Below are 84335 nucleotides of genomic sequence, written 5' to 3'. Positions count from 1 at the left end.
TCCATGGAAGCGCTCGGCGACGCCATGAAGGAACTGACCGCGATGATGCGGGGTCAGCAGGATTACGGTGCCGAACGGGTCCGGTCGCTGGCCGCCACCATCGAAAGCCATGGCGGCGAGGCGCTGACCAGGCTCTTTCCCAAGGACAGCCTCGACCACCCGTCGGAGGCGCTGCCGGCGATCTGGAGCGATTGGGACCGGTTCAGTGCCCTGTCGGATCAGCTCTCCGCCTATGCCCGCGCCCTTGCGGCTGCGGCCGATAACCCGCGACCGTCGGGCGGCGCCCAGGGCGGCATGATGGGCCGGGGACAGGGCCAGGGACAGGGCATGATGCAGGGCCAGGGAATGATGGGTGGCGGCATGATGGGCGGCGGCATGATGGGCGGGGGACAGGGCCCGACCGCCGAGATGCTGGCGCAGATGCCGCCTGACGGGGTTTTCTTCCATCTGGCCGACTCCTGCTCCGCCTGTCACCAGAGCTTCCGCAAGAAGCAGAACTGATGGCCCGGAGCTTCTGGCTGATTGTCGGCGCCGCCGCCCTTCTGGGCGGCGGTGCCTTCGTCTGGCTCACTGCCGGTCCAAGCGTGCCCGAGCGCAACCTGGTGGGCCTCTCCGGCGACGTGAACCGCGGCGCCTATGTGGCGCGCCTGTCGGGCTGCATCGCCTGCCACACCGACCCGACGGGCGACGGTGCCGTGCTGGCCGGTGGCGCCGGGATCGACACCGAATTCGGCGCCTTCTTCGCCCCGAACATCACCCCCCATCCCGAGGACGGGATCGGGGCGTGGACGCTGGCGGATTTCTCCCGGTCGCTGACGGCCGGAGAAGAACCGGACGGCGGCCACCTCTTTCCGGTCTTTCCCTACAGCTTTTACACACGGCTGACCGATCAGGACGTGGTCGACCTATGGGCCGCCGTCCGGTCGGTTCCGGCGGTGGCCGGCGGGCCGCCGGAACACCGGCTGCGCGTCCCGTTCAGCTGGGCTCGCGGTGTCGGGCTCTGGAAGCGGCTGTATTTCGAGTCCGGGCCGCTGGCGCCGGCGGAGGACCGAAACGAATCCTGGATCCGCGGGCGCTATCTGGCGGAGGCCGCCGCCCATTGCGGTGCCTGCCATACGCCCCGGACCCTGCTCGGCGGCCGCGATCCGGACCGCAAGTTCGAGGGCGGTACCGGTCCCGGAAACGAGAAGATCCCGGCGATCACGCCCGAGGCCCTGGCGCGGGCGGGGTGGACGTCAGACGATCTGCGCTATGCCTTGCGGTCGGGACTGACGCCCACGGGCGACAGCCTCGGCGGGTCGATGGCCGAGGTGATCCGGGACGGCACACGCTACTGGAGCGATACGGACATCGCGGCCCTGGTGGAGTACCTGATGGACCCGGAGCGTCCGGAATGAGACGCCAGCCCGAGCGGACCGACCGGTCGACCGTCACCTGCCCGCGCTGCGGTCATCGCGAGGAGGAGCGGATGCCGACCGACGCTTGCCAGTGGTTCTACGACTGCAAGGGTTGCGGCGCCGTTCTGAAGCCCAAGCCGGGAGACTGCTGCGTGTTCTGCTCCTACGGCACGGTCCCGTGTCCCCCTGTGCAGGCGGGCGCAGACTGTTCTTGACCTTCCGGTTGCTGGAGGCCCTATTCGACCGTCATGAAGCGCTTCATCGCCATCGCCGCCATGCTCCTGATCGCCCTCTCCACGGGGGCGATGGGGATGGCGGATCCGCATCGAGGCGGGAGCGGCGACATGCCGGTGTCGCAGGCGGCCGAGGCGCCGATGCCCGGGCATACGGACGGTCACGGGGAGCACAAGACCGACCGTGCCGGCTATCATGCCGCCTGCGCGATCGCCGGCCACAGCTGCGCCGGCTATGTCACGCCGGATATGGCGGCCGTCGCCGGTCTGCCCTACACCCGGCACGACTGGTCGGCGCCGTCCGACCGGCTGGCCGCCGGCCTGAATGCGGAAGCGACCACACCGCCGCCTCGCGCCTGATCGACTGACCGTCCACGCCGATACCCTCCGGCTCGGCGGCTGCAACGCCTTTCGATCATTTGCTTTCTTGCGAGGATACCTCCAATGAACCACCGCCTGTATGCGCGTGCCGTTGCGGCTGCGCTTGCGCTTTCCCTGTCCGTTGCCGGCATCGCGTCGGCCCAGATGTCGCACGGAGGCGGCCATGGCGCCGCCATGTCCATCGGCCAGCCGGGCGACGCCTCGGCGGTCGGTCGGACCATCGAGATCACCATGCACGACAACTACTACGAACCGGAAACCCTCTCCGTCTCCGAGGGCGAGACCGTCCGGTTCCTGGTGAAGAACGCCGGCGCCATCGTGCACGAGTTCAACATCGCCACCGCCGAGATGCATAAGGCCCACGAAGCCGAGATGCAGATGCTGGTCGATCACGGCGTGCTCATGCCCGACCGGATCGACCGGGCGGCGGCCGAGAAGATGAAGACCTCCATGGGCCACGGGATGCACGCCGCCGGCAACAGCCTGCTGCTGGAGCCCGGCCAGTCGGGCGAGCTGATCTGGCGCTTCGCGGATGCCAAGGACCTGGAGTTCGCCTGCAACGTCCCGGGCCACTACCAGGCCGGGATGATGGGCGACTTCCGGAAGGCCAACTGACCGTCACCGTGTAAGGAGCCGGGCCGCCCTGCGCGCGGCCCGGTGCTCCGACCCATCCCCCAGATCAGGAGACGCGTCGTGACAGCGACATCGTTTGCCCGGGCCTGCGCGCTCGCAGCGGCATTCACCGTATCAAGCGTGACCGCCGCCAGCGCCGGCGACTACAGCATCACCGTCGACCGGGTCGCCCTGGAGACCGGCGACTTCGCCAAGACCGCCATCGGCTACAACGGATCGTCCACGCCGACGATCCTTCGGTTCAAGGAGGGCGAGGAGGTCACGATAGCCGTGACCAACAACCTCGCCGAGGACACCTCGATCCACTGGCACGGGCTGATCCTGCCCTACCGGCAGGACGGCGTGCCCGGGATCTCCTTCGACGGCATCAAACCCGGCGAGACCTTCACCTACCGTTTCCCCATCGTGCAGAGCGGCACCTACTGGTTCCACAGCCATACCGGCTTCCAGGAACCCGACGGCGCCTATGGAGCGATCGTCATCGAGCCGCAGGGACGCGAGCCGTTCCGCTTCGACCGCGACTATGTCGTCCAGCTCACCGACGCCCATCCGCATTCCGGCGAGCGGATCATGCGGAACCTCAAGCTGATGCCCGACTACTACAACCGGCAGCAGCGCACGTTCCTCGACTTCCTGAACGACAGCCGGGACCAGGGGCTCAGCGCCGCCCTCGCCGACCGCAGCGCCTGGGGCGAGATGCGCATGATGCCGACGGATGTGGAGGACCTTCAGGGCTTCACGCCGCTGATCAACGGCCAGGATCCGGCGCAGAACTGGACCGGCCTGTTCGAGCCGGGCGAGCGCGTCCGGCTGCGTTTCATCAATTCCTCGGCGATGACCTATTTCGACATCCGCATTCCCGGCCTGCAGATGACCGTGGTGCAGGCCGACGGCAACAACGTGCAGCCGGTGACCGTCGACGAACTGCGGATCGCCGTGGCCGAGACCTATGACGTGATCGTGCGGCCGACCGAGGACCGGGCCTATACGGTCTTCGCGGAATCCATGGGCCGCACGGCTTTCGCGCGGGGCACCCTGGCGCCCCGGTCGGGGATGGAGGCGGAGGTGCCGGACCTGCGTGAACCGCCGCTCCTGACCATGGCGGATATGGGCATGGCCCATGGCGAGCACGGGTCCATGGATCACGGATCGTCCGGCCCCCGGGCGCCGCAGCCGACGCATACCATGGCGGACGGGACGATGATGCAGGGGATGAACCACGGCACCATGGACCATGGCGCCATGGGGCACGGCGCCATGCCGATGGCGGGGACGGATCCGTTCTACGCCCCCGGCAGCGGTCTCACTCCCCAGGCGGCCGACGGCGGCAAGTTCCTGTCCTATGCCGACCTGAAGGCGCAGAAGCCGCTCTACGAACACCGAGATGCGACCCGGGAGATCGAGTTGCGCCTGACCGGCAACATGGAGCGCTACATCTGGTCGATCAACGACGTGAAGTATTCGGACGCCGAGCCGATCCGGCTGCAATACGGCGAGCGGGTCCGGTTCAAATTCGTCAACGAGACGATGATGACCCATCCGATGCACCTGCACGGCATGTGGTCGATCCTCGATGTCGGTCAGGGCAAGTGGAACCCGGTCAAGCATGTGGTCAGCGTGGCCCCGGGCACGACGCTGTACATGGAGACCGAGGTCGATGCACCCGGCGAATGGGCCTTCCACTGCCATCTGTCCTATCACATGGACAGCGGCATGTTCCGCAAGGTGATCGTCGAAGGCGGACCGGCCGGTAAGAGCGCCGATCTCCCTGCCGTCCCGCAGCAGACCACCGGAGGCTGAGATCATGCGCAGACACGTTCTTGCGACCGCAGCCCTGATCCCGACGCTGTTCTGGACGGCCCCGGCACCGGCCGAGCCACTGATCTACGGCCTGCAGGTGGAACAGGCCGAACGCCGGTTCGACGACGGATCGGACCTCTATGCCTGGGACTTCGACGCTCTGGTCGGGACGGACGAACTCAAACTCATCTGGCGCAGCGAGGCGGAATATCTGACGGAGGGCAGCCGCTTCGAGAAGCTGGAGAACCAGCTCCGACTGCAGACGCCGATCTCGACCTTCTTCGACGCGGTCGTTGGGGTTCGGCTGGACACGCCGCGCGGCGAGGACCGCGCCTACGGGGTGATCGGGGTGAAGGGTCTGGCCCCGCAATGGTTCGAGCTCGACGCCGATCTCTATGTCGGCGAGACCTCGTTCGTGCGGATCGAGGCAGAGTATGAGGGCCTGATCACCAACCGGATCACCCTCACGCCGAGCCTGGAGCTGGACACGCCGCTGGGCGACGACGCTGACCTCGGGGTCGGGGCCTTCGCGCCCATACTCGAGGTCGGCGCCCGGCTCAGCTACGACCTGCTCGACCGGGCGGTCGCGCCCTATATCGGCGTGCATTACGAGCGCCGGTTCGGGGAGACGGCCGATCTCACCCGGGCGGAAGGCGAGCAGCGGGACAATCTGTTCTTCGTCGTCGGCACGAAGATGCTGTTCTGACCGAGGCGAAGCAAATCGATCGCGCAGGCAGAAGTCTTGCCTGCGCGATCCCTCAAGACATCAGATGAAATTGCTGGTGACCGCGACGACCGTCACGTAGCGGACCGTCTTGGCGACCGCGACCAGCAGGACGAAGGTCAACAGCGGCTCTCGCAGGATACCGGCAGCCAGTGTCAGAGGGTCGCCGATAAAAGGCGCCCAGCTCATCAACAGGCTCCAGCGCCCATACCGTCGGTACCAGCCCGTCGCTTGGTCGAGCTGCGACGCCGACGCTGGAAACCACTTCCGGTCTCGGAACTGCTCTATCCCCCGGCCGAGCCCCCAGTTGGCGACAGCCCCCAACGTGTTGCCGACGCTCGCCACGGCGACCAGGAGGGCAACGGAATACGCCTCGGTCAGCAGCAGGGCGGCAAGTCCGATCTCCGATTGCGCCGGCAGGATCGTGGCGGCCAGGAAGGATACCGCAAACAGGCCCCAATAGGCGGCGAGTTCTTGCATGGTCTGATCCTCATGCCGCACCGCCCCGCGGCGCACAGGCCGCAGGGCGGACGGTCGGCGGGACGAGGTCAGTCGAAGCGTTTCACGTCGCTGAACTCACCTTTCACGATCAGAGTGATGGTGACTGCCTGAGAGTCTCGGTTCCGCCAGAACCAGCCGTGATTGCCGGCGAACGCGGCGATGAACTGGCCGTCCTGAGCTTCGACGCCCCGTCCCTTCTCGTAGCTGATCGTCTGTCCGCCGCCGTCGCCATGCAGGTCGAAATTGACCTTTCCACCTTCGGCGAACCAGGTGAAATCCGCGACGGCTCCCTTCTCCATCACCAGTTTGATTTCGACCCCCTGACCCGGTTCGAGCTTTACGACGACGTGCTCCTGAACCGCGGTTCCCGGCCCGTGGCCGCCGGAACCATGAGCATGGGCCGTGGAGATGAACAGGCTCGGCAACCGGTCGAACCAGCTCGAACTCTTGTCGTCCGTGGTTGCCGGGGACTGATTCTGCAAATCCCGCCGACGGTCCTCTTCGGCTTCCTCGTGGAGCTGCGTCTTGATCTCGCCCATCTCCGTCAGTCCGATCACTCGGCCGATACGGGTGGGATCGATGCCGTATTCTGCCGGTATGACGACGGTGACCAGGATCACGACGATTGCGACGGCCGCAATGATCGTCGAGCGAACGAGCTGAGCCGAACTTGGCAGATCTTCGGGTTTGGGTTTGTTGGCATTGTACATATCTGAGTTCCTTTCGGGCCTAAGCCCTTCCGTCAGGCGAGGCCCGCCGTTGCCGGCGGGCTGGTTCCATCACTGCGACCGCTTGAACGCGCCGTATTCGCCGCGAACCTTGAGCGTCACCGTGACGTCGGAGCTGTCGCGATTGCGCCAGAACCAGCCGTGCTCGCCATCGAACGTGGCGGTGAAACTCCCCTTGCCCGAGGTTTGATCCCGTCCCTTCTCGTAGGTCACGGACTCTCCCCCGCCATGGCCATGGAGGTCGAAATTCATCCGGCCTCCCTCGGCGGCCCACTCGTATTCAACGGTTTCACCCTTCTTCATCACCATCTTCGTCTCGATCGGCTCGCCCGATCCGAGCGTAAAGGTGGCTTCGTCCCGCCACGCCTCTTGGGCATGAGCGGTCGAGACGAACAGGCCGAAGATCCCGTCCAGCGCGCCGGGCCGATTGCCCGTTTTCTGCGGCATCCCGCGGTCCTGCGTCGCTTCCGCGGCGACTTGCTGCTTGGTCTCGCCTACCTCGGCCAATCCAAGCATGCGTCCCACCCCCGTCGGGTCGATGGCGTACTCGGACGGCAGGATCACGGTGACGAGGATCGCAATCGCTGCGGCCAGAGCGATAAGGGTGGAGCGCAGAAGCTGCGCCGAGCTGGGAAGCTCGTCGGTCGTCGGCTCTTGAGCGTTGTTCATGTCTGTCTCCAATCTCTTAGGCGGCCACGAAGTAACCGGTGATCTGCAGTCCCATCAGCATGAAGCCGAGCGACATCATCACGACGTTGGCGGTGTAGGCATGCTTCCAGAAGCTTGCCGACTTCCGCCAATAGCCCATCGCGATCAGGATCACCGCCAGGGCCATGATCTGTCCGAGTTCGACGCCGACATTGAAGGCGATGAGGTTCGCCAACAGTCCATCCGACGCGATGTTGTAGTCGAGAATCTTAGTCGCGAGGCCGAGACCGTGGAGCAGGCCGAAGATCAGGGTCGCGGCCTTGGTATTCGGCTGGAAACCGAACCAGCGCTGGTAGGCTCCGAGATTGTCGAGCGCCTTGTAGACGACTGAGAAGCCGATGATCGCGTCGATCACGTAGGGGTTGACGGCCCAGTTGAAGTAGACGCCCGCCAGCATCGTGATCGAGTGCCCCATCGCGAAGAGACTCACGTAAAGCGCCACGTGCTTCATGCGATAGAGAAAGAAGACCACCCCGAACAGGAACAGGATGTGGTCGTACCCCGTGACCATGTGCTTGGCCCCGAGATAGATGAAGGGGATGATGTTGACTCCCCAGATTTCCTGGATGTAGCCCGCGTCACCCTCTGTGACGTTGTGGGCGGCAGCTTGTGTAGCTCCAAGCGCGAAAGCCCAGAGCAGCAGGGCGCCGGCCAGCCAGAACCTGGACCAGTCGCGCGCCCGGAAGGACATTCTCATGAAGATGTCTCCGCGTTTCGGAATTCAGTCGTGATTGCGAGGTCTCGCCTCGGGGCAATCAGCTGCGCGGGGGTCTTTCAAACAGGAAGATGGGGGTGGGGCTGGCGTCCGACAGCCGTGCGCTGCGATAGCCTCCAAACGTCTGAGGCATGGGTCCGACATTCGCGACAGGCAACAGATCGGGAACGTGTTCATGATCGCCCAGCCCGTGGGCATGGCCTTGCAACGCGGTGAAGATATCCTCTTCGAGACCATGGGAGTGTCCATGATCGTGTGCCGTCTCAGCATGCTCGCTCAGCACGTCGAGCAGATTGGGCAGATGGCCGAGGTCGGGTCGAACAGCGGAAAGCAGGAATGCTCCGCATATGCACACGAGCACAATTCTTCGCAGTTTTCTGAGCCCGTGCTTCATAGGGGTGCTTGGTACAGCTTCCGGTCTGAGACAGCTTGCCCGATCCTCCCAGGGAGGATACTTGTTGTTTATGACAGAACCCCACCGGCATGCAACCCACGGCGATATCGTCAAGCGTCTGAAGCGGGCGAACGGGCACCTGCTCAGCGTCGTCTCGATGATCGAGGAAGGCCGGGCCTGCACCGATATCGCCCAGCAGCTCCATGCTGTTGAGAAGGCGATCACCCAGGCGAAGCGGACCCTGATCCGGGACCATATCGACCACTGCCTCGATGCCGCGGCTCAACCCGGCGACGGGGACCCGGAGGCTCTGTCCGACTTCAAGGCGATCACCAAGTTCCTTTGAGTGGAGGACGGCATGCTGAGCGTCCTGGGCAATCGAACCTACCGGCATCTGTTCGCGGCCCAGGTGCTGTCGCTGATCGGGACCGGGCTGACGACCGTCGCCCTCGGCCTGCTCGCCTACGATCTCGCGGGAGCGCAGGCGGGCCAGGTCCTGGGCACGGCCCTGGCGATCAAGATGGTCGCCTATGTCGGGCTCGCCCCCGTCGCCGCCGCCCTGGCGGGAAAGGTGCCGCGGCGCCGGTTTCTGGTCGGCCTCGATCTCTGCCGGGCGGGGATGGTGCTGTTCCTGCCGTTCGTGTCGGCGGTCTGGCAGGTCTACCTCCTGGTGTTCCTGTTCCAGGCCTGCTCGGCCGCCTTCACCCCGACCTTCCAGGCGACCATTCCGGACGTGCTGACCGACGAGAAGGACTATACCAACGCGCTCTCGCTCTCCCGGCTCGCCTACGATCTGGAATCGCTGATCAGCCCGATGCTGGCCGGCCTGCTGCTCACCGTGATGAGCTTTCACTGGCTGTTCGTCGGCAACGGCATCGCCTTCCTGGCCTCCGCCGCCCTAGTGATCTCGGTGATCCTGCCGGCGATCCGTCCCGAGAGCGTCGCCCGGCCGTTCCGGGAAAGGCTGACCCGGGGCGCCTTCATCTACCTGCGCACGCCGCGGCTGCGGGGGCTGCTGGCCCTCAGCTTCGCGGTGTCGTCCGCGGGGTCGATGGTGATCGTGAACACGGTCGTCTATGTCCGCGAGGTGCTCGGCGGCGGGGATCAGGACGTGGCCTTCCTGTTCGCGTCCTATGGGGTCGGCTCGATGCTGGTCGCGCTCGCTCTGCCGCGCCTGCTCGACCGGCTGCCGCCCCGAACCGTGATGCTGTCCGGCGGCGGCCTGCTTGCCGTCGCCCTGCCGTTTGGCGTCCTGGAACCCGGCTACGCGGCGGCCATGGGGCTCTGGACGGTTGTCGGTATCGGCGTTTCCCTGATCCTGACGCCGTCCGGGCTGCTGCTGCGGCGGTCGTCCCATGCCGAGGACCGGCCCGCCCTGTTCGCCGCCCAGTTCGCCCTGTCCCATGCCTGCTGGCTGATCGCCTATCCGACGGCTGGGTGGCTCGGTCCGCTGATCGGGCTTCCGAACACCTTCGTCGTCCTGGCCGGAGGCGTGGTGCTGGGATGCGCCATCGCCTGGGCGGTCTGGCCGTCCCGGGACCCGGAAGTCATCGAGCACGAGCATGACGGCATCACGCATGTTCACGGCGAGCCCGACGACGCACATCATGGCCCGGGCCGGGTCGAGTGGCGGCCCGACGGCGCGCACCGCCACAAGCCGGTCCGCCATGCCCATGCCTTCGTGATAGACGACCACCACCCGGTCTGGCCGCGATAGGGCGGCTGCTTCTAACGGCTCATGTCGCCGGAGCGATCCCGGCTTTCAGCCCTGTCGACCCAGAACGGTCGTTGGAGGCCACCTTCCGGCCGCCCCATTGCGATCGTCTGTATATGCGCGGTATATGCGCGGTGACCCAAGCCGCGAGTTTCCTCCGGCCATTGGTAGAGCCCGAGCATCGACTGATGGCTTGTTGTTGATGGAAACGACTGCCGTTGGCAGGATGAACCGTAAATGATCGCCGACATTCGCAAGATCGCTGTTTGGGTTGAAGAAGCCCTCAAAGAGGCTGGGCGTACCGTTTCGCCTGCCAGCCGGAAGGCCGTCGCCGTGGCGGTGATCGCGAACCCCTTCGCCGGACGCTATGTCGACGATCTCTCTGTCCTGATGGATATCGGCGGCGAACTCGGCGGCCTTCTGGCCGGACGCTGCGTCGAGGCCTTAGGAATCGCCCCCGACCAGGTGCAGAGCTATGGCAAGGCCGCCATGGTCGGAGAGGCGGGCGAATTGGAGCACGCAGCGGCCATTCTCCATCCCAACCTCGGCGCTCCGCTGCGGGCGGCAGTCGGCGGCGGCGCGGCACTGGTGCCCTCGTCGAAGAAAATGGGAGGACCGGGGCACGTTCTGGATGTGCCGTTGGGCCACAAGAACGCAGCCTATGTCCGCAGCCATTTCGACGCGATCGAGGTCCGCCTGAACGATTCCCCCCGTGCGGGCGAGATCATGGTTGCCGTCGCTGTGACCGACAGCGGCCGCCCTCTCGCCCGCGTCGGTGGTTTGAGCCACGACGAGGCTGAGGGACAGGATGGATTACGCTAGGACACCCATTTCTTTGACGGTGGACCCCAGCCCGTCTTCGCGTCCAGTCGTCGCAATGGTCCAGCCGTCGCAATGGTGATGACGATCAAGCCGGTGCATGGACCGCAAATCGGCAGGCGGCGTGTCACCACGCCCTTGGGAGACAGACTTGTTTGAGCCGTGTGAGTGTGGCAGCGGGAAGAGCTATGTGGGCTGCTGCGGCCGGTTGCATTCAGGGGCGCCGGCGCGCAATGCCGAGGAACTGATGCGGTCCCGCTATTGCGCCTTCAGCCGCGGAAATGCGGCCTACCTGTACAAGAGCTGGGCAGCGGAAACGCGGCCGTTGACGTTGACCTTGGACACCGCGCAGGCCTGGACCGGGCTGACGATCGACCGTCACGAGGTGACCGGCCCCGATACCGCGCTTGTCCGCTTCATCGCAACGTGGCGCAAGGGCAGTCAGACGGGCCGTTTGACCGAAACCAGCCGGTTTCGCCGCCAAGGAGCGGGTTGGGTCTATATCGACGGCGTGTCGGAATGAACGCTGGGAGCCTGGACTACGGCGACGGCTCGAACGGCGGCCGTCCTCCGCTCAGTCCTGTGTCGATGTTCGAGGCGCTGATCCTGCTGGCGCAGCCCAGTCTGCGCGGCAAGCGGTTGGAGTTCATGATCCGGGCCCGGCTGTCCTCAATACCGACCAGCGCGATCCATCGGCGCAAACCGCCCGGCACGTCGATGTCCATAATCCCAGTCCAGACCAATGCGAAGACGTCGTCAGTCCGTGCCGCTGTGGAGCATGTGTTCGCGCAACAGTAGATATGCTTTGGACTGTTCATCCCAACCATCGCGCTGGCCCCAGCGGCGGCCGAACCGACGCTCGCCCATCTGGCTTGCCCCTTCGACCGGCTGACCTTCCACGAGCGCCGCGCCGCCGCCGGATGGAAGTGCTCAGAACCCGGGAAATCGGCCTGGATCATCAAAAGCCGAACAAATCAACGCGCCACCCGAGGCCAGTAACCGGCCAAGGACCGACAACCAACGGGAGGGCAAGCTGGGTGTGCTGGAGGTGTGGCAGCGCGGCATATTTCTAGTTTTATGTGCACATTGCGAGATTTGACCGATCGCTAAATCACGGTAATAACGTCTCTGATCTCGTCCGCAGAAAGCGACCGGAAGCTGTCTATGAAAAAGAACGGCCTGCACCGCGATCTGATCGTCGCCGTTTCCGCCCTGCCGCTGGCGATCTGTCTGCTTGTCAGCGCTGCCGAGGCCGACACCGCAGTCGGAGCCCAATCTCTTCAACGGATCGCAGAGCATCTGGCCGCCGCCGACGATGACCTGCTGCTGCAGCCGAGCGCAGGTGACCAGACGCCCCCCGCGCAGACCGACGATCTCCTGCTGCAGCCCACGCCGACACAATCGGACGACCTCCTGCTGCCGTCGGCACCGGCGCAGTCGGACGACCTGCTGGTCCAGCCCTCGGCCAAGGACGATCTGCTGCTGACCCCGACACCGGACGTCGTCAGCCCGTCCGTGGCACCGGCGATCGGCGCTCCGATACCGACCGAAACACCGCCCGACGCCGCCGGGACGACATCGGCCGGGAGCACATCCGGCGCGGCCGCGGAGCACGAGAAGCTGTTCGCCGAGAACCGCTTCCCGGCCGCCACGACCTGCGCCACCTGCCATCCCAAGCAGTATGAGGAATGGTCCGCCTCCCAGCACGCCTATGCCCAGCTCAGCCCGGTCTTCCTGACCATGCAGGCGGCGATCAACGCCAAGACCAGCGGCACCAACGGCGACTTCTGCGTGCGCTGCCATTCGCCGGTGGGCATGAACCTGGAAGAGTCGGTCTATGTCTCCAATTTCGACCGGCACCCGACCTCGCGGGAAGGCGTGACCTGCATCACCTGCCACCGGATCGACCGCAACTACGGCAAGATCAGCGGCCGCCTCGCGATCGTCGAGGGCGATCTGTACGAACCGGTCTTCGGCCCCAAGGGCGACGAGGAACTGAATCGCGTGCTGGACGAACCGGAGACCTATCGGGTCTCCACCGACCGCTCGGCACCCGGCCGCGCCATCCATACCGAAGTCGAACGGTTCTTTCCGCTGGTCACCCCCGGCTTCTGCGGTACCTGCCACGACGTGACCCTGGTCAACGGCTTCCGCCTGGAGGAGGCCTTCGCCGAGTATCATCAGTCGCCGGCCTCCCAGGCCGGGGTGACCTGCCAGGACTGCCATATGGGCAAGGAGCAGGGCGTGGCCTCCGGCTATGAGGAAGGCCCGGCGGCGATCGTCGGCGGCGAGCCGACGCGGACCCGCAAACTGGCCAGTCATTTCTTCGCCGGCCCGGACCATTCCATCCTTCACCCCGGCCTGTTCCCGCTGAACGTGAAGGCGCAGAGCTTCAAGACCATGCGGGAATGGATGACCTTCGACGATGCCGCCGGTTGGGGAACCGACGCCTTCGAGAAGGCCGCCCCGCGCGACTACCCCTTCCCCGAGGCATGGCGCTCGATAGACGACCGGTATGACGGCCGCAAGATCGTCGAGGCGCAGAAGAAGCGCCTGGCGAAGGCCGATGAGCGCCGGTTGGAGGTCCTGCGCAACGGCCTGGCGCTCGACGAGATCCGAATCACATCGGCGGCGCCGGGCGACCTGTCGTTTTCGGCGACGGTGCGCAACATCACGGACGGCCATTCGGTGCCGACCGGCTTCGACGCCGAACGGCTGATGTTCCTGGACGTGACCGTGACGAATGCCGACGGGGCCGTTGTGTACCGGTCCGGCGACCGCGATCCGAACGGTGACCTGCGCGACACCCATTCCGCCTATGTCCATGCCGGCGAACTTCCGCTCGACGAGGATTTGTTCAACCTGCAGTCCAAGTTCCTGGTCCGCCTGCTGCGCGGCGGCGAACGGGAGCAGGTGCTGCCGATCAACACCTCCCAGGGCGTGCTGCCCTTCGTGCGGCCCGAAGCGCTGCCGACGACGATCTACGGCCGGCCGAGAACGGCGCGGAAACACAAGCAGACCATCGACCCGCTGGGCCAGCGGACTGCCGAGTATGCGGTGCCGGCGGAGGCCCTCACCGGGTCGGGGCCCTATGCGATCTCCGTGAAGCTCAAGGCGCAGATGGTGCCGGTCAACCTGATCCTGGCGATCCAGGACATCGGCTTCGACTACGGCATGAGCCCGCGCCAGGTCGCCGATGCCGTCGTCGACGGCACGCTGACCATCGCCGAACGGGAGACGGTCGTGACCCTCGGCGGCCAGAACCGGGCAGAAGTCCAATGAACCGGATGCCCCATTGGCTGCGGCTGCTTCCGGCAGCCGCCATCGTCCTCGCCACGTCGTCGGTCTCGGCCGAGGTGAAGACGCTTTCCGAAGAAGTGATCCCCTACAAGGGCGACGCGCTGCCGGCGCGCACCGAGCCGCTGCTGGAGATCGGTTCGGACCTGCTGGGGACCGGCCCGCTGGATCCCGGTTTCGAGCTGCCCACCGGCGCCGTGTGGCAGCCCGCGCTCTGGGTCTTCGGCCAGTACCGCACGGGTGTCGGAATCTTCAAGAACGGCGACGCCCCGGAAGTGCAGGAATGGGCCAACCGGCTCGACCTGTTCGCCAACCTGCAGCTCAGCGGCACCGAGCGGGTGCTGTTCGGCCTGTCGCCCCTGCGCGACGGGGGCCGGTTCTCCGGCTACCACCGCCGCCCGGAGGACAGGGAAGGCTTCGACAATCAGTTCAGCGGCGAGATCACCGCCCTGTTCTTCGAGGGAGAGATCGGCGAGCTCTTCCCCGATGCCGATCCGTTCGACACCGGCGGCCTGGATATCGGCTTTACCGTCGGGCGCCAGCAGCTGCTGTTCCAGGAAGGCCTGCTGATCAACGACACGGTCGATGCCGTCGCCGTCACCCGGGACACCCTGATCGCCCGGGACATCTCGGTCGATACCCGCCTCACCGCGCTGTTCGGCTGGGGCAACATCCACCGCAGCGACAACGCGCGCGACGACAAGGCCAAGCTGGTCGGCCTGTTCTCGGAGACCGACTTCCGGGCTTCCACCGTCGCGCTTGACGCACTCTGGGTGACGGAGGGCGAGGACGGCGACAATGGAACCGACGGCCTGTTCCTGGGTGCGGCCGCGACCCAGCGTTTCGGCAAGCTGAACACCGCCTTCCGCGTCGCCCAGTCCGTCGCCCTCGACGACACGTCCGAGGCGGTCGATACCGGCACCGTGTTCCTGGCCGAGCTTTCCGGCGACCCGATGGGCAACGACGACGTGATGTACGTCAACGCCGCCTGGGCCGTGGACCGGTTCACCTCGGCGGCCCGCGATCCGATCGCCGGCGGCCCGCTCGGGCCGGTTGGCATCCTTTTCGCCTCCCCCGGTCTCGGCGATTACGGGACCGCCCTGAGCAACCGGGCAGACGACGTGGTCGCCGCCGCCGCCGGCTATCAGATGTTCTTCAACCAGGAGCGCACCCAACTCGTCGCCGAACTCGGCACCCGGATCGCCACCGATCCGGACCAGCGGGATGCCGCCGCGATCGGCCTGCGCTTTCAGCAGGCGCTGGGCTCCCGTTTCGTCCTGCAGCTCGATGGCTTCGTATCCCGCGAAGAGGCCCGCGACCTCGGCTACGGCGCGCGCACCGAGTTGCTGGTAAGATTCTAGCGATGATCGGGATCCTTGAGACACTCGGCTATGTCATCGTCGCCGGCACAGTCGCCCAGATGGCGCTCGGCCTGTACGGGACATGGCGGCGGGGCTATCTGGAGCGCCGCAGTTTCGCCGCCGAGGCCCGACTGTTCGAGCGTCGGGTCGAGCTGTCGCTGCGCCACGCCGAAGCGGAGCGCGACCTCGCCGTCAATTCCTGGAGCGGATTCCGCAAGCTGAAGGTCGTGCGCAAGGTCCGCGAGGCCGAAGACGTCCATTCCTTAGAGCTGGTCGCGCACAACGGCCGCCCCCTACCGCGCTACCTGCCGGGCCAGTTTCTGACGTTCCAGTTCCGGCTCCCGGACCGGTCCAAACCGCTGGTGCGCTGCTATTCCCTGTCCGACGCGCCGAGCGACGGCGGACGCTATCGCATCAGCGTGAAAAAGGTGCCCGCCCCCGAAGGCGCGGCCTGCGATCCGGGCATCGTGTCGGGTTACCTGAACGACGTGGTGCGCGAGGGCGACATCCTGGACGTGCGCGGGCCCACCGGCGCCTTCACCGGCGATCCCGCCTCCGACCAGCCGATCGTGCTGATCGCCGGCGGCATCGGCATCACGCCGCTGCTGAGCATGCTCAACGCGATGTGCGACGGCCAGACGGAACGCGAGATCCGGCTGTTCTACGGCGTGCGCAACCGCGACCAGCACGCCTTCGCCGAGCATATCGCCGGACTGCGCCGGCTCTACCCGACCCTGCATGTGGTTACCTGCTACAGCCGGCCGACCGAGGCCTGCGTCCTCGGCCGGGACTACGACCGGCCGGGCCGGATCGATCTGGCGTTGCTGAGGGACACGCTGCCGTCGACCAACTACCTATTCTATCTGTGCGGACCGGCGCCGATGATGGAATCCGTCGCCGGCGGCCTGCGCGATTGGGGCGTGCCGTCCGAGGATATCCGGGTCGAAGCCTTCGGCGCGGCCACCGCACACCGTCAACCGACCGAACGCCCCGCGGCAGAAGCCAAACCGGGTGTGGAGGTCCGCTTCGACCGATCCGGCAAGACCCTGAACTGGGACGGGTCGGCCGGCTCGATTCTCGCCCTGGCCGAGAGCAACGGCGTGGCCCTGGAGAGCGGCTGCAGGGCCGGGCATTGCGGCACCTGTATCGTTGCCATCAAGGCGGGCGCGGTAGACTACGTGGCGGAGCCGGCCGTGGTTCCGGAACCGGGCACCTGCCTCGCCTGCATGGCCGTACCGCGCGACAGGTTGATACTCGACGCATGACCAAACCGCACGACGCTAGAATGAAATCGACGGAGGACGCCACGATGCACCAGTCAACGGGACTATCGGCCCTCGGCCGGCTCGCCACGGCGGCATCGTTGCTTGTCACGACCCTGGTCGTCACGGCGGCACTCGCCGGCTCGCCCGCCGCGGCCCAGAGCGGCGACGGGGCGTTCAAGGTGATCGGCCCGGCCAAATGCGCCGAGTGCCACAAGACCGAGACGGAAATCTGGAAGGGTACGCACCACTTCTCGACCTTCACCGAGCTGACCCGCAAGAAGGAGGCGAACGACATCGCCGAACGCATGGGCATGCGGCGGATCAAGTCGGAGAGCCTGTGCCTCAACTGCCACTTCACCACGGTAGAGACCAGCGGCGGAGAGCCCGAGCCGGTCGCCGGCGTGTCCTGCGAGAGCTGTCACGGCGCGGCGAGCGCCTGGCAGCCGATCCACAGCGGCTTCAGCGGCAAGAAGGAAGGCCAGGAAAGCCAGGAAGAGATCGCGCTCCGCTGGCAGAAGGCCGAGGCCGCCGGCATGATCCGCCCCAAGGATATGTATGCCTGGGCAAGCAACTGCTTCTCCTGCCACGTGGTGCCGAACGAGAAGCTGGTGAATGTCGGCGGGCACAAGGCCGGCAGCCCGTTCGAGCTGGTCACCTGGTCCCAGGGCGAGGTCCGCCACAACACCTGGCACAACAAGGGGGCCGCCAACGCACCCGCCTCGCTCAACGACAAGCGGCTGATGTTCGTCGTCGGCCGGGCGGTCGAGTTGGAGACGGCGCTGCGCGCGGTCGGCAAGGCGACCCAGAAGGCGTCCTACGCGGTGTCCATGGCCACGCGCGCCCAGGCGGCCCGCCAGGCAATCGCTGCCCTCGAGGGGTACCTGAAGATCGAGGAACTCGGACAGATGGGAGTGGCGGCCAACAGTGCCGGCCTCAAGCTGAACAACGACGCGGCCCTGTCGGCGGCGGCGGACAAGGTCGGCGCGATCACCCGCCAGATCGTCGAGAAGTATGACGGCAGCACCTTCGGCGCGATCGACCAGGTCCTGCCGCCGGACTCCGCCTACAAGGGCACACCGGCCCGCTGAGGATCGTCGAGGTGCTTTCCCCCGCAACCGCGATCAGCAGGCCCCGACGCTGGGACAATCCGTTCGACCCGGATCTGGCGGTGGGGGCGGTCGAGCGGATCCTGGCGGCACCGGTGTTCCGCGATCTCGATCCGGACCGGTTCCCGCCGGGCCTGCTCCTGGCGGACATCGTGCGCAACGACGCCCGGATCAACCGCTACCAGCGCGGCGATATCGTGGTGCGAGAGGGGGATTACGGGAACTCGGTCTTCGTGATCCTGACCGGCACGGCCTGCGTCCTCTATGCCGGCCTTCCCGACAGCAACCGCGCGATGCCGCGGCGTCGCCGGTCGGTCTGGCGGGCGCTGTCCCAGCTCTGGGGCAATTCGCCGGAGATCGAAACCCGAACCCTGTCGCCGCGATCCGGCGCCGTGCATCTGCGCGCCGACCGGGACCGGGCCTATCTGCCGGACATCGACCGGGTGATGGCCGAGCAGTCGATCATTCCGCTCGGTCATGGCGACATGTTCGGCGAGATCTCGGCCCTCTCGCGTACCCCGCGCACCGCAACGGTGTTCGCCGGCACCGACTGCGAAGTGATCGAGCTGAGATGGCAGGGACTGCGCGACCTGCGCGCCCGCGACCCCGGCCTGCGCGAGACCGTCGACCACCTGCACCGCACCCGCAGCCTGCTCGCCCATCTGGCGGAAAGCCCGCTGTTCGCCCACCTGGACGCGGAAACCAGGGCCGTCGTCGCCGAGGAGATCCGCTTCGAGAACCACGGGACCCAGGAACTCTTCCCCACCGGCGAGGTGCCGTCGGACTCCAGCGAGCCCCTGGCGGGCGAACCGCTGATCGCCGAGGAAGGCAGCCTTGCCGACGACCTGATCATGGTTCGCGCCGGTTTCGCCCGGGTGACCGAGCACCTGGATCACGGCGACCGCACGGTCGGCTACCTGAAGAACAACGACGTCTTCGGCTTCGAGGAACTGGTCCGGCAATGGCGATCGGGGGCGGCGCGGCCGCTGCGCTACAGCCTGCGGGCGATCGGCTATCTCGACATTCTGCGGGTGCCGGCCCTGGTCATGGAGCGCTACGTCCTGCCCACCCTGCCCGAGCACCTGTTGCCGACAGAGACCCCGGCGGAGGCGCCCTCGACGCCGGTCTGGAAGCGGGACGAGAGCGCCACCGGGATCGAACAGCCGCTGGTCAACTTCCTGATCGACGAGCGGATCATCAACGGCACCCAGTCGATGGTGATCGACCTCGACCGCTGCACCGGCTGCGACGACTGCGTGAAGGCCTGCGCGGCGACCCATGACGGCAACCCGCGCTTCGTGCGCCAGGGCCCCTCCCATGGCGACGTGATGATCGCCCATGCCTGCATGCACTGCGTCGATGCCGTCTGCCTGATCGGCTGTCCGACCGGTGCGATCCAGCGCGACCTGTCGCTCGGCGACGTCCACATCAACGACGAAACCTGCATCGGCTGCGGCACCTGCGCGCGGAGCTGCCCCTACGACAACATCGTCATGGTCGAGATCGCCGACCGCGCCGGCCAGGTGATCACCGACCGGGAGACGGGAACGGCGATCCATCGGGCGACCAAATGCGATCTGTGCGCCGGACAGCTTGGCGGGCCTGCCTGCCAGCGCGCCTGCCCGAACGACGCCCTGGTCCGCCTCGACATGAGCGACCCGGGAGAGCTGGTGGCATGGCTGCGTCGCTGACCGGGTTCGCCCGCCGGAGGATCCGCAACGGCACGATCGTTGGCATCGCCGCCGCCCTGCTCGTGGCCACCGCCCATCTGGCGGAAACGACCCTGCACGACACCCGGTTCATGACCGGCTGGATCCTGCTGATCCTGATCGCCGCGCTCGCCCTGTTCGAGGCGCGCCGACGCATCCCGGTGCTCCCCCTGGGCAGCGCGTCGGCCTGGGAACAGGTCCATATCTACGCCGGCTGGTTCGCCGTCGCCGTCTTCCTGACCCATACCGGATTCGGCCTGCCGGACGGCCCGTTCGAGGTCGCGCTCTGGATCCCGTTCGTGGCGGTTGCGATCAGCGGGACGGTCGGGATTTGGTTGAACCGGATCCTGCCCAGGCGCATGCGCGATCACGGGGCCCGGGAACTCTACGACCGTATCGCCACCCGCCGAGCCGAGATTGCCGCCGAGGCGCAGGCCCTGGCCATCGCCTCGGCCCGAGACACGGCGTCGGTCACCATCGCCGACTATTACCAAAAGGAACTGAGCGTCTATTTCCAGCGGCCGCGGAATGCGCTGTCCCATCTGACCGGATATCACGGCCACCAGCGTCGTCAGCTCCAGCAGATCCGTTCGCTTCACCGGTATGTCGATGCGAGCGGGCGAGACACGCTCGAGCGGCTCTGTGAACTTGTCGAGGCCAAGGATGACCTCGACTACCAGTACGCCGCTCAGATGGCACTGCGGCTCTGGCTGTTCGTCCATGTCCCGTTGGCGCACGCGCTTCTGATCCTGGTGGTGATCCACGCGGTCCTCGCCTATGCCTTCCAGGTGGGGCCGTGACCGGTGGCCCCGGCAAAGCCGGCGGCGCCGGATCCTACGACCGCCCCGACCGGAAATGGCGATGCGGCCGGCTCGCCCTCGGTCAGCCATGCCCGCGTGGGCCCGACGCCACAGGCAACTGCCAAGGTGCCGCCGACTGCGTGCCGGTGCGCCGGGGCGACCGCTGGCACTGCACACGCCCAGCCAGCGCCGGCGGCCCCTGCCAGGCCGGTCCGCTGCCCGACGGCGCCTGTTCGGTTCAGCGCCCGCCCTGCGTCCCGGTACGCAGCCTGAGCGCGCTGCGCCGCCGGATCACCCGCATGGTCGTTGTCGCGGTCATCGGACTGGTCATGATCGCGCTGACGGGCACCGACCGCGAAGCCCTGCTGTCGCCAGGGCCGCTCACGTTCCAGCACAGCGTGGTCGGCGGCTGCGCGGGCTGCCACCAGGGATTCGACGACGGGCCCGCCGGCTGGGTCATGACCGCTTTCGGCATGGCGCCGGAAGGCCACGGCGATGCCGCCTGCCACACCTGCCACGACCTCGGCGACCATGCCGAGCTGCCGCATTCCCGGCCCGCCGCCGTGACCGCCGCCCTGACCGACGTGGCTCAAGCGCATCGCGCGGAGCACGACACCGAAACGCCGTTCGAGTTCAGGGTATCGGGATGGCTGTTCGCCGATGCCGACGCACCGACGTCGAGCGTCGGATGTGCCACCTGTCACCGTGAGCACCGCGGCGTCGAGGCCCACCTCACCGAGATGCCGGAAGGCGCCTGCCAGACCTGCCACACGGCTCAGTTTGCCTCGTTCGCGAACGGTCACCCGGAGTTCGACAGGCCGCTATTCAACCGTCGGCCCCGTATCGCCTTCGACCATGCAGCCCATCTCGACCGGCATTTCGATGCCGCCGAAAGCGCCGGCAAGGCGCCGGAGAGCTGCACGGTCTGTCACCTGCCGTCGGACGACGGCCGGGCCATGCTCACCGCAAGCTTCGAGACCATGTGCGCGTCCTGCCACCAGGCCGATATCGCCGGGACCGGATCGATCGGACCAGCCGGGCTCCGGTTCCTGGCGGTGCCGGGGCTGGATCTGCGGGAACTGAAAGCCCGCGGCGTGGATATCGGTGCCTGGCCCGAATGGTCGGAAGAGCCGATCAGCCCGTTCATGGCGCGCCTTCTCGTGGCGGACGCGTCGGTGGCAGCAGCCCTCGACCGACTGGAGGGCCTGGACCTTCTGGACCTGCGGGATGCGGCACCGGAGGATATCCGGGCGGTCGCGACCGTGGCCTTCGCGGTGAAGCGCCTGATCGGCGACCTGCTGGCCGACGGGGTCCAGGCGGCGGAAACGAGGCTGGCGGACGGTGCTCCCGACCAGCGCGGCGCGGGCCCGACCGCCGATCAGACGGGCGCCCTGCTCGGCTATCTGCCGATGGACGTATTGGCGGCCGCCGCCGATGAATGGTTCCCGTCCCTGGCAAGCGACCTCTCCCGACCGTTCCCGGAGCTGCCGGACCCGATTCCCGGGCCCAAACCCGCAGGAACCGACGCTCCGGCTCCCATTGCGGCACCCGACCAATCGACGATCCTCGCCGCCCCAAGCGACGCGCAGTCCGACATCCTGGCGCCGCCTTCGGGCGACCAGTCGGATATCCTGGCCCCCGTGCCGGACCAGTCGGATATCCTCGCCGCACCGTCAGCGGATCAGTCGGACATTCTCGCCGCCCCGTCGGGCGATCTGGCGCCGGCCGTCGACCAGTCGGACATCCTGGCCCTGCCCTCCGCCGACGGCCTGAACACCTTCCAGGCGCCCAAGGTGCCCGCGGACGAGGCTCTGGCACCGCCCCCGGACACGGCACAGACGCCGCCGGTCGCACGGACCGACCTCGCCTCGCCGCCGATGCGGATCGAGCCCAATGTCACTCCGGAGGACTGGATGCGCGCCGGCGGCTGGTACCGCGGCGAATTCGCGCTGAGGTATCGGCCGACCGGACATGCGGATCCGTTCATGCGGGCCTGGATCGACATAGCGGCCGCGAAGCCGCAGACAGAAGGCGGCGGCACATTGCTTTCCGTCTTCAGCGGCGCTCAGGCTCCCGGAACCTGTCTGCGGTGCCACAGCATCGACCGCCCCCAGGACGGGACGGCTGCCGGGACCGGCGGCGTCAACTGGTCGCCGATGGACTACGATCCCGACATCCGGACCTTCGTACGCTTCGCCCACGCGCCGCATTTCAGCCTGGTCGCCGAGTCCGGCGGATGCCAGACCTGCCACGCCGTGATCCGGCCGGACGGACCGGGCGGCGCGACCGCGTTCCAGGAGCAGTACCTGCAAGGCGATCCGACGACCGGCGTGATCGCCGGCTTCAGCCAGCCGACCGTCGCCACCTGTTCGCAGTGCCACGCCCCGGGACAGGCCGGAGACAGCTGCACCCAGTGCCACGCCTACCACGTCGGCACCTTCCCGACGCCGACTGTACCGACCCGCATGCAGGTGCCGCTCCCTGGCCAGTAGCGCCGGAGGGGCAGAACGCCCTTCAGCATCCAGCGTCCTCTGGTCGGCCGCAAACCATCCGGATCCGGCGCGCCGAAGCATTGTCCCGATGGACATCCTCAGCCGATGCGGCGCGATCCAGAACCGGCCCCTCGGATTCGAGCGTCCCATCCTCGAAGCCGTGACAGGGTGCGGGTGTGAGAGCCCCCAAGATTCTGCGGCTCAGACGGCCGTTCGCTGCATTTCCCAGTTCCAGTATCCGCCGACCCGATATACCGTCGCGCCCGGCGGTACAAATGGTGACCGTCGTTTTCGGAAATGCCGCCAAGACATGGGCAGAGAGTCCGCGCCGCGACCCTTCCATGAATCCGCCGGAAAATACCGGGCGGTCAGTCTTGCGTCTGTCCCAGGCATTTCCCCCTGGAGGAAACAAGTAATGAAGACTCAGAGCCTTAAAGTGCTCGCTGCCGCCGCGGCGATTATCGCTGCCATCTCGGGATCTCCAGCCCACGCGCAGGACGCCCGAAACTACGTGCTCTCAACCGCCACAACCGGCGGAACCTACTATCCCGTGGGCGTCGCCATCGCGACGCTGATCAAGGTCAAGCTTGAGCCGACTCAGAAGATCGGCCTGTCCGCGATCAGCTCCGCGGGCTCCGGTGAGAACGTCAAGCTCATGCGCGAGAAGCAGGCTGAATTCGCTATTCTGCAGGGCCTGTTCGGCCTCTACGCCAAGGAAGGTAGCGGATCGCTCGCCCAGGACGGCCCCCAGCCGCACCTGCGGTCGATCGCCATGCTTTGGCCCAATGTCGAGCATTTCGTCGTCATGGCGGACGACGCGAAGACCGGCACCGCCGCCGATCTGGCGGGCCTGACGGGCAAGAAGTTCTCGATCGGCGCGCGGAACAGCGGCACCGAGCATTCCAATCGGTTCATTCTGAAGAATCTCGGCATCGATGCCGAGGGCTATGACCTCGTGTTCCAAGGCTACGGGCCGACCGCCGACAGCCTGCAGAACGGCTCGATCGTCGGCGCCGGCATTCCCGGCGGCCCGCCGGTCTCGGTCATCACCCGCATCCAGGCGCAGATGGGCGGCGGCGTGAAGATCCTTCAGTTCACCGACGAGGAAGCCGCAAAGGCCGACGGCGGCACCGGCCTGTACTACAAGTACACGGTCCCCGCCGGCACCTATCCGGGTCAGGACACCGACCTGAACACCATCGCACAGCCGAACTTCCTCGGCGTGCACCAGGATGTTCCGGAGGAGGACGTCTACCAGATCACCAAGGCGATCTTCGAGAACCTCCCTTTCCTGAACAACATCCACGCGGCGACCAAAGCGATGTCGCTCGACAGCGCGATGTCCGGCCTGCCGGTGCCGTTGCATCCGGGCGCGGCGCGCTACTTCAAGGAGGCCGGTCTCACCATCCCCGCCTCCCTGGTCGCCCAGTGACCCGATTGGTCTGACATCACGCGGCGGGTGCGGGAACGGACGTTCCAGCACCCGCCGCCCCCTCTTCGGAATCGGGAGCACCGACGTGACCGACGGCGAGCGCCAAGCCGGCGCGCATGAACTTTCAGACACGATGGACGCTTCCGCCGCCGGAGAGGTCGACCAGTCGACGCGCCAACGCCCGGCCGACTCCCTAGCCGGCCGCGCCGCGTTCTGGATCGGTGTGGGACTGGCGGTTCTGCACATCTGGATCAACACCCTCGGCACGATGTCCGAGCTGCGTGCGTCCGTGCTGCATTTCGCCGGCTTCGGGCTGCTGTGCGCGCTGCTCTTCCCGGCCTGGCACTCGACGAGCGCGACCGGGCGCCGTTTGGCGATGATGCTGGACATCGTCCTCGGTCTCGCCGCCCTCTCGCTGTTCGCCTATCTCGTTCTCGGCGAGGAGACGTTCTACGCCCGCAACGGGGCCTTCCTTTGGTACGACTGGATCTTCACCGCGATCGCGGTCGCGCTGGCGATAGAGTTCACCCGGCGGACCACCGGTCTGATCATCCCGATCCTGATCGTCCTCGCCTTCACCTACGTGACGGCATGGGGAAGCTGGTTCCCGGGCGTGCTGTCGTTCTCGGGGCTCGGGTACGAGACCATGCTGTTCCGCTCGTTCTACTCGGACGACGGCATGTTCGGGGTGATCGCAACGATCTCCTACAGCTACGTCTTCATGTTCATTCTGTTCGGCGCCTTCCTCGTCCAGTCCGGTGCCGGCGATTTCATCATCGACTTCGCCCGCGCGATCGCCGGCAAGCTGGTCGGCGGCCCCGGGTTCGTCGCCGTGCTCGGCTCGGCGCTCATGGGAACGATCTCGGGCTCGGCGGTGGCCAACACGGTGTCCACCGGGGTCATCACGATCCCCCTGATGAAACGCGCGGGCTTCCCCGCCCGCTTCGCCGCAGGGGTCGAGGCGACGGCATCCACCGGCGGTATGCTGATGCCGCCGATCATGGGCGCCGGCGCGTTCGTCATGGCGAGCTACACGCAGATCTCGTATCTGACGATCGCCGCCGTCTCGGTGCTGCCGGCGATGCTCTATTTCTTCGGGGTCGCCTGCTTTGTGCGGGTAGAGGCGAAGAAGCGCGACCTGAAATCCCTGGATGACGATGCGCCGCGGATCGGAGAGGTGCTCAAGCGCGGCACGACCTTCTTCATCCCGATCACCCTGCTGATCGCCATGCTGATCGCGGGGTTCACGCCGACCTATGCCGCCGGTTACGCCATCCTGGCGACCATCGCGTCGTCCTGGCTGACCCGCACGCATCGTATGGGCCATCGCGAGATACTGTCGGCCATGGCCGGCGGAGCCCGCAACATGATCCTGACGGCGGTCCTGCTGGTCTCGGTCGGCATCGTCGTCAACGCGGTGACCCTGACGGGCATCGGCAACACGTTCTCGCTGATGATCGACGACTGGGCCGGCGGGAACCTTCTGATCGCCCTCGTGCTGATCGCATTGGCCAGTCTCGTGCTTGGCATGGGATTGCCGGTGACTGCCTCCTACATCGTCCTCGCCACCCTCTCGGCGCCCGCCTTGGCGGATATGATCGTGCGCAGCGAAATCATCACCGCCTTTGCCTCCGGACAGATCCCGGACGCGGCCAAGGCCATCCTGATGCTCACGTCCCCGGACAAGGCCGCCCTGCTCGACGGACCGATGACCCGCGAGGCGGCGGCCGGGCTGGTGGCGGCGATCCCGGCCGAGATGATGTCCATGGTGAAGGATGCCACGCTGACGCCGGCGATCCTGACGACGGCGCTGCTGTCGGCCCACATGATCATCTACTGGCTGAGTCTGGACTCGAATGTCACGCCGCCGGTCTGCCTCACCGCCTTTGCCGCCGCGGCGATCGCCAAGAGCCCGCCGATGGCGACCGGGTTCACCGCCTGGAAGATCGCCAAGACGCTGTACATCGTGCCGGTGCTCTTCGCCTACACGCCCTTCCTGAACGGTGATCCTGTTCTTGCACTGGAGATCTTCGCTTTCGCCCTGGTCGGGATCTACGCGCTGATCGGGGCGATGGAGGGCTATCTGGAGGCACCGGTGTCCTGGCCGATGCGCGCCGTGCTGTTCGCGATCGGCGTGACGATCCTGTGGCCGAACGACTGGTCCGTGAACTTCATCGGGACGGCCCTGTTCGTCGTGTTCTTCATCTGGAACGTCCGGACCGACCGCCGGCAGAGGATCGGGGCCGCGGAAACGTAACCCGCGGTAGAGCGTTGTCGTGAATCAAAGAAAACGCCGGGGCGGCGAAGCCCCGGCGTCCGATACTCGGTATGCGCGGAACCTTACTGCCAGCGCTTGATGATTTCCTCGTAGGCGACGGTTTCGCCTTTCGGCTTCTCGTTGTCGAGCTTCGCCTTGGGGCCGTCCGGCTTGCCGAGCCATTCGGAAGGATCCTTCGGCTCGTTCAGGCGCGGACCGCAGCCGCCGTAGACGTTGCTCGACTCATCGGCACGCTGCATCCGACCCATGATGGTGTCCATTTCACCGGCGAGACGGTCCATGGCTTCCTGTGGGGTGAAGGCACCGGAGTTGACGTCGCCGATCTGCTGCCACCAGAGCTGGGCCAGCTTCGGATAGTCCGGCACGTTGATGCCGGTCGGCGACCAACGCACCCGGTCGGGCGAGCGGTAGAACTCGATCAGACCGCCCAGGTTGGGCGCCCGCTCCGTGAAGCTCTGATGCCGGACGGTGCTGTCGCGGATGAACGTCAGACCGACATGGCTCTTGCGCACATCGACGGTCTTGGACACCACGAACTGGGCGTACAGCCAGGCGGCCTGGGCCCGATCGCTCGGGGTGGACTTCAGGAAGGTCCAGGAACCGGCATCCTGATAGCCGACCTTCTGGCCTTCCTGCCAGTACGGCCCGTGCGGGGACGGCGCCATCCGCCAGAGCGGCTTGCCGGCCTCGTCGACCGTGTTGTTGCCCTCCGACTTCGGAGCCACCATCGAAGCGGTGAAGGCGGTGTACCAGAAGACCTGCTGGGCGACATTGCCCTGACTGAGAGCCGGCAGCGACTGATAGAAGTCGTAGCTGGCCGCACCCGGAGGCGCATAGGCGCGCAGCCACTCGTCCCACTTGCGGATCGCGTAGACCGCCGCCGGGCCGTTGGTGGCACCACCGCGGCTGACGCTCGCGCCGGCCGGGTTGCAGGAGCCCGCTTCCATGCGAATGCCCCACTCGTCGATCGGCACGCCGTTCGGCTCGCCCGGAGAGCCCGCGCCGGCCATCGACAGCCAGGCATCGGTCATCCGCCAGCCGAGGTCGGGGGCGCGCTTGCCGTAGTCCATGTGACCATAGACCCGGACGCCGTCGATCTCCTTGACGTGGACGCTGAAGAACTCGGCGATGTCCTCATAGGCCGACCAGTTCACCGGCACGCCGAGATCGTAGCCGTAGATCTCCTTGAACTGCTTCTGCAGATCCTCGCGATCGAACCAGTCCTTGCGGAACCAGTACAGGTTGGCGAACTGCTGATCCGGAAGCTGGTAGAGCTTGCCATCCGGTCCGGTGGTGAAGGAGATGCCCATGAAATCGTCGAGATCGAGCATCGGATTGGTGGACGCCGCCCACTCGCCGGCCATCTGATCGGACAGATTATAGGCCAGCTGCAGACGCGAGTGCGTCCCGATCAGATCGGAGTCGTTGATGTAGCCGTCGTAGAGGTTCCGGCGGGTCTGCATCTGGGTCTGCACCGCCTGCACGACTTCGCCTTCGCCCAGCAGTTGGTGGTTCACCTTGATGCCGGTGATGTCCTCGAAGGCCTTGGTCAAGACCTCCGACTCATAGGTATGGGTCGGGATGGTCTCGGACAGGACGTTGATTTCCATGCCCTGATAGGGCTCGGCCGCCTTGATGAACCACTCCATTTCCTTGAGCTGTTCGTCCCGGCTCAAGACCGATTGCGAGAATTCGTCGTCTACCCACTTCTCCGCGGCGGCCATGTCGGCGAGTGCCGGGCCTCCCCAAAGAAGCCCGGTGGCAGCCAAACCTGCCAATATCGACTTCTTCATTGGTCTCCTCCTCTGACGTCTTTTGTTCCGGCAACCGCCGGTTTGTTCCGCACGCTTGTCGCGTGCTGCACGGCTTCGACCGGCCCATGCCGGCTCGAAGACGATTCCGTTCGGGCCTTCAGACCCATTTCGCGACCGCCGCCGCCCAGACAAGCGCGATGATCGACGCCCACCAGAGCGGGCCACTGAAGAACGCCAACCAGGCCAGATGGATGTAGGCGGCGCTCAAGAGCGAGATGAAGAGCCGGTCGCCGCGCGTGGTATCGATGCCGAGGATGCCCGGCTCACGCGGATCCCCGCCCGGGCGCGCGATCTCCCAAACCGTCATGACCAACAGAGCCGTGGCGATACAGGCGAAGAACACGGCCGTCTGCCAGGTCCAGGCCATCCAGCCCAGGAACGAGACGCCGGTGGGGTCGGTGTTCTGCGCCAACGCGATCCCGGGGATCAGCGCGAGCAGGACCGTCAGAAGCCCGAACCGCATGATCAGACCCTCCCCATCGCGAAGCCCTTGGCGATGTAGTTCCGAACGAAATAGATGACGATCGCGCCGGGAATGATGGTCAGCACGCCGGCCGCCGCCAGCAGCCCGAGTTCGTAGCCCGATGTCGACGCCGTCTTGGTCATCACCGCCGCGATCGGCTTCGCCTGGACGGTGGTGAGGGTCTTCGCCAGCAACATCTCCACCCAGGAGAACATGAAGCAGAAGAACGCCGTCACCCCGATGCCGGACGCGATCAGCGGCATGAAGATCTTCACAAAGAATCTCGGAAAGGAGTAACCGTCGATATAGGCGGTCTCGTCGATCTCCTTCGGCACGCCCGACATGAAGCCCTCGAGGATCCAGACGGCCAGCGGAATGTTGAACAGGCAGTGCGCCAGCGCCACCGCCAGCGTGGTGTCCAGCAGACCCATGGTCGAATAGAGCTGCAGAAACGGCAGGGCGAAGACGGCCGGCGGAGCCATCCGGTTGGTCAGCAGCCAGAAGAACAGATGCTTGTCGCCCAGGAACCGGTAGCGCGAGAACGCATAGGCCGCCGGCAAAGCGACACTCACCGAGATGACCATGTTGATCACCACGTAGATGATCGAGTTGATGTAGCCGGAATACCAGGTCGGGTCGGTGAAGATCTTCACATAGCTCTCGACCGTGAACTCCGCCGGGAACATCGAGAACCCGCCAAGGATCTCATTGGTGGTCTTGAACGACATGTTCAGGAGCCAATAGATCGGCAGCATCAGGAAGAGGATGTAGAGCGTCGGGACAATCCAGCGCGTTCTCATTTTTTCCCTCCCTGCATGGTGAGCGTGTAGAACAGCCAACTGACCAACAGGATCATCAGGAAATAGATGATGCTCATCGCCGCGGCGTTGCCGAGATCCTGCTGGCCGAGCGCGACCTTCACCAAATCGATCGACAGGAACGTGGTCGAGTTTCCAGGCCCGCCGCCGGTCAGGACCGAGGGCTCGGTGTAGATCATGAAGCTGTCCATGAAGCGCAGCAGCACGGCGATCGTCAGCGTGTGCTTCATCTTCGGCAGCTGGATGTAGCGAAACACCGCCCAGCGCGAGGCGCCGTCGATCCTGGCCGCCTGGTAGTAGGCGTTGTCGATCGACTGCAGCCCGGCATAGGCCAGCAGCACCACCAGCGACGTCCAATGCCAGACGTCCATGAGGACGACGGTGAACCAGGCGGCCACCGGTTCCTGGGTGTAGTCGAACCAGGGACCGCTTGCCGGATCGTGGCCGAACAATCCGGCTGCGGAGTTCAGCGTGTAGCCCAGAAACCCGATATCCGGCAGGGCGTAGATGTTCCACATGGCCCCCACCACGTTCCACGGGATCAGCAGGGGCAGCGCCATCAGGACGAGGCAGACGGAGGCCCACACTCCAGACCGCGGGATGGTGAGCGCAATGGCGATGCCGAGCGGGATCTCGATGGCGAGGATGGTGAAGGTGAAGCCAAGCTGGCGGATCAGCGCGTTCTGGAACCGCTCGTCGGCGAGCGTGTCGGCGAACCACTGAAGGCCGACGAACGAGAACTCGCCGTAGAACTCCTCCTGAACGGAGAAATTCACCACCGTCATCAGCGGTATCACCGCGTTCATCGCCACGAGAATGAGAACCGGCAGGACCATCCACCAGGCGCGATGGTTTAGCGTCTTGTTCATCGCTTGCCTCCACCGCGCGCGGCGCGTCGATCGCTGTCGACGATCCATCCGTCCGAATAGACATGGATGCCTTGGGGGTCGAACAGGATCCGGTTGTGCCGGTCGGAGATACTGGCCCCCTCCGGGGCGATCACGTTGACCTCCGTCCCGTCGAAATCGGTTCGCACCACCAGGTGCCGGCCGACATCCTCGACCCGCGTCACTTTGATCGGCAGACCGTCATCGCCATCCGAGAGGCTTACGAACTCCGGGCGGACCCCGATCTCGATGCCGTCGGCACCGGCATGGCTGAAGGCGCGGCCGAGCGGCACCGCGTGGCCGCCGAGGAAGGCGGTATCGCCCTCGACCGTCGCCGGCAGGACGTTCATCCCCGGCGACCCGATGAAGAACCCGACGAACGTGTGCTCCGGCCGCTCGAACAATTCGACCGGCGTGCCGAGCTGCACCACCTCGCCGTCGAGCATGACCACGACCTTGTCGGCGAAGGTGAGCGCCTCGGTCTGATCGTGGGTGACATAGATCATGGTATGCCCGAACTCGCGGTGCAGGGTCTTCAGCTCGGTGCGCAACTCCCACTTCATATGCGGATCGATGACGGTCAGCGGCTCGTCGAACAGGATCGCGGAGACATCCTCGCGGACCATGCCGCGGCCGAGCGAAATCTTCTGCTTGGCGTCGGCGGTCAGCCCATGCGCCCGCCGATCCAGGTCGCCGGTCATGCCGATCATCTCGGCGATCGTCTTGACCCGGCGGTCGACATAGGCCGCGCTCCCACCCCGGTTGCGCAGCGGAAAGGCCAGGTTCTCGTAGACGGTCATGGTGTCGTAGACCACCGGGAACTGAAACACCTGGGCGACGTTCCTGGCCGCGGTGGAGAGTGCCGTGACGTCCGTGTCGTCGAACAGGATCCGGCCCTGGGACGGCACCAGGAGCCCCGAGATGATGTTGAGCAGCGTGGTCTTGCCGCAGCCGGACGGTCCGAGCAGCGCGTAGGCTTCTCCATCGTCCCAGACATGATCGATCGTCGGCTTGAGCTGGTAGTCGTCCCGGCTTGCCGGGGCGCCGGCGTAGGAGTGCGCGAGGTTGGAGAGCGTGATCTTTGCCATGCCGCCCTCCTCACCCTGCGTCCGCATAGGCGGCGGCACATGCCAACGCGCCGTCGGGCGCGAACATGTAGACATGCGCCGGATCGACGAAGACCGTCCGATCGGACTGATGCGGCAGATCGTGGACGCCATGGACAAGCGCGACCCAGCGGTCGGCGCCGTGCAGGACATGGACAAAGCTCTCCGAGCCGCCGATCTCGGTGCCGGTGACCCGACAGTGGAACGCCAGATCCCGCTCGGATCCCCGTTCGATCCTGAGATGATTGGCGCGGAAACCGGCGATGTACCGGCCATCGGCGAGCCGGTTGAAGGTCGGAAAATCGGCGGCGAGGCGGGCGTCGTCGATCACCAGCTCGTCTCCGGCCTTGGACAGGGCCACAAAGTTCATCGGCGGATCGGAGAACACCCGCGCCGTGGTGGCATCGGTGGGTCGACGATAGACCGACGGCGTGGCGCCGAACTGCGTCACACGCCCCTCCCACAGGCAGGCGGTGTTACCGCCGAGCAGCAGGGCCTCATGCGGTTCGGTCGTCGCGTAGACGAAGATCGCCCCCGACTCCTCGAAGATCTTCGGGATCTCCGCGCGCAGCTCTTCGCGCAGCTTGTAGTCCAGGTTTGCAAGCGGTTCGTCCAACAGAACAAGCCCCGCCTCCTTGACCAGCGCGCGTGCCAGGGCGCACCGCTGCTGCTGACCGCCGGACAGCTCCAGCGGACGGCGGCCGAGTTGGCTCTCGTTCAGCTTCATCATGGCGGCGGCGGCCCGCACCTTGGCGTCGATCTCGGCCGAGGCGAACCCGCGCAGCCGCAGGGGCGAGGCGATGTTCTCGTACACGGTCATCGACGGATAGTTGACGAACTGCTGGTAAACCATGGCCACCTGACGGTCCTGGACGCGCATCCCGGTGACGTCCCGTCCCTGCCAGAACACCCGTCCCGACGTGGGTTGGTCGAGCCCGGCCATCAGCCGCATCAAGGTCGTCTTGCCCGACAGCGTCGGGCCCAGAAGGACGTTCATCGATCCGGATGCGAACTCGATCGTGGTCGGCGCAATATGGACCTCGCCGCCCATGACCTTCGAGACCGTGTCCAACGTCAGCGACATGTCACCCGCTTTCCCTTCCGTTCCATCATCGCGAGCCGTGCGCGTGGCGCTGTTCATCGGCGCGCGACGCCCGCATCCAGACGTCCAGCGTCCTCGCCTGCTCGTCGCTCAGCCGCAGGCCCAGCTTGGTACGCCGCCACAGGACGTCGGAGGCGGAGCGGGCCCATTCCTTCCGCATCAGCCAGACGACTTCGGCCTCGGTGAGGGTCGCGCCGAAGTTTTGGCCGAGATCCTCAATGGAGGCCGCATCGCCCAGGAGGTCGAACGCGTCGGTTCCATAGGTCCGTATCAGCCTTCGCGCCCAGTCCACATCGAGGAACCCGTACCGATCCCTCAGGCGCGTCCCCTGCTCTTCGTCACCGCCGACAGGAAAATCACCGCCCGGCAGACAGGCTCCGGCGGTCCACGTGCTTCCCATCTGCGGAAAGAACGGGCGCAGCTTCTCCAGCGCGGCCTCCGCCAGCCGGCGATAGGTGGTGATCTTTCCGCCAAAGATATTGAGCAGAGGTGGCGCGTCGCCTGACCGCTCGACCTTCAGCACGTAGTCCCGTGTCGCCGCCGTCGCGGATTTCGCCCCGTCGTCGTAGAGCGGACGAACCCCGGAATAGGTCCAGACAACGTCCTCGGCGGTGACCGGATCGCGGAAATACTCCGAGACCGACCGACACAGGTACTCGATCTCCTCCGGCGTACAGACCGCTTCCGACGGACTGGTCTCGTGGTCGCGATCGGTCGTCCCGATCAGCGTGAAACCCTCCTCATAGGGGATCGCGAAGACGATCCGCTTGTCGGCGTTCTGGAAGATGAAGGCGCGATCGTGCTCGAACCGTTTGCGCACGACGATGTGACTGCCTCGCACCAGGCGGACGTTATCGTTGGTGTTCACCCGGACGCACTGGCTGATGACCTGACCGACCCACGGACCGCCGGCGTTCACGAGGCTCCGGGCCGCCACCGTCCGCGTCGCGCCGGTGTCCTCGTCGCGGACCTGAACCTGCCAGACACCGTCCGATGGCGCGGCGGCGAGGCATTTGGTGCGCACGTTGACCGACGCGCCCCTGTCGGCGGCGTCGCGCGCGTTGAGAACCACGAGCCGCGAATCCTGGACCCAGCCGTCGGAGTACTCGAACCCGGTCACGAACTGGTCTTTCAGGGAAGCGCCGATCGGGCCGCTTCGCAGATCCACGGTTTCGGTGGCCGGCAGGATCTTGCGACCACCCAGATGATCGTAGACGAACAGGCCGAGCCGCAGAAACCAGGCCGGTCGAAGTCCCCGATGATGCGGCAGCACGAACCTGAGCGGCCAGGCGATATGTGGCATGGCGCACAGCAGGACCTCGCGCTCCTTCAACGCTTCACGCACCAACCTGAACTCGAAATATTCCAGATAGCGCAGACCGCCGTGGAACAGCTTGGTGGACGCCGAGGAGGTTCCCTGCGCGAGGTCGCCCATCTCGCAAAGAAACACGCTCAGGCCCCGGCCGGCGGCATCGCGTGCGATCCCGCAACCGTTCACACCACCACCGATAATGGCGAGATCGAAGATCTGCTTACCCAAGCACGTCTCCACCCTTGCGTCGGCTTTACGCCCGGGATCCATTGCCTGGATCCTCGAATTTTCGCTTAAAGGATGATTAAGCAGATTTCGAAAAGCAATCGAAAATGATCCGCGCCCAAAACCATGAAGCTGCCTAGGATCTTACACGGATCAGTTCGACCTCGTTCTGGCGGCACAGATCCCGGAATTCGGACGAAATGCCGTCGTCGGTCACCACGGTGTTGACCTGGGAGATGTGTGCGATGCGGACCGGAGCCGCGACGTCCAGCTTCGTTGAATCCGCGACCAGAATGACATTTCGCGCATTCTGGATGATCGCCTGAGCCACCTTCACTTCTCGAAAATCGTAGTCGAGCAAGGCGCCGTCCTGATCGATGGCGGAGGCTCCGATGATGGCATAGTCGACCTTGAACTGGCGGATGAAATCGACCGCCGCCTCTCCGACGATCCCGCCATCCGACCGCCTGACAATGCCGCCGGAAATCACGACCTCGACCGTGGGGATCAACCGCAAGCGATTGGCTACATTGAGATTGTTCGTGATCACCATGAGGTTCTGATGATTGACGAGGGCCTCCGAGACCGCCTCTGTCGTCGTACCGATATTGATGAAGAGCGACGCGCCGTTCGGAATGAGGGCTGCTGCCTCCTGCCCGATGGCGGCCTTCTCGTCGGCCGCGACCTGACGTCTTTGTTCATATTCGAGATTTTCGGTGCCTGAGGGATTGATCGCTCCGCCGTGGATCCGGCGCAATATCTTGGCATCGCAAAGATCGTTGAGGTCCTTGCGTATGGTTTGCGGCGTGACACCGAACCGCTCGGCCAAGGACTCGACGAGCACTTTCCCTTGGGATTTCGCCAGTTCAACGATATCGGACTGGCGGTCGCTCAGGAACATCACTGTCTTCGTCCAATCTGCCGTTTTCGCAAATTCGATCATAAACGAAGCAAAAACGAACGCCAGTGGGCGTGGACACAAGACGCTGCGTCGGCTCTGAGTCCTCCCAACGGATGGTCTCGTCTCCGTCGCCGCGCCGGTGCCGTCTCATCGACCTGCCCACCGCGTGGCTCAGCGTCTCAGCCGGAACATCAGCACCGCCGGCGCGACGAGGAACGGAACGATCGCCAGCAGGTTGAAGGCGTTGATGTAGCCGATCATCGCGGCCTGGCGGCGGATCTCTTCGCCGAGACGTCCGTGCAGCAGGGGTGTGTCGAGATCGCCGAACCGCTCTATCCACAGCGATAGGGAACGGGCGTCGAACATGGTTATGAGCGCGGCGAGACTGGAATGCGCCTCGGCGGACGAGCGCACGAACACCACCAGCGTCACGGCGATGAACAAGCTGCTGCCGAGCATCCGCAGAAGGCTGAATATGGCATTGCCCTGGGTAAGCAGCCGCGGCTCGAGCGTGGAGAAGGCCAGGACCGCCATCGGCGTGTAGGCGAGCCCGAACCCGAAGCCGTGCAGCAGATTGGTCCACAGCACCTGCTCGAACGTCATGTTCATGTCGAGCACGCCCATCCAGGCAGCGGCACCGGCTTGGATGAGCAGCCCCGCCGCCAGCGTGGCCTGCGGGTTCCACCGGGTGAGCGGGGCGACCACCAGGAAGCTCAGGAAATTCCCAACCCCTCGCATGGCGATCAGGTAGCCGACGATGGATTCAGGGTAGCCCCGGAGGTCCTGCAACAAGGGCGGGAAAAGCACCATCGGGGTGAACTGGAGCATTCCCATAACCATGGCCATGCCGATGCCCAGAACGAAGTTCCTGTCTCGGAACGTGGCGCTCTCGAACAGCGGCGCGGCCGTTGTCCCCGAATGTGCGACGAAGAGGTAGAGGCACCCGACCGCCAGAGCGCATTCCAGGATGATCTCCGGGGACTCGAACCAGTCGAGCCTCTGGCCGCGGTCGAACATGAGCTGAAGAGCCCCGATCGCGATGGCGATGAAGGCAAAACCGACGAAGTCGAACCGACGCGCGGTTCCGCGTTCCTCGTCACCCAGGGCCAGCACCGTCGGGATACAGGCCACGAGGCCGAGCGGCAGGATCATGAAGAACGACCAGCGCCAGTCCAGACTGTCGGCGACGAGGCCGCCGAATGTCGGACCCAGGATCGGCCCCATCACCCCGCCGACGCCCCACATCATCACCGCCATCGGATGGAACTTTCGCTCGAACTTCGCCAGGATGATGGCCTGCCCCATGGGAAAGATCGGCGCGCCGAGCGCTCCCTGGATGACCCGGAAGGCGAGCAGCGACTCAAGCGAGGTGGCGGTCCCGCAGGCGACCGACGCCCCCGTGAACCCGAGGACAGAACCGACCATCAACCGGCGCCAGCCCAGTTTCGAGGCCAGCCATCCTGTCAGCGGCGTCGCCGCCGCGGTCGCCACGAGGTTCAGGGTCAGGATCCATGCCACCTGATCCTGGGTCGCGGACAGCGCGCCTTTGATCTGCGGGAGGATCACCGCGACGCTGGTCACGGTGACGCCAAACAGGATCGTACAGAGTTGAACGCACAGCAGAGTCAGCCATTGCTTCGGGGTGATCTGTCTCAGCACGTGGTCAACCTGGAGTGACGCTGCCGCCGCCCGGTCGGCCGGCTGTGCCGATCATACCGCCTGGCAGCCGGAGCTGGAGACCCATAAACCGACGATCAGCCCATGACGGCCTCATCCTCCGCCTTGCACCCCAGGTCGTCCGGCGTGCCGTGCGGCAGCGTCACGCCTTCCGACATTGTCCTGAGACCGGCTACCGACCTTCCAGAATGACCTCGAAGCCCTCGAACTGCGGGTGGCCGAGATACAGAACCTTGCGGTCGCCGGCGCCGGCGTGGGCCTTGCGGAAGGCCTCGGATCTGGTCCAGGCCTCGAACGCCGCGCGGTCCTCCCAGATGGTATGCGAGGCGAACAGCGTGTGGTCCTCCGCCTCCGGCCCGCGCAGCAGGCGGAACTCGACGAAGCCGGGCACCTCGTCCAGATGGCTGTCCCGTTCCGCCCAGACCTTCTCGAAATCCTCCTCCGAGCCCTTGGTGACCTTAAAGCGGTTCATCGCGATGAACATGTTGCACTCCCTGCCTAGCATCCGAAACCAGTCTACACGATCCGATTAACGCAATTGCGGGTCATTCTCAACACTATTGCTTTTGCGAGTCATTCTTAATAACGTCCCGATCGCCGACGATCATCGTCCGGCTTGCGTTTCCAGGGACAGGGGGTTGGAGTGACGACCAGAATCGGTATGGGCAGCGTCGGCGCAGCGGCGCTCGCGCTGGCATTCAGCGGCTTTGCGACGGGCGCGACGGCCCAGCAGAGCGACACTCAGCAGCAGAGCGGCAATCAATCGGCAGAGACGGCGCCCCTCGAACTCGGGCCGATCTCCGTGACCGCAACCCGCAGCCCGATCTCCGCCATGCGGTACCCTGGCATGGTCACCGTGATCGATCGCGACCAGATCGAGCTGAAGGACCCGGACACGCTGGAGGATATGTTCCGCTCGGTGCCCGGCGTCCATTTCGACGGCGGCCCGCGCCGCACCGGCCAGGTGCCGACGATCCGAGGCTTCGAGGGCGAGAACGTCCAGATCCGCATCGACGGCGCGCGCCAGAACTTCGTGTCGGGCCACAACGGCCGGGTCTTCGTCGATCCCGCCCTGCTGGCCGGTGGCGAGGTCCTGCGCGGCCCCGCCTCCTCGCTGTACGGCAGCGGGGCGATGGGCGGCATGATCGCCCTGCGCACCCTGTCCGCCGACGACCTTCTGGACGGCGACGACACCCTCGCCGGCCGCGCCAAGTTCGGCTACCAGGACGTCAATCAGGAATTCACCGAGAGTCTGGTCGTCGGCGGCCGACCGATGGACGGGGTCGGCCTGCTCGGCGGCGTCGTGAAGCGCGACTCCGACGACATCCAACTCGGCAACGGCACCGAGCTCGTCTCCGACGACGACATCATCTCGGGCTTGGCCAAGGCCGATATCCAGTTTACCCCGGGCCTGTCGGCCTCGCTTTCCTATCTGGTGTTCAACAACGACGCCCGCGAGCCCGCGAACGGCCAGTTCGCCAATACGGCGGCGGATTCCGACATCACCGACAAGGACATCCGCAGCGACACGATCCGCGGCCAGGTTCTCTACGCCCCGCTCGGTCAGACCTGGCTCGACCTGGACGCGTCGGCCTATTTCACCAATTCCCAGGTCGGACAGACCTATGAGGACTCCGGCCGTATCGTCGATCAGGACGTCGACACCTACGGCCTGTTCATCGACAACCGCAGCCGGTTCTCCCTGGCCGAGCGCTCGTCCCTCACCCTGACCTACGGGGTGGAGGCCTCGCAGGACGAGCAGAAGGGCTATGACTCCGCCAGCGCCGACGGCACCCGGTCGGGCGTGCCGAACGCCGAGGCCGAGTTCGCCGGCGCCTTCCTGCAGGGCAACTTCGAGGTCAAGGACGTGATCCCGGGCACCCTGACCGTGATCCCCGGAGTCCGCTACGACAGCTTCTCGGCCGATTCCGACATCGACGACGGTTCCAGCGACGACGAGGTGTCGCCGAAGATCGCGGTGTCCTACGAGCCGATCCGCGGACTGGTCGGCTTCGCCAGCTACGGCCGGGCCTTCCGCGCGCCGTCGATCAACGAGCTCTACAACGAGGGCACCCATTTCGCGATCCCGCTGCCCAATGGCCAGACCGCGGTGAACAGCTTCGTGGCCAATCCGAACCTGAAGCCCGAAGTCTCAGACACCCTGGAGTTCGGCGTCGGGTACGAGCGCTCGGACACCCTCCTGAAGAACGACGCGTTCCGCATCAAGGGCGCCTATTTCCAGTCCGACGTGGAAAACCTGATCGACATCTCGGTGAACAGCGCCGGACCGTCGCGCGGCTGCTTCATCCCGCCCTATACCGGCTGCAACGCAGGCACGACGAACACCGTCAACGTTCCGGAAGCGGAGCTCGAGGGCTACGAACTCGAAGCGTCCTACGACACCCCCCGCTTCTATGTGACGGCCGGCTTCTCGTCGATCGACGGCGAGAACACGCGGACCGGCGAGTCTCTCGGCGTGCTGACCCCGGACCGGCTGAGCACCGATATCGGTCTGCGGCTGTCCGAGATCGACACGGTGGTCGGGGTCGAGGGCGAGTTCGCCTCCGGCTTCGACAATGTGGACGATGCCAGCGAGGAGCGCGGCGGCTACTCGGTCTTCGACCTCTATCTGCAATGGGCGCCGTCGGAACAAGCGCTGCAGGGGCTGACCGTCAATCTCGGCGTCGACAACGTGTTCGACCGCGACCACGAGCGGGTCTTCGCCGGCGTCTCGGAGCCGGGCCGCAACCTCAAGGGCTCCATCGCCTACCGCCTCGCGTTCTGAGGAGCGGGCAGATGCGCATCATCCTTCGACCTCTGCTGGTCCTGCTGCTGGCCGCCGCCATCGCGTCGGCGACCGGCACCCGGAGCCGGGCCGAGCCCTCGCGGGTCCTCTCGATCGGCGGCTCGATCACCGAAATCGTCTATCTGCTCGGAGAGGAGGACAGGCTGGTGGCGGTGGATTCCACCAGCCTCTATCCGCCGTCGGCCCATGAGCTGCCCAATGTGGGCTATCTGCGCCGTCTTGCGGTGGAGCCGATCCTGGCGCTGGCGCCGGACCTCATCCTCGCCGAAGGCGATGCCGGCCCCGAGGCGGTGATCGAACAACTGGACGCGGCGGGCGTCGCCCTGGTGCGCACGGAACACACCACCGATATCGCCGGCGTCGGCCGCAAGATCCGGACCGTCGCCTCGGCCCTCGGCCGGGCCGCGGATGGGGAGCGGCTGGCCGGCGAGATCACCACTCGCGCGACCGCCCTTTCACAGCAGGCCCGAGCCCATCCGAACCCGCCCCGCGTGCTGTTCCTGCTCAGCGTCGGCAAGGGTGCCCCGCTGGCCGCCGGGCGCGATACGGCGGCCGCCGGCATCATCGAGGCGGCGGGCGGGGTCAACGCGATCTCCGGGTACGAGGGCTACAAGCCGTTGTCTCCCGAGGCGGCCGTGCTCGCGGACCCGGAGATCGTCCTGGTGCCGGACCGCACGCTGGAGCAGATGGGCGGACCGCAGGCCATCCTCCAGCGCCCGGAGATCGCGCCGACCCGGGCGGCGCGGACCGGACGGATCGTCAGCGTCGACGGGCTGCTGGTGTTCGGCTTCGGACCGCGCATCGCCGAGGCGGTCGCGCTGCTGTCGGCGGCCTTTCATCCCGGCCCCGCCTCCGCCAAACCGCAATGACGCTCTCTTCGGCGATGAAACGGTCAAAGCCGGGGTACCGCGCCCGACTGGCCGCCATGGCGCCGCGCGAGCGCCGGGCGGCGGCCGTCGTGGCGGGCTGTGCCGCCCTGCTGGTCCTGTCGCTGTTTCTGGCGCTGGGCATCGGTGCGGTGTCGATTTCGCCCGGCGTGATCGGCCGCCTGATCCTGAACGCGCTCGGGGCCGAGTTTGTGTGGGAGACCGAAACCCGCGACGCCCTGGTGTTCTGGTCGATCCGGGTGCCGCGGGTGGCGGCCGGCTGCCTGGTCGGCGCCGCCCTGGCATTGGCCGGGGCGACGATGCAGGGGATCTTTCGCAATCCGCTGGCCGATCCGGCGCTGATCGGCGTCTCCAGCGGCGCGGCGCTCGCGGCCGTGGCCGTCATCGTGGTCGGGGGCGGCATGGTCGGGACCCTGCCGCCGGAGATCCGGGCCTTCGCCCTGCCCGTGGCCGCGCTGGCCGGCGGGCTGACCGCGACGCTGATCGTCTACCGCCTCGGCAGCGTGGGGGGTCAGATCATGGCGGCCACGACCCTGCTGGCCGGCGTTGCGATCACCGCCATCGCCCAGGCCGGGATCGGCTTCCTGATCTTCCTCAGCGACGAACAGCAGCTCCGCGACCTGTCGTTCTGGACCCTGGGCAGCGTCGCCGGGCTGAACTGGTCCCTGCTGCTGCCGGCCGCCGTCCTGATGGCGGGTCCGATCCTCCTGCTGCCGCGCCTGGCCGGCGCTCTGAACGCGATGCTTCTGGGAGAGCGCGAGAGCTTCCACCTGGGCCACGACCCGCAGCGCGTCAAGCGGCTGGCCATCGGACTGAGCGCCGTGGCGGTCGGAGGAGCGGTATCGATCTCCGGCGTCATCGGCTTCGTCGGCCTCGTGGTGCCGCATATCGTGCGGCTGTTGGCCGGGCCGGATCACCGCTGGCTTCTACCGGGCACGGCGCTGCTCGGCGCCGGCCTGTTCCTGCTGGCCGATCTGCTGGCCCGCATGATCGTGCTGCCGGCCGAGCTTCCGATTGGCGTGGTCACCGCCCTGGTCGGCGGGCCGTTCTTCATCTGGCTGCTGGTCCGCCGCAGGGATTGGGGATGACGATGCTGCTGCAGGTACAGCGTCTGACGATGCGCTACGGCAGCACGGAGGTTCTGTCGGACGTCGATTTTTCAATGAACGCCGGAGAGCTTGTGGCGATCGTCGGGCCGAACGGCGCGGGCAAATCGACCCTGGTCGCGGCGATCTCGGGCGAGGTCCCCGCGACCGGCGGCACGGTTCTGCTCCAGGCGCAGCCGGTGGCGAACTACTCGGCCCGGGAACTCGCCCTGCGCCGCACGGTGCTGCCGCAGTCGACGTCGCTGCTGTTCCATTTCACCGCCTATGAGGTGGTTCATCTCGGACTGCACTGCGCCCGCGAGGCCGGGGCCGACCTCGACGCCCCGGAGCTCGTCGCTGCCGCGCTGGAGCAGGTGGGCATCGCCCATCTGCGCGACCGCTACGTGCCGACCCTGTCCGGCGGCGAGCGCCAGCGCGTGCATCTCGCCCGGTGCCTCGTCCAGATGCAGGCGAGCCCGCGGCTCGGCCCGAAGCTGCTGATCCTGGACGAGCCGACGGCGAGCCTGGATCCGGCGCACCAGCATCGGGTGATGGCGATCGCCAGCGCCTTCACCCGGCGCGGCAACGCGGCGATCGCCGTGGTGCATGACCTGAACCTGGCGGCCGCCTATGCCGACCGTCTGGTCGTGCTGAACGACGGCGGAGTGGCCTATGACGGCCCGGTGGCGGGCGGCCTGACACCGGCCCTGCTGGCCGATGTCTTCCGACTGGACGCCGATATCCTGTCGCATCCGCGCACGGGCCGCCCGGTGATCCTGCAGTCGGGACCGCTCTGACAGGGCTGCCGATGCCGTGCCCTGTAGGCCGCCGGGCTATGACGTCTGGGGCGCGGACGGGGTCTCGGGCTCGATCCGGATGACAAGACAGGTCATGTCGTCGGCCTGGGCCGCACCTGTCGCGAAGGTTTCGACATCGGCGATGCACCGGTCGCCGATCTCGGCCGCCGACTGCCCCCGGCATCGCGCCAGGGCCTCGATCAGCCGGGCCTCCTTGTATTCCTCGTTGTTCACGTCGAAGGCCTCGGTCAGGCCGTCGGTATAGAGGAACAGGGCGTCCTGCGGGGACAGCTGGGTCGTGGCCGACCCGTATTCGATACCCGGCATGACGCCGAGCACCAGATCGCCCAGCGGCGCGATGGGAACCACGGTGCCGTCGGCCCGCAGCACGAAGGGCGGATTGTGGCCGGCATTCGCGTAGGACAGGGTCAACGTCTCCAGGTCGATCACGCCATAGAACACCGTGACGAACATCGCCGCCTCGTTCTCGCGCTCCAGCAGGGCGTTGACCCGGGTCAGACACTCCCCGGGGTCGCCGCCGCCGAGCCCTTCGGCGCGCAGCAGCGTGCGCGAGATCATCATGAACAGGCCGGCCGGCACGCCCTTGCCCGAGACGTCGGCGATCACCACGCCGACCCGCTTCTCGTCGATCTCGAAATAGTCGTAGAAATCGCCTCCGACCTCGTAGGCCGCATGCATCTGGCCGACGATCACCATCCGGTCGTGCCGGAACGGCTCCCGCGGCAGCACCGAGGCCTGCATGTCATGGGCGATCTGCAATTCCTGGCGCAGGCGCACCAGGTCCGAATTCTCGCGGAACACCCTGGTGACCGTGCGGAACCAGGGCCGCCAGCCCGGCGGAACCCGCGGCGGCCCGGCGGGGCCGACCTCGCCCGCCGCCTTGATATGCTCGACCAGCTGGCTGGCCGGCCACACGAACTCGCGGCCGGTGAGCCCGCCGGCGATCAGCAGCATGAGCGTGAGCACCGCCACCAGGGCCAGCATTTCCGGTCCGCGGTCGGAGATCAGGCTGGCCAGGATTGTCCAGCGGTCGCCCAGATAGACCAGGGTCCACGGCGCCGATTCCAGGGGCTCGACATAGAGCAGGGTTCCGTCGACATCGACGACGCGGCGCAACGGAACCGCGCTGGCACGCGCGACGACCGCCGCCGCGTCGGACGGCAGCGCGTCGGTGAGGTCGGAGCCGACCGGGGCCCGGAGTCCCTCCTCCTCGGGATACGCCAGCAGGATGTCGTCGGCGGTGACGAGCAGCGTGCGCCCGACCGGATAGTCGAAGTCGCCGTTGACCCGGTTCAGGTACTCCATGGAGATCTCGAAGGCGATCACGCCGAGAAACCGGTCCCCGACGTCCACCGGGACCACCAGGTGCAGAGCGGGCTGCCCTGCCCGATCGGTTCCGAACAGCCACCGGCCCTGGCGCTCCGGGTTGTCGTCGGGCATCCCGGTCTCGACCAGATTGCTCGACTGGGCGCCCTGCTGGAACGCGTCGGCTTCGGCCTGGGTCGCCGGGAGCATCACGGAGAAGCCTGTCCGCGAGAGATATGCCGACCGTTTGATCGTCGGCAGGAGCGAGACGAGATAGCGGAACTCCGTCAGCAACCGCACGGCCGCGACCAGTTCGGCACTGTCCGTCTGGCCGGCTTCCCTGCTGAACTCGCCTGAGATCGCCGCTGTCGACGGCACGTCGGCCCCGGAGTTGATCCGCAGGGAGATGCCGCCGAACTCCCCCCGGTCGATCAGGCTCTGGACCTGGTCCTCATGCGCGTCGCTCAGGGCCGACGCATAGGCCGCAACGGCGTCCTGGCGGATCTCCTGCGACCGCTTGACCACCGCGGACGCCAGCGCGTCGAGGATCAGGCCGTGCTCCTTCAGGCCGCTCGCGAGCACGTCCCATTCCGCCTTCTCGCGCTTGTCGATCTGGAACAGGAAGAACCCGACCGACACCGCCAGCAGGACGACATAGGACAGCCCCATGACGAGGCTGTAGCGCCGCGCCGGCCGGATCCGGCTGGTCGCCGCCTCTTGGGATTTCTCTGTGGCGCTGCTCATGGGAAATCGGTCATGGGCGATCCGGGACTGGCACTAGTTTCCGAGACTGGCACTAGTTTATGAATCCGACCGGCTGACCGAATGCCCGCACCTGCCTGCCGTCGTAGTTATAGATGAACGTGGCCGCCTCCATGAAGCGGAACGGGATCCGAAGCTCGATCTGCCGGGCGACGCGGAAGTTGATGGCGAGATCCGGCGGCGTCACGACCCCGACGGACAGGGAGCCCGGATCGACGCCTTCCGTCAGGATGCTGATGGCGTAGAAGGCCGACAGCTGAACCGCCGTGGACTGATTGATCCCGATCGAGACGGCGGCGCTGTCGTCGCCGCTGCGCACGACGTCCGGCAGCGTCGAGACGACCGGCGCGCGGCCGGCAAGCCCGTTGATCAGGCCGATCCGCTGATACACCGAGGTCGATCCGGTCACGATCCAGGCGCTGGCCGTGAGACCGGGATCCGAATTCACCATCCGCAGACGAACCCGCCCCATGCCGGCGATCAGGTCGTCTTCCAGCAACTCCCCGTCGCGCACCGCCACGTCGTGCACGGTCAGCCCGAACGAGTCCGCCAGATCGTGCAGCGGCGCGACCTGGGTCTCGATCGCGCTGAGGTTCGATTCGGCATACAGCACGCCGACATTCTTGAGGTCCGGCAGGAGCTGGAAAAGATAGCTGATGAACAGGCGGATCGGCACCGTGTTCGACGTATAGGCGATGTTGCTGCCGCTGCCGCTCTGGTAGTCCGGCATCTGTCCGAGCAGGACGGGATCCTTGGCGGAGTTGGTGACCACCGGCAGGCGGCCCCCGGAATAGGTCTCGTGCATGAACGCCGCGGCCCTCGACCCGACGGGCATGATCAGGTCCACATCGTTCGACTCCGCCCACGCGACCGCCTCCTGCGCGATGGCGTCGTCGTTTCCGTACAGCCAGATCTCGAACTCCGCCGGGATATTCTGCTGCCGGAACGTCTCCATCACGGCATCGACGCCGATCGAGTAGGCGGCAACGGACTTGAACGGAATCAGCATCAGCAGCCGGAAGCGTGCCGGCTTGTCGGTCCATACCGGAACGGCGCGCATCCGCGCCGTGTCCTGCGGATCGGAAGAAATCTCGTAATGTTCCTGCGTGGCAGCCCCGAACTCCAGCCAGTTCAGCACCGGCCGGCCCTCGGCAGCCCCTGCCGGGCGTCCGGCGAGCGCCGTCCCTCCGATCAGGGCGACAAGGCACACCACCAGTGCCCGTCGGAACATGACTGCCGTCACGGAATCCTTCCTCCCATCGAGACATAGGGCTATTGCGTTGCCCGACTGTTTCACACGCGATCAGTCGCAGCAACTCGTTAGCGCGACGGGTCCGGGGGCGACTCCGGCTTGCATCGCCTTCGGGCTGACCTATTCTGCCGGTCACGTGAAAGGTGCGCCCGTATGAGTCAGCAACTCGAAGCGAATTTGACGGAGGCCGGCCCGCAGACAGGCGCGGTCGCGCGTGCCCGCCCGCGCCTGGCCGCCCTCGTCTGCGTCGTGCTGACCGGTCTCGTCCTGCTCGGCGGTGCGTGGTGGACCCTGGCGTCGTCGCGCTTCGACGTGGAGCGCATCCGCACCGAGGCGGAGACCGTCCACAAGGCGATGGGCGGCATGCTGGCCATGGGCCTGCCGGTCTCGGACTTCATCGGCTTCGGCGCCGCCAGCGACCGCGTGCTGCGATTCGACTCGGCGGTCCGCGCCGTCCAGATCGTCGACCTGACGGATCAGGTGGTACTGAGCAATCCCGAGGCGTTCGACGCCGGGCCTGTCGAGTGGAGCGACGGCAGCTATCTGGGAATGGGCGGCGAGGTTCCCGGGATCCAGCATCATGGCTCGCTGTCCCGGTTCTCGCTGCCGGTGAGCGGCCGGTTCGGACCCGCCGGCAGCATCGTCGTCTACTACGAGCACGAGATCGTCGCGGAATTCAGCCGGAGCACGGCGATCGCCGGGCTCGCCGCCATGGTTCTGCTGGCACTCGGGATCGTGGTGCACACCGCAGTTCTGGCCAATCCGGAGGTCTTCCAGTCCTACCGGGAGCTGGCGACCCTCTACGCCGTCACCTGCCTGATCGGGCTCGCGATCGTGGGGGCGACGATCTTCGGCCTTGGCGCCACCAAGGCGATCGAGACCGCCAACGCCTATGGGGAATCCCTCGGGTCCCGCCTCGGCGAGGCCATGGCCCTCGGCATCGATCCCAGCGATCTGGTCGGCCTCGGCGACGTGGTCCGGGAATACCAGGAAACCAACGACATCATCTCGTATGTCGCGCTGCTCGAAGGCAACCGGATCGAGGCGGCGGCGGGACTGCAGGACCAGACCGATCGCTGGGCCCGGCCGACCGGCGTGCTGGACGCCGTCATCGAGGTCCGGCCGCGCCGGCTCTACCGCCCGCAATACCGGGTGGCGGTCGGGATTCCGATAGCGGTCGTCACCCAGATCCTGTGGCAGACCGGGATCACGGTCATGCTCGGCGCCGCGGCGCTGATCGCCGCCGGCCTCGCCCTGCTGGCGAGGGTTCGGGTGCCGGCGACGGCCGTTGCGCGGCTGTAGGTGTCTGCATAGACGGCTGTTTTCGCCCGAAGCCGCATTCCTCGTCAGGGCCGGTCCAATCCAGCATCCGATGATTCCAGTCTTGCCGCGCGACGGATCCGCAATATGGTGCGACGCCCTGCCCCGACTCCGGCCACGGCATAAAGACGGTTAAATGGCTGACCCTGTTGTTCTTGTCACCGGTGGCGCCGGGTTTGTCGGCAGCCATGCCTGCAAGGCTCTCGCGGCCGCGGGGTATCGGCCGGTGGTCTATGACGACCTCTCCAACGGAACGCGCGACGCAGTCCGCTGGGGGCCGATCGAAGTCGGCGATATCTGCGACGGACAGCGGCTGGCCGAGGTGGTCTCCCGCCATCGCCCGGTCGCCGCGCTGCACTTCGCCGCCCGGATCGACGCCGCCGAGTCCACGCGCCACCCAGCGCGCTACTATTCGACCAACGTTACCGGCACGCGCAGCCTGCTCCAGGCCCTGCGCTCGAGCGGTGTCGACGTGCTGGTGTTCTCCTCGACCGCCGCGGTGTACGGCGACGCCGCAACCGCCCCGATCTCGGAGGCCCACCCGTTGCGGCCGGCCACGCCCTACGGTCGCAGCAAGCTGATGATGGAGGACGCGGTGCGGGAAGCGTCGGCCTCGCACGGCCTGCGCTATTGCGGCTTCCGATTCTTCAACGCCGCCGGCGCCGATCCCGACGGCGAGTTGCGGGAGGACCATGAGCCCGAGACCCATCTGATCCCCCGCCTTCTGCGGACCGCCCTCGCCCAGCACGGGAGCATGTCGATCTACGGGACCGACTACGACACACCGGACGGAACCTGCGTGCGGGACTATGTCCATGTCAGCGACATCGCCGACGCGCATGTCCTGGCACTTCGGCACCTGCTGGCCGGCAAAGACGATCTGATCGCCAATCTCGGCTCCGGGCGGGGATATTCGGTCAGGGAGGTGATCGCGGCGGTCGAAGAGACAGTCGGTCGTCCAATACCCATCAGGGAGGCCGCGCGCCGCACCGGCGATCCGGCCATGCTCGTGGCCGATCCCACCCTCGCCCAGCGGTGCCTGAACTGGTCGTCCCGACGCTCCAGCCTCGAGCAGATCATCGCGGATGCCGCCCGCGCATTCGCGGCGGTCGACACCGGGCGCGAGCGGCCCCGGCGTGAACGGGTCTCGCACCGCCGCTGACGGCCGGCCCCGAAAGCGAAGCGCCCCCGGACGGCATCGTCCGAACGTGTCCAGGCCGTCAGTCCTAGAGCATTCCCATGGCAAAGGCGCAGGCGCCGGCGAAGTAGTGGAAGATCGTGACGCCGGCGATGTTCTGGTGACGCAGGTAGAACAGGCCGAAAAGCACGCTGGTCAGGAAGACCATGACCACCGCCGCGATGCCGAAATGAATATGGAACATCCCGAACAGCATGGCGCTCAGGAACACCGCGCGGTAGCCCTTGCGGTCCTTCAGGAACCGCTGGAACGAGGACTGCAGCAGACCACGGGCGACGACCTCCTGAAGGAAGGAATGCGCGAAGTAGCTCACCGATCCCCAGAAGTCGAAACTGAGCGTGACCGGCGGGATCGCCTCGACGGCAAAGGACGCGAAGTAGTAGGCCACCGACGCGGCCACGAAAACGGCGGATACCGCCAGCCCCTCGGTCACCGATTTCCGCATGCCGGTCGTGGTGAGCCCGAGGTCCCGCAAGGGGATCTTCATCATGCGGACGATCACCAGACTGGGGATCATCAGCACCGCCAGATACTGCCAGGCGAACACCTCGGTATAGACGTTGATCTCGATCAGCTGGGTGGCGACCACATTGCTCACCAGCATGCCGATCGAGAACATCGCGATGATGTAGATGAAGAACTGGCCGAACTGCTGCTGCGTGCGCGCCAGCTCGAGCTGGTGATCGAGGGTCGCCACGTGGATGTCGGTGCCGACGCGCAGCCGGCTGACGACGGTGATGCCGACGCTGGCCCGCAGGTTGTCGTAGAAATGGTCGCCGCCTTCCAGCAGCAGCAGGTCGAACGGACTGATCCGCAGCAGCGTGCAGTCGGTCTCGGCCCGGGCGGTGATGTGACGCTCGGCCCCATCGAGGAAGGACAGCTCGCCGACGATATCGCCTTCGGCCAGATGCAGCACCGGCCAGTCCTCGTCGTCCTCCCGTCCGGCGCGGAACCCGACGACCCGGCCGGTCTCGATGATGAACAGCTCGTTGCCGTCCTCGTTCTCGGCGAACAGCACATCCCCGGCGGCGATGTCCAGACGCTCGGCGACGGAGATCATGGCCTCCCGCGTCTCCGGCGAGAGCATCTTCAGGTTGGCGACGGAGGCGGGCTGCGGAGCCGCGGCGACGGATGCGTCGGGAGAGGTATCGGTCATGGACGGGTAGTCCTCACTGGCGCATCGGTTCTGCCGGAGCGGGACCATCGCCGGGTGCCCGGCCGCCCTCAGGCGACACGGGCCTTCAGGTCCCGCCCGCCCAGATACAGGATGAAGGAAGCGCCGATCAAGGCGATGTGAAACGTGCCGTAGAGGCCGAGAGGCTCCACGCCGTCACCGCCGAACGGGATGATCAGACTGGCGGCGATGGAGGCGACGATACCGGCGCAGAGCAGCAGGGATCCGGTGCCGCGCCGCAGACCCCACAGATGCAGGCCGAGGGTCAGCAGCATGACCACGAAGTTTCCGGCGACCAGCACGAGGAAATTGTCCTGGGTCGCGGTCACCCACACCGTCGCGGCCAGCCCGGCAAGCCCGGCCACCAGACATATCCGCGTGCCCAGCGCGCCGAAGAACTGGCGGGCGGTGCACATGAGCAAGGTGAAGGTCGCCAGGGCGATCACCGATCGCGTGGCCGTGCGGACCGGGATGTTTGCCGGGTGGTCGATCGGTTCCAGGAAGCCGTGATCGATCGTCCCGAGCAGGTTGGCGAGGCCGATGAACGTGAGATACAGCGCGAACAGCCAGGCCGCGGACCACCGCTCCAGACCGCCCCGGAACGACAGGCCTGCCAGAAAGAAGATCTCGGCCGCCAGAATGGCGTTGGTGAGCGCCGATATTGCGAGATCGGTCATCCATCCGGCTCCGAATTCCAAACTCTACCCGACAGCGGTTCGATCACTCCTTGCACCCGGTGTCGAGCAGAAAGGTCACCTGCTTGCAGCGGTCGTAGACGCTGTAGTGGAACGTTTCGGTCGCGACGACGCGCGCATCCAGGCCGGTGAACAGGTCGCGCCACTCCTCCAGCCGCAGGTAGTTGTACGGCAGCGGAATGTCGTAGGCCCGGTTACCCAGATAGTCCGACAGTCGGAGAACCGCGCGGTCCAACGCGGTCACCCAGTAATGGTCCTTGATGAGCACCCGGCCGCGCGCCACCCGCGCCGCTTCGCGCAGGATGCGCTCCGGATGGAGGTCGTGGTGCAGCACGTCGATCAGCATGACGGTATCGAAGGCATTGTCCGCAAACGGGACATCGTGGCCGTTGGCCTCGATCACCGGGATGTAGGTCTCGGCACGGGGATGCGAATCGATGGCGGTGATGTCCAATGTGGGTTCGGCCTGCAGCAGATCCCGCGCCAGCCGGCCGTCCGACGTGCCGATATCGAGCACGCTCTGTCCCGGTCTCAGATGGGCCAGCAGACGGGGCGGCAGGTGCCGGCTGCGGGACTGCGCGGACGCAAAACGATCCCATCGCGCCAGAATTTCCCGGTACATTGCCCACTCCCCGTCTGTCGAGCCTTCCCCCCGGAGCCCGACGCCGCCGACCACAAGCCACGGAAAACACAGCGCTTCAAGCATCATCAAAGCAGTTGTTCGATGACGTATGATCGGTAACCATCGCCGCCGCGCAAGGACAGGAAGATCTACGGATGAAAGATGCCGCCAAGCAACTGATCGCGAAAATGGGCGCGGCCGATCCGTCGGCCCGGTTCGCCGTGCGATTCTGGGACGACGACGAGGTCCGCGTCGGCGACGGCGAGCCGCAGGTCACGCTCCGGATCAAGACGCGCGAAGCACTCAGCCGGTGCCTTGCCGACAACTTCCTCGGCTTCGCCGAATCCTACATGAACGGTGACATCGAGATCGACGGCGATGTCGATCTTCTGTTCAAGCTTGGCCACATCATCGATTTCGGCACCTTGCCGATGTCCTGGAAGGAAAAGGCCCGCCTGGCGGCGACCTATCTCCTGCACCGCAACACCGTGCAGCGCTCGGGCAAGAACGCCCGCTTCCACTACAATCTCGGCAACGACTTCTTCGAGCTCTTTCTGGACGAGACCTTCGCCTATACCTGCGCCTACTTCCACACGCCGGAAGATACTCTGGAGCAGGCGCAGAAGCAGAAGTTCGAGCATGTCTGCCGCAAGCTCATGCTGAAGCAGGGCGAGCATATCGCCGATCTCGGCTGCGGGTGGGGCGGGTTCCTGATCTACGCGGCGGAGACCTACGGTATTTCCGGTGTCGGGGTGACCCTGTCCGAACCCCAGGTCGAGCTGGGGAACCGGCGCATCGCCGAGCGCGGCCTGCAAGACCGGATCCGGCTCGAGCTGAAGGATTACCGCGAGCTCGAAGGCAGCTTCGACAAGGTCGGCTCGATCGGCATGCTCGAGCATGCGGGCGAGGGTTACATCGGCACCTTCATGTCGAAGATCTCGGACCTGCTGAAGCCCGGCGGGGTCGGTCTGGTGCACACGATCGCCAACGACACGCCGTTCCCCGACGACCCGTGGACCATGAAGTACGTGTTCCCCGGCAGCCACGTGCCGGTGCTCTCTCACATCATTCAGGAGATGAGCGCGCGCCGGCTCAGCATCCTGGACGTCGAGAACCTGCGCATGCACTACCCGCTGACCATCAAGCATTGGATGGAACGCTACGAGCAGAACTACGACACGGTGGTCGAGCGGTACGGCGAGCGGTTCGCGCGGATGTACCGGCTGTACTGGATCGTCAGCAAGACATCCTTCGAATATGGCGGCAACCGGCTGTTCCAGACGGTGTTCTCCAAGGGCCTGAACAACGACCTGCCGTTGACGCGGGACCATCTCTATCGATGAGGCGGCGGCATGTGGTGGTCGTCTACACCGATGCGGGTGGCGGTCATCGGGCGACCGGAGAGGCGCTCAAGGACATCCTTGAGGCGACCGGCCGCTACCGGGTCACGATGGTCAACGCGTATCAGGACGTGCTGCCGCATCTGGACCTGTTCGCCCGCCACACGTCGCGGGATGTCGAACAGACCTACAATGAACTGATCCTGCAGCAGGGCCGGACCGGGGCCTTCTGCCTCGCCTTCTATCTCGGCGCGCTGATCAACGTGGCGATGCTCGGCGGATGGGCACGGGCCGCCTTCTCCGCCCTGTGGGAGCGGACCGAGCCCGATCTGGTGGTCTCCGTCCTGCCGATGATCAACCACCTCCTGCTCGACAGCCTGAACCGGTACCGCGGCGGCGCGACGCCGTTCACGGTGCTGATGACCGACTGGACCGAGATGCTGCCGTCGGTCTGGTTTCCCAGGCGCCAGGACTACTTCGCCATCGCCGGGACCGATGTCTGCCAGCAGCGCCTCGCGCGCAAGCCGCATCCCGAGGACAAGCTGTTCCGCATGGACGGACTGCTGACACGGCCGGTGTTCCTGGAGCCGGTCCCCGCCGACATGGCCGCCGCCCGGACCGCGTTGGGACTGGCCCCGGACAGGCCGGTGGTGTGCATGATGTACGGCGGCTACGGCAGTGCGCGGATGCTGGAAATGGCCGAGGCCCTGCGCGGCGATCCGCCGGACATCCAGATGGTGTTCCTGTGCGGCCGCAACGAGGCGCTCGCACGGTCGATCGAGGATGCCGCCCTGCCGTTCCCGACCCTGGTCAAGGGCTATACCCGCGAGGTGCATCGCTACATGGCGGTCTCCGACATCTTCGTCGGCAAGACCGGCCCGCTCTCGGTCAGCGAGGCCCTGGCCGTCGGTCTGCCGATCCTGATCGACCGGCAGAACGTGCTGCCGCAGGAACACGCCGTGCTGAGATGGATCACCCGCAACGGCGCCGGCGCGGTGTTCTCCACGCCGAAGCACTTCGCCGCGTCGCTCAGATCCCTGCTGGTCAGAGGGGCCGCAGCGCGAAACCCGGGTGCCGGCAAGCCGGGCGGCAACCGGGCGGCGGCCCAGATCCCCGGCATCTTCGAGGAGATCGTCCGACGCTCGGGGCTCAGGCCGTAGCCCGCGGCCGTTCCGGTATGTTGCCGCGGACCACGCTCCAGAACGGCACGATCGTCGCGCGATACTCGGCGTCGGACGCCTTCAGGTCGCGATGCAGGGCCGGGAGGTTGTGATAGGGAACGCCGGGATAGAGGTGATGGGCCGCATGGAAGCGCATGGCCAGCGGTTGCAGGATGGCGGCGAGCGGCGATTCGATGGTGAAGCTGTCGAGGATATGGTCCCGCTTGTCCGACCGCTCGAGCAGATGCTCCATCCGATGCTCCAGAGGAATCCGGATGGTGGTGAGCCACCAGCCGGCAACGAGAACCGCATAGGCGATCCCCAGCGTCTCCGGCAGCAGATAGGCGTAGAGCGCATACAGCGCGACGCAGTAACGGCTGAGCCAGATGACCCGGGGGCGGTGACGGTCCGCCACCACGCTGCCGGTCGGCATCCCGCGCTTCGCCGCCCAGCGCTCCACCGCCTCGTCCAGTGCCGTGCCGGCGACACTGGCGACGACCGCGTTGGCAAGGTTGAGGATCGGCATGATGAAGGGAATCAGGATCAGCACGAACACCGCCAGGGTCCGGTCGGTCCGGACCAGCAGGTATTGCGGATCGTCCTTCGTGCGGAAGGTCCCGGTCGCATGATGGATACGATGGGGGCGCAGGAACCGGGGAGACGGAATGGCGGCGATCGCCCCGATGGTGAGGTCCCAAACCCAGATGAACCGCTTCAGGCGCGGGTTGTCGTACTGGTGGCAGATGTCATGCATCAGGATCGCGGCGCGATGCAGCGAGACGACGGCAATCAGGAAAGCCGCCGCGAAGGCCCACCCCTGAGCCTGCAGCAGGGAGGCGTAGGCGATGGCGAAGGCCGCTCCCGGCACGATCAGGTCGCGGTAGAACAGGGCCGGACGGACCTCGAAATAGCGCCTGTCGATTGCCGGCACGGTCCAGCGCGTCGCACCGCTGACGCCCGCCGTTGCGTCGTCGCCCGTCGATCCGTCGCCCGCCGTAGCTTCGGCGTTCACGTCCATTGCCACCCCATATCCGCGATCCGCCGGCAGTCTAAAAGGCCGGTGGGGCGACGACAAACGCGAAGACGAAACCGCGTTGAGCATTCGGGGTATGCTCGCCCACGCCTTCGTTGCGTCGCAGGCCTTCGGCAACCACAATGCGCGCCCTGCCAGAACCGTGCGCCCGCGAGACCACATGTCGACGATTGATCGCTGTGACTATGACGTGACGGTCGTGACGACGGCATCCCTGCCCTGGCTCACCGGCCCGGCCTATCTCTCGCTGCATCAGGCGATCGGGCTGACGCGGCTCGGCTACCGGGTGGCATACGGCGTTCCGTGGGTCGAGGCCGAGGATCAGGACTGGCTGTGGGGCACGCCGATCTTCGCCTGCCGACAGGCCCATCGCGACTGGCTGCTGCGGGAGGCCGAAGCGCTCGGATGCGAGGCTCGGCTGGAGATCTTCCATTACCGGGCCGAGGTTTGGCACCTGTTCCGCAGCATCGTGCCTAAGGAAGATGTGATTGCCGCCGCACCATCGTCGCGCGCCCTGGTGATGATCGAGCCCGAGCACCTGACCTGGAAGGCCGTCAGCACGCCCCGGCCGGCCGCCGATTTCGAGCGAGTCATCGGCGTGGTCATGACCAATTACGGCTACTACATCGCACGCCAGCCCTTTCCCGGGTCCGGGCTCCTCGCCCGCTGGGTGACCCGGCTGCACCGCTTCCTCATCCGCCGATACACCGACCTGGCGATCCCGATCTCTCCGGCGGTCGCCGATGTGACGGCGGGCCATCCCGGCGGGGAGGCCCGGGTCACCGGCGTCTATGGCGGCTACGCCGAGGTGCCGCCGGTCACGGCCACGACCCGTGGCGCCTATTTCATCGGCCGCCTCGTCTGGGAAAAGGGATTGGAGGCGGTCATCGACATCGCCCGCCTCTCCGGCCATCCGATCGATGTCATCGGCAACGGCCCCGACGAGGCCGCGATCCGCGCGCTGGCAACTCAACGCTCGGCGCCGCTGCGCTTTCTCGGTCCGACCGCCGAGGCGTGGCGATGCCTGACCGACTACCGGGTGTTCGTGAACCCGTCGGCCAGCGAGGTGCTGTGTTCGACCACGGCGGAGGCCCTGGTCGCGGGACGCCACGTGGTGCTGTACGACTGCCCGGCCAACGAGCCGTTCAGGCGCTATCCCAATACCCATTTCTTCAGCGACACCGAGGGTGCGCTGGCCGGGCTCCGACGGGCGCTGAGCGAGGCGCCGCAGGCGCCCGACCTGGCCCGGCGCGAGTTCGACTGGCTCCAGGCCTGCCGGACCCTGGCCGCGTTCTGGGAGGACGCCTCCCGCCCACCGGCGCCGACCGGCCGTGCCGTCGCGCCGCCCTCGCCCGGACATCGGAGCCTCGCATGACCGCCCCCATTCTGATTACCGGCGCCAGCGGGCTTATCGGCGGCACGCTGGCCACGCGGCTTCGGGCGGCCGGCGATGCGACGCGCGGGATCGACCTGCGATCGACCGACCCGGCGGAGCGGATCGATATCCGGGATCGGGACGCCGTGTTCAGGGCCGCCGAGGGCGCGCGCGGGATCGTCCATCTAGCAGCCGTCTCCCGCGTGATCACGGCGGAGCGGGACCCGGACACCTGCTGGTCGGTGAACGTGACCGGAACGGGATCGGTCCTCGACGCCGCACAGCGAAGCCCGACCTGCCGCTGGGTGATCTACGCCAGCAGCCGCGAGGTCTATGGCGAACAGGACGCGCTCCCGGTCGCCGAAACGGCCCCCCTGCGGCCGATGAACGTCTATGCCCGTTCCAAGGCGGCCGCCGAGGACATGACCTACGAAGCGGCCCGGAACGGCGGGATCGCCGCCACCGTCCTGCGCTTTTCCAACGTGTTCGGCCGGGTGACCGACTATCCCGACCGTGTCGTTCCCGCTTTCGCCCGGGCGGCGGCGGACGGAGGAACGCTGCGGATCGACGGCGCCGACCACCTGTTCGACTTCACCCATGTCGACGATGTGGTCCACGGCATCGTGCGGACCATCGCCCGGCTGGAGGCTGACGGCCGGTCCCTCGATCCGGTCCATCTGGTGACCGGCACGGGCACCACTCTCGGCGAGCTAGCCGACGTCGCCGTCCGCCTGGCAGGGAGCGCGGCGACGGTCGTCCAGGCCCCGCCGCGCAGCTTCGACGTCGCCCGGTTCTACGGCGACCCGGCGCGGGCCGAGGCGATGCTCGGCTGGCAGGCCGAAACCGATCTCGCCAGCGGCCTCGCCGACCTGATCACCCGTTTCCGCGCCCTGGAGGTCGAACGCCCTCAGACCGACGGCGACGGTTGATAGGTCGTTGCCGGCGCCGCGTTCCCGGACCAGCGTCCGGCACCGCTGGCGAACAGCGCGAAGACGATGCCGTACAGGAAGCTATGGCCGAGGACGCCTTCGTTCATCGAGATCGAGAAGAACGCGAACGCGAAGACAAGGACGAAACTCAGCGGCCGGACCATCACGCCCGCGGTGATCAGGATCCCGACGACGACCTCGACCGTGGCGACGATGAAGACGAACACCTCCGCCGGAAACCCGAACAGCGGCAGACCGTAGAACTCGACGCCGGCGAGCAGATATGTGGGGTGCAGGAACTTGTAGAGGATCCCGAGATACAGAAAACTGAGCCCCGTGAGAATGCGAAGGACGGCCTGGGGACGGCCGGGAGGAACGGACGCCACCCGGCGGACCAGGCTATCGGGGTCCGCGAGGAGCTCGAAACGACCGCCGCCCTTCACCAGGAGGTAATAGGCGGTCCCGATCAGCACGCCGGCATAGGCGAGCATATCCACGGTGAACAGCCAGCAGCCCAGCAGTACGAGCACGGCCAACAGGATCGAGGCCACCCGGGTCCAGACACCCAGCAGAAAGGCCGCCCCCAGGGCGACCTGCACCCACACCAGCCAGGTCCAGTCGCCGGGAAGATGGCGAAACTCGAGATCGGACGCGAACAGCACCGGGCTCTCGCCGACCGCATAGCCCAGACGCGGGTGCAGCCCGAAAGCCGCCGTGACGAACATGGCCGCCAGCCCCAGCCGAAGCGCGACCGGAACCCACGGCTCCAGGCGCGCGGCGTCCACCCTGGGGAGGTTGAGACGGGCGGCGATCCGATCCGGGATGTCGGTGCGGCCGATGCCGATCCAACCCACCACGCCGATGAGCGCGATCAGCGCGATCGCCACGTTCGCGATGCCGAGCGTCGTGAAAATCGCCGGCGGAGGTATCGCGTGGGCGAGGGCCTCCTGCTCGTGGGTGATCACCCAGGTGTCGTGCGCCAGGGCGGATCCCGCGGTCGCGAGCATCATCAGGGCGACTGTCCAGATGATCCGGGAGACGGCGATGCTCTCCGCCCCCGGCCGACCGAGACATTCGCGCATCACAGGGTGCCTTCAATGAACCGCATCGCGTGGGCGTAGACCTTCTGGGCGACGGCGCGGCCAAGCAGGCGGCCCATCTGGTCCCCGGTGGTGAAATGCGCCTGGCCGTAAATGCCGGAGAGGGCGATATCGCGGGCCGCCTCGGTCAGTGTCTCCATGGCGAGGACGACGTCGTTGGCCGGACCGTCGTCGAACGCGAAACTCCCGGCCTTCACCACCACGGTGTAGTTCAACGCATCGCTGCCGGTGGCCAGACGGATCGCCTCGGCGCCCGCAAACCCGAAGGCGCTGTGTCCCGAAACATGCTCCGGAGCGGCGGCGGTCGGGCGGTACGGCTTGAAGTCCTTGCCGTCGATGATCTCCGCGCCGCGGCCGCGCCCGCCCCAGGCGAGAATCTCTTCGCCCGCGAACAGCGCCCGAACGAGGGTTTCCGGCCGCGCCGTGAGGAAGTGCATCTTGGCTTCGATCTTCGCGATCGCCGTGTCGTGCAGCGCATTGCCCAGGATGAAGAACATCTTGATGTCCTGGTCGAGACCGTGGCCGCGCGTTTCGGAGATGTGCTGGGCGAGGATATGAAACTGGCCCGGCGGGGTCGGCGTGCCGTTGCCCAGGGTCCAGAACTCGGCGATCGCCTTGTCGCGGTCCGTCAGCTCCGCGTTGACGTCGATGACATGCTGGGCCAACGACCGCAGTTCCCAGTCGTCATATGTGAGCGCCGGCGCCGACATCGGCCGGAACTCGCTGGCCCGGTAGAGCGCGAACGGCCGGATCAGCGGCCAGTGGCCTCCGTCGAACAGGGCAGGCTTGCCATTCGGCCTGAGGATCGGCTGGTGCCGGCGAAGATCGATGAGCCGATCCGCCGGGTTCGGCGGTGTGTAGCCCGAATAGTCCGAATACGCGCCCGGGCTGCGGTCGCCCAGCTGGTTCGCCCCGTCGTCATGGGCATGGCGCAGTTCCAGGTCGGCCGCGAGCAGGCCGAGCCCTGCGGGTGCCCCCTCATCCGACGCGGACCGTGCGGGATCCAGGCCCAAGGCGTCCATCACCGCGCGAAACCGCGCTTCCTCGCTAGGAAACAGATCGCTCAGCGTGCGATAGGCGGCGTAGCTGACGGCTGTCGATTTGTTATCGTCCGTCCGTTCCGCCGCCGGGCGGCGCAGTGCCGCGGTGTCGAGCCGAACACCCAGGGCGGCCGGATCAAACACGGTCCAGGCGTCGTACATCGCCCGGTGGACGACGGCCAGCGCCCGGGAGGTGACGAGATCGCTGCTGCCGCTCGACTGAACGGCACCGATGGCCGCCTTGTTCCACAGGGCGACGACCGTTTCCGCCCGCGCCGACGTCGACCAGGCATTCGCGATGAAGAGAACGACGAGCAGGCGCGGCAAAAGTCTGATCATTCCGAAGTCCCCCACCGACCGTCTCATGCTTGACCGCCGGTCGGCGCTCGGGATGAAACGATACAATTCAAGATATCAGGTTGCCTGGACGCGTCCACTCGGATAGCGCGCGAGGCGCCTCTTCCCGGAACGCCGCAATCGCCTCGGCCTTCGGCGGGCGGCAGAGGAGGACGGCCGAGGAGGACGGCCGAGGAGGTCGACCGGCGTTAGCCACCGGGGCAGGTGTTCAGGTCGCCCGCATTTAATCTTCGACCGGACGCCCTACTTCTGAGGGAGCCGGCGACACCGGCGCGCCGTCACCTGCCCCGTCGAGGATCATGGATCTCACCGCTTCCCCCATCGTCCGGCTTTCCCAGGTCCGTCTCTCCTATCCCTCTCCGGAGGGCGAGATTCCGGTGCTCAACGGAATCGACCTCGCCGTCGCCCCCGGCGAAATCGTCGCCGTCACCGGCCCCTCCGGATCCGGGAAATCGTCGCTCATCGCCGTGATCGGCGGGCTCGAGCCGCTCTCCGGCGGCGACGCCCTGGTCCTGGGCACCGACATGTCGGCGGTGAGCGAACGCGGACGCACGCTGCTGCGCCGCCGCGACATCGGCATCGTGTTCCAGGCCTACCACCTGGTGCCGTCGATGACCGCCCAGCAGAACGTCGCGCTGCCGCTGACCCTGAGCGGAGAGCCCGACGCCCTGGCGAGTGCTGCGACCATGCTGGAGCGCGTCGGACTCGGCCACCGGCTGACGCACCGGCCCTCGGCCCTGTCCGGCGGAGAACAGCAGCGTGTGGCCATCGCCCGCGCCTTCGTCGCGGCCCCGCGCCTGGTCCTGGCGGACGAGCCGACCGGCAATCTGGATCAGCGCACCGGCGAGAGTGTGATCGCCACCATGTTCGATCTGGCGCGCCGGTCCGGCACCGGCCTGCTGCTGGTCACCCACGACCCGTCCCTGGCGGCCCGCTGCGACCGCACCCTCGTCATCGAAGGCGGCCGGGTGGCGTCCTGACATGACGGCACAGGACACGATCGCTTCCCGCGCCGCGGTGCTGGCCGGGTTGCTCAGGGCCGAACTCGGTTTCGGCATTCTCGGCCTGAAACTGTTCATGGCCTGCGTCGTGATCGCCAGCGCCATGCTCGGCATGATCTGGCTGCTCAGCTCCGGTCTGGACCGCGCCATGGGCGACAATGCCCGGCGTATCCTCGGCGGTGACGTGGCGGTGACCGTGGTGAACGCGCCCCTGGACGAGGCCACGGTCTCCACGCTGGACGGTGTCGGCCGATCCTCGCGGGTCGTCGAGCTGCGGTCCACCGCCGCCGCGGGGCCGGCCGAGGCGCCGCGCCGCCTGACGGTCGAGCTCAAGGCCGTCGACGGCGCTTATCCGCTCTACGGCTCCGTCGAGCTCGCGGGCGGTCAGGTCCTGCAGGAGGCGCTGGGCGCCCGCGACGGCCTGCCCGGCGCCGTGGTCGAGCCCGGCCTGCTCACCCAGCTCGGCCTCGATATCGGCGACAGGGTGCGCCTGGGCGGCACCGACTTCGAGATCCGCGCCGCCCTGCTGCGGGAGCCGGACCGGCTCTCGGCCGGGACGTTCCTGGTGGGTCCCCGGGTGCTGGTCGCGCTCGACCGGCTGCAGGCGACCGGCCTGACCGAGCGCGGGTCCCTCGTCGAATACCGCACCCGCATCCGGTTCCCGACCGACACACCGTCGTCGGACGCCATGGCCGCGGTCGCCGCCGCCGAGCCCGCGCGCGGCTGGGAGATCCAGAGCCCCAGCGAGGCGGCCGAACGGGTCCGCGAAGTGACGAACCGGACGACCACCTTCCTCGGCATTTCCGGGCTCGCGGCCTTCGCCGTCGGCCTCACCGGCGCCTGGGCCGCCGTCGCCATGTGGATCGGCCGCCGGCACCGGACCATCGCCCAGTACCGGCTGTCCGGCGCCACTGCCTCGATGGTCGTCGCCCTGCATGCGTCGCTCGTCGCCATCGCCGCCGCCATCGCCCTGGCCATCGGGCTGGGGCTCGCGGCCGCGGTGGCGATCTCCCTGCTGGAGATGCTCACCGCGCGGCTCCACCTGCTCTGGGCGCCGGCGGATCTCGGGGCGGATATCCTGCTGGTCGCCGTCACGCTCTCGCTCGGTCTGGCCGGCGCGCTGGTGGCAGGGCTTTCGGGCGTCGCCCGTCTCGCGCCGCTGCGGGCCCTGCGGGGCGATGGCGCCGGCGCCGGCCTGGTCCGCCGCGACGGGCTGATCGCCTGCGGACTGGTGCTCGCAGCACTCGCCCTGGCGATCGCCGGCCTGCCCAACCCGGCCATGGCCGTGGTCGCGGCGCTCGGTCTCGCCGCGGTCGCCGGCCTGCTCGCCCTGTTCGGGTCCCTGATCGCCCGCGGCGTCAGGCGCGTGCCGTCCGTCAGGTTCCTGTCGCTCGCCGTGAAGCAGGGGTTCGACTCACAGCGGGCGGTGATGCTCCGGGCCGTGGCGCTGGGCATCGGCATCGCCGGAATCACCGGCGTCGTCGCGGTCCAGCATTCCCTGCAGGCCGCGTTCGAGACCCAGATCCCGCAGAAGGCACCGGACCTCGTCCTGCTCGACGTCCAGGCCGCCCAGGTCGAGCGCATTCGCGACCGGGTGGCCAGCACGCCCGCCCTCGGCGAGCTGCAGGCGACGCCGTTCATGCGGACCCGCCTGCTCGAGGTCAACGGACGCCCCGTCGAGGAGGCCCTGGTCGATCCGGACAAGGACTGGGTGATCGAAGGCGACCGCAGCTTCTCCTGGACGGCGGAGCCGACCGGCGCGGAACTGCTGGCAGGCACCTGGTGGCCGGCGGACTATGACGGCCCGTCGCTGGTCTCGGCGGAGGAGGACGTCATGCAGGCGTTCGACCTGAAGCCCGGGGATACCCTCACCTACAGCGTGCTCGGCCGGGTCTTCACCTCCGAGGTGGCCAACATCCGCAAGGAGTACCACCGCACCATGCGGCCCGAGTTCCTGGTGGTCGCCAGCCCCGACCCGTTCCGCGACGCCCCGCACGGCTGGATCGTCTCTCTGCAGGGCCGGGACGAGGCGGCGCTGAACGGCTTCATCTCCGAGCTGTCGCGCAGCGCGGCCAACGTGACGGTGATCGACGTCCGCCGCATCGTGCGCGAGGCCACCGACGTGGTGGAGGGCGCGATCCTGGGAACCCTGCTGATCGCCGCCATCCTTCTGCTGGCCGGATCGCTGTCGCTCGCCGCCACGGTCTCCGCCGATGTCGATGCCCGCCGGCGGGAGGCGGTCGCCCTGTCGATCGTCGGCGCGACCCGCCGGGAGATCGCGCTTGCCCGGTTCTGCGAGACCGCCGCCACCGGGCTGATCGCCGCATTCGTCGGTGGATCCGCCGGGCTGCTGAGCAGCTGGTGGATCGCCGACGGCGCGCTCCGGGTCGACTGGGTCCCCGGCCCGGCGGCGGTCGCCCTGCCCCTGGCCCTCGGCGTGCTGACCTCGCTGGCCGCCGGTCTGGCCGGCGGTCTGGGCGCCCTGCCCCGCGGCCGGGGTCAGCTCGCGCGGCTGCTGTCGGGGTGAGCCGGCGGCGCCCGCCTTCGGGGCTGGCGCAGGTAGTGGGGCGGGTCGCTCGACATTCTCCGGCACGCGTGCGGTGACCCTCGGTTTCGCGACCAAGGTGGTGACGGTCACCCAGGCCGGCCTTGGCGGGAACCTGGGCGGCCGTGGTGCGTTGCGTCCGTGTCGCCGTCCGACCGGATAACGGGTCCGCCGGGCGGCATCGGTGCCGCACGCTTGACCCGAGGCCATGATGTATTCGCCCGACCCGCCGGCCTCCCGCGCCACTCTCCTCCGCGGACGGAGACCGTCTTGAGGGTGCGGCTCCGGATCCGCGCGGGTGTCGCATCCGCCTGTGCCTTGAGCCTGGGCGGCTGCACCGGCGTGCAGTCCGTGCTCGATCCGGCCGGGGCGGATGCCGAGGTCCTGGCGACCCTGTTCTGGGTCCTGCTGTCGGGCGCGGTCGTCCTCTGGCTGCTGCTGAACGGGGCCTTCTTCTACGTCACGCGCATGCGGGTCCGACCCCATTCCCGGAAGATCGGCGAAGCGGTGATCATCGGCGCCGGCATCGCCTTTCCCACCGTTCTGCTCGCCATCCTGCTGTCCTACGGTCTCTCCATCATGCCGGACCAGCGCGCGCCCGGAGACGGGCTGACCGTGCGGGTGACCGGCGAGCAGTGGTGGTGGCGGGTCGAGTATCTGCCGCAGGACGGCGGCGGGCCGGTGGTGTCGGCCAACGAACTTCGGTTGCCGGTGGGCGCCCGCACCGAGATCAAGCTGACGGCGGCCAAGGTGATCCACTCGTTCTGGGTCCCGAACCTCGGCGGCAAGATGGACATGTTCCCGGGCCGCGAGACCCGCATGGCGCTGGAGCCGACCCGCACCGGGGTCTTCCGCGGACAGTGCGCCGAGTTCTGCGGCACCAGCCACGCGCTGATGGCCTTTCCCGTGGTCGTGCTGCCGCCGGAAGAGTTCGAGGCCTGGCTGGCGAAGGAGCGCGAGGACGCCGCCGCGCCGGCCGACGCCGCCGCCGAGCGCGGACGGGAGGTGTTCCTGGCCGAGGGCTGCGGCGCCTGCCACGCGGTGCGCGGCACCCCGGCCAAGGGGGCCGTCGGGCCCGACCTGACCCATGTCGGCGGGCGACGGACCATCGGCGCCGGCACCCTGCCGGCGACGGCGGAGGGGTTCGGCCAGTGGCTCGCCCGCACCGACCACATCAAGCCGGATGTGCGGATGCCGACTTACCGCGCGTTGCCGGAGCAGGACCTGATCGATCTGGCGACCTATCTGAAGGGGCTCCGCTGATGACCGACACGACCGATCATCGGGGCCGGAACCCGGGCGGCCGCAATGAGCCGCGCGACGCCGCCGAGGCTCATGGCGACGCCTACCCGCCCACGGACGCCATGCTCGACGCGCCGGTCGACCCGGATTTCGCCAAGGCCTCGGCCGACCGGCTGCGCGCGGCCTGGAAGACGCCGACCGGCTGGCGTTACTTGTCGGCGGTGAACAATTCCGAGGTCGGCGCCTGGTATTCGCTGACCGCGTTCTTCTTCATGCTCTGCGCCGGTGTGCTGGCCCTGCTGATCCGCGTGCAGCTGGCGGTGCCGGAGAACGACTTCCTGCCCGCCGACACGTTCAACCAGTTCTTCACCATGCACGGCTCGGCGATGATGTTCCTGTTCGCCGTGCCGATGTTCGAGGCGATCTCGATTCTGCTGCTGCCGGCCTTCCTCGGCGCCCGGGACATGCCGTTCCCCCGGCTCTCGGCCTATGGCTACTGGTGCTTCCTGATCGGCGGCGTGTTCGTGCTGGGGTCGGTGCTGTTCGGCGTCGGGCCGAGTTCCGGCTGGTTCATGTATCCGCCGCTCGCCACCAAGAGCGAGGGCATGGGTGCCGATATCTGGCTGCTCGGCCTGTCCTTCATCGAGGTCGCCTCCATCGCCGCCGCGGTCGAGCTGATCGTCGGCGCGCTGAAGTGCCGGCCGCCGGGGATGCGCATCAACCTGATGCCGCTCTATGCCTGGTACGTGCTGGTGGTGGGCGGGATGATCCTGTTCGCCTTTCCGCCGCTGATCGCCGGCGATTTCCTGTTCGAGCTGGAGCGCAGCTTCGACTGGCCGTTCTTCGATCCGGAGCGCGGCGGCGACCCGATGCTGTGGCAGCACCTGTTCTGGATCTTCGGCCATCCGGAGGTCTACATCATCTTCCTGCCGTCGATCGCCATCGCCGCCATGGTGATCCCGACCGCCGCCCAGCGGCCGATCTTCGGCTATTCCTGGATCGTGCTCTCGGCGGTGGGGACCGGCTTCCTGTCCTTCGGGCTGTGGGCCCATCACATGTTCACCACCGGCCTGCCGGCCCTGTCGCTCGGCTTCTTCTCCGCCGCGTCGGAGGCGGTGGTGATCCCGACCGGCGTGCAGATCTTCGCCTTCCTCGCCACCCTGATGGTCGGCCGGGTGACGTGGAGCGTGCCGATGCTTTACATCGCCGGGTCGCTGGCGATCTTCACGGCGGGCGGGTTGACCGGGGTGATGCTGGCGCTGGCGCCGATGGACTGGCAGGTGCACGACACCTATTTCATCGTCGCCCATCTGCACTACACGATCTTCGGCGGGATGGTGTTCCCGGTGATGGCCGGGGTCTATTACTTCTACCCGTTCTTCACCAAGAAGCAGATGTCGCCCCGGCTCGGGCGCTGGGCCTTCTGGCTGGCCTTCGCCGGCTTCAACGTCACCTTCATGCCGATGCATTTCGCCGGGCTGATGGGCATGCCGCGCCGGGTCTACACCTATCCGGGCGACATCGGCTGGGACCTGCCGAACCTGATCTCAACGGTCGGCGCCTTCGTCGTCGCCGCCGGCTTCCTGGTCTTCGCCTGGGACCTGATCCGGCCCAAGGGCCGCCAGCCCTACACGGCGCGCAATCCTTGGGGTGGCGGCACGCTGGAGTGGTCGCACGACGTCCCGGACCAGGCCTGGGGCGTGCGCTCGATCCCGTATATCGAGAGCCGCTACCCGCTGTGGGACCAGCCGAAGATCGTCGAACGGATGGATGCCGGGCGCTACTACCTGCCCGACGCCGAGGAGGGCAAGCGCGAGACCCTGGTGACCACGGTGCTCGACGCCGTGCCGGTGCAGTGCCTGCGCGTGGGCGGCCCAACCTGGATCACCCATCTGGCGGCGGCGTTCACCGGCGGCGCCTTCATCTTCCCGACCTTCCACTGGTATCCGCCGGCCATCGTCTGCGGCGTGCTGGCCGTCGCCTGCGTGATCTGGTGGCTGTGGACCGGTACCGCCCGACCGCCGGAGAAGACGCATAAGGAGATCGGGCTCGGCCTGACCGTGCCGATCTACGTCTCCGGCCCGGCGGCGCCCGGCTGGTGGGGTATGTGGATCACCATGCTGGCCGACGCCACCGCCTTCGCCAGCCTGATCTTCGGCTTCTTCTACTTCTGGACCGCCAGCGCCGATTTTCCGCCGGACGGGGCGGCCCATGCGGCGAGCGGCTGGGTCTGGGCCGGTGCCGCCGCCCTCACCGTCTCCTGGGCGCTGACCCGATACGCCAGGCGCGCCAATCGTGCCGCGCAGGTCGGCATCGCCCGGGCCTCGCTGGCGACGGCGGCCGCGCTGACGGCCCTGGGCGCCGGCGCCATGCTGTGGTCGGCCCATAGCGCCGGGCTCGATCCCACATCCCACGTCTATCCGGCGACGGTCTGGGCGATCCTGGTCTGGACGGCGGTCCACGTGTCGGCCGGCTGCATCATGCAGCTCTACTGTCTGGCCGGCAGTCTGTTCGGCAAGCTGACGCCGGAATACGACGCCGACCTGTGGAACGTGTCGCTGTACTGGAACTTCATGGCCGCGACGGTGCTGGTGTCGGCCGCCGTCGTCGATCTGCTGCCGGGGATGATCTGACATGGCGCAGCACCGGGAGGAAAAGACCGAACTCAAGACCTTCTCCGAGGAGCAGAGCAGCCTGTGGCTGATCGCCCTCGGCCCGACGATCTGGGCGCTGCATTTCATCGCCTGCTACGCGGCGACGGCCGTGGTCTGCGCCAAGCTCGACCGCCTGGCCGAGGACGGGTGGCTGCTGCGGGCGATGATCGGGACGGCGACGGCGGTGGCCCTCGCCCTGATCGCCTGGACCGGCTGGCGCTCCTGGCGGCAATGGGACTTCCTCGACGACCGGGACCATGTGCACCATCGGCCGGTGACGGAGCATCGCCACGAATTCCTGGGCCACGCCTCGTTTCTGCTGGCCTGCCTGTCCTTCGTCGGCGTGCTGTACGTGGCCCTGCCGGCGGTGTTCGTGACGGGGTGCGTGTGATGCGGCGGGTGACGGTTTCCTCGCTCTGCCTGGCCGCCGGCCTACTCCTGTGCGTACTCGCCTGGCTGCTCCCGCCGGTCGCCTGGCCGTGGTCCTTCGCCGATCACATGGCCCGGCACATCGCCGTGGTCGCGGTCGCCGCCCCGCTGCTCGCCGTGCCGCTGGCCGAGAGCCGCGTCGCCCGGCGCGTCTCGCCGATGGTGGCGGTGATCGTCGAGTTCGTCGCCGTCTGGGGTTGGCATGTGCCGTCCGCCCATGCGGCGGCCCAGACCTCGCTTTTCTGGTTCGCGATGGAGCAGGCCTCCTATCTCGGCGCGGGGGTGCTGGTCTGGATGTCGGTGCTGCGGCCCAGCCTGTCCCTGGCCGGGCCAGTCGGACTGCTGCTGACCTCGATGCACATGACGCTGCTGGGCGCGCTGCTGATGGTCGGCACCCGTTCGGTCTATCCGTCGGAGATCTGCGGCGGCGCGGCGGATCAGCAGGTCGGCGGCATGATCATGCTCGCCGTCGGCACGCCGATCTATCTCATCGCCGGCCTAGTGCTGGTCGCCCGCGACCTGCTCGCCGACCCGGCCGGGCACCGGCGGCGCCGCGAGGGGGCCCGGTCATGACGCGCTTCCTCCTTCACACCGGCATCCTGATCGCCGTCGCCGCCGTGGCGGCCGGGCTCGTCGTCTTCCTGGGCCTGTTCAACGTCTCGGCCCGGGGCGGACACCTGCCGAGCGTGTCCTGGGTCCTGCACACCACCTTCCGCAATGCGGTGGAGCTGCGCGCGCCGCCGGCCGAGACGGTGCCGGACCTGTCCGATCCCGACCTCGTCGCCCTCGGGGCCCGCCATTACGACGCCGCCTGCCATATGTGCCATGCGGGGCCCGGCGAGGCGCGCACGGCGACGGCGCTGTCCATGGTACCGGCACCGCCGCCGATCAGGGACGCGGTGTCGGACTGGGAGCCCCGGCACCTTTTCTGGATCGTGAAGCATGGCGTGAAGATGAGTGGGATGCCGGCGTGGCCGACGCGGTCCCGCGACGACGATGTCTGGCCGGTGGTCGCCTTCCTGACACGGGTGGCGGGCATGAGCCTGGCCGAGTACGAGGCCCTGGTGGCACCGCCCGACATGCCGGACGAGACGGCCGGGGCGGATGCCGCCTCCTGCGCCTCCTGTCACGGTGCCGACGGGCGGGGACGCGGCAACGCGCAGGTGCCCCGTCTCGACGGGCTGGGGGAGGCCTATATCGCCGCCACCCTCGCCGCCTATCGCTCCGGAGCGCGGCAGAGCGGCATCATGCGGCACGCGGCCTCGACCCTGGACGCCACCGACGATGCACGCCTCGCCGGGTTCTACGCGGCGCGACGGCCCTCCCCTGCGCCAACCTCGGAGCCGGACGGCGACCGGGAGCGGATCGTCCTGGGACGGAGCCTCGCGATGGGCTCGCCGGCGCGCCGCGACGTGCCGGCCTGCAACGCCTGCCACGGTCCCTGGCCGGATCGCCGGTCCGCGCTGTTCCCCAGCCTGTCGGGGCAGCCGAAGCCCTATCTGCTGCGTCAGTTGGAGCTTTGGCGCGACGGGGAGCGGGGCGGCACCGCCCGCGCGCATCTGATGCATCAGGCGGCACGCGATCTCGACGACGGCGAGCTGCGGGCGTTGGCGGCGTTCTACGCCTCCCTGGACCCGGGAACCGACCCCTAAGATGAACCGCCCCGCGGCGGCGGAGTCAGCCCGCCGCCTCCTCCAGGCGCTCGATCAGCGTGCGCGACAGGCCGACCGGTTTGGGCAGCGTCAGATCTTTCCAGCTCCGCTCCAGGGCCGCATCCAGGGGAAAGGCCTGGGCGGATTTGAGCGTGTCCAGCTCGTCCCAGGCAACCGGCACGGCGGCCGGCGCCCCTTCCCGGGCGCGCAGCGAGAACGGGGCGATCGACGTCGCGCCCCGCTGGTTGCGCAGCCAGTCGATGAACACCCGACCTTTGCGTCTGGCCTTCGGCAGTTCCGCCGTGTAGCGCTTGGGATCCTCCTGGGCCATGAGGGAGGCGAAGGTCTGGGCATAGTGCTTCGCCGCCTCCCATTCCGCGATCCGGCGCAGCGGCACCACCAGATGCACGCCCTTGCCGCCGGTCACCATCGGCCAGCACGGCAGCCCGAACCCGTCCAGCCGCTCACGCAGGTCGAACGCCGCCCGCTTCACGTCGGCGAAGGCCAGGCCCTCGTCGGGGTCGAGATCGAAGACCAGCCGGTCGGGCCGGTCCAACCGGTCGCGCCGGGAGCCCCAGACGTGGAACTCCAGCGTGCCCATCTGCACCGCGCCGACCAGCCCGGCGGCGTCGGTGACATACATGTAAAGCTCCTTGTTCCCGTCCTTCTCCTCGATCTCCACCGTCTTGAGAGCGTCGGGAAAACCGGTGCCGGCGTGCTTCTGGAAGAAGCGATCACCGTCGAGTCCGGTCGGCAGACGCACCAGCGACAGTGGCCGATCGGCACACGCTTCCAGCATCCGGTCGGCGATCACCTCGTAATACTCGGCGACCCGCCGCTTGGTGAGGTCCGCCTTGGGATAGACCACCCGCTCGGGGTGGCTGACGGAGAGTCCGGCGATCTCGACGCGCCCGTCCTCGGCCATGGTATCGCCTCCCAGTTCGACATCGGCTGCCGGCTTGTCCGCGCGCAGACCTTCGAACACCGCGTGGCGCACGCGGCCGTCGGCGGTGAACTCGGCATAGGTCACCTCGGCCACCAGCTTCGGCGTGATCCACTGCACGCCGCGGGCCTCGGCTTTCGGCACGGTCAGCGGCGCGGTCTTGCGCGCCAGCGGTTTCATGGTCGACGCGAGCTCTTCGAGGAGATCGGCATCGAACCCGGTGCCGACCTTGCCGACATAGGTGAGCGTATCATCCCGGTGCGCGGCGAGGACCAGGGAGCTGAAGGGGCGGCTCTTCTTGTCGCTTTTCTGCCAGCCAACCACGACGAACTCGTCGCGTCGCGTGCACTTGACCTTGATCCAGTCCCGGGTGCGCCTGCCCTGGTAGGCGGCATCCCGGCGCTTGGCGATCAGCCCCTCGCCGCGCGCCGCGCACACCGCCTCGAAGGCCTCCGACGCGTTCTCGGTGATGATCGGGCTGAGCTGGACGGCGCCGAGCGGCGGCACATCGGTGAAAACCTCCTCCAGGGCCGCGCGCCGCCCGGTCAGCGGCCTGGACCGCAGCGCGGTGCCGTCGCGCTCCAGCAGATCGAACGCATAGAAGGTGAAGGGGCCGCCGGCCTTGATCGCCTTCTGCAGATCGGAGAAGCCGGACATGCCGGCCCCGGCGACGATCTCGCCGTCGATCAGCGCGCTGTCGCAGTTCAGGGAGGCGAAATCGGGCAGCAGGGCCTCGAACTTGTCCGACCAGTCGTGACCGTTGCGGGTGTAGATCTTTGTCCCGCCCTTCCCCAGGGCGACCAGGGCGCGGTAGCCGTCGAATTTCATCTCGTGCCACCACGCCTCGCCATCGACCAGACTGTCGCCCAGGGTGGCGAGCTGGACCTTGCGGAAGCGCGGCAGGGGCTTGGCGCGCTCCACCAAGGGAAGCAGGTCGGCGCCGGCGGCGATCTCGCGGAACGTACGGTTCGTGGAGACGCTGCGCCGGTAGCGTCGGATCGGGTCGCGCTCTCCGGCCGCCTCGTCCTCCTCCTTGATCAGCAGCCAGTTCTCGCGGTCGCTCTTACCGGATCGCTTGTCGCCGCGCCGCTTGCCGTCCATCCGCACCAGGTGCCAGCCGCCCGTCAGCCGCCGACCGTGCAGGGCGAAATGGATGTGCCCCTTCTTCAGGCCCTTCTCCAGCGGCTCGAGCGGCCGCCAGTGGCCGATATCCCAGAGCATCACCGTGCCTGCGCCGTAATTGTCCTCCGGAATCGCGCCCTCGAAGTCCAGGTACGAGACCGGATGATCCTCCGTGCGGACCGCGAGCCGCTTCTGGCTGGTCCGCAGCGACGGTCCCTTGGTCACCGCCCAGCTCAGCAGCGCGCCGTTCCATTCCAGGCGCAGGTCGAAATGGGTGCGGCTGGCGTCGTGCTTCTGCATCGAATAGCGCAGCGCGAGCCCCTCGGGATCCCCGGCCTTCCGGGGCTCCGGCGTGCGGGTGAAGTCGCGCTTCTCGAAATAGCGCGCCAGCCGTTCCGCCGTCTCGGCGTTCCGGGGCGCTGCTTTGGGAGAATCCGACGCCATCGCTCAGCCGTCCGGCGTCAGTCCTTACGAAACAGGTTGGGATAGTAGTCGTTCCGCACGCGCAGCCGCGGCGCCAGCGTCCAGGCGATCGGCCAGGTCAGCGCGAAGGCGACCGCGATCGCCGCCGGCAGGACATACTCCATGTAGGGCTGCAGCTGCGGGATCGAGAGAACGAGGACGGCACCGCTGCCGAAAAGGATCGCGTTGACCGGAAGCGCCAGCAGGCCGGCCATCAGGGTTCTGGTCCTAGGCATTTTCTCCTCCTGTCTTGTCTAGGGAGGAAACGGTCGGCTGCCGGGACGGTTCCGGAACCAGGAACCGGCCGCCGGCGTTGCCCGCGTGTGAGACCGGCACATGGGACCGGCACATGGGATCGGACTGGGAGACATCGATGGCCAAAATCGAGAAGCTGAACGCGATCACCCTGGCGACCCACGACATGGCACGCTCGGTCGCGTTCTACCGCTCGATCGGCTTCGACGTCGCCAAGGGCGGCGAGACCGCCGCCTTCACCACGCTGGCGGCAGGCGAGGACGCGCTGAACCTGATCCTCGCGGCACCGGACGTGCCGTTGCGGTGGTGGGGGCGCGTCATTCTTTTCGTCGACGATGTGGACGCCATGCACCGGGCGGTCGTCGATGCCGGATACAGCCCGGATTTCGCGCCCTCCGACGCGCCCTGGGGCGAACGCTACTTCCATGTCACCGACCCCGACGGCCACGAGATCAGCTTCGCGCGGCCCCTGTCGCGGTAAGCGTCCGGCGGGAGCGATCGGCCGGCGGCATCGGCGACCGAATTCAGGAACCGGGGCCTGTGCGTGACGTTCCATCACCAGTCGAAGGCAATGTCTGCAGGTCAGGCGTTGCCGACGATTGAGGCACGCGGCAAGGCCGCTCGGCCACCCTCACGCAGACGGACGCCGATCTGCCTCAGTCAAATGGAGGATTGAAAGATGGTCGCCCAAGGCGCCGCGGATCTCGCGGCAATGATGCTGAGCCCCTACGAGCATTTCGAAGACCCCATGGCCGTCGCGCAGAGCGAGAACCTGACCAAGGAGGAGAAGCTCAGCGTGCTCAAGTCGATGGAGGCCGATGCCCGCGAACTCGAGGTCGCGGCCGAGGAGAACATGGGCGGCGGGGAGCAGCATTCGCTCGCCGCGGTTCGCAAGGCCATGCGCGCGGTCGACCCCGAGGCGGCCGCCCGAAGCGCGCAGGTTCAGACCAGCAAGGCCACCTGATACCCGCTCTCTAACACCCCGCGCCACGACAAGACAGCGACCCTGCGGACCTCCGCCCCACCAATACGCTTGACGGTCGGATCCGCAGGGCGCACAGAAAGGCGCGGGGCTGGCGAACGCCCCATCAGGCTTCGGCCCAAGTTCGCATCCTTCGTCACCTGACAGAGAGGATGCGCCATGGCCGCTCCCATCGATATCTCCGCCCCACAGCTGTGCCGACTGATCGGCACGCCCGACTGCCCGATTGTTGTCGATGTCCGCATCGACGAGGACGTCCAGGCCGATCCGCGCCTGCTCCCCGGCGCCTTCCGCCAGCCCCATCACCGCATCGAGGACCTGGCACCCCGGCTTCAGGGTCGCCGCGTGGTGGTGATCTGCCACCGGGGCGCCAAGCTCAGCCAGGGGGCGGCCGCCCTGCTGCGCCTGTGGGGTGTCGCCGCGGTCGCGCTCGACGGCGGGCATCTCGGCTGGAGCGATGCCGGCCTGCCCCTTGTGCCGCTGGCCGCCCTGCCGCCGCGCGACGCGGAGGGTCGGACCCTGTGGGTCACCCGCCGCCGGCCGAAGGTGGATCGGATCGCCTGCCCCTGGCTGATCCGCCGCTTCGTCGACCGCCGCGCCCGCTTCCTGTTCGTGGCCCCCGAGGAGGTGCACGCGGTGGCCGAGCGGTTCGGCGCCACGCCTTTCGACGCCATGCCCGTCAGTACAGAGGGCGGGGACTGGAGCCATCGCGGGGAGTTCTGTACCTTCGACGCGATGGTGGAGCGCTTCGGCCTCGACACCCCGCCGCTGCGGCAGCTGGCCACCATCGTGCGCGGCGCGGACACCCGGCGGCCGGATCTGGCAGCGGAGTCGTCCGGGCTGCTCGCCCTCTCCCTGGGCCTGTCCGAACTGTTCACCGAGGACCTTGCCCAACTCGATGCCGCCATGGTGGTGTACGACGCCCTCTATCATTGGGCGCGCGAGACGGCGCAGGCCGGATCGGATAAGAGGGCCGTGGCATGAGCGACATCGTGAACGAGAGCGCGCCGGCGACGCCCGGCTTCGGCGAGGCGCTGCGGGTCTGGCTGCGGATCGGCCTGCTGTCCTTCGGCGGACCGACGGCGCAGATCGCCCTGATGCACCGAGAGATCGTCGAAGAGCGGCGCTGGCTCAATGAGGACCAGTTTCTCAACGCCCTGAACTTCTGCATGCTCCTGCCGGGACCGGAGGCGATGCAGCTTGCGACCTATGCCGGGTGGCGGCTGCACGGGCTGGCCGGCGGGCTGGCGGCGGGGCTGCTCTTCGTCCTGCCGGGCGCCGCCGTCATCCTCGCCCTGGCCGCCCTCTACGCCACGTTCGGCGAGGTGCCGCTGGTCGACGCGCTGTTCCTCGGGGTCAAGGCGGCGGTGGTCGTCATCGTGATCGAGGCGCTGCTGCGGATCGCCCGCCGCACCCTGTCCTCGCCACTGCACTGGTGGGTCGCCGGTCTCGCCTTCGTGGCGATCTTCTTCCTCGCCCTGCCGTTCCCACTGATCATCCTGGGGGCGGCGGTTCTTGGCCTGCTGCGGCCGGCCGGACCTTCGTCGGTCGCGCCAACGCCGGCCGGCGCCCCGGCCCTGGCCGGGACCGCCGGCACCGTGGCGGTATGGCTCGTCCTGTGGTGGACACCGGTGCTGATCGCCGCCGCCCTCGACCCGGGCGGGCTGCTGACGCAGATCGGCGTGTTCTTCTCCAAGCTCGCGGTGGTCACTTTCGGCGGCGCCTATGCGGTTCTCGCCTATATGGCCCAGGACGTGGTGGCGCAAAAGGGCTGGCTGACCACCGGCGAGATGATGGACGGGCTCGGCCTGGCCGAAACCACGCCGGGGCCGCTGATCCTGGTGACCCAGTTCGTCGGCTTTCTCGCCGCCGCGAAGGCCGGCGGACTGGCGGCCGGCGTGGCGGGCGCGGCCATGGCCCTGTGGGTGACCTTCGCGCCCTGCTTCCTGTGGATCTTCGCCGGCGCCCCTTACATCGACTGGCTCGCCGGCCGCCGGCGGCTGCGCCAGGCCCTGTCCATGGTCACCGCCGCGGTGGTGGGGGTGATCCTGAACTTGTCCCTGTGGTTCGCCATGCACGTGTTCTTCGAGCGGGTGGAGCAGGTCGACCGGTGGGGCCTGCGGCTGACCTGGCCGGACCCGGCAAGCCTGAACCTGCCTGCGCTGGCCCTGTTCGCATTGGCCGCGGTGCTGGCCTTCCGGTTCCATTTCGGCATCGGCAAGGTGCTCGTGGTCGCCGCCCTGGGCGGCCTGGCGATCCGGGCGGCCGGGTTCTGATCCAAGTTTGACAATCTTTGCCAATTTTCGCCATACTCGTCGTATGGAGGATCACATGGCGACCATGAACGTTTCGCTGCCTGACCCGATGAAACATTGGGTCGAAGCCCAGGCCCGCTCGGGCCGATACAGCAATGCCAGCGACTATGTGCGCGATCTCATCCGGCGCGACCAGGAACGGGCGGCCGATATCGCCCGGCTTCAGGCTGTGATCACGGAAGGAGTCGAGAGCGGAGTTGCCGAGGACTTCAGCATGGAGGACATCCAGTCGGATCTGGATAGCCGCTGATGGCCCTCTACCGCGTCTCAAGAAAGGCGCAGAGCGATATCCGGGACATCGGCCTACACACCCAGCGGCAATGGGGCGCCGGCCAGCGACGAAAATATCTTGCTGGGATGGAGCACCGGTTCCGACAACTGGCGGAGAACCCGGACATCGCTCCGGAACGGACCGAATTCAACCCGCCCGTCCGTCTCGCCAGATACGAAAAGCACTGGGTCGTGTATCTCGTCGAACCGGATGGCGTGTTTATCGTGCGGGTAGTGCATGAACGGATGCATCTCCCCGACCACCTATCGGACACCTAGCCTCACCCTCGTCCCAGCATGGGCGTCTCGTCGCTTCGCAGGGTGAGGATCTCGACGCCGGTCGCGGTAACCGCGACCGTATGTTCGAACTGGGCGGAGAGTTTTCCGTCGGCGGTCACGACCGTCCAACCGTCGGCCTCGGTGGCGGTCTGGCGGGTGCCCTGATTCACCATCGGCTCGACGGTGAAGACCATTCCCTCGCGCAGCGTCCCTCCGGTGCCCGGCCGGCCGAAATTCAGCACCTGCGGCTCCTCGTGCATCTCCCGGCCGATGCCGTGGCCGCAATAGTCGCGCACCACCGAGCAGCCGTTGCGTTTGGCGTGACGCTCGATGGCGTAGCCGATGTCCCCCAGGCGGGCGCCGGGTCGGACCTGGGCGATGCCCTTCCACATGGCCGCCTGGGCGATCCGCACCAGGCGCCGGGCGGCCGGGCTGGCGTTGCCGATCACATAGGTCTTGCTGGAATCGGCGATGAAGCCGTCCTTCTCCAGGGTGATGTCCAGGTTGACGATGTCGCCGTCGGCGATGATCTCGCCCGGGTCCGGCACGCCGTGGCAGACCACGTGGTTGCGTGAGCAGTTCAGCACGTACTCGTAGCCGTACTGGCCCTTGCTCGCCGGTCGCGCCGCCAGGTCCCCGGTGATGAAGCGGTCGACCAGATCGTTGACCTGCAGGGTCGACAGTCCCGCGAGGTCCAGGCCGTCCAGCATCTCGAAGACCGAGGCCAGAAGCCGGCCGGACGCCCGCATCAGGGCCAGTTCGTCCGGAGTCTTCACCATGTCAGGCGGTCGCCCGGTTCGCCGGGACGGGTCCGGCCTGGGCGGCGTCGAGCTGCATGCGGATGATGTCGGTGAAACAGACCGACGGGTTGGCCTCGGCCAGCATGCCGATCTTCATCCAGAATTCCGCCTGGGCGTTGATCGAGCGGCACATCACTGCGCTGGCGCGGCGAACCTCCTCGTGCAGGTCGTCGCCGATCTTGACGATACCCATCGAACTCTCCTTGGCGATACGAAACGTATACGATTCATATACTCTCTTCGCAATGGCCGGCAAGGGCGCCGTTCCCAGGTGCGTCAGACCGGCCGGGAAGCCAGGCGCGCAGGGCCGCGACCGTGGCGGCATCGGCCAGCATGCGCACGCCGATCTCCGGCCGCCGCCGCGGGAACGCGGCCTGTCTCAGAAGCCTGTCGAGCGTGGTGTCGAGGTTCGCCCGAACCCTTTTCCGCGATCTCTGCAGCTTCGCCTGTCGCCGGACGGCGACCGGGCGCGATTGCGATACTTGCAACCCTCATCTGCGACGACCGGGGCATCTCAAGTGTCGACACCTACCCGAACACTGCCTATTACGCCGACGGACGCACAGTAAAAGCGACACTCAGGTACACTTGGTGACGAATTCTGCCGATCGGCGGGCAGCGAAGACCATCGGATGGCGCGGGACAGTCTCGCGCCGTTCCTTCCTGACCGGCCTGGCGGCCGCCGCGACTGCCTGCGTACAGGCGCGCCCGGCGGCTGCCGCTGACCTACGTTTCGATCATGCCTTCGGGACGACGCTGATGCCGCGACCGGCGCAGCGTGTCGTCTCGCTCGGCTATACCAGCCACGATCCGCTTCTGGCCCTGGGTGTGCGCCCGGTCGCCGTGCGCCACTGGTTCGGCGCCTTCCCCTACGGCGTATGGCCCTGGGCCCAGCGCCAGCTCGGCGACGCGACACCGGACGTGCTGACCGGCGAGGTGTCCATGGAGCGGGTCGCGTCGCTGAACCCCGACCTCATCGTCGCCATCGGCGCCGGGATCTCCAAGGCCGAGTACACGGTGCTCTCCCGCATCGCGCCGGTCCTGGTGCATGAAGCCACCGACAGCGCGTACGGCACGCCGTGGGACCGCATGACCCTGACCCTGGGCCGGGCGACCGGCCGGCTTGCCCAGGCGCAGGAGCTGGTGGCCGGCGTGAGGGCGGCCTTCGCCGACGCCCGCCGCCGCCATCCGGCCTGGGCCGGCAAGACCGGTGTGGCCGCCTATCACTGGAGCGGGGAGACCGGCGCGTTCATCGGCGCCGACACCCGGGCCCGCTTCCTCGTCGAGCTCGGATTCCGGCCGACCGACGCCGTCGCGGCACTGTCGGGCGTCAACGACTTCTACGCGCCGCTGTCGCCGGAGGACCTGTCGCCGCTGGACGGCGACCTGCTGCTCTGGGTGTCCAGCTTCCAGACCAGCCCGGATCTCGTGGCACTACCCATGCGCCAGACCCTGGAGGCCTGCCGGGAGGGCCGGGAGGTCTTCGCCGGCGGCGTGCTGGCCGCCGCCCTGTCCTTCGGCAGCGTGCTGTCCCTTCCCTTCGCGCTGAACGCCCTGGAGGACGACATCGCCGCGGCCATCGACGGCGACCCGGCGACCCCGGTCGCCAGCGCGCGCGAAGCCGGCCTCGCCCCATGAGGCGCTGGTCGCCCCTGCTCGGCCTGCTGCTCCTGGCGATCCTGATCAGCCTGCTGCTGGGGTATAGGCCGATCACCCCGGCGGAACTCTGGCAGGCGCTGGTCGCCCCGGACCCGACCGACCCCGCCCATGTCACCATCCGCGCCATCCGGTTCCCGCGCACGGTCGCCGGGCTGGTCTGCGGCGGCGCGCTCGGCGCGGCGGGAATGGCGATCCAGGCCGTCACCCGCAACCCGCTGGCCGACCCGGGCATCCTCGGGATCAACGCCGGGGCCGCCTTCGGGGTGGTGGTCGGAGCGCTGGTCCTCGGGCAGGTCGATGCGGGCCTTCTGTCGCTCCTCGCCTTTCCGGGCGCGGCCCTGGCGGCCGCCGCGGTCTTCGCCCTGGGCGGCGGGCTACGCGGCAATGCCAGCCCGGTGCGCCTGACCCTGGCCGGCGCCGCGCTCGGCGTGCTGCTGCTCTCGCTGGTCACCGCCTCGGTGCTGATGCGCGGCGAGACCCTCGACGTCGTGCGGTTCTGGATCGTCGGATCCCTGGCCGAGGCGCGGGCCCGCCCGCTGGTGGAAATGACGCTCGCCGCCGGCGCCGGCTTCCTGCTTGTCCTGGCCCTGGCCCCGAAACTGGAGGTCCTGGCGCTGGGCGACGCGCTGTCCCGCGGCCTCGGCACCCGGCCCGGCCGGGTTCAGGCGGGGGCACTGGTCTGCATCGCGCTGCTGACCGGCGCGGCGGTGGCGATCGCCGGACCCATCGCCTTCCTCGGCCTGATGGTACCGCCGATCGCCCGTCGGCTGGTCGGCGGCTCCTTGCGGCCGGGACTGATCGCCGCCGCCCTGCTGGGGGCGTCGATCCTTCTCCTGGCCGACAGCGCCGGGCGCCTGCTGCTGGCCCCGGCGGAGATCCGGGCCGGCGTCATGACCGCGTTGCTCGGCGGGCCGATCTTCGTGCTGATCGCGCGGCGGATCCGGCCGGGAGCGATCGGATGATCCGCGGCACCGTCCTCGTCCTGCTGCTGGCCGGCTCGGCGGCCCTGGCCCTGCTGGTCGGCCAGATCCACCTCAGCCCGGCAAGCCTGTGGGACGGCCTGACCGGCGGCGACGGACCGGCGGCGCTGACGATCTCGGTTCTGCGCGGCCCGCGGGTCGCCGTCGCCCTGCTGTCGGGTGCCGCCCTGGGCCTGGCCGGCGCGGTGTTCCAGCTCCTGCTGCGCAACCCTCTGGCGTCGCCCGACGTGATGGGCTTCACCGGCGGGTCCGGCCTCGCCATTCTGGCGGCGATCGCCATGGGGGTAAGCATACCGCTGCCGCTGGCGGCGGCGGCGGGCGGACTGGCGGCCGGCCTGATCGTCCTGACCCTGTCGCGCCCAGCCGGCAGCCGTGGCGGCATCGACGGCGCCTCGCCGGTGACCATTGTCCTGGTCGGTATCGGGGTCGGCTTCGCCGCCTCGGCCTTCGGGTCGTTCCTGATGACCCGCCTGTCCGGTCCCCAGGCGGCGGAGGCCCAACGCTGGCTGGTCGGTTCGCTCTCCGCCCGCGACTGGTCGCATGTCCGGATCCTCATGGCGGCCGGCGGCGCGCTCGCCCTCTGCCTGGCGCTTCAGGTCCGCGCCCTGCGGCTGCTCGAGCTTGGGGCGGAGCTGGCCTCGGGGCTCGGCCTGAAGGTGGCGCGGGCCCGGCTGCTGCTGGCGGCGACCGCCATCGGCCTGTGCGCGGTGGCCGTGTCGATCGTCGGCCCCGTGGCCTTCGTGGCGCTGATGGCCCCGCCGGTGGGCGCACGCCTGGCGCGGGCGACCGACCCGGGCGCCCGGCTTGCGGCGGCCGCGGGGGCGGGCGCGGTCATCATGGTGCTTGCCGATCTTGTCGCCCGGGCGAGCCTCCCCGGCCTGCAGCTGCCGATCGGCGTCACCACCGGCATTCTCGGCGCGCCGTACCTGCTGTGGCGCCTGTCACGCGAGATGGAAAGGGGCGAGCTGTGAGCCCAATCGGCCTGCGCACGGAATCCCTGTCGGTCGGTTATCAGGACCGCCAGGTGATCCAAGGACTGGACCTCGTCTTCCCGGTGGGCCGGAGCACCGCCATCCTCGGCCCCAACGGCTGCGGAAAGTCGACCCTGCTGCGCGCGCTGGCCCGGCTGCTGAAACCGTCGGCGGGACGGGTGCTGCTGGGCGACGCCGACCTGCATGCCGCCGACACCCGCGACGTCGCCCGGCAGCTCGCCATCCTGCCGCAGTTCCCTCTCGCCCCGGACGCGATCAACGTGGGCGAGCTGGTCCGGCGCGGGCGGACCCCGTGGCGCGGCCTGCTCGCACCCTGGACGCGGGACGACAGCGACGCCTGCACCGATGCGCTCGACGCGGTCGGCATGACCGATATGGCCGACCGCCCGCTGGCCGAGCTGTCCGGCGGCCAGCGCCAGCGCGCCTGGCTCGCTCTCGTGCTGGCTCAGCGGACCCCGCTGCTGCTGCTGGACGAGCCGACCTCCCACCTGGACCTGGCACAGCAGATCGAGATGCTGAAACTGCTGCAGCAACGGGTCGCGGACACCGGCATGACGGTGGTCAGCGTGCTGCACGACCTGAACCTCGCCGCCCGGTTCAGCGATCACCTGGTGCTGCTGAGCCCGCAGGGGCTGATCGCCGAGGGCGCGCCGGAGACGGTAGTGACCGCCGAGAACCTGCACCGGGCGTTCGGCCTGGCGGCCCAGGTCATGGCCGATCCGCTGACCGGGCGGCCGTGGATTCTGCCGCACTAGGCCGAACCCCAGTTCCGCCGGTCCATCGGACACTGACGCATATATTTTGTGCTTGGGTCACGCCCGGGACCACGATAATGCTGATGTCACAAAACTGTAATGTTCGGTCATACCGCAGGTGGGCCGACGATAACGACCTGTAGGGAGAATCACATGATTCGCAGAAATTTGATGCTGTCGGCCCTCGCCGGTCTGGTCGGCGCGGTCTCGCTGAGCTGGGCCGCCCCCAGCTACGCCCTCGACTCCCGGTTCAAGGACGACAATGGTGATCTGGTCGCCGATACGCCGACCGATCCGAGCCAGCAGGTCGATCCCGACACCCTCATCTTCGCCTATACCCCGGTCGAGGATCCGGCGGTCTACGCCAAGGTGTGGGACGGCTTCCTGCGCCACATGGAGAGCATGACCGGCAAGAAGGTCCAGTTCTTCCCCGTGCAGTCCAACGCCGCCCAAATCGAGGCGATGCGCGCCGGTCGCCTGCATGTCGCCGGCTTCAACACCGGCTCCAACCCGCTGGCGGTGAACTGCGCAGGTTTCGTGTCCTTCACCATCATGGCCTCGAAGGACGGCGATTTCGGCTACAACATGGAAATCATCACCTATCCGGGCAGCGGCATCGAGAAGGTCGAGGACATCAAGGGCCGGAAGATGGCCTTCACCTCGCAGACCTCGAATTCCGGCTTCAAGGCGCCGTCGGCGATCCTGAAGGCCGATTACGGCATGGTCCCGGAGACGGATTTCGAGCCGGTGTTCTCCGGCAAGCACGACAACTCGATCCTGGGCGTGGCCAACAAGGACTATCCGGCCGCCGCGATCGCCAACTCGGTGCTGCACCGCATGGTGGCCCGCGACGTGATCAAGGCCGATCAGGTCGTCTCGATCTACAAGTCGCAGAAGTTCCCGACCACCGGGTTCGGCTACGTCTACAACCTGAAGCCGGAGCTGCAGGAGAAGATCAAGGAAGCCTTCTTCACCTTCGACTGGGAAGGCTCGGCCCTTAAGGAGGAGTTCGCCCGGTCCGGTGAGGAGCAGTTCATCCCGATCACCTACAAGTCCCATTGGGAGGTGATCCGCAAGATCGACACCGCCAACGGCGTCTCCTACGACTGCAAATGACCCCACGGTCACGCAACACCCTTTGACCGGCACATTTTAGGGAGCGGCCGAATGCTGCGCTTGAAGGACCTCTCGAAGGTCTATGCAACCGGAGATCGGGCGCTCACCGATGTGAGCCTTACGGTCGAGCCCGGTCAGGTCGTTGGCCTGATCGGGCCGTCCGGGGCGGGGAAATCCACCCTGATCCGCTGTATCAACCGTCTGGTCGAGCCGACCTCAGGCCAGGTCTATCTCGGCGACATGGACATCACCGGCCTGAGCCGCGGCGGTCTGCGCCGCGCCCGCCGCCGGATCGGCATGATCTTCCAGGAATACGCCCTGGTGGAACGCCTCACCGTGATGGAGAACGTGCTGTCCGGCCGGCTCGGCTATGTCGGCTTCTGGCGCAGCTTCTTCCGCAAGTTTCCGCCGGCATCGATCGAGAACGCCTACCGCCTGCTCGACCGGGTCGGACTGTCGGACCATGTGAACAAGCGCGCCGACGCCCTGTCCGGCGGCCAGCGCCAGCGGGTCGGCATCGCCCGCGCCCTGGAGCAGGACCCCGACCTGCTGCTGATCGACGAGCCGACGGCGTCGCTCGACCCGAAGACCTCGCGGCAGATCATGCGGCTGATCGTGGAGATCTGCGACGAGCGCGGCCTGCCCGCCATCATCAACATTCACGACGTCGCCCTCGCCCAGCAGTTCGTGCGCCGGGTCATCGGCCTGCAGTCCGGCCGCGTGGTCTTCGACGGCAGCCCGGACGAACTCACCGCGGACGTCCTCACCCAGATCTACGGCGAGGAGGACTGGTCCGCCACGATCCGCAAGGCCGACGAAGACGGCGAGGACATCGACGAGGACGCCGACCATCCCGGCACGGTCCCGGTCGACCGCGAACGCCTGGCGGGCCTCACATGACCGACGCGGGCATGACCGGCGCGACCGATTACCGGGGCTGGACGCGGCCGCCCTTCATCAAGCGGCCCTGGCTGCGCTGGGCGCTGTACGGCGGCGGCCTGCTCTATCTGGTGCTGGCCGTCGCCTCGGTCGAGGTGAACTGGGTCCGGGTCTGGGAAGGCCTGGAGCGCGGCCAGCGCTTCATCGAGGGCTTCCTGGTCCCCGACTTCACCAGCCGCTGGGAGGACATCCTCCAGGGCATGGAGGAGAGCCTGACCATGTCGGTGACCGCGACCGTGGTCGGCGTGCTGATCTCCATTCCCATCGGCATCGGCGCCGCCCGCAACATAGCACCCCTGCCGATCTACGCCGTGTGCCGGGCCATCGTCGCCCTGTCGCGCAGCTTCCAGGAGATCATCGTCGCCATCCTGTTCGTCGCCATGTTCGGCTTCGGCCCGTTCGCCGGCTTCCTGACCCTGTCCTTCGCCACCATCGGCTTCCTGGCCAAGCTGCTGGCCGAGGACATCGAGGATATCGACGAGGCCCAGGCCGAGGCGGTGCGGGCGACCGGGGCCGGCTGGTGGCAGATCGTCAACTACGCGATCCAGCCGCAGGTCATGCCGCGCCTGATCGGTCTCAGCCTCTACCGGCTGGACATCAATTTCCGCGAGTCGGCGGTGATCGGCATCGTCGGCGCCGGCGGCATCGGCGCCACCCTGAACACGGCGATGGACCGCTACGAATACGATTCCGCCGCCGCGATCCTGATCCTGATCATCCTGATCGTCATGGCCGCCGAATACCTGTCGGGCTACGTGCGGAAGTGGGTGCAATGATGACGATGACCGACCTCGCCCACCGGACCTGGCGCCGGCGCTCCACCCGCAAGGAACTGGCGCTCTGGCTCGGCTGGCTCCTGCTCGTCGCCCTGTTCGTGTTCTGCTGGCAGGTGATGACCGAGAGCACGATCTGGGCTTTCGTCACCGACGCGCCCCGTCAGGCCGCCGATATCGGCTCGCGCATGTTCCCGCCGCGCTGGGAGTATATCCCGGCCCTGCTGGAGCCGCTCTGGGACACCCTGAACATCGCCACGCTCGGCACGCTGCTGGCGCTGTTCATGGCGGTGCCGGTGGCCTTCATGGCGGCCCGCAACACCACCCCCAGCACCCGCTTCGTGCGGCCGGTCGCGCTGCTGATCATCGTCGCCAGCCGCTCGATCAACTCGCTGATCTGGGCGCTGCTGCTGGTCGCGGTGATCGGCCCCGGCGTGATGGCCGGCATCGTCGCCATCGCCCTGCGCTCGATCGGCTTCGTCGCCAAGCTGCTCTACGAGGCGATCGAGGAGATCGACGAAGCACAGGTCGAGGCGGTGGCCGCCACCGGCGCCAGCAAGGCGCAGGTCATGGATTACGCGGTGGTGCCGCAGATCCTGCCGGCCTTCGCCGGGATCACGGTGTTCCGCTGGGACATCAACATCCGCGAGTCGACGGTTCTCGGGCTGGTCGGAGCCGGCGGACTGGGCCTGCGGCTGCAGGAATCCCTGAACGTGCTAGCCTGGCCCCAGGTGACGGTGATCTTCATCCTGATCCTGATCACCGTGCTGGTCAGTGAGTGGGTCTCCGCCAAGGTCCGCCATGCCATCATCTGACGAAGGGTCGCGGCCGTACCGGTCGCGACTGCGGGAAACCTGAATGCATCTGCTCATCGAAATCGCCGGCGGCGTCGCCCTGCTGCTGTGGGGCGTGCGCATGGTGCGCACCGGAATCACCCGGGCCTTCGGCTCGGCGATCCGGCGCGGCATCGCGGCGGCGACGCGGAACCGGCTGACCTCGTTCCTCACCGGGTTCACGGTCACCGGCTTCCTGCAGAGCAGTACCGCCACCGCCCTGATCGTCGGCTCCTTCGGGGGCCGCAAGATGATCGCCGTGCCGGCCGGACTGGCGATCATGCTGG

Annotated in this window: 80 protein-coding genes (1 of these 80 running past the window's edge); 52 read left to right on the top strand and 28 right to left on the bottom strand. The window is 67.5% G+C overall.

All coding sequences use genetic code 11. The annotated features are described in order from the left end of the window. The 7 genes from BLS34_RS20825 to BLS34_RS20795 form a co-directional block, all read left to right on the top strand. Positions 1 to 501: cytochrome c (locus BLS34_RS20825; protein WP_139189416.1), on the top strand; the 501-nt coding region annotated here is incomplete at its 5' end. Next, a complete protein-coding gene (locus BLS34_RS20820; RefSeq protein ID WP_093153537.1) occupies positions 501 to 1397 on the top strand; it encodes a cytochrome c in 897 nt (298 codons plus the stop codon). The genes BLS34_RS20825 and BLS34_RS20820, both read left to right, overlap by 1 nt. Then, positions 1394 to 1612, top strand: a complete 219-nt coding sequence (locus tag BLS34_RS20815; protein ID WP_093153534.1) for a GDCCVxC domain-containing (seleno)protein — start codon at positions 1394 to 1396, stop codon at positions 1610 to 1612. Before BLS34_RS20820 ends, BLS34_RS20815 begins: the two co-directional genes overlap by 4 nt. Positions 1613 to 1645: 33 nt before the next feature. After that, positions 1646 to 1990 carry a hypothetical protein gene (locus BLS34_RS20810; RefSeq protein ID WP_028794502.1) on the top strand — a complete coding sequence of 115 codons (345 nt, stop codon included), beginning with the start codon at positions 1646 to 1648 and terminating at the stop codon, positions 1988 to 1990. A gap of 84 nt (positions 1991 to 2074) precedes the next feature. Beyond that, complete coding sequence (locus tag BLS34_RS20805; protein ID WP_093153532.1) at positions 2075 to 2626, top strand: cupredoxin domain-containing protein; 552 nt, start codon at positions 2075 to 2077, stop codon at positions 2624 to 2626. Between the two features lie 78 nt (positions 2627 to 2704). Further along, positions 2705 to 4444: a copper resistance system multicopper oxidase gene (locus tag BLS34_RS20800; protein ID WP_245702101.1), complete on the top strand. Its 1740-nt coding sequence runs from the start codon at positions 2705 to 2707 to the stop codon at positions 4442 to 4444. 4 nt (positions 4445 to 4448) lie between these two features. Then, positions 4449 to 5150 carry a copper resistance protein B gene (locus BLS34_RS20795; protein WP_093153526.1) on the top strand — a complete coding sequence of 234 codons (702 nt, stop codon included), beginning with the start codon at positions 4449 to 4451 and terminating at the stop codon, positions 5148 to 5150. 60 nt (positions 5151 to 5210) lie between these two features. Here BLS34_RS20795 and BLS34_RS20790 read toward each other — a convergent pair whose 3' ends face one another. From BLS34_RS20790 to BLS34_RS25600, 5 genes are all read right to left on the bottom strand, one after another. Continuing rightward, positions 5211 to 5648, bottom strand: a complete 438-nt coding sequence (locus tag BLS34_RS20790; protein WP_093153523.1) for a YqaA family protein — start codon at positions 5646 to 5648, stop codon at positions 5211 to 5213. Between the two features lie 68 nt (positions 5649 to 5716). Then, complete coding sequence (locus BLS34_RS20785; RefSeq protein WP_093153521.1) at positions 5717 to 6379, bottom strand: transmembrane anchor protein; 663 nt, start codon at positions 6377 to 6379, stop codon at positions 5717 to 5719. Between the two features lie 69 nt (positions 6380 to 6448). Continuing rightward, a complete protein-coding gene (locus tag BLS34_RS20780; RefSeq protein WP_093153518.1) occupies positions 6449 to 7066 on the bottom strand; it encodes a p24 family protein in 618 nt (205 codons plus the stop codon). 16 nt (positions 7067 to 7082) lie between these two features. After that, entirely contained in the window at positions 7083 to 7802 is a 720-nt protein-coding gene (locus BLS34_RS20775) for a HupE/UreJ family protein (RefSeq protein ID WP_093153516.1), read from the bottom strand. Between the two features lie 58 nt (positions 7803 to 7860). Further along, positions 7861 to 8214: a hypothetical protein gene (locus BLS34_RS25600; protein WP_139189415.1), complete on the bottom strand. Its 354-nt coding sequence runs from the start codon at positions 8212 to 8214 to the stop codon at positions 7861 to 7863. Between the two features lie 70 nt (positions 8215 to 8284). Between BLS34_RS25600 and BLS34_RS20770 the strand changes: the two genes are divergently transcribed. The 4 genes from BLS34_RS20770 to BLS34_RS20755 all read left to right on the top strand — a co-directional run bounded on the left by BLS34_RS20770 (position 8285) and on the right by BLS34_RS20755 (position 11270). Further along, on the top strand, positions 8285 to 8560 hold the full coding sequence (locus BLS34_RS20770; RefSeq protein ID WP_028794494.1) for a metal-sensing transcriptional repressor: 276 nt from the start codon (positions 8285 to 8287) through the stop codon (positions 8558 to 8560). A gap of 12 nt (positions 8561 to 8572) precedes the next feature. Beyond that, the gene (locus tag BLS34_RS20765) at positions 8573 to 9931 is read left to right on the top strand and encodes an MFS transporter (RefSeq protein WP_093153514.1); all 1359 of its coding nucleotides are present in this window, start codon (positions 8573 to 8575) and stop codon (positions 9929 to 9931) included. A gap of 234 nt (positions 9932 to 10165) precedes the next feature. Continuing rightward, positions 10166 to 10750 carry an amino acid synthesis family protein gene (locus tag BLS34_RS20760; protein ID WP_093153512.1) on the top strand — a complete coding sequence of 195 codons (585 nt, stop codon included), beginning with the start codon at positions 10166 to 10168 and terminating at the stop codon, positions 10748 to 10750. A 97-nt stretch (positions 10751 to 10847) separates the two neighbouring features. After that, a complete protein-coding gene (locus tag BLS34_RS20755; protein ID WP_084618848.1) occupies positions 10848 to 11270 on the top strand; it encodes a YchJ family metal-binding protein in 423 nt (140 codons plus the stop codon). 16 nt (positions 11271 to 11286) lie between these two features. Here the strand turns inward: BLS34_RS20755 and BLS34_RS25595 are convergent, their stop codons facing one another. After that, positions 11287 to 11472: a hypothetical protein gene (locus BLS34_RS25595; RefSeq protein WP_139189414.1), complete on the bottom strand. Its 186-nt coding sequence runs from the start codon at positions 11470 to 11472 to the stop codon at positions 11287 to 11289. 439 nt (positions 11473 to 11911) lie between these two features. Between BLS34_RS25595 and BLS34_RS20745 the strand changes: the two genes are divergently transcribed. The 9 genes from BLS34_RS20745 (at position 11912) to BLS34_RS20705 (ending at position 26466) form a co-directional block, all read left to right on the top strand. After that, positions 11912 to 14029 (top strand): multiheme c-type cytochrome, encoded by a 2118-nt coding sequence (locus BLS34_RS20745; RefSeq protein ID WP_093153505.1) that lies wholly within the window; start codon positions 11912 to 11914, stop codon positions 14027 to 14029. Next, positions 14026 to 15405, top strand: a complete 1380-nt coding sequence (locus tag BLS34_RS20740; protein WP_093153503.1) for a hypothetical protein — start codon at positions 14026 to 14028, stop codon at positions 15403 to 15405. Before BLS34_RS20745 ends, BLS34_RS20740 begins: the two co-directional genes overlap by 4 nt. Positions 15406 to 15407: 2 nt before the next feature. Then, positions 15408 to 16670: a 2Fe-2S iron-sulfur cluster-binding protein gene (locus BLS34_RS20735; protein ID WP_093153501.1), complete on the top strand. Its 1263-nt coding sequence runs from the start codon at positions 15408 to 15410 to the stop codon at positions 16668 to 16670. 20 nt (positions 16671 to 16690) lie between these two features. After that, entirely contained in the window at positions 16691 to 17758 is a 1068-nt protein-coding gene (locus BLS34_RS20730) for a cytochrome c family protein (RefSeq protein ID WP_215906180.1), read from the top strand. An 11-nt stretch (positions 17759 to 17769) separates the two neighbouring features. Next, on the top strand, positions 17770 to 19467 hold the full coding sequence (locus tag BLS34_RS20725) for a cyclic nucleotide-binding domain-containing protein (RefSeq protein ID WP_093153495.1): 1698 nt from the start codon (positions 17770 to 17772) through the stop codon (positions 19465 to 19467). Beyond that, positions 19452 to 20285 (top strand): hypothetical protein, encoded by an 834-nt coding sequence (locus BLS34_RS20720; protein ID WP_093153492.1) that lies wholly within the window; start codon positions 19452 to 19454, stop codon positions 20283 to 20285. Before BLS34_RS20725 ends, BLS34_RS20720 begins: the two co-directional genes overlap by 16 nt. Beyond that, on the top strand, positions 20282 to 22777 hold the full coding sequence (locus BLS34_RS20715; protein ID WP_139189413.1) for a cytochrome c3 family protein: 2496 nt from the start codon (positions 20282 to 20284) through the stop codon (positions 22775 to 22777). The genes BLS34_RS20720 and BLS34_RS20715 overlap by 4 nt, the downstream gene beginning before the upstream one ends. A gap of 415 nt (positions 22778 to 23192) precedes the next feature. Beyond that, complete coding sequence (locus tag BLS34_RS20710; RefSeq protein WP_028794485.1) at positions 23193 to 24209, top strand: TAXI family TRAP transporter solute-binding subunit; 1017 nt, start codon at positions 23193 to 23195, stop codon at positions 24207 to 24209. An 85-nt stretch (positions 24210 to 24294) separates the two neighbouring features. Continuing rightward, positions 24295 to 26466: a TRAP transporter permease gene (locus BLS34_RS20705; RefSeq protein ID WP_245702100.1), complete on the top strand. Its 2172-nt coding sequence runs from the start codon at positions 24295 to 24297 to the stop codon at positions 26464 to 26466. Positions 26467 to 26549: 83 nt separating this feature from the next. Here the strand turns inward: BLS34_RS20705 and BLS34_RS20700 are convergent, their stop codons facing one another. From BLS34_RS20700 to hmuQ, 10 genes are all read right to left on the bottom strand, one after another. After that, positions 26550 to 28280, bottom strand: coding sequence for an ABC transporter substrate-binding protein (locus tag BLS34_RS20700; protein ID WP_093153486.1), 1731 nt, complete (start codon positions 28278 to 28280; stop codon positions 26550 to 26552). A gap of 118 nt (positions 28281 to 28398) precedes the next feature. Then, on the bottom strand, positions 28399 to 28764 hold the full coding sequence (locus tag BLS34_RS20695) for a DUF2160 domain-containing protein (RefSeq protein ID WP_084618846.1): 366 nt from the start codon (positions 28762 to 28764) through the stop codon (positions 28399 to 28401). A 2-nt stretch (positions 28765 to 28766) separates the two neighbouring features. Then, positions 28767 to 29564 (bottom strand): carbohydrate ABC transporter permease, encoded by a 798-nt coding sequence (locus BLS34_RS20690; protein WP_093153483.1) that lies wholly within the window; start codon positions 29562 to 29564, stop codon positions 28767 to 28769. Continuing rightward, the gene (locus BLS34_RS20685) at positions 29561 to 30451 is read right to left on the bottom strand and encodes a carbohydrate ABC transporter permease (protein WP_028794480.1); all 891 of its coding nucleotides are present in this window, start codon (positions 30449 to 30451) and stop codon (positions 29561 to 29563) included. Before BLS34_RS20685 ends, BLS34_RS20690 begins: the two co-directional genes overlap by 4 nt. Continuing rightward, a complete protein-coding gene (locus BLS34_RS20680) occupies positions 30448 to 31557 on the bottom strand; it encodes an ABC transporter ATP-binding protein (RefSeq protein ID WP_093153481.1) in 1110 nt (369 codons plus the stop codon). The genes BLS34_RS20685 and BLS34_RS20680 overlap by 4 nt, the downstream gene beginning before the upstream one ends. A 10-nt stretch (positions 31558 to 31567) precedes the next feature. Beyond that, positions 31568 to 32659 (bottom strand): ABC transporter ATP-binding protein, encoded by a 1092-nt coding sequence (locus BLS34_RS20675; protein ID WP_093153478.1) that lies wholly within the window; start codon positions 32657 to 32659, stop codon positions 31568 to 31570. A 25-nt stretch (positions 32660 to 32684) separates the two neighbouring features. Next, the gene (gene glpD / locus BLS34_RS20670; protein WP_093153475.1) at positions 32685 to 34259 is read right to left on the bottom strand and encodes a glycerol-3-phosphate dehydrogenase; all 1575 of its coding nucleotides are present in this window, start codon (positions 34257 to 34259) and stop codon (positions 32685 to 32687) included. A 91-nt stretch (positions 34260 to 34350) separates the two neighbouring features. Next, on the bottom strand, positions 34351 to 35115 hold the full coding sequence (locus tag BLS34_RS20665; RefSeq protein WP_028794478.1) for a DeoR/GlpR family DNA-binding transcription regulator: 765 nt from the start codon (positions 35113 to 35115) through the stop codon (positions 34351 to 34353). A gap of 171 nt (positions 35116 to 35286) precedes the next feature. Then, positions 35287 to 36774 carry a DHA2 family efflux MFS transporter permease subunit gene (locus BLS34_RS20660; RefSeq protein WP_028794477.1) on the bottom strand — a complete coding sequence of 496 codons (1488 nt, stop codon included), beginning with the start codon at positions 36772 to 36774 and terminating at the stop codon, positions 35287 to 35289. A gap of 190 nt (positions 36775 to 36964) precedes the next feature. Then, complete coding sequence (gene hmuQ, locus BLS34_RS20655) at positions 36965 to 37276, bottom strand: heme-degrading protein HmuQ (protein WP_028794476.1); 312 nt, start codon at positions 37274 to 37276, stop codon at positions 36965 to 36967. A gap of 159 nt (positions 37277 to 37435) precedes the next feature. Between hmuQ and BLS34_RS20650 the strand changes: the two genes are divergently transcribed. From BLS34_RS20650 to BLS34_RS20635, 4 genes are read left to right on the top strand one after another with little or no spacing between them, the layout of a single operon-like run. Then, the gene (locus BLS34_RS20650; protein WP_139189412.1) at positions 37436 to 39577 is read left to right on the top strand and encodes a TonB-dependent hemoglobin/transferrin/lactoferrin family receptor; all 2142 of its coding nucleotides are present in this window, start codon (positions 37436 to 37438) and stop codon (positions 39575 to 39577) included. A gap of 11 nt (positions 39578 to 39588) precedes the next feature. Further along, positions 39589 to 40467, top strand: coding sequence for a heme/hemin ABC transporter substrate-binding protein (locus tag BLS34_RS20645; RefSeq protein WP_093153469.1), 879 nt, complete (start codon positions 39589 to 39591; stop codon positions 40465 to 40467). A gap of 14 nt (positions 40468 to 40481) precedes the next feature. Further along, entirely contained in the window at positions 40482 to 41573 is a 1092-nt protein-coding gene (locus tag BLS34_RS20640) for a FecCD family ABC transporter permease (protein ID WP_169400854.1), read from the top strand. After that, positions 41570 to 42367 (top strand): heme ABC transporter ATP-binding protein, encoded by a 798-nt coding sequence (locus BLS34_RS20635; RefSeq protein ID WP_093153466.1) that lies wholly within the window; start codon positions 41570 to 41572, stop codon positions 42365 to 42367. The genes BLS34_RS20640 and BLS34_RS20635 overlap by 4 nt, the downstream gene beginning before the upstream one ends. Positions 42368 to 42403: 36 nt before the next feature. Here the strand turns inward: BLS34_RS20635 and BLS34_RS20630 are convergent, their stop codons facing one another. Together BLS34_RS20630 and BLS34_RS20625 are read right to left on the bottom strand one after the other, a co-directional pair. Next, entirely contained in the window at positions 42404 to 44437 is a 2034-nt protein-coding gene (locus BLS34_RS20630; protein WP_093153463.1) for a PP2C family protein-serine/threonine phosphatase, read from the bottom strand. A 52-nt stretch (positions 44438 to 44489) separates the two neighbouring features. Further along, a complete protein-coding gene (locus tag BLS34_RS20625) occupies positions 44490 to 45698 on the bottom strand; it encodes an ABC transporter substrate binding protein (RefSeq protein WP_139189411.1) in 1209 nt (402 codons plus the stop codon). Between the two features lie 162 nt (positions 45699 to 45860). On the opposite strand from BLS34_RS20625, the gene BLS34_RS20620 reads away from it, so the two are divergent. Beyond that, positions 45861 to 47009 (top strand): hypothetical protein, encoded by a 1149-nt coding sequence (locus BLS34_RS20620; protein WP_139189410.1) that lies wholly within the window; start codon positions 45861 to 45863, stop codon positions 47007 to 47009. 154 nt (positions 47010 to 47163) lie between these two features. After that, a complete protein-coding gene (galE, locus tag BLS34_RS20615) occupies positions 47164 to 48189 on the top strand; it encodes a UDP-glucose 4-epimerase GalE (protein WP_093153454.1) in 1026 nt (341 codons plus the stop codon). A gap of 64 nt (positions 48190 to 48253) precedes the next feature. On the opposite strand, the gene BLS34_RS20610 is transcribed toward galE, so the two are convergent. The 3 genes from BLS34_RS20610 to BLS34_RS20600 all read right to left on the bottom strand — a co-directional run bounded on the left by BLS34_RS20610 (position 48254) and on the right by BLS34_RS20600 (position 50716). Further along, positions 48254 to 49381, bottom strand: coding sequence for a cyclic nucleotide-binding domain-containing protein (locus BLS34_RS20610; RefSeq protein ID WP_051244685.1), 1128 nt, complete (start codon positions 49379 to 49381; stop codon positions 48254 to 48256). Between the two features lie 68 nt (positions 49382 to 49449). Continuing rightward, positions 49450 to 50076 carry a DUF6962 family protein gene (locus BLS34_RS20605; RefSeq protein ID WP_093153452.1) on the bottom strand — a complete coding sequence of 209 codons (627 nt, stop codon included), beginning with the start codon at positions 50074 to 50076 and terminating at the stop codon, positions 49450 to 49452. A gap of 43 nt (positions 50077 to 50119) precedes the next feature. Next, complete coding sequence (locus tag BLS34_RS20600) at positions 50120 to 50716, bottom strand: class I SAM-dependent methyltransferase (RefSeq protein WP_175474321.1); 597 nt, start codon at positions 50714 to 50716, stop codon at positions 50120 to 50122. A gap of 155 nt (positions 50717 to 50871) precedes the next feature. Between BLS34_RS20600 and BLS34_RS20595 the strand changes: the two genes are divergently transcribed. Both BLS34_RS20595 and BLS34_RS20590 read left to right on the top strand, forming a co-directional pair. Beyond that, the gene (locus BLS34_RS20595) at positions 50872 to 52059 is read left to right on the top strand and encodes an SAM-dependent methyltransferase (protein ID WP_051244682.1); all 1188 of its coding nucleotides are present in this window, start codon (positions 50872 to 50874) and stop codon (positions 52057 to 52059) included. Next, positions 52056 to 53216 carry an MGDG synthase family glycosyltransferase gene (locus tag BLS34_RS20590; protein WP_028794471.1) on the top strand — a complete coding sequence of 387 codons (1161 nt, stop codon included), beginning with the start codon at positions 52056 to 52058 and terminating at the stop codon, positions 53214 to 53216. Before BLS34_RS20595 ends, BLS34_RS20590 begins: the two co-directional genes overlap by 4 nt. Here the strand turns inward: BLS34_RS20590 and BLS34_RS20585 are convergent. After that, positions 53206 to 54234: a fatty acid desaturase family protein gene (locus BLS34_RS20585; RefSeq protein ID WP_215906179.1), complete on the bottom strand. Its 1029-nt coding sequence runs from the start codon at positions 54232 to 54234 to the stop codon at positions 53206 to 53208. The genes BLS34_RS20590 and BLS34_RS20585 overlap by 11 nt on opposite strands. A gap of 175 nt (positions 54235 to 54409) precedes the next feature. Here BLS34_RS20585 and BLS34_RS20580 point away from each other — a divergent pair, with 175 nt between their 5' ends. Together BLS34_RS20580 and BLS34_RS20575 are read left to right on the top strand one after the other, a co-directional pair. After that, entirely contained in the window at positions 54410 to 55624 is a 1215-nt protein-coding gene (locus BLS34_RS20580; RefSeq protein WP_093153443.1) for a glycosyltransferase, read from the top strand. Further along, positions 55621 to 56553: an NAD-dependent epimerase/dehydratase family protein gene (locus BLS34_RS20575; protein WP_093153440.1), complete on the top strand. Its 933-nt coding sequence runs from the start codon at positions 55621 to 55623 to the stop codon at positions 56551 to 56553. The genes BLS34_RS20580 and BLS34_RS20575 overlap by 4 nt, the downstream gene beginning before the upstream one ends. Here the strand turns inward: BLS34_RS20575 and BLS34_RS20570 are convergent. Then, positions 56532 to 57635: a hypothetical protein gene (locus BLS34_RS20570; protein ID WP_093153437.1), complete on the bottom strand. Its 1104-nt coding sequence runs from the start codon at positions 57633 to 57635 to the stop codon at positions 56532 to 56534. The two genes, BLS34_RS20575 and BLS34_RS20570, sit on opposite strands and share 22 nt — an antisense overlap. Next, entirely contained in the window at positions 57635 to 59032 is a 1398-nt protein-coding gene (locus BLS34_RS20565; RefSeq protein ID WP_051244680.1) for a vanadium-dependent haloperoxidase, read from the bottom strand. Before BLS34_RS20565 ends, BLS34_RS20570 begins: the two co-directional genes overlap by 1 nt. Before the next feature lie 317 nt (positions 59033 to 59349). Between BLS34_RS20565 and BLS34_RS20560 the strand changes: the two genes are divergently transcribed. From BLS34_RS20560 to BLS34_RS20530, 7 genes are all read left to right on the top strand, one after another. Further along, entirely contained in the window at positions 59350 to 60030 is a 681-nt protein-coding gene (locus BLS34_RS20560; RefSeq protein WP_038014057.1) for an ABC transporter ATP-binding protein, read from the top strand. A gap of 1 nt (position 60031) precedes the next feature. Next, entirely contained in the window at positions 60032 to 62578 is a 2547-nt protein-coding gene (locus BLS34_RS20555) for an ABC transporter permease (protein WP_093153434.1), read from the top strand. 294 nt (positions 62579 to 62872) lie between these two features. Next, positions 62873 to 63859, top strand: a complete 987-nt coding sequence (gene coxB, locus BLS34_RS20550) for a cytochrome c oxidase subunit II (protein ID WP_093153431.1) — start codon at positions 62873 to 62875, stop codon at positions 63857 to 63859. Then, positions 63859 to 66471, top strand: coding sequence for a cytochrome c oxidase subunit I (ctaD, locus tag BLS34_RS20545; protein WP_093153428.1), 2613 nt, complete (start codon positions 63859 to 63861; stop codon positions 66469 to 66471). The genes coxB and ctaD overlap by 1 nt, the downstream gene beginning before the upstream one ends. Position 66472: 1 nt before the next feature. Then, complete coding sequence (locus BLS34_RS20540; RefSeq protein ID WP_093153425.1) at positions 66473 to 66883, top strand: hypothetical protein; 411 nt, start codon at positions 66473 to 66475, stop codon at positions 66881 to 66883. 8 nt (positions 66884 to 66891) lie between these two features. Continuing rightward, positions 66892 to 67494 carry a cytochrome c oxidase assembly protein gene (locus BLS34_RS20535; RefSeq protein WP_211228894.1) on the top strand — a complete coding sequence of 201 codons (603 nt, stop codon included), beginning with the start codon at positions 66892 to 66894 and terminating at the stop codon, positions 67492 to 67494. Further along, on the top strand, positions 67491 to 68573 hold the full coding sequence (locus BLS34_RS20530; RefSeq protein ID WP_093153422.1) for a c-type cytochrome: 1083 nt from the start codon (positions 67491 to 67493) through the stop codon (positions 68571 to 68573). Before BLS34_RS20535 ends, BLS34_RS20530 begins: the two co-directional genes overlap by 4 nt. Before the next feature lie 25 nt (positions 68574 to 68598). Here BLS34_RS20530 and ligD read toward each other — a convergent pair whose 3' ends face one another. Together ligD and BLS34_RS20520 are read right to left on the bottom strand one after the other, a co-directional pair. Further along, positions 68599 to 71082, bottom strand: a complete 2484-nt coding sequence (gene ligD, locus BLS34_RS20525) for a DNA ligase D (protein WP_093153419.1) — start codon at positions 71080 to 71082, stop codon at positions 68599 to 68601. A 17-nt stretch (positions 71083 to 71099) separates the two neighbouring features. Beyond that, a complete protein-coding gene (locus BLS34_RS20520; RefSeq protein ID WP_028794459.1) occupies positions 71100 to 71336 on the bottom strand; it encodes a hypothetical protein in 237 nt (78 codons plus the stop codon). A gap of 137 nt (positions 71337 to 71473) precedes the next feature. Here BLS34_RS20520 and BLS34_RS20515 point away from each other — a divergent pair, with 137 nt between their 5' ends. The 6 genes from BLS34_RS20515 to BLS34_RS20490 all read left to right on the top strand — a co-directional run bounded on the left by BLS34_RS20515 (position 71474) and on the right by BLS34_RS20490 (position 75201). Next, positions 71474 to 71836, top strand: coding sequence for a VOC family protein (locus BLS34_RS20515; protein ID WP_215906178.1), 363 nt, complete (start codon positions 71474 to 71476; stop codon positions 71834 to 71836). 198 nt (positions 71837 to 72034) lie between these two features. Further along, complete coding sequence (locus BLS34_RS20510; RefSeq protein WP_093153413.1) at positions 72035 to 72319, top strand: hypothetical protein; 285 nt, start codon at positions 72035 to 72037, stop codon at positions 72317 to 72319. A gap of 177 nt (positions 72320 to 72496) precedes the next feature. Continuing rightward, positions 72497 to 73321 carry a chromate resistance protein ChrB domain-containing protein gene (locus tag BLS34_RS20505; protein WP_093153410.1) on the top strand — a complete coding sequence of 275 codons (825 nt, stop codon included), beginning with the start codon at positions 72497 to 72499 and terminating at the stop codon, positions 73319 to 73321. Then, the gene (gene chrA, locus BLS34_RS20500; protein ID WP_028794456.1) at positions 73318 to 74613 is read left to right on the top strand and encodes a chromate efflux transporter; all 1296 of its coding nucleotides are present in this window, start codon (positions 73318 to 73320) and stop codon (positions 74611 to 74613) included. The genes BLS34_RS20505 and chrA overlap by 4 nt, the downstream gene beginning before the upstream one ends. A gap of 55 nt (positions 74614 to 74668) precedes the next feature. Beyond that, positions 74669 to 74902, top strand: coding sequence for a type II toxin-antitoxin system ParD family antitoxin (locus tag BLS34_RS20495; protein ID WP_093153407.1), 234 nt, complete (start codon positions 74669 to 74671; stop codon positions 74900 to 74902). Continuing rightward, positions 74902 to 75201, top strand: coding sequence for a type II toxin-antitoxin system RelE/ParE family toxin (locus BLS34_RS20490; protein WP_093153404.1), 300 nt, complete (start codon positions 74902 to 74904; stop codon positions 75199 to 75201). The genes BLS34_RS20495 and BLS34_RS20490 overlap by 1 nt, the downstream gene beginning before the upstream one ends. A 2-nt stretch (positions 75202 to 75203) precedes the next feature. Here BLS34_RS20490 and map read toward each other — a convergent pair whose 3' ends face one another. Continuing rightward, positions 75204 to 75980 (bottom strand): type I methionyl aminopeptidase, encoded by a 777-nt coding sequence (gene map / locus BLS34_RS20485; RefSeq protein ID WP_093153400.1) that lies wholly within the window; start codon positions 75978 to 75980, stop codon positions 75204 to 75206. Between the two features lies 1 nt (position 75981). Beyond that, positions 75982 to 76194 (bottom strand): ParD-like family protein, encoded by a 213-nt coding sequence (locus BLS34_RS20480; RefSeq protein ID WP_093153397.1) that lies wholly within the window; start codon positions 76192 to 76194, stop codon positions 75982 to 75984. A gap of 566 nt (positions 76195 to 76760) precedes the next feature. Between BLS34_RS20480 and BLS34_RS20475 the strand changes: the two genes are divergently transcribed. The 9 genes from BLS34_RS20475 to BLS34_RS20435 form a co-directional block, all read left to right on the top strand. Next, positions 76761 to 77639, top strand: coding sequence for an ABC transporter substrate-binding protein (locus BLS34_RS20475; RefSeq protein ID WP_093153394.1), 879 nt, complete (start codon positions 76761 to 76763; stop codon positions 77637 to 77639). Then, positions 77636 to 78622: a FecCD family ABC transporter permease gene (locus tag BLS34_RS20470; protein ID WP_093153391.1), complete on the top strand. Its 987-nt coding sequence runs from the start codon at positions 77636 to 77638 to the stop codon at positions 78620 to 78622. Before BLS34_RS20475 ends, BLS34_RS20470 begins: the two co-directional genes overlap by 4 nt. Continuing rightward, a complete protein-coding gene (locus BLS34_RS20465) occupies positions 78619 to 79611 on the top strand; it encodes a FecCD family ABC transporter permease (protein WP_093153388.1) in 993 nt (330 codons plus the stop codon). Before BLS34_RS20470 ends, BLS34_RS20465 begins: the two co-directional genes overlap by 4 nt. Beyond that, positions 79608 to 80387 (top strand): ABC transporter ATP-binding protein, encoded by a 780-nt coding sequence (locus BLS34_RS20460; RefSeq protein WP_215906177.1) that lies wholly within the window; start codon positions 79608 to 79610, stop codon positions 80385 to 80387. Before BLS34_RS20465 ends, BLS34_RS20460 begins: the two co-directional genes overlap by 4 nt. 153 nt (positions 80388 to 80540) lie before the next feature. Beyond that, positions 80541 to 81503 carry a phosphate/phosphite/phosphonate ABC transporter substrate-binding protein gene (gene phnD, locus BLS34_RS20455; RefSeq protein WP_093153385.1) on the top strand — a complete coding sequence of 321 codons (963 nt, stop codon included), beginning with the start codon at positions 80541 to 80543 and terminating at the stop codon, positions 81501 to 81503. A 51-nt stretch (positions 81504 to 81554) separates the two neighbouring features. Next, a complete protein-coding gene (gene phnC, locus BLS34_RS20450; RefSeq protein ID WP_028794448.1) occupies positions 81555 to 82403 on the top strand; it encodes a phosphonate ABC transporter ATP-binding protein in 849 nt (282 codons plus the stop codon). After that, positions 82400 to 83218, top strand: a complete 819-nt coding sequence (phnE, locus tag BLS34_RS20445) for a phosphonate ABC transporter, permease protein PhnE (RefSeq protein WP_215906176.1) — start codon at positions 82400 to 82402, stop codon at positions 83216 to 83218. The genes phnC and phnE (BLS34_RS20445) overlap by 4 nt, the downstream gene beginning before the upstream one ends. Then, positions 83215 to 84030: a phosphonate ABC transporter, permease protein PhnE gene (gene phnE, locus BLS34_RS20440; protein WP_245702098.1), complete on the top strand. Its 816-nt coding sequence runs from the start codon at positions 83215 to 83217 to the stop codon at positions 84028 to 84030. Before phnE (BLS34_RS20445) ends, phnE (BLS34_RS20440) begins: the two co-directional genes overlap by 4 nt. 43 nt (positions 84031 to 84073) lie before the next feature. Beyond that, positions 84074 to 84335: the 5' portion of a Na/Pi cotransporter family protein gene (locus BLS34_RS20435; RefSeq protein ID WP_093153382.1), read on the top strand. Its footprint extends 1379 nt past the window's final position; 262 of the gene's 1641 nt are visible here — the first part of the coding sequence; it begins with the start codon at positions 84074 to 84076; the stop codon falls past the right edge of the window.

Origin of the sequence: Thalassobaculum litoreum DSM 18839 (genome assembly GCF_900102465.1) — a bacterium.
GTDB classification, from domain to species: Bacteria; Pseudomonadota; Alphaproteobacteria; order Thalassobaculales; family Thalassobaculaceae; genus Thalassobaculum; species Thalassobaculum litoreum.
The sequence above is the reverse complement of the archived record's forward strand: the minus strand, read 5'-3'. Positions and strand labels throughout refer to the sequence as shown.

Coding starts and splice junctions, on each gene's coding strand:
- BLS34_RS20610 (WP_051244685.1), bottom strand. CDS start 49,381: ATGACCGATACCTCTCCCGACGCATCCGTCGCCGCGGCTCCGCAGCCC.
- BLS34_RS20570 (WP_093153437.1), bottom strand. CDS start 57,635: ATGCGCGAATGTCTCGGTCGGCCGGGGGCGGAGAGCATCGCCGTCTCC.
- BLS34_RS20730 (WP_215906180.1), top strand. CDS start 16,691: ATGAAATCGACGGAGGACGCCACGATGCACCAGTCAACGGGACTATCG.
- BLS34_RS20820 (WP_093153537.1), top strand. CDS start 501: ATGGCCCGGAGCTTCTGGCTGATTGTCGGCGCCGCCGCCCTTCTGGGC.
- BLS34_RS20690 (WP_093153483.1), bottom strand. CDS start 29,564: ATGAGAACGCGCTGGATTGTCCCGACGCTCTACATCCTCTTCCTGATG.
- ctaD (WP_093153428.1), top strand. CDS start 63,859: ATGACCGACACGACCGATCATCGGGGCCGGAACCCGGGCGGCCGCAAT.
- BLS34_RS20700 (WP_093153486.1), bottom strand. CDS start 28,280: ATGAAGAAGTCGATATTGGCAGGTTTGGCTGCCACCGGGCTTCTTTGG.
- BLS34_RS20575 (WP_093153440.1), top strand. CDS start 55,621: ATGACCGCCCCCATTCTGATTACCGGCGCCAGCGGGCTTATCGGCGGC.
- BLS34_RS20555 (WP_093153434.1), top strand. CDS start 60,032: ATGACGGCACAGGACACGATCGCTTCCCGCGCCGCGGTGCTGGCCGGG.
- BLS34_RS20770 (WP_028794494.1), top strand. CDS start 8,285: ATGACAGAACCCCACCGGCATGCAACCCACGGCGATATCGTCAAGCGT.
- BLS34_RS20595 (WP_051244682.1), top strand. CDS start 50,872: ATGAAAGATGCCGCCAAGCAACTGATCGCGAAAATGGGCGCGGCCGAT.
- glpD (WP_093153475.1), bottom strand. CDS start 34,259: ATGGATCCCGGGCGTAAAGCCGACGCAAGGGTGGAGACGTGCTTGGGT.
- BLS34_RS20695 (WP_084618846.1), bottom strand. CDS start 28,764: ATGCGGTTCGGGCTTCTGACGGTCCTGCTCGCGCTGATCCCCGGGATC.
- BLS34_RS20565 (WP_051244680.1), bottom strand. CDS start 59,032: ATGATCAGACTTTTGCCGCGCCTGCTCGTCGTTCTCTTCATCGCGAAT.
- BLS34_RS20645 (WP_093153469.1), top strand. CDS start 39,589: ATGCGCATCATCCTTCGACCTCTGCTGGTCCTGCTGCTGGCCGCCGCC.
- BLS34_RS20540 (WP_093153425.1), top strand. CDS start 66,473: ATGGCGCAGCACCGGGAGGAAAAGACCGAACTCAAGACCTTCTCCGAG.
- BLS34_RS20780 (WP_093153518.1), bottom strand. CDS start 7,066: ATGAACAACGCTCAAGAGCCGACGACCGACGAGCTTCCCAGCTCGGCG.
- BLS34_RS20760 (WP_093153512.1), top strand. CDS start 10,166: ATGATCGCCGACATTCGCAAGATCGCTGTTTGGGTTGAAGAAGCCCTC.
- BLS34_RS20480 (WP_093153397.1), bottom strand. CDS start 76,194: ATGGGTATCGTCAAGATCGGCGACGACCTGCACGAGGAGGTTCGCCGC.
- BLS34_RS20560 (WP_038014057.1), top strand. CDS start 59,350: ATGGATCTCACCGCTTCCCCCATCGTCCGGCTTTCCCAGGTCCGTCTC.
- BLS34_RS20520 (WP_028794459.1), bottom strand. CDS start 71,336: ATGCCTAGGACCAGAACCCTGATGGCCGGCCTGCTGGCGCTTCCGGTC.
- hmuQ (WP_028794476.1), bottom strand. CDS start 37,276: ATGTTCATCGCGATGAACCGCTTTAAGGTCACCAAGGGCTCGGAGGAG.
- BLS34_RS20790 (WP_093153523.1), bottom strand. CDS start 5,648: ATGCAAGAACTCGCCGCCTATTGGGGCCTGTTTGCGGTATCCTTCCTG.
- phnD (WP_093153385.1), top strand. CDS start 80,541: ATGATTCGCAGAAATTTGATGCTGTCGGCCCTCGCCGGTCTGGTCGGC.
- BLS34_RS20495 (WP_093153407.1), top strand. CDS start 74,669: ATGGCGACCATGAACGTTTCGCTGCCTGACCCGATGAAACATTGGGTC.
- BLS34_RS20510 (WP_093153413.1), top strand. CDS start 72,035: ATGGTCGCCCAAGGCGCCGCGGATCTCGCGGCAATGATGCTGAGCCCC.
- BLS34_RS20805 (WP_093153532.1), top strand. CDS start 2,075: ATGAACCACCGCCTGTATGCGCGTGCCGTTGCGGCTGCGCTTGCGCTT.
- BLS34_RS20585 (WP_215906179.1), bottom strand. CDS start 54,234: ATGGACGTGAACGCCGAAGCTACGGCGGGCGACGGATCGACGGGCGAC.
- BLS34_RS20765 (WP_093153514.1), top strand. CDS start 8,573: ATGCTGAGCGTCCTGGGCAATCGAACCTACCGGCATCTGTTCGCGGCC.
- BLS34_RS20620 (WP_139189410.1), top strand. CDS start 45,861: ATGAGTCAGCAACTCGAAGCGAATTTGACGGAGGCCGGCCCGCAGACA.
- BLS34_RS20775 (WP_093153516.1), bottom strand. CDS start 7,802: ATGAGAATGTCCTTCCGGGCGCGCGACTGGTCCAGGTTCTGGCTGGCC.
- BLS34_RS20530 (WP_093153422.1), top strand. CDS start 67,491: ATGACGCGCTTCCTCCTTCACACCGGCATCCTGATCGCCGTCGCCGCC.
- BLS34_RS20740 (WP_093153503.1), top strand. CDS start 14,026: ATGAACCGGATGCCCCATTGGCTGCGGCTGCTTCCGGCAGCCGCCATC.
- BLS34_RS20630 (WP_093153463.1), bottom strand. CDS start 44,437: ATGAGCAGCGCCACAGAGAAATCCCAAGAGGCGGCGACCAGCCGGATC.
- phnC (WP_028794448.1), top strand. CDS start 81,555: ATGCTGCGCTTGAAGGACCTCTCGAAGGTCTATGCAACCGGAGATCGG.
- ligD (WP_093153419.1), bottom strand. CDS start 71,082: ATGGCGTCGGATTCTCCCAAAGCAGCGCCCCGGAACGCCGAGACGGCG.
- BLS34_RS20720 (WP_093153492.1), top strand. CDS start 19,452: ATGGCTGCGTCGCTGACCGGGTTCGCCCGCCGGAGGATCCGCAACGGC.
- BLS34_RS20635 (WP_093153466.1), top strand. CDS start 41,570: ATGACGATGCTGCTGCAGGTACAGCGTCTGACGATGCGCTACGGCAGC.
- phnE (WP_215906176.1), top strand. CDS start 82,400: ATGACCGACGCGGGCATGACCGGCGCGACCGATTACCGGGGCTGGACG.
- BLS34_RS20490 (WP_093153404.1), top strand. CDS start 74,902: ATGGCCCTCTACCGCGTCTCAAGAAAGGCGCAGAGCGATATCCGGGAC.
- map (WP_093153400.1), bottom strand. CDS start 75,980: ATGGTGAAGACTCCGGACGAACTGGCCCTGATGCGGGCGTCCGGCCGG.
- BLS34_RS20795 (WP_093153526.1), top strand. CDS start 4,449: ATGCGCAGACACGTTCTTGCGACCGCAGCCCTGATCCCGACGCTGTTC.
- BLS34_RS20680 (WP_093153481.1), bottom strand. CDS start 31,557: ATGGCAAAGATCACGCTCTCCAACCTCGCGCACTCCTACGCCGGCGCC.
- BLS34_RS20735 (WP_093153501.1), top strand. CDS start 15,408: ATGATCGGGATCCTTGAGACACTCGGCTATGTCATCGTCGCCGGCACA.
- BLS34_RS20755 (WP_084618848.1), top strand. CDS start 10,848: ATGGACCGCAAATCGGCAGGCGGCGTGTCACCACGCCCTTGGGAGACA.
- BLS34_RS20600 (WP_175474321.1), bottom strand. CDS start 50,716: ATGTACCGGGAAATTCTGGCGCGATGGGATCGTTTTGCGTCCGCGCAG.
- BLS34_RS20505 (WP_093153410.1), top strand. CDS start 72,497: ATGGCCGCTCCCATCGATATCTCCGCCCCACAGCTGTGCCGACTGATC.
- BLS34_RS25595 (WP_139189414.1), bottom strand. CDS start 11,472: ATGGACATCGACGTGCCGGGCGGTTTGCGCCGATGGATCGCGCTGGTC.
- BLS34_RS20665 (WP_028794478.1), bottom strand. CDS start 35,115: ATGTTCCTGAGCGACCGCCAGTCCGATATCGTTGAACTGGCGAAATCC.
- chrA (WP_028794456.1), top strand. CDS start 73,318: ATGAGCGACATCGTGAACGAGAGCGCGCCGGCGACGCCCGGCTTCGGC.
- BLS34_RS20815 (WP_093153534.1), top strand. CDS start 1,394: ATGAGACGCCAGCCCGAGCGGACCGACCGGTCGACCGTCACCTGCCCG.
- BLS34_RS25600 (WP_139189415.1), bottom strand. CDS start 8,214: ATGAAGCACGGGCTCAGAAAACTGCGAAGAATTGTGCTCGTGTGCATA.
- BLS34_RS20465 (WP_093153388.1), top strand. CDS start 78,619: ATGATCCGCGGCACCGTCCTCGTCCTGCTGCTGGCCGGCTCGGCGGCC.
- BLS34_RS20470 (WP_093153391.1), top strand. CDS start 77,636: ATGAGGCGCTGGTCGCCCCTGCTCGGCCTGCTGCTCCTGGCGATCCTG.
- BLS34_RS20685 (WP_028794480.1), bottom strand. CDS start 30,451: ATGAACAAGACGCTAAACCATCGCGCCTGGTGGATGGTCCTGCCGGTT.
- BLS34_RS20785 (WP_093153521.1), bottom strand. CDS start 6,379: ATGTACAATGCCAACAAACCCAAACCCGAAGATCTGCCAAGTTCGGCT.
- BLS34_RS20475 (WP_093153394.1), top strand. CDS start 76,761: ATGCCGCGACCGGCGCAGCGTGTCGTCTCGCTCGGCTATACCAGCCAC.
- BLS34_RS20590 (WP_028794471.1), top strand. CDS start 52,056: ATGAGGCGGCGGCATGTGGTGGTCGTCTACACCGATGCGGGTGGCGGT.
- BLS34_RS20605 (WP_093153452.1), bottom strand. CDS start 50,076: ATGACCGATCTCGCAATATCGGCGCTCACCAACGCCATTCTGGCGGCC.
- BLS34_RS20580 (WP_093153443.1), top strand. CDS start 54,410: ATGTCGACGATTGATCGCTGTGACTATGACGTGACGGTCGTGACGACG.
- phnE (WP_245702098.1), top strand. CDS start 83,215: ATGATGACGATGACCGACCTCGCCCACCGGACCTGGCGCCGGCGCTCC.
- BLS34_RS20745 (WP_093153505.1), top strand. CDS start 11,912: ATGAAAAAGAACGGCCTGCACCGCGATCTGATCGTCGCCGTTTCCGCC.
- BLS34_RS20810 (WP_028794502.1), top strand. CDS start 1,646: ATGAAGCGCTTCATCGCCATCGCCGCCATGCTCCTGATCGCCCTCTCC.
- BLS34_RS20710 (WP_028794485.1), top strand. CDS start 23,193: ATGAAGACTCAGAGCCTTAAAGTGCTCGCTGCCGCCGCGGCGATTATC.
- galE (WP_093153454.1), top strand. CDS start 47,164: ATGGCTGACCCTGTTGTTCTTGTCACCGGTGGCGCCGGGTTTGTCGGC.
- BLS34_RS20515 (WP_215906178.1), top strand. CDS start 71,474: ATGGCCAAAATCGAGAAGCTGAACGCGATCACCCTGGCGACCCACGAC.
- BLS34_RS20640 (WP_169400854.1), top strand. CDS start 40,482: ATGAAACGGTCAAAGCCGGGGTACCGCGCCCGACTGGCCGCCATGGCG.
- BLS34_RS20675 (WP_093153478.1), bottom strand. CDS start 32,659: ATGTCGCTGACGTTGGACACGGTCTCGAAGGTCATGGGCGGCGAGGTC.